Here is a 113,231-nt window from a genome sequence, read left to right as displayed (position 1 = left end):
CGCTGGCGCGCACCGCGGCGGGTTTCGGCGCGCGCGTGCTCACCCGGGTGCGCGCCGAGCAGGTGCGCGCCGACGGCGTGGAGGCGGTGGACGCGTCCACGGGCGAGCTGCTGCGGCTGCGGGCGCGTGCCGTGATCAACGCCGCGGGCGGTTGGATGTCCGAAGTGGACCCCGCGGCGGTGGTTGCGCTGGCGCGGCGGCACGGCCTGCTCGTCGACGCCGATGCGGTGGGCGTGGCCGAAACCGGACTGCTCGCACCGGTTCCCGACAACGGCCGGTTCGTTTCGGTGGTGCCGTCGGCGGACGGCAACGCGTGGGTGCAACCGTGCGAGGTCCCGCTCGCGGACGAGCCGGCGCTGCCGGGGACGGTGGACGCGGTGGTGGCGGCGCTGGCGGGAGTTCTGGGGCACCGGCCCGAGCGGGACGTCGTCCTCGGCGCCGCCACCGCCCCGGTCGTGGCAAATCCGGGGGATCGCGGGGAGAACGGCGCGTGGCGCACCGATTCCGGCGTGATCGCGGTCGCGAGCGGTTCGGCGCCTGCGACCGAGCACGCTTCCGCAGCGGTCGATCTGGCCGTGCGCCACGGCGAGCTGCACGCGGGGCCGTCGCGGACGGCCGCGGTGCCGCTGGTGGGTTCGGCCCCGCCGGCGTACCTGGCCGAGTCGGGTGCTTCGCCGCGCCTGCTCGCCAAGTACGGGGCCGAGGCGGCGCGGCTGGCCGCGCTGGCGGAGCTCGACCCGGACCTGGCCGAGCTGGTCGCGCCGGGGGTGCCGGTGACGGCGGCCGAGGTGGTGTGGGCCGTGCGGCACGAGGGCGCGCTGCGCAGCGGTGACGTGCTGCGTCGCCGGGCTGGGGCCGGTTTGGGGCCGGCGCAGCGCGAGCGGGCGCGCACGGCGGTCGATGATCTGGTGCGGCGGGCGCGCGAGGGCGTCGACGGCAGCGGTGCCGGTCTCGACGGGTAGGCGGTGTGCGAATGCAACGCCCCGGCAGCGAGGTTGCGAACACGACCGCGAAGCAGCGTTGCTACCGCAAGGTGGCCGTCGTGGTCGTCGCGGACTGCGCCGTCATCATCCTGGTGTTGTCGGGTTTGCTGGATATCGCGGTCAGCCAGCTCGTGGCTGATGTGACCAGCCTGCTGGGCGCCGTCGCCGCAGGCGCGGCTTTCGCCTGGACCGGGTGGCGCCGGGTCGGCGAGGAGCGGCGATGGCGATGGCTGATGGCCCTGGCGCTCGTCTGGTGGCTCACGGCTCACGCCTTGTGGACGGCGTACCGCAGCGAGGACCCGAACCTCTTCCCGGACGCGGCGAACGCGCTCTACCTCGGGCTGCCCCTTTTCGCCTTCTTCGCCTTGCTCGGGATGGTGAAGCGGGATCGCGCGGCAGCCGAAGAACACGGCGTGGTGCCGTCGAACGCGGTCGTCATGCTCGACGGGCTCATCATCGTGGGAAGTCTGCTGGCTCTGAGCTGGGAAATCGCGCTCGACGCCATCCGCAACGCCGGCAGCGTCCACGTGGAGAGGCTGCTGATGGTGACTTCGTACACCGCGGCGGACCTGGTGTTGATGACCATCGCGATCCTGTTCGCTATGACCTTGCACAGCGTTCTGCGTCCCCCGCTGGCATGGCTGGTGACGGGTCTTCTCGCCATCGGGTTCTCCAACGTCTTCTACATCTACGCGATCAGCAACGCAGCGACGCCCCCGCCCTTGGCCGACGTGGGGTACATGACCGGTCCGGTGCTGTTCTTGCTGGCCGCGCTCGCTCCCGAGCGGCGGTTCTTGCGACGGACTCCGCGCATGTCGTTGCTGCTGCTGCCGTACGTCCCGTTGACCGCGGTGTGCGCGTTCACGCTGTTCAACACCGCATCGACCGGAGCCGCTCGCCGCAGCGGGGTGTACTTCCTCGTCGGTCTCGTGTCGCTGGTGGTCGTGCGCGAACTCATGAGCCTGCGCCAACTGCACGTCGCCCAGCAGCAGCTGACCCATCAGGCCACCCACGACCCCCTCACCGGAGTTTCCAACCGAACTCTGCTGCTGTCCGAGCTGAACGGGGAACTGTCGCAGAACCGGGCGCAACCTGACCGTCTCGCGCTCCTCTACGCCGACCTCGACCAGTTCAAGGAGATCAACGACAACGTGGGGCACGCCGCTGGAGATGCCGTGCTGAAGGCGACCGCGGCCCGTCTCACCGCCTGCATCCGGAACGCGGACACGCTCGCGCGCGTGGGCGGCGATGAGTTCGTCGTCCTCCTCAACCCGGCACCCGCGGAACCGCGCGATTTCGCCCAGCGCATCCGGGAAGCCTTCCACGAGCCCGTGCACACGGGCGAGTCCTCGCGCGCGGTCAGCATCAGCCTCGGATACGTGCGGCTGCGTGCCGAGGACACGCCCGATCAGGCCCTCGCCCGGGCCGATGCGGCCATGTACCGGGCCAAGCACAGCGAAGACGGGATCAGCATCGATCCGCAACTGCCCTGAGGCCGGGGTCGTCACAGCGCCCTGCGATGATCACCACGCCCCGTCGGGCGGGGACTCCGTGCGCACCGGGATGGAGGGACCGTCCCAGCAAGCCGACCAGCTCGGGCGGCGCTCGCGGGGACTGCGCGCCGCCGGGTGGACGTTTCTCGAGAAAAGTACGCGACTTTTCTCGAGAAATGTCCCCCGCCGACGGAGGGCGATCGCCCGCGAAGCGCCCGCGGTGCGCGCGTGCTCGGCGCAACGCGCACCCGCCTCCTGTGCGGCGGGGTGCCACCGTGCGGTTACGAGCTGACGGTGTCTTCCAGGTGGGCGTAGCTGTCCACGTAGCGCTTGTACTTGTGCGCGCCGCACGTGTAGGACGCGTACTTGGCCGGGTTCTCCTCGCCCACGCACGTCGGCACCGGTTCAACGACCGCGTCGAAGTCGAGGTCGATGAAGAACGGGATCGAGTACCGCTCGGCTCCGGTGGTGTTGACGACGCGGTGCGGTGTGGACGAGTACCGGTCGTTGGTCAGGGTCTGCACCAGGTCACCGATGTTGATGATGAAGGTGCCCTCGACCGGCGGGGCGCTCACCCATTCCCCGTCCCTGTTGCGGACCTGCAGACCGCCGACGTCGTCCTGGTACAGGATCGTCAGAAATCCGTAGTCGGTGTGCGCGCCGATACCGATTTCTTTCTGGGAAACCTCGCCTTCCTGCGGCGGGTAGTGCAGCAGGCGCTGCACGGTGATCGGTTTGCGTTGCTTCTTGTCGAAGTAGTCCGCCGGGAGGTCGAGGCTCAACGCGATGGCGCTGACCAGCTTGCGCGCCAAGGTCATCATCGCGTCGTGGTAGTCCTCGCAGGTCTCCGAGAATTCGGGGAGTTCCGCGGGCATCGGGTTCGGACCGAAGAACGGGGATACCTCGTCCTGGTGCGCGCCGAAGTCGAAGCACTCCTTGAAGTCGCGGGTGTTGTTCGGGTCCACGTTCTCGCCGTACATCGGGATGTAGCCGCGCAGTGCGGGCCCGGACTCGGCGATGTTCAGGCTGTTCTTGGTTTCGTGCGGCAGGTCGAAGAAGTTGGCTGATGTCCGGTACATGCGGTCGACCAAGTCCATGGGCACGCCGTGGTTCTTGATGTAGAAGAAGCCGACCGTCTCGCACACCTCACCGATCTGCCGGGCGACGCCCTGCGGGTCGCTGCCGTCGATCAGCGGCGAAACATCGATGATCGGAATCTCGCTGAAAGTCGTCTGCTTGCTGGCGAGACTACTGTCGGACTCCGCGCTCATGTGAATTTCTCCTCGGACCTCGTGCAGGTTTTCAAGTCGCCGACGGCGGCGAATTGTGCGGTCCGACGCCGTCGTGCACGAAAGTCTGGGCGCTCGGACCGTTGGGTACAAGCGAAGTGCTCCGCAAAGGACCGTGCGATGATTTCGCACAGTCGGTGTGCGGGCCTGAACCCTCCGGGAACTGCGGAGCGTGTTCCGGCCCGGAACGGCGCTGCCGAAGGTCGTTGACACCCGGCGAGGTACGCGTCGCCAAAGCCGCCATCGAGTTGGGAAGCACCAGCGCAGCGGCATCCCGCCCGGCAGCGGTGGCCGCACATCCGCATCCCGGGGACCCGGTGGCCGAGGGTGCTGTGCGGTTTCCGCTGTCAGGCATCGACGTGGCAGCTGCTCTTGACACACCGGCGTGCGGTCCACGCCGCCGTGCGGCAGCTGGTCAGCCGACCGACGTCCCGCTGCCGCGCGCTGCTGCGCGGGCGTGCCCCTGCCCCGACGCCGCGAGCGGGCGGCTGGGTGAGCACGCGGCTGCGGGGTGGCTGCCTGCCTCGAGCGCACGAGCGCGCCCGCGGGCACGCTCGTTATCGCCGGTCGGTGTCCTGGCCGGTCGCCGGATCGCCGTTCTCCTGCGCGGTTTCGAGGGATTCGAAGCAGCTGCGCTGCAGCTCGTCGAGCAGCCCTCGCAGTTTGAACGGGAACGTCGCGAGGTGCGCCAGCCACGGCCCCCGCGAGCATGCGGAGCGTCGCCGCCTGGCGGGTGGTGGCGAGCACGTTGCGGGCACGGCGCGGCTCCAGGTCGGCCAGGGCGGCCGTCGAGCCGCTTCGGAGGCAAGTTGCGCGGTTGTTCTACGAGCCGTACCCCCATTCAGGGAGCGCGGACCCCACAACAACAGCTCAGCGGTCGAAAGCACCGGCCTTGAGCGAATCCAGGAAGCTCGCCCACTGCGCCGAGCCCACCGCGATGTGCCCCGCATCGCGGTTCTTCGTGTCCCGCACCGCCGCACCGTCAGCAACACGGCCGACCTCGACGCAGTGGGTGCGACTGGACCTGCTGGACGTGCGCCAGTTCCGGACGTGTACCGAATTCACGAACCTTCCTCCATCTCCGCTTGCAACTTGCTGAGCCACTCCTCGGACCTCTCCGGCGAGTACGCCGCTCCTGGAGCAGTCGTGCCGCTTCTCGATGGACGGACACGTCACCTGGCCCGCCGAGGAACGCATCGGAGCTGAGGTGCTCGACATGAACCATCGGATCAGCCCGGTCGAACTCGAACAGCAGGAACTGCCCGGCATGCGCCGGAGTCCATGTGCCACGGCCGCTGGGCAGCACACGCAGATCGACGTTCGAGTGCTCGGCAATCTCGCGAAGCTGCCGGATTTGTTCGAGCATGACACCTCGTCCGCCGATGGGTTCCCGCAGCGCCCATTCCCCGATGATCGACGTGACCTGCGGCGCGTCCCGGCGGGTCAGGGCATCCCGACGACCGACACGCATCGCCACGTGTGCTTCGACGTCGTCGGTGGGCATCCAACCTGACATCACGGCACGCGCATAGTCAGCGGTCTGCATAGGCCCCGGAATCATCAGGGGTGCGACGTCCATGATCCGCGTAGCGGTCCGTTCGAGTTCGAGCAGCGTCTTCAGGTCCACGTTGACCTTGCTGCCACGCGCCATGGGGCTATCAGCGGAGTCGGTGGCCTCGCGTACTGACGCGACCAGCCGTTCGCGCTCCTCGTCCGGAGCGCCGTAGACGGTGAGTAGTGCGTTGATCGTGTCCGCTGGGGGCGTTTGTCCGCCCGTCTCGTAGCGCGCGTATTTGGAGTGGTGCCCGCCGAGGCGCGACGCAACTTCGCGCACCGTCAGCCCCGCGGCCTCCCGGTACGCACGCAGCTCTGCACCGAGGGAGCGGATGCGCGGGGAGAGCTTTCGACTGCGGGCCATGCGGTGAGTCTAAATCCGAGCGCTTGTCGCATTTCAAGATCACTCTCACGTGTAATCGCATATGTCGTGCACGACACATAGATTATGTGCGACATAGCAACATCAACGCGACATCCCAGCGAGGAAGAGGTGATGTGTCGATGTGGCCGCGTCCGTTCACATGGGTGCCTGCCGAGGGGCACCGGCACGCCAGCCGGGACGACGTGCCGCCGCCGGGACGGGAGTTCCCGCCGGACATGTCGGTGACGACCCTGTGCGGCCGGCAGCTGACCACGGCCACCGGCGAGGTGGCCTGGTTCTGGCCGACCTGCTTCGACTGCGACGAACGCGCCCGCCCACTCGCCGGCGTGCCCGCACGCAGCACGCGCACACCCGACCGCACCGCGCGCGAGGAACACGCACCCGCACAGCACAGCACCCGGCCCAGCCTGAACAACGAGCACACCCCCGGAGGCCCCGCATGAGCCGACGCACCGCCATGGCAGTACTGCTGCGCCGCGGGCAGTGGCTGCTGGACGAGGCGGCCTTCGACATCGGCGGCGGCCGCTACACCCCCGAAAGCTGCCGCGACACGGCCCACGCCCTCACCGAACTCGCCGCCGCCCTCGACGAGTACTCCCACGAAATCACCCCCACCGACGAGACCCCCACCGGTGCCGTCCGGAGTTGAGCCGTGCGCCGATTGCCTCGGCGACGAGTTCGGGCTGGGCGGTGTGGAGGTTGTGCCCGCCGACGAGTTCGACCGGTTCGACACCGAGGCGCTCGCGGGCGGCGCGGGCCATGAAGGCCGGGCGCGTGGTGCGGTCGTCTCGCGGCAGCAGGTAGCTCGAGGGAATTCGAGCGGGATCCTCGACGGGGACTTCGGCGTAGAGACCGGGCAGGTCGGTGCGCTCCAGCGTGGCCAGACCGCGTTTCAGGCCGGCCAGGTCAGCGTCGTGGAACAGGAAGTAGGTGGCCAGTGCCGAATCGGCGGTGGGATCGACGCCGATCCATTCCGGATTGAACACCGCTTCGGGATCGGCCTCCAGCTCGGACAGCAAACCGCGGCCACCGTGGTAGTCGGGAACCGCTGCGGCCAGCCAGATCTGGTGCTCGGCCTCGAGGCGCCGCGTCAGTTCGGGCAGCAACAGTCCGGCCGCTGAGTGGGCCAGCACCACCGGGCGGTTCAGGTCGGACGGTAGTTGTGCGGCCAGGTGCTCGGCGTGCTCGGCGGCACCGGCGTGCGGCTCGCCCTTGATGCGCGGGGCCCATCCGCGGTGCCCGCGCTCGCCCAGGGCCGCGATCAGCGGGTCGAATCCGGCCGGGGATTGGGTGGTGCCGTGCACCAGGATCAGCTCGGCCATGCCGCCAGCGTGCCACCGCGGAGCACGCCCGGCGCGCCGCGGAACGCACCGGCCGTGGGCGAACCCGCTGCCCGAGCAGCGGCACCCCGCGGCCACCGGGGGCGACAGCTCGGCACGTCACCCGCAGCACCGTCCGCCGCTCCGTGCTCGTTCCGCCTTCCTCCGCCTGAACGGTGTTGTGGAGCGCCGAGGCGGGGTCCCCGTTCCCGCCCTCGCCGTTCGCGGATCAGCACGAGGTAGTTACTCGGTGCTGGGTGCACGGTCACCTGTGCGACGTGCTGGGCCTGCGGTGTGCTGCGGGGGAATCGAACCCCGGGCGCGGCCCATGCCGCGCTGATCCCGACCGGCTGCGGCATCGGCGGCCGCGGTCGTGACGCTGTGCCGCTGGCGCAGCACATCGCGGCGGGCGGGCGCGTCGGCGAGGGTGCCCTGCTGGTGCTGGCGACCGCGCTGACCGTGTTCACGGATCTTCCGGGAACGTTCTGGCTGCTGGCGGTGATCAAGCCGCTGCTGCTCGGCTGCGCGCTGTGGCTGCTCTACGAGTGCTTGCGGAACCTCCTCGCCACCCGCGTCCACCGCTGATCGGGCACCACACCAACCACCGGGGCTGGGGCGGACTCGAGGCGGTCCGATCGACCGCGGCCTGCGCAGCCAGGAGCAGGAACCCGGGTCGCAGACATCGCAACACTCCTCAAGGGTGCAGCATCCCGGTCGGCCCGCACACGTGTGTCCGTGTCGGAACGCGGACGTTCCGGCACGGACACGAAAGCGGCGGCCGTGAGCGCCGGGTGGTGCCCGCAGCACCACCGGGACGCTCGGGGCGGGTCAGCGCTGCTCGATCGGCACGTACGGACGCTGGGGAGTGCCAGTGTAGACCTGACGCGGACGGCTGATCCGGCGCGCCGGGTCGTCCATCATCTCCCGCCAGTGGGCGATCCAGCCCGGCAGGCGGCCGAGCGCGAACAGCACCGTGAAGAACTTCGTCGGAAAGCCCATGGCCTTGTAGATCAACCCGGTGTAGAAATCCACGTTCGGGTAGAGGTTCCGCTCGATGAAGTACTGGTCGGAAAGCGCGCGCTCCTCCAGCCGCAGGGCGATGTCCAGCAGCGGATCGTTGGCGTTGAGCTTGCTCAGCACCTCGTCGGCGGTCTGCTTGATGATGGCCGCACGCGGGTCGTAGTTCTTGTACACGCGGTGGCCGAAGCCCATCAGCTTCACACCGGGTTCCTTGTTCTTCACCCGGTTGACGAAGGTGTCCACATCACCGCCGTCGGCGTGGATGCTCTCCAGCATCTCCAGCACCGCGCTGTTCGCCCCGCCGTGCAGCGGGCCGAACAGGGCGTTGATGCCCGCGGAAATGCTCGCGAACAGGTTCGCCTCGGAGGAACCCACCATCCGCACGGTCGACGTGGAGCAGTTCTGCTCGTGGTCGGCGTGCAGGATGAACAGCAGATCCAGCGCCCGCGCCAGCGCGGGGTCGACCTGGTACTCCTCCGCCGGCAGCCCGAACGTCATCCGCAGGAAGTTCTCGACCAGGCCCTGCGAGTTGTCCGGGTACAGGAACGGCTGCCCAACGGACTTCTTGTACGCGTACGCGGCGATCGTCGGCAGCTTCGCCAGCAGCCGGACGGTCGACAGCTCCACCTGCTCGTCGTCGAACGGGTTGAGGCTGTCCTGGTAGAAGGTGGACAGTGCCGAAACCGCCGAGGACAGCACCGGCATCGGGTGCGCGTCGCGCGGGAACCCGTCGAAGAACTGCTTGAGGTCTTCGTGCAGCAGGGTGTGCCGGTTGACCCGCTCGGCGAACCGCTCGTACTCCTCCTTGCTCGGCAGCACACCGTAAATCAGCAGGTAGCTGACCTCGATGAAGTTCGACTTCGCGGCCAGCTCCTCGATCGGGTACCCGCGATAGCGGAGCACACCGGCCGCACCGTCGATATAGGTGATCTCCGAAGTGCAAGCGGCCGTGTTGCCGAAGCCCGGGTCGAGCGTGACCAAACCGGTTCGGGACAACAACTGGCCGACATCGACGCCAGGCGAACCCTCCGTTGCCTGCTTCACCTGCATCTCGTGCTCGCCGCCACCGTAGTTCAGCGAGACGGTACGTTTGGCGGTCACGTCGTCGGGCATTCGCGAACCTCTCGCGCTCGTCGGGGTAGCCCGCTCGAAGGGCAGCGCTGGTACCGACGACGGCCGGCACGCGCACCGCCTCGCCGTCCGCACCGGTCGGGGATACCCGACCCCGAGCAGCACCACCCCGTTGGGGTCCTGTCAGGTGTCACGCTAGACCCCGCGAGGCCTCTCGCGCAGCTACCATGTTTCGCCTTTTTGGCAGGTGGGACCACGATCACACCGTTTCGGGGACCGAAGGCGCAGCGATTCGCACCGTCCGGAACCACTCGCCTCGCTCATCGTGACCAACCGGCCGCGGCATCCGGACCAGCCCCACTGCTCGAAGTGGCCACCAGCACACCAGTGGCATCGCCCACGGCACCGCCGGAAGACCAGCGCACCGCCCTGATCAACGATCTGTTCAAGCGACGGCCAGCTCACCGCTCCACGGTGGTTCCGCTCCCGGCCGGGAAATCGTCACCGCCGCAGCGCTCGCCGCGAACGTCAACGCCCGACGCCACGCCTCCGGCGTCAACTCCCGCACCGAACGCACGTCCAACGCCGCGTTGCGGTGCAGCCAGGCCAGCAGCGCCGCCTGCACCGTGTCGCCCGCGCCGATCGTGTCGACAACTTCGACCTCCGCGCTCGGCACGCGGGCGAGCTCACCGGCCGCCGTGTGCACGGACAACCCGTCATCGCCGCCGGTGAGCACGATCGCCGCCGGGCCCGCCTGCCGCCACTCGGCCAGCGCGGCTTCCAGACCGCGGTCGCCGGCGAGCCACTCGGCGTCCTCCACCGAGAGCTTCACCAGCTGCGTCACCTGAAGCCACGACTCGAACCGGGCGCGGTAGGCCTCCGAATCGGCGATGAGGCTCTCCCGGATGTTCGGGTCCAGCACCACGAACCGGCCGCGCTCGGCCTCGGCGAACAGCACCGACTCGTACACCGTGGCGCCCGGTTCGAGCACCATGCCGAGCGTGCCGAAGCACACCGCGGTGGTCTCCGCCGGCAGGTCGCGCGCCTCGACGAACCGCGTCGCCGTGCCGTCGGTGTGGAAGCTGTAGCGCGCGGACCCGTCCTCGGCCAGGCCCACAACGGCCAACGTGGTCGGCTCCACGCCGCGCTGCACCAACTCGTCGTGCACCCCGGAGTCGCGGAGCCGTTCCAGGAGCTTGTCGCCGAACAGGTCGGTGGACAGGCGCGAGTAGAACGCCGTCGGAACTCCGAGCCTGCCGAGTGCCACGGCGACGTTGTACGGACCACCGCCGAGACGTGGATGCAGCGGGCCGAGTTCACCTTCCGTCGTGGACGCGTCGGGCACCAGGTCGACCAGTGCCTCGCCGCCGATAACGATCACTTCTGCTTCCTCTCCCTTCACCGAGCGGCCCGCGGGGCGGACCGGGAGCATCCGGCGGCGCTCCTCGGACGCTCAGCACGGGTGCAGGCCCCACCTGCCGGTCCAACGGGCACCCGCGGCCAGCTCGACGAGGTCCACGCCCGAGTTCAACGCGTCCGGCGGGCAGGTCATCGGTTCCACCGCCACCGCACGCCCCCGACCCGGGTAGTCCGGAGCGGTGTAGACCTGGACCCAGCCGAACGCGGGATCGGCCCACAGTCGCACGCCACATCCTTCCGGGTCAGTCAGAGTGTGCTCAACGAGACCCGTCGCCGGGTCTGGTCGCGCGCCGCCGAACGCGGTGTCCAGCTCGACACCGGCCAGGCGCACGCCCTCCACCAGCGTGCGTTCGTCCTCGGCCAACGGGCGCGGCGCGGCGTTCGGCAGCAGCCGCTCCTCGTCGACGGGGAGCCGTTCGGCGGCCGAGATCCGCAGCGCAAGCGTGTCCGTGTCCGCATCGCCGACGCGCAGGAACGGGTGCGCGCCCACCCCGAACGGGACGGGGCGGTCGCCGGCGTTGTGCACCGCGTGCGTCACGACCAGACCGGTCTCCTCCAGTGCGTAGCGCACCGACATGAGCAGTGGCACCGGCCAGCCCGGCTGCACCGGAACCACGGTCCGCAGCACCACAGTGGACTGTTCGTGCCGCACGGGGGTCCACAGCACGTGCCGGGTGAGGCCGTGGATCGCGTTGTGGCGCGCAGGTTCCGTCAACGCCAGCTGTTGCGGTCGCCCGCCGAAGGACCACCGTCCATCGCTGACGCGGTTGGGCCACGGCACCAGCACCGCGCCGGAGCAGCTCGGGGGCAGCTCGTCCGGACCGTGACTTTCCACATAGGACGCACCGTCGTGTTCGTAGACCCGCAGCGCCGCGCCGAGACCGGTGATGACGGCGCGGGCCGATGCGCGGGTGATCTCGTACTGCGGCCCGGTGGCGAGCAGGTGCTCATCCGCCGGGGCAAGCGCGTCGACGGAGAGGTCGGCGAGGTCAGCTTCGGAATGATCAGGCACGCCGCTACTCTACGAGTCCAGGCCAGCCGCCACTGCGACAATCGGCCCCCGACGCGCAGCGGCGTGTCGGCGAGGCGGCCCCCAGGCGCCCAGCCTTGCGCCCAGCCTTGCAGCCTGTCCGGCCCTACCCAGTCCTGCCCGACCCTGCCAGGCTGCGCCCGGCCAGGCTGTGCCTCACCCAGCCTTGCCCAGCTTCCGGCGCCCAGCCTTGTGCACAGCCCTGCGCACCCGAGCTCGCGCGCCCTCGCGCACGGGCATGCGCGAGAGCGCGCACAACGATGCGGTTCGTCACAGAATCCGCGCGCGGAATACCGGTGGTCGAGCCGTGCAAGCGAATTTCGCGATGGCGCCCGAAGCTGGACCGCGCGCCGCAAGGACGAAAATCACACCACGGACGCCCGGAATCGGGTCACCGAAAGGCCCTGTACAGCGACCGCGGCGCAACGGGCGTACGGTATTTACCGGCACGGCCACTTCTGCCCACCCCTGGTCCGGGACGATTCCGGACGATGTGGCCTGGCAGGTCGCGTGCGCTTCGACGACCTCGCCGCGGTGCACACCGCGGCGATCGCGATTCCGCCCAACCTGCTCGAACTGACGCCTACTTAGCCGACCCGGCCGAATTCGATACTCACGATCGCGCATCGCACGCGGCTCACGAGGGGTCGGCACGCACCCTTGCACGCCCGTTGCAGATCGCAGCGTTCCGGGAAACGCACGAGTCGAAATCGACACCGGTGCAACGATGAATGCCGGGCGACGAGGGAGTACCCCCAGAAATGACCGATCTGCCCACTCGCAGACGAGGGCGCACCGACGTCCCGGTACTGATGATCAGCGGCGGCCTGCTCGCCGCTTTCGTCGTCGCCGCGCTGGTCGCACCGACCGGGACGGCCGACGCGGTGACCGCGACCTTCGAGCTCGCCGCGCGCGCTTTCGGCGGACTGTGGCAAATCCTGCTGCTCGCCACGTTCGTCATCGCCATCGCGCTGGCCTGCTCCCGACGTGGAAACGTGCTGCTGGGTGCCACGAAGCGCCCGGAATACGGCCGGTTCCAATGGGTCTCCATGATCATGTGCACGTTGCTCGCCGGCGGCGGGGTCTTCTTCGCCGCGGGTGAGCCGCTGCAGCACTTCATCTCGCTGCCGCCGTACTACGACGGGACCCGACCCGGCTCGCAGGAAGCCGTCAACGCCGCCCTGGCGCAGAGCTTCAGCCACTGGGGATTCCTGGCCTGGGCCATCCTCGGCTCGCTCGGCGCGATCGTGATGATGCGCGGCGTGCAGCGCGGCATGCCCCTGCGCCCGCGCACGCTGCTGCACCCGGTGCTGGGCACGAGCGTCGCGCACTCCTGGATCGGCAAACTCGTCGACATCATTTGCATCGTCGCCGTGGTGGCCGGAACCGTGGGGCCGATCGGATTCCTCGGCCTGCAGGCCTCGTACGGGTTGTCGCAGGTGTTCGGCACCCCCGACACCTACCCCGTGCAGGTGGGCATCATCGCCGTGCTCACCGTGGTCGCGGTGCTGTCGGTGATCAGCGGAATCGGGCGCGGGATCCCGTTCCTCAGCCGGATGAACGTCTGGGGCGCCCTGGTGCTGATGGCCGCGTTCATCGCGCTCGGCTCGGCGGGCTTCCTGATGGACTCGTTCCTGGGCGGGTTCGCCCAGTACGTGCAGGACTTCGTGCCGCTGTCGCTGTACCGCGGCGATGAAGAATGGCTCGGATCGTGGACGGTGTTCTTCTTCGGCTGGTTCCTCGGCTACGGACCGCTGATGTCGATCTTCGTGGCACGCATCTCGCACGGCCGCACGCTGCGCGACCTCGTGGTCAACACCTCGGTCGTGGCGCCCATCGCGGCCACCATCTGGTTCACCGTCCTCGGCGGCACCGGCATCTTCTTCGAGCAGCGCAACCCCGGCGTGCTCGCGGAACCGCTGGACGCCTCCGGCGTGCCCGCCGCCGTCTTCACGATCACCGACCAGCTCCCCCTCGGACCGCTGCTGGGGGTCGGCGTGCTGCTGCTCACGCTCACCTTCGTGGCCACCACGACCGACTCGATGTCGTACAGCATCGCCTCCGCCGGGACGACCGACGGCGAGCCCGCCACCGCGGTCCGCGCGTTCTGGGCCGTGCTGATGGGAGTCGCGGCCGCCGCCCTGATCCTCATCGGCGACGGCGGGATCAACGCGCTGCAGCAGTTCATCGTCGTCACGGCGGTGCCCGTCGGGTTCATCATGCTGCCCACGCTGTGGACCGCCCCGCGCGTGGCCAAGGACATGGCGCTCGAGCAGGGCATCCTGACCTCGCGCACGCAGGTCCCGACCACCCCGGACGACTCCGGTGCGGACGGGCAGGATTCCGCGCACCGCAGCGCCGATGCGGACGCGGAGCAGCCGCACGCGCATGCCGCGAGCACGAGGACCGCCGGAAGCGGTTCCTAGCAGTGCTGTGCCGCGTCGTTGGTGTCCGCCCCTCGCAGCGGTGGTCGCGGGTTCTCCACCTCGACGCGACGGCGACGCGGCAGCGTCGAGCAGCGCAGCCGGGCGATCAGCGGCGCGCCGCCCCCGTCCCCGGCGTGGGCTGCGAGCGGCGCCACGCACCCAGCCCGACCCAGCGCAGCCGGGCACCGCTCGTGCGGTGCCCGGCTACCCGCTGAGTTCGGTGGGCTCCGCGTCACCGCCGCGGTGCCCGCCGACCAGGTGGTTGACCAGCCAGAACAGCACGCCGATCGCCAGCAGCACCAGCACGGTCACGTACTCCTGCCACGGCCTGCCGGCCAGCGGACTGGCGAAGAACGCGCACGTGATCGCGCCGGCCACCGGCACCCACGTGGGCGCGCGGAAGTGCGCGTGCGCCACCCGGTCCCGCCGCAGCACGAGCACCGCGACGTGCACGACCGCGAAGACCATGAGCAGCAGCAGCGAGGTCGTGCTGCCGAGCGCTTCGATGTCCAGGCTGCTGACCAGCAGCACCCCCAGCACGCTGGTGAACACGATCGCCACCCACGGAGTGCGGCGTCCGCGGTGCACGCGCCCGAACAGCGGCGGGATCACCCGCTCCCGGGCCATGCCGTAGACGAGCCGGCTGGCCATCATCATGTTGATCAGCGCACTGTTGCTCAGCGCGAACAGCGCGATCACCGAGAACAGCACCGGCGGGAACCACGGCGCGGCCGCCTGCACGACCAGCAGCAGCGGGCCTTCCGAAGCGGCGAGCTCATCGGTGGGCACGAGCGTCGACGTGATCAGCGCGATGACGGTGTAGATCACCGCGACGACCGCCATGCCCCACAGCACCGCGCGTGGATAGGTGCGCTGCGGATCGCGCGTCTCCTCGGCCATGTTGGCGGTGTCCTCGAAGCCGATCATGGCGAAGAACGCCAGCGCCGTCGCCGAGGTGACCGCCAAGAGCGGGCTCGTCCCCGACTCGAACCGCAGCAGGCGATCCGGCTGCGGAGCGAGATCGGGGTTGGTGCTGCCGCCGAACACCGCAATCGCACCGGTGACGATCACGATCGCCAAGCCCAGCAGCACCACCAGCGTGAGGACCACGTTCAGCCGCGTCGACTCGGCCACGCCGCGGAAGTTCACCAACGCGAGCACGACGAGGAAGACCACCGCCACCAGCGTCGTCGGCGCGCCCGGCACGATCTCGTCGAGGTAGTCCCCGCCGAACGCCTGCGCCGCCGAGGACGCCGACGTGATCCCCGAGCTCATCACGGCGAAGGCGATCAAGAACGTCACGAAGTGCACGCCGAACGCCCGGTGGATGTACAACGGGGCGCCGCCCGCCCTCGGGTACTTGCCGATGAGTTCGAGGTAGCTGAACGCGGTCAAGAACGCCACGACGAACGCCACCAGGAACGGGATCCACAGCGCGCCGCCGACCCTGCCGGCGATCTTGCCGGTCAGCGCGTAGATCGTGGTGCCGATGATGTCGCCGACCACGAAGAACAGCAGCAGCCGCGTTCCGATGACCTTCTTCAGCCCCGGGCTGCTGCCGGGTCCTTCGCGCACCGTGCCATCCGCCATGGACGAAGAGTGTGCGTTATCGCACCCCGCGCTGTCGCCTCGGCCGAACTGGGAGATCGCGAACCGTTACCGACAGTCGCCCATTTCGCACAACCCGCGCGGGCGAGATCCAGAACTGTGCGCTGCGTCAAGCACCTCATCCGATCGAGAGGTTTGTACGTTTCGCGCGAAATGCACAAACCCCAGCGCACGGGCTCGCTCAGGGCGGAGCACTCCATCCGGTCTGCTCCTCGAGCAGCCGCACGCTCAGCGACAGCTCGGCGAGATCCGCCGGGGAGTGCAGGTCGCAGCCGACCTTGGCCGTTGCTCGCTTCAACCGGTAACGCACCGAGTTCGGGTGCAACCCGAGCTTGTGCGCCGTGCGCTGCACGTCGCAGTCGCACCGGAAGTACTCCGCCAGAGCCCGCATCAGTGAGTCGTTCCCGACGATCGGTGCGAGCACCTCCTGGGCTTTCGCGCGCACCGAACTCTCCTCCCGGCCTGCGATCAGCCAGTCGACGAGACCGATCTCCTCGAAGCGGACTTCCGCGCATCCCCTGCGCACGGCCGCGGCCAGCGCGATCTCGGCTTCGCGCAGCCGCATCGCCCCGCCGGCGGGATCGCTGAACGCCTCGCTCATACCGCAGTGCACGGTGGCGGGAAGCGCGCCGAGCCAGTCACGCAGAACGGCATCCTCCGCCTCGGCCAGCCCGAGCACTCGCTGACCGTACCCGCTCACCAGCAGACGCAGATCCGCGTCGAGCGCAGCCCGCTCCATCGGCTCGGCCCGCTGCACGCTCTCCGCGTCCTCTTCCTCCCAGGCCGCGTCGGTGAGCATCAGCAGCCGCAGTTCGCAGCCCCGGCGGAACCGGTACATCTCCAGGCGGTCCCAGAGGTACTGGCCGTCCGGCGGCTTCTCGGCCGTGATCTGCCGGAGCAGTTCGGCCCGACGCAGGCGATCCTCCGCACGCACCGATTCCCGGGAACGCACGATCATGGTGATCACCCGCCGCGCCGCCTCCACGGCCGGTTCAGCCAGCTCCTCGGAGACAGCACGGCGTCGCGATGCGACGGCCAGCCAGTGCAGCACGGTGTCGACGCGAACGGGGTCGGTGAGCACGTGCCACCGGCCCACGGTGAACCTCCTGCGGCGGCCGGGTTGGGCCGCGATCTCGGAGCGGATGATCCGCGTGGGCCCCACCCCGGAGGAGGCCACGGTCGCACCGGACTGGTCGTAGAGCACCACGGTGCCGCGCAGCAGCTCCCCGAGCCGGTGCACCAGCGTGCCCAACGCATCGCGCGCAGTCAGCGACTCCAGCAGGTAATCCTGGATGTTCACGGTGCGCCGGGACCGGGAGACGTCTTTGGTCAGCGCCGCCTGGTGCACCACGTCGACGACGTCCGCGAAGGGAGTCGCCAGCGGCACGGCCAACACCGGGAACCCGCGGCGCCGCGCCTCGTCCAGCAGAGCGGCCGGGACTGTCTCCATCGAGATCCCCACGCCGAATCCCAGTGCCGCTACTCCTGCGCCGTGCAGTTCCCTGATCAGCGCACGTTGCTGCTCTGCCGTGCCGGCCGGGCCGGCGAACCGCGTGCCTGTCGTCAGCATCAGCCACCCGGCCTTGAGCCACCGCGACGGGTTCTCGATCTCGATCGCGTGTGCTCCGCCGACCGGCGTATCAGGATCCCCCTCGGTCAGGAGTTCGAGCCCGAGCTGCTGATCGGCCAGCAGGTCCACGAGCCGGAAGGTACTGTCCGCCGTCATCGGCACCCCGCGCCTCTTGTCGCACGCACAGGATTCAAACCCGGCGTTCTCGCCTCGCACAATTGTGCCGCTGCGCGGCACGGCCCATCGTGTTCCACCAAGCAACCGATGAAGAGGTGCTGCCATGCGAAAACATCGCGTCGCCGTCGACGTGGGCGGAACGTTCACGGACGTGTGCGTGTTCGACACCGACACCGCTGCCACCACTGTGGCCAAGGTGTCGTCCACGCCCGAGAACCCGATGCGCGCAGTTCTGGAGGGCATCAGCACGGCTGGGGTCGACCTCAGCCGAGTGGCCCTGTTCTCCCACGGCACAACGGTCGCCACGAATGCCCTGATCACCAGGCGGTTCCCCAAGGCCGCGATGGTCACCACGCGCGGATTCCGGGACGTGCTGGAGATCCGCAACGGCACGAAGGACGACCTGTGGGACGCCTACAGCGACGTCGGCCCGCCCTACATCCGCCGTCGTGACCGCTACGAGATCACCGAACGCATCAACTGCTCCGGGGACGTGGTCACTGCCCTGGACGAGGACGAGGCCCGCGACATCGCACGCGTGCTGCGCCGCAAAAACGTGCAGACCGTCGCGATCGGGTTCATCAACTCCTACGCCAATGCCGAGCACGAGCGGCGGATGCAGGAGATCCTCGCCGAGGAGCTGCCCGGGGTCGCGGTGTCCACCTCCAGCGAGGTCCTGCCCGAGATCTTCGAGTACGACCGCTTCTCCACCACCGTGGCCAACACGGTGCTCGGCCCCCTCGTCAGCGGGTACGTCGAACAGCTCGAACGCGAACTCGCCGCCGGCGGTTACGACGGCGACCTGCTCCTGCTGCACTCCGGCGGAGGCTCGATGACACCGCGGACGGTGCAGCGCTACCCGGTGCGGTTGGCCGCATCCGGCATCGCCGCAGGTGCGATCGCCGTGCGCGACCTCGCGGAGCGGTGCGGCTACGGCAACGCCATCGGCCTGGACATGGGCGGCACGAGCACCGACATCTCGATGGTGCACAACAACGAGACCCGGGCGACCAAGGAATGGCACGTCGAGTACGGCTTCCCCATCTGCTTCCCGAGCATCGAAGTGCTCACCATCGGCGCCGGAGGCGGATCGCTCGCGTGGCTGGACGAAGCGGGATCGCTGCGCAGCGGACCCGCCTCGGCAGGTGCTTCCCCGGGCCCCGCCTGCTACCAGCTCGGTGGTGAGGATCCGACGAACACCGACGCCAGCCTGGCGCTCGACCGGCTCGGCACCGATCTGGTCGGCGGGGCCATGAAGCTCGACCGCGCAGCAGCGGAGGAAGTGCTCACCTCCCGGGTCGCCGAACCGCTCAACCTCGGGGTGGACGAAGCCGCCAGCGACGTGCTGCAGGTGGCGAACGCGAACATGGCCGATGCCGTGCGGCTGATCTCCATCCGCCGCGGATACGACCCGCGGGACTTCGCCCTGGTCGTCTTCGGCGGGGCGGGAGGCCTGCACGGAGCCGCCCTGGCCAAGGAACTGTCCATCCCCGTGGTCGTGGTGCCCCGGCATCCCGGCATTACCTCGGCACAGGGCTGCCTGCTGGTGGACATCAGGCACGATCTGACCGCGATGTTCCAGGCCGAAGTCTCGTCGGCGGACACCGAGCAGCTCGAGGCGGAGTTCGGCAAGTTGGAATCCGACGCCGTCGAGCGTCTCCGACGCGAAGGCGTGTCCGAATCGGACATGGTGTTGGAGCGGTCGGTGAGCATGCGTTACGCGGGCCAGTGGCGCTCGCTGACCGTGCCGATCTCCGCTGGGGAGGAAGCGCTGCACGAAGCGGTGGAGCACTTCCACGAGCAGCACGAGCGCGAGTACTCCTTCCGCAGGGACGAAACCCCTGTCGAGCTCTACCAGCTGCTGCTGCGCGCCACCGGGGCGACCCCCAAGCCGCAGTTCCCGCGCCACGAGGAGGTCGAGCAGGGGCCACCGGAGCCGGTCGCGCACCGGCGCACCTACTTCGACGAGTGCGGCGGACGGATGGACACGCCCGTGCACGACCGCGAGCAGTTGGCGGCGGGGACTCGCATCACCGGCCCGGCGGTGGTGGAGCAACTCGATTCCACGACGGTCATCCCACCGGATGTTCCCGCGGTGATCGACGAGTGGCTGAACATCCGCATCCACGTCTCGGAGGGCGCCCGATGAGCAACACGAGCACGGCCCGCGAAGCGGCACGAGAGCGAGAGCTGGACCCGGTCACGTTCGAGGTGCTCAAGAACGCGTTCGCGACCTCGGTGGACCTCATGTCCGAGCAGATCCTGCGCACCTGCTACTCGTTCGTGATCTACGCGCGGGACTTCTCCTCCGCGCTGTGCGACGCCCACGGCAACACGGTGATGCAGGGCAGCAAGGACCTCGCCGCCCACGTCGGCACGCTGCACTTCCAGTGCAAGGCCGTACTGGAGGAGTTCGGCGGCGACATCAACCCCGGTGACGTGTTCGCGGTGAACTGCCCGTACATGGGGGGCACCCACCTCAACGACGTCAGCTTCATCCGGCCAGTCTTCGCCGCGGGCGAGTTGATCGCTTTCGCGCAGAACAAGGGGCACTGGGCCGACATCGGCGGCAACGTTCCCGGTTCCTTCGACGTGAACGCCACGGCGCACTTCAGCGAGGGGCTGCGCATCACCCCGCTGCGGGTGTGGCGCGGTGGTGAGCTGATCGGCGACGTCGCCAAACTGCTCGTCGCCAACACGCGGTCACCGGACATCAGCCTCGGCGACCTGCACGCTCAAGCCGAGGCCACCGGCGTGTGCGAACGCGAGGTGCACCGGTTGGTGGACAAGTACGGCAAGCACGACGTCGTCGAAGCGATGCAGGAGGTCCAGGACTACGTGGAGCGGATCGTCCGCTCCAGGGTGGCAACGCTGCCCGACGGCAGCTGGACCACGCAGGACCACATCGACTTCGATCCGGCGCAGGGCGAGGGGCTCGTCCCCGTGCAGGTTCGGCTGACCATCTCCGGCGACCAGGTCAGCTACGACCTCAGCGGCAGTGCGCCGGCTGTGGCGAGCTTCCTCAACGCGGGATACGGAACGGCGTTCTCGGGGATCATCGCGGGCACCAAGACCTTCTTCCCCGACGTGCCGCTCAATTCGGGGTTCTACAACGCCATCGCGGTCGACATCGGGCCGGAGGGCACCGTCGTCAACGCCGGCTGGCCGCACGCCGTCACCGGTTTCTGCTCCGGGCCGTACGAGAAGATCATGAACGCCGGCTTCGAGCTGTGGTCGCGGATCGTGCCCGAGCGGGCGATGGCCTGCTCCTACAACCTGGAGTACCTGCTCATCGGCGGTTACGACGCGCGCAGACCGGGGCGGGACTACTTCATGTGGTACGACTGGATGGCCGGTGGCTGGGGCGGCCGCAGCGACCGGGACGGTTCGAGCGCTACGTCCCCGATCTTCGGCGTCGGCCTCGCCGTGCAGCCGTTGGAAGGGCAGGAGCGGCTGAACCCGGTGCTCACCACCGTGCACGAGCTCATCACGGACTCGGCGGGGCCGGGGCGCAACCGGGGCGGCTGCGGTGTGCGCAAGGGCGGGACCCTCACCGACTGCCAGAAGACGGTGATGTCCTACTGCTGCGACCGCGCCCGCTCAGTCACCTGGGGCATCGAGGGCGGGCTCCCGTCGATCCCGCACGGCGTGTGGCTGAACGAGAACACGCCCGACGAGCAGTTCCTGGGATCGGTCTTCGCCGGAGTACCCGTGGAGCCGGGCGATGCCTTCACACGCCCCTCGGCCGGTGGCGGCGGCTACGGTGATCCGCTGGACCGGGATCCGGAACAGGTCTTGGAGGACGTCATCGACGGGTACGTCTCGGTGCACCGGGCCGAGCGGGACTACGGCGTGGTGGTGCACGCCGTCGACCCCGAGATCGACGAGTACGAACTCGACCACACCGCGACCAAGGGCGCACGGGAGGAGGTCCGCGCGCACCGCGAGCTCTGGTTGCAGGAGGACCCCGAGGACATCGCGCGGCAGTACCGGTCAGGGGAGCTCTCGATGCTCGACCTCATCCGGCGCTACGGCGTCATCGTCGATTGGGGCACGGGAGAGCTGTTCGGCAACACCACTCGGCAGTTCCGCGAGATGCTGCGGCACCGCATGGTCCAGCACTGGACCTGACGCGCCGCGGAGCGCGGACCGGGCGGAGGAGGACTCGCCTGCGAGCACCCGCTGCGTCTCGCAGGCGAGATCCAGAACTGTGCGCTGCGTCAAGCACCTCACCCGATCGGGGGGTTGGTACTTTTCTCGAGAAAAGTACCAACTCCAGCGCACGGGCTCGCGCGGGGCGGAGGTGGCAACTGCCGAGCCACGGCTGCCGGCACCGTTCGGGTCACCGGCGCCGTTGGGTCACGGGCGCCGCTCGGTCACGGGGCGAGGCGTTCGACGATCCACTCGTCGTGCTCGCGGCGGAAGCGCAGCCGGTCGTGCATGCGGTTCGGCCGGCCCTGCCAGAACTCGACGACCTCCGGGCGGATGATCCAACCGCCCCAGTGCGGCGGCACGGGAACCTGCTCGGCATCGGAGAAGCGCCGCTCCGTCTGGCTCAACGAGGACTCCAGCGCGTCCCGGCCGGCGACGACACGTGACTGCGGCGAGGCCCAAGCGCCGAGCTGGGAACCTCGCGGGCGCTCCGACCAGTACTGGGAGACCTCGGCGGAAGCGAGCTTCTCCACGCTCCCGCGCACGTTGACCTGCCGCTGCATCGACAGCCACGGGAACGTCACCGCCGCCACGCGGGTGGCGCTGAGGTCGTGGCTCTTGGCCGAGGTGTAGTTGGTGAAGAACGAGACGCCGCGCTCGTCGATGCCCTTGCACAGCACGGTGCGGGAAGACGGCATCCCCTCGGGCGTCGCAGTGGCCAGCACCATCGCGTTGGGCTCGACCACATCGGCGGCGGTCGCCTCGTCGAACCAGCGTTGCAGCTGTTCGTGCCACGTGCCGGCGAGCGCGGACCCGTCGAACTCGGCCGAGTCGTAGAACACCCGCATGGACGGCAACGCGACGTTGGCCTCCGACATGCTTCCCTCCTCCTGCTGCTGGACCGCACGCCCGCGGGCGTGCTCATACTGGACCTACGGCCCGTCCGCGACGCCGCGGCACGCTGTCGCCCGGGGCGGCAGCTCGCCCGGAGCGGCAGCGTGCAGCGCACGGTACGAGCCGATCGTGGCCGGCGCGAACGGAAGTCGCACCGGCCACCGGTTCGACCGTAGACCCCGCGCGGGCGACGACCGAATCGGCAGCTGCCGCCACATCGATTCCGCAAACGATGCAGTGACACTTCCCACGCCCGTTCGGGCGGACATTCGGGCGCACATTCCCACCCTCCTCCGCCGGGGTGGGGCGGTCCACCTCCGCCGCGGCAGCGCTCCCATCCGCCTCACCAGGGGTTTGTGCATTTCACGCGAAACGTACAAACCACTCGTCCGGAGGAGGTGGTTGACACGAACGCCGTCGCAGTGGCATGCGCTGGGGTGATCAGTTCGCGGTCGGGTTTCGCGTGGCTCACCTGCCGCCGGCCGACACCGCCCGGGAGCATCATCACACCCGCTCTGCGCTGGGAATGCACTGAAAGTGTGGTGAGCAGTGTTTGGTGAACGGGACGTAACGCAGTAAGTTGCCGTAAGGCTGGCCGCGGCAGCGCGGCGCCCGCTGCGCCCGACGAGGCACCGGTGCGCCGCTGCGTCCACGACGGGCTGACGCCCGGCCACGGGCTGCGGTAGAGCCGTGAAGCCGGCAACGGCGCCGGTGACTTGACCACCGCGCGGACCCCCGCGCGAACCGACGAATCGGAGGCGCCGGAATGACCCAGGCCGAAACCGTGGATCCGACGAAGCTGCAACTGCCCGAGGAGCTCAAACCCCGCGACGGGCGGTTCGGCTGCGGCCCGTCCAAGGTGCGCGAGGAGCAGCTCACCCGGCTCGCCGACGCGGGGGCCTCGGTGATGGGCACCTCGCACCGGCAGAAGCCGGTCAAGGACCTGGTCGCACGCGTCCGGCAGGGCCTTCGCGAGTTGTTCTCGCTGCCCGAGGGCTACGAAGTGCTGACCGGCGTCGGCGGCACCACCGCGTTCTGGGACGCCGCGACGTTCGGCCTCATCCGCGAACGCTCCCTGCACCTCGAGTACGGCGAGTTCACCTCGAAGTTCGCCAAGGCCGCCAAGACCCCCTTCCTGGCCGAGCCGAAGGTGGTCTCCGCCGAGCCCGGCGACGCCCCGGACCCGGTCGCCGATCCCGAGGCCGACCTCATCGCGTGGGCGCACAACGAGACCTCCACCGGTGTGGTGCTGCCGCCGAGCCGCCCGGCGAACTCGGAGCACGCCCTCATCGCCGTGGACGCCACCTCCGGCGCCGGCGGCCTGGCGTTCGACCCGCGCGACGTGGACGTGTACTACTTCGCGCCGCAGAAGTGCTTCGCCTCCGACGGCGGGCTGTGGCTGGCCGCGGTCAGCCCGGCCGCGCAGGAGCGGATCAACGAGATCGGCAACTCCGACCGGTGGGTCCCCGAGTTCCTGTCGCTGACCACGGCACTGGACAACTCCCGCAAGGAGCAGACCTACAACACCCCCGCGGTGGGCACGCTGTTCCTGCTCGCCGACCAGATCGAGTGGATGAACGGCCAGGGCGGGCTGGACTGGTGCACCAGGCGCACCGCCGAGTCCTCGCAGCGGGTGTACTCCTGGGCCGAGTCCACTTCGTACACCGCGCCGTTCGTGGCCGACCCGGCCAAGCGTTCGCAGGTGGTCTGCACCGTCGACTTCGACGACTCGGTCGACGCGGCGGCAGTGGCCAAGGCGCTGCGCGCCAACGGCATCGTGGACACCGAGCCGTACCGCAAGCTGGGACGCAACCAGCTGCGCATCGGCACGTTCCCCGCGATCGAGCCGGACGATGTGACCGCCCTCACCCGCAGCATCGACTGGATCGTCGAACGGCTCGGCTGAAGTCCCCGGCCAGCGGGACGGCGCATCCGCTGTCGGCGCACTGAGCACTTTCCCGGGCAGGAACTGAGTAGTTCTGCGCGTTCGCCAACCGGGCCGGGTTGCGGCAAGATCGGAGCAACGGGCTGTGGCGCCACGCCGGCGCGTCGCCCCCGTCAAGACGGCGCGCCGGGTTAGGATCACGGACCGGTGACAGGTTGGCGACGGGAGTCGATATGCGCGTCCGGGGAGCGGGCGGATCGTTGCGCTCGTGACCGCTGAGCGGACAGGGACCGCTGGGCGGGCGGGGGTCGCGGCCGCGGCCCGCGGGCGTCCGCGACTCACGTCGCTGCGCACCGGCATCGGACGTGCCCGGTGTGACGGCTCCGTCGTGACACCGCGGTGCGTCGTCCCGCGCGAACCGGGGCGGGGGTCCCGCACGACACAGGAGGCTGGCATATGCGGGGGCTGCGAGTGGTCGGGCTCGACGAAGACGGCGAATCGGTCATCTGCGAGGACCCGGACAACGGCGAGCGGTTCACCGTGCCCGCGGACGAACGCCTGCGGGCCGCGGCCCGCGGCGATCTGACGCGACTCGGTCAAGTGCAGATCGAGCTGGAAGCGCAGATCCGCCCGCGGGAGATCCAGACGCGCATCCGCTCCGGCGCGACGACCCGGCAGGTCGCCGAGGACGCGGGCATCTCGGAAACGCGCGTCGAACGCTACGCCCACCCGGTGCTGCTGGAGCGCGCGCAGATCGCCGAACTCGCCCAGCGGGGCCACCCGGTGCGCGAGGACGGACCCGACGTGCAGACCCTCGGCGAGGTCGTCGCGCACACCTTCGGCATGCGCGGGCACGACTACAACGACGCGACGTGGGACGCCTGGCGCGGCGAGGACAACAAGTGGGTCGTGCGCCTCGAGTGGTCGGCCGGCAAGTCCGAGAACGCGGCGCACTGGGTGTTCCACCCCGGGGCGCAGGGCGGCACCGTGGCAGCGCTGGACGATCACGCGGCCGACCTGCTCGACCCCTCGCCGAACCGGCCGCTGCGCACCGTGCGGCCGGTGACGGAACTGGCCCGCGAGGCGCTCGAACTCGATCCGCAGGATGCCACCCAGCTGGTCACCGAGGATCCCGAGGCCGACGAGGCCGAGGGCGTCGACGGCGGGGGCGCCGGAGCCGGGGTCGGCGAGGGCGGAACCACGGCGACCGGCACTGTCGTGCCGGAGCCCGCGGAGGTGCCGAGCACCACCACGCCCTCCGTGCCACCGGTTCCCGGCCTGGGCACCGCGCGGGCGGGCGGCGTGTCCGCGGCCGCGGCCGAGCCAACGGAGGAATCGGGCGGGGCGGAGGCCTACCGGCGCTCCGTGCCCATGGCGTGGGACCGGCCTGCGGAGCGCGGCGCGTCGGCCGAGCCCGCGGCTGCCGCGCCCGGCGCGCAGGGCGAAGAGGAGCACGCCGAGTCCACCGACGAGCTCACCGAGTCCCCGGCGGCGGAGCAGGTCGAGGCCGAACCCGCCGAGCCGTCCGCGCGCAAGAGCCACCCGATGGTGCCCTCCTGGGAGGACGTGCTCCTCGGGGTCCGCTCGCACCGCTGAGCGGTTCCGCGCCGACGCACGGTCCGCCGACAGGTGCGGAAACGCCTGCGCGGAGCTGCTCGCACCCCGGCTTCCGCTGCGCCCGGAAGCCGGGCACTCCCGGTGGTCGGACAGCCGCTGAAGCCGGGTGCTTGCGGAAGCCGGGCAGTCCCGGTGGTCGGGCAGATGCGCCGCCGGTTCAGCCGCCCAGCAACCCCAGCAGCAGCGCCGCCCACGCCGCGAGCACGCCGCAGCCCGTTCCCCAGGCGATCCACCTCCAGGTGGGCAGGGTGCGGCCGACCCACACCGACGGCGCGAAGCCGGCAGCGACGGCGAGGTTGACGACGAGGGCGAGCACGACGTTCACGTCGGCCAGCCCGCGGGAGACGACGACGAGCACGACGGCGACGATCGCGCCGAACACGCCGCTGACGAACAGGCCCGGCCCCCACGGCACGGACTCGCCCGCGGGCGGCTGCGCGGCCGCATCCGGTTCGGCGCGCAGGAGCTGCCCGGAAAGCGGGTCGACGCAGTCCACCTCGGCACCGAGTTCGGCGGCCACGCGGGCGGCGAGCGCGCGGGCGCGGTCGGTGAGCACGGCGGTCGCGGCCTCGTCCGGACGGCCGGACCCGCCGGACGCCTCGGCGGCCCCGGTGAAACCGGCGGCCACCTCCGCCCACTCGCCCAGCGCGCGGACCACGGGGGTGGACAGCGACAACGCGGACGGGTCGTACTCGCGTCCGGCGCGGCGCAGCACCGGCCCCCGCTCGTCCGCGGCCAGTTCCCAACTCGCCGTTCGGCTGCTCATCCCGGTGCACGCTCCTGAACGCTGCATCCCTGCCACTGCCCCGGCCCGCTCTTGACACGGCCCTCACCCTGACACGGCCCCACCTTGATACGGGGTGGGTGCTCGGACCTCAATCGGGTTCCGGGTTCATCGCGTGGAACGCGATGGCGCCCGCGGTGGCGACGTTGAGCGAGTCCACCGCGCTGGAGATGGGGATGCGCACGCGCACGTCCGCGGTCGCCATCGCCTCCTCGCTCAGCCCGGGTCCTTCCGAACCGAGCAGCACGGCGGCCGGGCCGGTGTCCAGCCCGGCCTGCGCCAGCGGCACCGCGTCAGGTGCGGGCGTGAGGGCGGCGAGGCGGAGCCCAGCCTCGCGGAGCAGGGCGAGGTCCCCCGGCCAGTTCTGCAACCGGGCGAAGGGCACGCGCAGCACGTGCCCCATGGACACGCGCACGCCGCGCCGGTAGAGCGGATCGGGGCAGCCGGCGCCGAGCAGCACCCCGTCGAGCCCGAGGGCCGCGGCGTTGCGGAACAGCACACCGAGGTTCTCGTGATCGCCGACGCCTTCGAACACGGCCAGGCGCCGCGCCGACGCGACGAGCGCGCGCGGTTGCGGGAGGGGCGCGCGGTCGGCGACGGCGAGCACGCCGCGGTTGAGGTGGAAGCCGACGACCTGGGCCATGACGTCGGCGGTGGCGACGTGCACCGGGGCGTCCACCGCGTCGAGCACTGTGGACAGTTCGTCGATGCGCCGCTGCACGCCGAACACGGCCCGCACGGGGTAGGGCGAGTCGATGAGGCGTTGCACCACCGCAACCCCTTCGGCGATGACGAGGCCGCGCCCGCCGGGACGGTCCGGCCGGCGGTCCGCGCGGGAGAGGTCGCGGAAGTCGTCCACGCGGGGGTCGGCGGGGTCGGTGATGTCGACAACGTGCGCCACGCGGACATCTTCCCGCACCCCGCGCGGCCTCCACGCACCAGTGGTCCGCGAGCGAAGGCCCCTGGGCACAGGACAGCACAGGACAACGATGGGGTATGTCACACACCGATCAGGAAATGCCTGGCATAACGGCCGGGCGCGTGGTGTTGTGGTTGGTTGCGGCCATTGGTTTCACCAAGCAACCGATCCGGCGAGGAGCGACATGGTGGCGAACGAGCGGGAAGCGGTCGACAACTCACGTCTGTCCCGCAAGGTGCGGTTCGCGCTGATCCTGGGCGGCCTGACGGCGTTCGGCCCGCTCTCGATCGACATGTACCTGCCGGCGCTGCCGAGCCTCACCACCGAGCTGCAGGCGACCGACGCGCAGGGGCAGCTGACGCTGACGACGGTGCTGATCGGCCTCGCGCTCGGGCAGCTGCTCGCCGGGTCGATCAGCGATGCCGTGGGGCGGCGCACACCGCTGCTGATCGGCCTGACGATCTACATCGCCGCGTCGGTGCTGTGCGCCCTGTCCGGTTCGGTGTACGCGTTGGCGTTCCTGCGCTTCCTGCAGGGACTGGGCGCCGCGGCGGGCATGGTGATCGCCCGCGCGGCCGTGCGCGACCTCTACGGAGGTGTGGAGGCCGCCCGCTTCTTCTCCTCGCTGATGCTGGTCACCGGGCTCGCCCCGATCCTCGCACCGGTCATCGGCGGCCAGGTGCTGGCGCACACCACGTGGCGCGGCGTGTTCGTCGTGCTCACCACGCTGGGCGTGCTGCTGTTCGCGGTCGCAGCGACCCTGCTGCCCGAGACGAAACCGCCGGAATGGCGGCAGCCCGCCCACTTCGGCTCCACGTTCCGCACGATCGGCTCGCTGCTGCGCCGCGGTTCCTTCTTCGGCAACGCGCTGACCGGCGGGCTGGGCATGGCCGCGATGTTCGCCTACGTCTCCGGCTCCTCCTACGTGCTGCAGGACATCTACGGCATGTCACCGCAGACCTACAGCCTCGTGTTCGGGATGAACGCGGTCGGACTCGTGCTGGCCGGGCAGGTCAACGCGCGCCTGGTGGGCCGCATCGCCAACGAGAAGCAGCTGCTGCTGGCGGCGCTGGTGGCCTCCTCGATCGCCGGGGCGGCGCTGGTGTGCGCCACGCTGCTGGGCGCTGGGCTGAACGTGCTGCTGGCCGCGCTGTTCGTGATGATCGCCAGTCTGGGCTTCGTGATGCCGAACACGACGATGCTGGCGCTGGGCGAGCACCGCGAGGTCTCGGGCACGGCCTCGGCGCTGCTGGGCGTGTGCCAGTTCCTGGTGGGTGCGCTGGCGGCCCCGCTGGTCGGCCTGGGCGGCACGGACACCGCGGTGCCGATGGTGACGGTGATGTTCGCCGTGGTGCTGGGCGCGACGGTGATGTTCGTGGTGTTCGGGCGCAACGCGCAGTCGCAGACGACGGTGTCCAGCCGCTCGCGCGAGTCAGCGGAACGCGAGGACCAGCACGCGCAGGTCTCCAGCGGGAGCTGACCGCGCGTGCCGTGAGGTCCGCCCGCGCGGAGCTGCGGTTCGTCAGGTGCGGGCAGTGCCGCTATTCTCGAACCGTCCCCGCAGCGGGCGCCGCGGTGGGCGCTGCACGAGCTGCAGCAGGTCGGCCGATCCCCGCCATACCACCGTTTTGGCCGCTGCCACCCCGGCTGGCCGTATGCCACCGTGAACTTCCAGCGCTGCGCGCTGCCTGCCAACACGACCCACGGGGAGACGGCATGGGACGCGACGTGCGGCAGCAGACGTTCGCCTCCGTCGATCGGCAACGCTACCGGGACAAGATGCGCCGGAGCCTCGACGCCCTGGCGCGGATGCTCGCCGACGGCACTTTCTCGTTCCCGCACCAGCAGGTGGGCGTCGAGGTGGAGCTGAGTCTCGTCGACGACGAGATGGCCCCGTCGATGACGAACGACACGGTGCTGGAGAAGATCGACGATCCTTCGTTCACCACGGAACTCGGCCAGCAGACCATCGAGTTCAACGTTCCTCCCCGGGTGCTGGACGGGGACAGCGCGCGCGAGCTGGAGGAGACGCTGCGGACGTCGCTGGCCGAGGCCGGCAGCGGCGCGCGGGACGCGGGCGCCACGATCGTCATGATCGGCACGCTGCCGACGTTGGGGCGGTCGCACTTCGATCCGCACTGGTTGTCCCGCGGCTCCCGGTACTCCCTGCTCAACCAACAGATCATGCAGGCCAAGGGCGAGGAGCTGGTGCTGGACGTGGAAGGCACCCCGCTCGGCGGCCGGGACGGCGAGCACTTGCGCTCCTACGCCAGCTCGATCCTGCCGGAGTCGGCGTGCACCTCGGTGCAGCTGCACCTGCAGGTCGCGCCGGAGGACTTCGCCGCGCACTGGAACGCGGCGCAGTGCCTGGCCGGGGTGCAGGTCGCGATCGGCGCGAACTCCCCGTTCCTGCTCGGCAAGGCGCTGTGGCAGGAGACGCGGGTGCCGCTGTTCCAGCAGGCGACCGACACCCGCCCCGAGGAGTTGAAGAACCAGGGCGTGCGTCCGCGGGTGTGGTTCGGCGAACGCTGGATCACGTCGATCTTCGACCTGTTCGAGGAGAACGTGCACTACTTCCCGGCGCTCGTGCCGGAACCGGACCGGGAGGACCCGCTGGCCGCGCTCGATGCCGGACGCGTGCCGGCGCTGGCCGAGCTGCGGCTGCACAACGGGACGGTGTGGCGGTGGAACCGGCCCGTGTACGACCTGGTGGACGGGTCCGCGCACCTGCGCGTGGAGAACCGCGTGCTGCCCGCCGGCCCGTCCGTCATCGACATCATCGCGAACGCGGCGTTCTTCTACGGCGTGCAGCGCGCCCTCAGCCAGCAGGAGCGACCACTGTGGACGCAGATGTCGTTCGCCGCGGCCGAGGAGAACTTCTTCAACGGCGCGCGCCACGGGATGGACGCCTCGCTGTACTGGCCGCGGCTCGGCTGGGTCTCGCCCGACGAGCTGGTGCTGCGGGAGCTGCTGCCGCTGGCGCACGAGGGCCTGCGCGACTGCGGCGTGTCGGACGAGTGCCGGCAGCGCTACCTCGACGTGGTCGAGCAGCGCTGCGTGCGGCGGCAGAACGGGGCCTCGTGGCAGCGCGACGCGGTGGCCGCGCTGGAATCCCGCGGCCGCAGCAGGCAACGGGCCCTGGCGGACATGCTGCGCCGCTACGTCGAGTTCGCCGAGGGCGGCGACCCGGTGCACACCTGGCCGCTGCCGCGGCGGTGAGGACATTTCTCGAGAAATGTCCGCGACTTTTCTCGAGAAATGTCCGCACCGCGGGGCGGCTCACGGGTGGTGCAGGGCGCCGTCCACGCACAGACTCGGCGCGCCGTTGAACTGCTCCACCCGCCCCCGCACGCCGAACACCTCGGCGAGCAGCGACTCGTCCAGCACGTCCGCGGGCTTGCCGGTGGCCGCGACGCGCCCCTCGGACAGCACCACGAGCCGGTCGCAGAACTCCACCGCCTGCCGCAGGTCGTGCAACGTCAGCAGCACCGCCATGTCCGCGGCGGCCAGCCGTCGCAGCAGTTCGAGCACCGCGTACTGGTGCCGCAGGTCGAGGTGGTTGGTGGGCTCGTCGAGCACGAGCACGCGGGGCCGCTGCGCCAGGGCCCGCGCGATGGCCACGCGCTGCCGCTCACCGCCGGAGAGCGTGCGCACGTCCCGATGCGCCTGCGCGGACAGTTCGGTGGTGCGCAGCGCCTGCTCGACGAGACCGCGGTCCGCCGCGCCCATCCGCTCCAGCAGCCCCAGGTGCGGGACCCTGCCCTGCGCGACGACCTCGTGCACCGAGAACGCCGCCCGCTCCTGCGGTTCCTGCGTGGTGGCGCCGAGCACGCGCGCGTGTTCCCGCCGCGGCACCGCGCTCACGTCCCGGCCGTCGACCTCGACCGTTCCGGAGGCGGGTCGCACCGCGCGGTACAGCGTCCGCAGCAGGCTCGTCTTGCCGCTGCCGTTCGGTCCGACGAGCCCGAGCACCTCCCCCGGCGCGACATCGAGGTCCACATCGGACACGACGCTGCGGCCACCGAGGTCCACCCGGGTGCCGCGCATGCGCACGCTCATCGGCTCCTCCGGTGTCTGCGCAACATCAGCAGGAACAGCGGACCGCCGACCAAGGCGGTCAGCACGCCCACGGGCAGTTCCGCCGGCGCGAACAGCACCCGGGCGGCGAGATCGGCCAGCACCAGGAAAACCGCCCCCAGCAGCGCCGAAACCGACAGCATCGCGCGGGCTTCCGAGCCCACCAGGAACGTCGCCGCGTGCGGGACGAGCAGCCCGACGAACGCGATCCCGCCGGCCACCGCGACCGAAGCCCCGCCGAGCAGGGAGACCCCGAGCAGCGCCAGCACCCGGAACCGCCGCGCGTTCAGCCCCAGCGCGGCCGCACCGTCGTCCCCGGCGTGCAGCAGGTTCATCCACCGCCCGGCCAGCAACGACGCGAACAGCGCCACGCCGAGCACGGCGGCCGGGGGCCCGAGCAGTTCCCAACGGGCCGCGCCGAGCCCGCCGGTGGACCAGAACATCACCTGCTTGGCCTGATCGCCCGTGGCCGACAGGTACAGCACCAGCGAAGTCAGCGCGCCCGCCACCTGACCGGCGGCCAGCCCGCCGAGCACGAGCGCGGTCACCGATCCGGAGCGGCCCGCCACCACGAGCACCACGCTCAGCGCGGCCAGCCCGCCGAGGAACGCGGCCACCGGCTGGGTGGCCATGCCGAGTGTTCCCGCACCGATGCCGAGCACGGTCACCAGGGCGATGCCGAGCCCGCCGCCCTGGGAGATGCCCAGCAGGTACGGGTCGGCCATGGGGTTGGAGGTGACCAGTTGCGCGATGCCGCCGGCGAGCGCGAGGGAGGCACCGACGACGGCGCCGGTGGCCACCCGGGGCAGGCGGGAGTTCCACACGATCGCCTCGCGCACCGCCGAGGCGTCCGAGTCGATTCCGGGCACGAACGGCCCGGCGAGGACCTGCCACACCTGCGTCAGCGGCAGGTGCACCGAGCCGAGCGAAACCGCCAGTGCCGCACCGGCGAGCAGTGCGAGCACGAGTCCTGCGTGGACGATCGTGGTGCGGCCGCGGCGGATCATGTCGCCCCGTGCAGGTCGGCTGCGAGCCGCTCCACCGCCTCCGGGAAGCGGATGCCCTCGGTGAGTTCCACCAGCGGGATGGTGCTGAACCGGTCCGCGCGCACCGCGGGGGTGTGCCCGGCCAGCGGGTGTCCGGCGAGGTAGGAGCGTTTGCCCTCGACCGGCTGGCCGAGGTAGTCGACCAGCACGATCGCGTCCGGTTCGCGCGCGGCCACCTGCTCCCAGCTGACGTCGCCGAAGGCCTGTGGGACGTCGGCGAAGACGTTGCGCCCGCCGGCCCGGTTGATCGCGTCGTTGCCGACACCTCGCCCGCCCAGCGTCATGGGTGCCTGCTCGCCCGAGTCGTAGACGAACACGTCGACCGGGTCCTCGTCGGCGACGCGGCGCTGCACCGCCCGCACCCGTTCGCGGATGTCGGTGGCCAGCCGCGCGGCGCTGTCCTGCAGGTCGAGCACCCGGCCGAACATGCGGATGTCGTCGAGCAGCGTGTCCATCCCGGCCGGGTGCTGCACGCAGGACTCGCTGAGCAGCAGCGTGGGGATGCCGAGTTCCTCCAGCGCGTCGCGCCCGCGCCCCTCGGTGTCGTCGAAGGCGCTGGCGTAGCCACCGACCACCAGATCCGGTTCGAGCCGCAGGATTTGCTCGGCCGAGGGGTACTTCTGGGCGACGACGGGGATTTCGGCGTATTCGTCCGCGATGCGGGGCGGCGGCTCGCGGTCGTCCGGGAAGGCCGTGCCCACGATGCGGTCGCCGAGCCCGAGGGCGACCAGGATCTCCGTGGCGTGCTGGTTGAGGCTGAGCACGCGCTGCGGGGGCTCGTCGAAGATCTCCGTGCGCCCGCAGTTGTCGATGCGCTCGCCCTCGCGGGAGGCGACGTCCTCCGTCGGGGTGCTGCAGCCGGTGGCCAGCAGTCCGACGGCCAGCAGGGCGAGCAGGGCGCGCATCGTACCTTCCAGGGCGGCGGTGCGGCCCGGGCGAACCCGGCCTGCGGCGCGATGCGCCTCGCCCGGGCTCCGACCGCGGACCGCGACGGTCGTGGGAGCCGTCCGCGCCGGCGGGTGTTCGGGCTCGCCGCGCCGTGCACGGCACACCGTTGCGGGTCAGCGCCGGGATCTCACCGGACTTCCCCCGCCGAGCGGACCGCACCGATCCTGTCGGAGACGAAGACCCCGGTCAACGTGCCGCAAAACGCCCACCGGTCGTCGTTTCCCCAGCGCAGAACGCATTTTCCCGCCGACTTCGAGATCACCGGATGAGAGCAACACCTCGTTTGCGAGGATATAGTTGCCATCTCTTTGCAACAGAGTCATGATGGCGACAGTGGATTGGAGGACTCCATGCCGCAGTACGTCCTGCCGGATCTGGACTACGACTACGCCGCACTGGAGCCGGCGATCTCGGGCGAGATCAACGAGCTGCACCACAGCAAGCACCACGCGACCTACGTCAAGGGCGCCAACGACACGATCGAGCGCATCCAGGAGGCACGCGAGCAGGGGGACTACTCCTCCATCGTCGGCCTGGAGACGACCCTCGCGTTCAACCTGGCAGGCCACTCCCTGCACAAGATCTGGTGGAAGATCCTCAGCCCGGACGGCGGGGACAAGCCCACCGGCGATCTCGCCGACGCCATCGACGAGCACTTCGGCTCCTTCGACCAGTTCCGCGCCCAGATGGAGGCCGTCTCCACGAGCATCCAGGGCAACGGCTGGGGCGTGCTCGCCTGGGACCCGGTCGGCCAGCGGCTCATCACCCAGCAGCTGAAGGACCACCACTCGAACCTGGTGATCACGACGACGCCGCTGCTCGTGTTCGACATCTGGGAGCACGCCTACTACCTGCAGTACAAGAACGTGAAGGCGGACTACGTCAAGCAGCTGTGGAACGTCGTGAACTGGCCGGAGGTCGGCCGCCGCTTCGCCGACGCGCGCGCCGGCCACAACGGCCTGCGGCTGCCCGAATGATCCCCGAACGATCCTCCGGATGACCCCCGAGTGATCACGGGCGGTCCGAAATCCCGGCGGTGAGTGCTCCGACAAGCCACACCGTCGTACTCGGGGCCGGTCCCTGCATGGGACCGGCCCCGTTTCGTCCCTCGCCCCGCTCGTCCCTCGCGCCGCGGACGGCCGGCCCGCTCGCCGCGATCCGCCGCAGGCCCCGCACACGACCGATCCCCGGCCCCGACGCGAACGCCGGGACCGGGGATCGACCAGTTCCCGAACTGACTGCCGCTCCCACCACGAAGCGGACATGTATTAGGTTAGCCTAACCTGCTGCGTTTGACAATGGGCTGCGCGCGATCCGACCGAGGAGCAGTCCCCACCGAAGCACCGTTGCTGCGCATCCCCGTGCCCACCGACGAGGGCAACGAGCTGGCGCAGAACAGCAGCCTCATGGCCGACAAGATCACCACGATGCGCCGGTCCGACCTGCGCGAGCGCCTGGGACGACTGGAGGATGAGGTCATGCTGCGCCTGTCCCGCGCCCTGGCGGTCTTGTCCGGCATCGCGTCCTGAACGCCCCGGCATCCACCCCGGACGCCCCAGCGCTGCCCGTCGCGATGGTGCCGTTGCCGAGACGCGCCCCGGCGAGGCATCCGCCCCTGGCTGCCGGCCGAAGCGCGGGCGGTGCCGTTCAGCTCCCGGCGATGCGGTTGATGATCCCGGTGGCCCGCATCAGGACCTCGTGCTCGTCCGGGGTGAGCTCGGCCAGCTGGGAGTCCAACCAGCGCTCGCGCGCGCTGACTTCCTCGTCGGCGCGGGCGTAGCCGGCCTCGGTGGCTTCGACGATGGCCTGGCGGCCGTCGCTGGGGTGCGCTCGACGCGCGACGAGCCCGGCGTCCTCGAGCGCTGCGATGACGCGCGTCATCGACGGCGGCTGCACACCTTCTTTGGCGGCCAGCTCCCCCGGCGTCATCGCTCCGCCCTGCACGAGGGCGAACAGGGCCGACAGCTGGGACAGGGTGATCGTGGAATCGGCGCTCTGCGCGCGCAGCCGCCTGTTCAGGCGGACGGTCGACAAACGCAGGCGGCTCGCGAGGGTGTGCTCACGCTGGGCGGTCTCGGACACGTCGTTAGTCTACCAAACCATACGGCGGAAACGGACATTTTGCTCGCGTTATTGTCGCACCGCAGCGGAGCTCGCCCGGAAGGAGCACGCCGCACGTCCCGGCGCCGCACCGCCCCGCTCACGCCCCCAGCGCGCTGCTGACCGGCTCGGCCACGAAGTACAGCACGAACGCCGCCGAGACCACCCACATCAGCGGGTGCACCTCGCGCGGTCGACCGGAAGCGACGCGCAGCAGCACGTAGCTGATGAACCCCGCGCCGATGCCGTTGGCGATCGAGTAGGTGAACGGCATGACCACGATCGTCAAGAACGCCGGCAGGGCGATGCTGAAATCACCCAGGTCGATCTGGCGGACCTGCGCGATCATCATCGCACCCACCACGACCAGCGCCGGAGCCGCCGCCTCCACCGGGATCACCTCGTAGAGCGGGGTGAAGAACATGGCGAGCAGGAACAGCAGCCCGGTGACCACGTTCGCCAGCCCGGTGCGGGCGCCCTCGGCGATGCCCGAGGCCGATTCGACGAAGACCGAGTTCGAACTCGCCGATCCGGCACCTCCCGCGACAGCGCCGACACCCTCGACGGCCAGGGCCTTGCCGATACCGGGCAGCTTCCCGCTCTCATCGGCCAACCCGGCCTCCTTGCCCAGGCCGGTCATCGTGCCCATCGCGTCGAAGAAGTTCGCGCACACCAGGGTGAACACGAGCATGGCCGCGGCCAGCGCGGGCAGCCGGGTCCACGCGCCGAACGAGATCTCGCCGAGCAGGGACAGGTCCGGCATCCCGATGACCTGCTCCGGCAGCGCCGGCGCGCCGAGGCTCCACCCGTGCGGGTTGGCATCGCTGGCCGTGCCCGCCTGCGTGATCGCCTCCACCCCGATGGACAGCACGGTGGTCACCAGCACGCCGATGAGGATCCCGCCGCGCACCTTGCGCGCCACGAGCACACCGGTGAGCACCAGGCCGAACACGAACAGCGCCGTCGGCCAGGACGCGATCGACCCGTCGATGCCCAGCTGCACCGGGACGTCCGTGTTCGCCTCGTCCGGGATGCGGCGGACGAACCCCGCGTCCACCAGGCCGACGAAGGTGATGAAGAAGCCGATGCCGACCGCGATCGCCGTCTTCAGCTCGGTCGGGATCGCGTTGAACACCGCCGTGCGGAAACCCGTCGCCACCAGGATCAGGATGACGATCCCGTCGACCACGACCAGGCCCATCGCCTCTGGCCAGGTCACCTGCGAGGCGATGCTCGTGGCCAGCAGCGTGTTGATCCCCAGCCCGGCGGCGAAGGCGAACGGGTAGTTCGCGATCACGCCGAACAGCAGGGTCATCACCCCTGCCACGAGCGCCGTGGTCGCCGCGACCTGCGGCACCGGCAGGATGTTGCCGAGCACGTCGGTGTTCGCACCCGGATCCTCGGCCGAACGGCTGCCGAGGATCAGCGGGTTGAGCACGATGATGTAGGCGACGGCGACGAACGAGACGAGCCCGCCGCGCAGTTCCCGCGCGAGGCTGGAACCGCGTTCGGAGATCCGGAAGTAGCGGTCCAGCCGCGACTTGCCGGACGTGCCAGTCGTACTCAACGGTCACCTTTCCCATCGGCGTGCGCACTCGGCGGCCCCGCGCAGCGCACGAGCTGACGGCGGTGCTCAGCGCCGACCAACGCGGAACCGAGCGGTAAGCATCGCAAACGAGCGGTCGCGGCGTGCGCCACACCCCGGACAGTCGCGGACGCGCCACCGCCACCCCGGTAACCTGCCGGTGTGGCGGAAAAGCGCGCATCCACCCCCGCGGCCACCGGGCACGACCACCGGAAGGTGCCGCGGTTGCCGCAACGGCTCGTCGACCCGCGACCGATCGTGCTGCTGGGCACGGCCGCGTGGCTGGCCGGGACGGCCTACTTCGCACTGCTCGGCTGGTCCGGGGGGAACCTTGGCACGCCGTTCTGGACCTGCCTCGTCGGGAGCGCGCTCGGCGGTGTCGGTTACACCATCTTCCGCTGGCAGCGCTCCGCCGCGACCCGCGGATCACGCGGCGCGTGGCAGGGGCTCACCGGCCTCGACGACTGAACATACCCGACGAACCGACACGCGGAGTGGCAGCAGCGGTGGCAGCACGACTCGACCTCGACGTTCTGGAATTCGCCGTGCTCACCGGCAGGGCGGGGCTCTCGCGAGTGCCCACCGTCGCCGCCTACAGCCGGGAGGAACCGCCGAACGTCGACACCGGCGACATCGCGGCCGAGCTCGAAGCCGCCGAGCAGCGCTGCCGCGAACGCGGACTGCTGCGCCCCGGTGGCCACGTCGACGAGGAGGCGGCCGAGCTGCTCGGCACCTACCGCGAGTGCGGCGCCGAGTACGACCTGCGGTTCACCGCCAGCCGAGGCAGCGAACTGCGCGCCTGCGTCTCGGAAACCGGCACCGGCGGCACCCGGACCGTCGTCCAGCGCGGCCGCGTCACCATCGACCCCGTCCGCCGCGGCGACGCGGTCGCAGCCCTCGTCTCGCTGCTGCCGCAGCGCCCGGCGATGCGCATCCGCCCGATCCAGCTGGATCTGGCGAAGGTGCGCTCCGCCCAGGACGAAGTCGCCCGGCAGGGGGCCGCGGACGACCCGCAGGCCGTGGAGCACGGGCTGCGCCGCCACGGCGTCAACCTCGTCGACTACCGCAAGGCCGTGCGCCTGCTGGACTCCCCGAAGCTCGGAGCGGGCGAACTCGGCGCGACCGTGTTCGGCTGGGAACGGCGCGAGGTGCGCGGCGACCAGACACTGCGCATCCTCGACCTGGAACAGGGCCGCGTCGCCGTGTACAACGGCAGCGGCCAGCGGCTCGTCGCGGGCTGCGACGCGGGCACGGTCAAACGGGTGCTCGGCGACATCGTCGCCGGAACCCGCCAGGAGGACGTCTGGTGACCGGTCCGCGACCGGCGACCCGCGGAGCCGGCAACACCGGTGCGCAGACAAGCCGACTCGCAGACAAGCCGACTCGCAGACGAGGAGCCCCCAGTTGACCGACCCGGTCCCCGACATCGAACTCAACGACGGCACGCAGATCCCGCAGCTGGGCTTCGGCGTGTACCAGATCGACCCGGCCGAGACCGACCAGGCGGTGCGAACCGCCCTGCAGACGGGGTACCGGCACGTCGACACGGCGGCGTCCTACCGCAACGAGCGCCAGGTCGGCGAGGCCGTGCGCGCGGCGGGTGATTCCGCGTACGTCACGACCAAGTACCTCAGCCCGAGCGACGACCACGGCGCACAGGACGTGCAGGAGGCCTTCGCGCGCAGCTTCGACCGGCTCGGGCTCGACCACGTCGACCTGTACCTCATCCACTTCCCGGTGGAGGCCGGCGACGGCTACACCGCCTCGTGGCGCGCGCTGTCCGAACTGCGCGGCGACGGGCGGCTGCGCTCGATCGGCGTCTCCAACTTCACGCCGCAGCAGCTCGGCCGGGTCGTCGACGAGACTGGGGTGACGCCCGCGATCAACCAGATCGAGCTGCACCCCTACTTCCAGCAGGCCGAGCTGCGCCGCGAACACGTCGAACGCGGCATCACCACCGAGGCGTGGGGCCCGCTCGGCCAGGGCGCGGTGCTGGAGGACCCGGTGCTGCGCGAGATCGCCGCGGCGCACGGCAAGACCGTGAGCCAGGTGGTGCTGCGCTGGCACCTGCAGCTGGGGATCGTGGTCATCCCCAAGTCGGTCACGCCCAGCCGCATCCGGGAGAACTTCGACGTGTTCGACTTCCGCCTCGCCGAGGACGAGATGCGCGCGATCGAGCGGCTCGACCGGTCGGACGGCCGCGTCGGCATCGACCCGCACACGTTCGCCTTCCCGAAGGAGCGCGTCGAGGAGGAATGAGCCGCGGCGCCGGCGGTCACCCCCGCCGCTCGGCCGCTTCGGCGGCCGTAGCTTCGGCCTCCTCCGCGACAGCGGCCCGGATCGCCTGGTGGCGTTCGCGGCGACGTCGCCGCGCCTCCTCCGACTCAGTCATCGCCCCTCCCCGACTTTCCCGCGTCCGAGTTGCCCGCGCCCGAGTTGCCCGCGTCATGGTCATGCAGCTGCCGCGGAGCGCACGAGACGTCTGCTCATCGCAGCAGGGTGGTGGCTTCCGGATCGGCGAACAGGGCGGCCAGCGCGAAACGCTCGCGCCAGCACCCGGCCACCCAGCTCAACGCGCGGGCCAACCCGTCGGCCGTCCGCTCCGCGTGCAGCCGATCGCGGCCGTCCACCCACCAGTGCACCCGCCAGGACCGCTCGGCACCGCGCACGGTCAGCTCGTCGTGCAGCAGCACCTCCCCGTCGGGAACGGCGAGTCCGAGCAGTTCGCAGGCCGCCTCGACCCGCCTCACCTCGCGCCAGCGCTGCACGCCGCCGTCACCGACGACCTCGTGATCGTCCTCCTCGGACGCCAGCGGCAGGTCGAGCAGCTCCGCCAGCGCGTCCGCGTCGAAGCTGTCCGGACTGCCGCCGGCCACCACCAGCGGGGGTTCGAGCACGCCCATCATCCAGGGCTCGTCCAGCACCACCGCCCGCTGCGCCGGCACCGTCGCCCCGGACACCGAACGCACCGCCTCCGGCGGGGTGACCTCCTCCGGTTCGACCGCCCCGCGCGCGATGGCCTCCGCCAGCGCCCGGTGCGCCCGCAGGCCCGTGCCCGCGCGGACGCCGCGTTCGGGGTCGCCGAGCCGTTGCAGCAGGTCGGCCGCGTCCTCGGTGTCGGCCACCCGCAATCGGGTGCGCACCCCGGCCAGGCGCAGCTCGTCCTCGGTCAGCCCCACGTCGCCGACCGGGTCGTACAGCCCGACCAGTTCGGTGGCCTCCGGCAGCCGCCAGAACCGCGGCGCGCGCCCGTCGAGCACCGCGTACCGGGCGATCCACCAGGCCGCGTGGTTGTTCGGTTCGCGCAGCGCGTGCGCGGTCTCCGGCGCGGCGGTGAGCAGGCGCAGCGCCCGCGGCCAGGCGTCCGCGGCGACCAGCTCCAGGTCGCGGATGCCGACGAACCGCTGCGGCGGCCACGTTTCCGCGCTCGCCGAGCACTGCCGCCACCACTCGTGGCTGTCGGGGAAGTCCTCGTCCGGTTCGGTCGGCTCCTCCTCGACGTGCACCGTGAACGTGTCCAGCACGCCGATCGAGCGCAGCAGTTCCCGCGGCCACTCGGCGGCGACGTCCGCGTCGAGCACGCCCAGCGCCGCCTCCGGTCCGACCACGTCCGCGTCGAGCACCGGCAGCAGTTCCGCGTCCGGCAGCAGCAGCTCGTCCGCGCGGCGGAACTCGCCGTCCCGGTCGGGCAGGGCCAGCGCCCCCATCCACGGGCGCTCCCGGGCCAACGAGGCCAGCCGCAGCACGGTCTCCGCCAGTGCAGCGGTGTCCACACCGGAGCGCGCATCGGCGACGCTGCTTCGCACCGCGTCCACGAGCGCGGGCGCGTCCAGCAGTTCCGCGGAGTCCACGGGGCTCGCGCCGAGGCGCGTCAGCAGCGGATGCACCGCGTCGACGTGGGCGATCCGCAGCCCGGAAATGTCCAGTTCGGACAGCAGCCTGGCGATCTGCGGGTCGTCGTGGGCCGGATCTCCGTGATCGGCCAGCAGCACCTCCCGCACGCCGCGCACCGTGCGCCCGTCGATGAGCGGCACCGGCAGCGAGGCGAGATCCTCCCGCGCGTGCGGATCGGCGCGCTCGACCGGGTCGAGCGCGGCGTACAGGCGGTGCCACCAGGCGGGTTCGCGCTGCAGGTCGGACACGGCGTCGACGATGTCGCCGGTGGTCAGGCGCGTCACCTCGACGGCGTGCAGGGTGCGGCGGTGCCGCGCTTCGGCGAAGTCGGCGCGCAGCAGCCCGTCGATCACGCCGCGCAGCACCTCCGCGAGGTCCTCGGACGGCGTGTCCAGCACCCGTGCCCGGGCGGGCGCGACCTCGACGCCCTCGGCGGTGACGAGCCAGTCGGTCACCCGCAGCCGGTCCCACACCGCCTGCCGCAACCTGTCGTCCACATCGGACCGCGGGAAGTCCGGCAGCGGGACGAGCGCGGGGCGCTGCTCCGGATCGAGTTTCCGCACCAGCGCCGGGTAGCACGCGGCGGCGCGCGAGAGCACCGCGTTCGCCGCGTCCGAGCTGACCACGCGGCGCCGGTCGGCCTCCAGCGGCACGGAAGCCAGCAGCCGCGCCGGCAGCGACAGGCGCTCCTCCGTCGGCGTGGGCGCGTGCAGCACGTCGGACCCCAGGGGACGAACCTCGCCATCGCCCACGGGCACGGCCCAGCACACGCGCCACCGGGCGGTGTGCTGCGCCTCCGCGCCGAGGTCGGACACCGCGGACTCGGAGAGCTCGCCGGATTCGCGGTGCACCAGCCAGCGGTCGGTGCCGTCCGGGCCCTGCACCACGACGCGGTCCCCGTCGGTGCCGGTATCGGTGTCGGTGCTGTCGCCGTCGGTGGCGGTGTTCCCGCGGCGCCACACCTGCCCGTCGCAGCGGATCTCCCGCAGGTCGGGCAGCGCCAGCAGCAGGTCGGCGGCCTGCTCGGCCAGCGCCGAGCGCAGCTCGGAAACATCCACATCGGACCGCAGCGGCAGGCGCACCTCGGTGTCGAACCCCGCGGGCGGGCGCTCGCCGGTGGGCCAGGCGAGCCGCAGCACGGGCACGGCGCCCTGCCGGCGCCGCAGTTCCTCGTCCGGGCCGGGCAGCCGCGCCGCCTCGGCCCGCGTGCCCTCGGCGGAGAACGCGACACCGCCCGTCGTGGAGACCACGGCCGGCTCGTCGGACACCGACAGCACCGCGGCGAACCCCACGCCGAACCGGCCCACCTCGGTGCCGGCCCGCTTGGCCGAAGCGCGCAGCGACGCGAGCGCGGCCACGCCCTCGGCGGTCAGCGCAGCGCCGGTGTTCGCCACCCGCAGCAGGCCCTCGTCGCACTCGACCCGCAGCACGCCCGGCCGTCCCGCGGCGGCGGCCGCGTCGGCGGCGTTCTGCGCGAGCTCGACGAACAGCCGCTGCCGGTAGCCGCCGAGGCGCAGGTCCTCTTCGGCGTTGGCATCCTCGCGGAAACGCGTCGGCGAGGATTCCCAGGCGCCCAGCACGGAACGCCGCAGACCGGCCGTGTCGAACGGGTCGGTCGCGTCGGAAAGCTCGTCGGCGCTCACCCTTCGTCCGGGTCCCGCGTTTCGAAGTCCAGCGTGGTGTCGTCGTAGACGACCTCGGCCACCGGCACCGAGGAGGAGGTGTCCACTTCCGCCTCGGAGTGCGCCCCGCAGCCGTACTCCACGTGCACGACGCTTCCGTCCGCGGGCGCCGAGCCGTTGGCGCAGACGCCGAAGGCAGCGCCCATCGAACCGGCCAGCTTGACGAAGAAACCGCAGGTGGCGCAGGTTCCCGGCGCCAAGCGCGCCATCTCCGCGTCCGGGCCGCGCTCGTCCCGCCAGCGCTCGGCCGCGAAGGTGCGGCCCTCGGGGCTGAGCACCCGGCTGCGGCCGAAACCGACCTCGTCGATGAGGGCCTGCTCGTCCGGGTCCTCGCCGGCCAGGTATCCCGGGGACAGCCGCGGGTCGTCGTCCGGGGTCGGCAGCAGATCGCCCGCGCCGAAGTCCTCCGGCCGCACCCGCTCGCTCCACGGCACCCAGTCCGGCGCGATCAGGGCGTCCGGGCCGGGCAGCAGGACGACTTCGCTGACCGTGACGGGGGCGCCGGGGGCGGCGCTCGCCACGGTCACGGCCCAGCGCCAGCCCACGTAACCCGGGTAGCCGGATTCGAAGTAGTGCGTGGCGGAGTGGGCGTCCTCGGTGCGCACCCCGACGTGCTCGCCCACCGGGCTCGCCCCGTCCGCGGCCGGGGGCAGCGCGGCGGATCCGGCCGCACCCTCCGCCGGGCGGGCCTCGTCGAGGGCTGCCGCCCGGGCAACCTCGACCGCGGCGGTGAGCTCCGCGCTCGACTCCGGCTGCCCGCCATCCGCGTTCGGAGTCACCGCTTCTGGACTGGTCATCGGAGCAGGCATAGGGGTCACAGCACCGATTGTGCCCCATCGGCCGCGTTCCACCGCGTGCGTCCCCACCGTCCCGTGTGACGCGCCGGACTCCTGTGCCAGGCTGCTGCCATGCGGTCGGTGTTCGTGCGAACCATGCTGCTGGTGGCGTGCTGCCTGCTCCCCGTGGCGTGCTCGACGCACGCACCACCGCAGGACGACAGCAACCGTGATCACGGTCAGACCGATCAGGGCGTACGGCACACGCAAAGCGTCCCACGCCTCCGAGCGGAAGTGATCGCCACGCTCCCGCACGACCGCTCCTCGTTCACCCAGGGTTTGGAACTGCACGACGGGACCCTCTACGAGAGCACCGGCACCTACGGCGGCTCCGCGTTGCGGGCGCTCGACCCGGAGACCGGGCGCGTGCGCTCCGAAGCGCAGCTGCCCCCGGACCTGTTCGGTGAGGGCATGACCGTCGTGGGAGACCGTATCTGGCAGTTGACCTGGCAGGAAGAGGTCGCCCTGGTGCGCTCGCGGGAGACCCTGGACGAGCTGCGGCGCGCCGACCACGACGGCGAGGGCTGGGGGTTGTGCTTCGACGGCCGCCGACTCATCTCCAGCGACGGCAGCGCGCAGCTGAAATTCCACGATCCGGAATCGTACGAACCGCGCGGGAGCATGCGCGTGCACCTCGACGGCAGCGAGATCACGCAGATCAACGAACTGGAATGCGTCGGCGGCCAGGTGTGGGCCAACCTCTGGCACAGCGACTACCTCGTGCGCATCGACCCGGACAGCGGCGCCGTCACCGCCGTCACGGACGCCTCCGGCCTGCTCACGCCGTCCGAACGCAGCCAGGCCGATGTGCTCAACGGGATCGCGAAGGTCCCCGGCACCGATGAGTACCTGCTCACCGGGAAGAACTGGCCGCACCTGTTCCGGGTGCGGTTCGTGCCCGAGTAGCCGCCCGGCGCTCCGCGCACCACCGCCCGGGCACGGCGCGCCGTCCCTGATCCGCGCGCCGCGAGGACATACCTTAGGGTCGACAACCGTGCATCGCGGATGGAAACCACTGCTGGCGACCGCCGGCATCGCCCTGGTAGCCGGGTGCGGAGCCCCCGGAAAACCCGAGGTCACCTTCTACTCCCACGGCGAGTCGGTCGCGGCGGCGCCGACGCAGTACTGCGAGCCGCAGGGCGGGAACTGCTCGGCGGCCCCGAACGCGGAGGAACAGCTGCGCGTCCCGCCGAACGCACCGGTGCAGATTTCCGTGCCCCAGGACGTGGCGAGCACCCCGTGGCAGGTCGTGTTCGTCTACCGCACCACCGACGGCACCCGGGCGGAGAACCGCAGCTCCGTGTTCTCCCCCGGTGAGCGGCACGCCTACACCCTGCGGCTGCCCCCTGACGCCGCGCAGCTGGAGCACGTCGAGGTGCAGCGCTACTCCGCCATCCTCACCCCCGGCCCCGAAGGCGGCGTGAACTTCGGCATCGGCGGGGCCTGGGTGGTCGACGCCACGCCTTGAGGCAACCGGGCGCCCCGGGCCAGTGCACCGGCCGGGGCGCCCGGGAAGCCGACGGGCGAACCGCAGCGGAGTACGAACGGGGCAGCCGCCACCGCTCCAGGACGTCAGCGGCCGACGGCCCGCCCCGCCGGGTTCAGTCGGTGCCGCCGGTTCAGCCAACCCCGCCGGGTTCAGCCAACCCCGCCGGGTTCAGCCAACCCCGCCGGGTTCAGCCAACCCCGCCGGGTTCAGCCAACCCCGCCGGGTTCAGCCGGTACCGCCGGGTTCAGTCGGTGCCGCCCGGGTCGAGCTCGCGCGCCACGGCGCGGACGACCTCGCCGACGCGCTTGGCCGACTTCTTGTCCGGGTACTTGCCGCGCTGCAGGTCGGGCAGCACGCGGGCCTCGAGCAGCTTGATCATGTCGTCGACCATGCCGTGCAGTTCATCGGCGGGACGGCGGCGCGCCTCCACCACCGACGGCGGCGGGTCCTGCAGCTCCACCCGCAGCGCCTGCGGACCGCGACGTCCCTGGGCCATGTCGAAGCTGACGCGTTGCCCCGTTTTGAGCGCGTCCACTCCGGACGGCAGCGCCGAGGTACGCACGTAAACGTCCTCCCCGCCGTCCTGGGTCAAAAAGCCGAAGCCCTTGTTCGCGTCGAACCACTTGACCCTGCCGGTCGGCACTGTCCTCACCGTTCCCTGTCGCCTGCCCCCGGCCACGGTCCGGGCGCTCGAGTGTCGTCTTCCTGGTCAGCACGCCGCGCCGGCCGCCGCGGCGACCCACCCGGCACGAACGAAAGCGCCCCGTAACGCCGCTCGATGCGAGGTGGCCCGATACGGGTGGCACCGCTCGACACGGGCGCGCCGGGACGCGTCACCGCAAGCGTACCGCGATGCCGGCGCGCCTCCCCAGCCTCACCGGCCGGCCGATTCATCACCACCGGAACCGCGGTGGACGAGCCCGGCGGAGCGGTGTTCCACGGGGGCGGGGGCCCGGGGTGGTGACGGCGCGGGAACGCCGTCGGCCTGCCCGGCGGTCGAGGCCAGCCACGGTGCGAACGCTGCGAGGTCGTCGAAGACCAGGTCGGCGCCGTGCTCGGCGAGCTCCTCGGCGGAGTGCGGGCCGGTGGCCACGGCCACGGCCAGGGCTCCGGCGGCTCGAGCGCCTTCGACGTCGCCCGGGTGGTCGCCCACGTAGACCGCGGCGCCCTCCGCGCGCAGGACCTCGCCCTTGGCCGCGGCGAAGACGTCGCCGGCGAGCCGGTCGACCTCCCAGTCCAGGTGCTCGAGGTGCCGCTGGGCGTTCGACGTCCACTTGCCGGTGACCACGAGCACGCGGCCGCCGAGCGCGCGCACCTGCGCCATGGCCGCGGCGGCACCGGGCAGCGGATCGGTCACGGCGACGACCGTCTCCGGGTAGATCTCGCGGTAATGCCGGGCGAGGCCGTCGACGAGGCTCTCGTCGACACCGTAGTCGCGCAGCATCCGTTCGCTGGGCGGGCCGAGGTTCTCGGCGAAGTAGCGCCCGTCGAGGGCGACGCCGCACTCCTCACCGACCCGGTCGTAGGCGCGTCGGATGCCGCGCCGCGGGTCGATGAGCGTCATGTCCAGGTCGAAGCCGACGGTCGGCCGGGCGGGAATCGTGGCTGATCGCACCCGTGCGAGCTTAAGGTGCCGCCGAAGCCGAGGGCCGCACCCCATCGGGCTGAGCCCGGCGAGTCGTGCAGCACGAGCTTCGTGCTCAGGAACAACACGAGCACCAGCGCCCGATCCGGATGTTGACGCGAAACTGATTCGTGTCGAAAATCGTTGCGTAAGCCACCTCACACCCCTGTTGGAGTCCGCTCATGAGCGCCCCGCGCACCGCGCACCGCGAAGGTTTCCACTCCCTGGCCACCGGCGGGCTCAACTGGGACTCGCTGCCGCTGCGCCTGTTCAGCAAGGGCAACGCGAAGTTCTGGAACCCGGCCGACATCGACTTCAGCCAGGACGCCGAGGACCTCGCCGCGCTCACCGACGAGGAGCGGCAGAGCGTGGCAGGCCTGTGCGCGCAGTTCATCGCCGGCGAGGAGGCGGTCACCCAGGACCTGCAACCGTTCATGGCCGCGATGGCCGCCGAAGGCCGCTTCGGCGACGAGATGTACCTGACGCAGTTCTGCTTCGAGGAGGCCAAGCACACCCAGACCTTCCGGCTGTGGATGGACGCGGTCGGGCTGACCGAGGACCTGCACCCCCTCGTCGCCGAGAACCCCGGCTACCGCGCGATCTTCTACGAGGAGCTGCCGGAAGCGTTGCACGCGCTGCACGCGGACCCGGGCCCGCGCAACCAGGTCCGCGCCTCGGTGACCTACAACCACGTCGTCGAGGGGACGCTGGCGCTGACCGGGTACTACTCGTGGAACAAGATCTGCCGCAGCCGCGGCATCCTGCCCGGCATGCAGGAGATCATCCGGCGCATCGGCGACGACGAACGCCGCCACATGGCCTGGGGGACGTTCACCTGCCGCCGGCACGTGGCCGCCGACGACGGGATGTGGGACTACATCCAGGAGGAGATGGACCGGCTGCTCGTGCACGCGGTCACGCAGATCCAGTGGCGGCCCGACGACGCCCCCGCCGAGGCGCCGTTCGCCCTGGACAACGACGAGCTCGTCAACTACGCCTCCGACCGCGCCGGACGTCGCCTCGGCGCGATCTCCAGCGCGCGCGGCATGCCGCTGGCACGCATCGACGTGGACGCCGCACCGGAGAAGCTGGAGGAGCAGTTCAGCGACGAGGACGCCGCCGAGCTCGCGAAGCTCGACTAGGAAGTACTGCGACCGTGATTTGCCCGCTGAGGGTGGGTGGCTGGGGGCAGCTGGGAGGAATCTCAGCGCTTCCCCGGACTTCGGATACCCCTGCTCATGCAGCCACGCAGGCCCCTGGTCCCAGCCGGGCGTCTCGTGCTTGCCGGAGTGCGCGCGCTCAGTGCACGGCGTGGGCGGTCGGGTCCCGGGACGCGGGGGCGACCGCGTGGCGGTGTCAGACGCCGGAGGTGAGTTCGCGGAAGTAGCCGTGCAGCCAGCGCGTGACGGTTTGCGCGGGGATCCAGAACTCGTGCTGGTCGTGGGCGTGGGCGAGGAAGTCCTGCAGGAAGGCGGCGATGATGTCCTGGCGGGTGGAGCTGGGCATGCTGGTCAACTGTTCGGCGGGCAGCACGTCGGGCAGGACGTCGTCGACGATGGCGGCAGCAGCCCGGCCCGGGCTGCTGCCGCCGTAGCCCCACCAGAAGGGCGTATCCGGGGTGAGCTCGTACAGCACGGTGGCCTGGCCGCGTTCGGTCGGCCCGCCGCCGCCTGCGACGACGTGGATGCGGGGGTTGGTGCCGGCGTCGTCGGCGAGGCCGCGGTAGAGGCGATGCGCGGGCTTGTCGGTCACGAGCCCCTCCTCGGGCTGTTGAGGACACGGTCGTGATCATTGTCCCGGCGGTGGTCACCGCAGCGCCACCGCTGCTGGCTATTCCGGATGCGATCGCGTGGCGCTGGCACCACGAGGGCTGGAGCACCAGGACTGTTCCGAGGGTGGTGCTGTTGGGGTCGGGTGGACACGAAAAGGTAACGAACGGAAACGCGCATCAACCTCCGCGACGTGCTCCGCGTCTTCCGGACATACAGGTCACGTCACACGTCTCGGAGGTGGGAAATGCGTTTGCGACGGATCCGGGCAGCAGCCGCCGGAGCCGGTGTCGCCGCGTTGGCGACGGCGGCGTCGCTGACCGCCGCACCCGCGGCCAGCGCTGAGCCGACGGCGCCGGCGGCGGAATGCGGACAGCAGTGCCAGCAGATGTTCGAGCTGTCCCTGCAGGACGACGTGCGCCTCACGGGATGGCGGGACAACGCGACCCCCGGCGGCCGCAGCGTTCTCACCTACCACGTGGGCGATCAGCTCCGCGACACCGCGGTGCTGGAGACCAAGGGAGTGACGGACGCCGCCTGCGGTTGGCAAGGAGACGCCCAGCGGTGCGCCGTCACCTTCGACACCGGCGCGCACAGCTCGGGGGCGCTGACCTCCCTGCTCACGTGGAACGGCGGCATCGAGATCAGTGACGAGGTGGTCGGCGCCGCCCCGGGCGCGACGTTGCGCCAGCTCGACGACAACGGCCGACCGGACGTGGCGATCCGGCAGAGCACCTACGAACCCGACTACGCGCGGGCTCCGCAGTACTGGGAGACCTACCTGGAGTTCGAGGGATCGTTCGTGCGCACCGGCTGCACCCCGCCGGAGCACGCGAACTCGCCGGCACCGACCAGCCCCGTGCACACCAGCTGCGACTACGTCTGAGCCGGGCGCTGCGCCCGAGCCGGGGCGCAGGCAGCACCGCCCGAAGCCGAACAGCTCCAGAGCCAATCCAGCCAGCTCCGCGTCACTCCAGCCCGAGCAGCTTCTTGGCCTCCTCGCGCATCTGGACCTTGCGGATCTTGCCCGTGACGGTCATCGGGAACTCGTCGACCACGTGCACGTACTTCGGGATCTTGTAGTGCGCCAGGTGGCCGCTGCAGAACTCCCGCAGGCCCTCCGCGGTGACCTCCTCGGCACCTTCCCGCAGCCGCAGCCAGGCCATGAGCTCCTCGCCGTAGCGCTCGTCCGGCACACCGACGATCTGCGCGTCCACGATGTCCGGATGCGTGTAGAGGAACTCCTCGATCTCGCGCGGGTAGATGTTCTCCCCGCCGCGGATGACCATGTCCTTGATGCGGCCGGTGATGCTGACGTAGCCGTGCTCGTCCATCACGGCCAGATCCCCCGTGCGCATCCAGCGCGCCGCGTCGATCACTTCGGACGTGCGGTCCGGTTCCCGCCAGTAGCCCAACATCACCGAATACCCGCGCGTGCACAGCTCGCCCGAGCTGCCGCGCGGCAACGTCTTGCCCGTGGCGGGGTCGACGACCTTGACCTCCAGATGCGGCCCGACTCTACCCACAGTGGACACGCGCCGGTCGACCGAGTCGTCCGGGCGGGTCTGCGTGGACACCGGCGAGGTCTCGGTCATGCCGTAGCAGATCGACACCTCGGTCATGCCCATCCGGTCGATGACCTGCTTCATCACCTCCACCGGGCACGGTGATCCCGCCATGATCCCGGTGCGCAGCGCGCTCAGGTCGTACGAGCCGAAGTCCGGCAGGTCCAGCTCGGCGATGAACATCGTCGGCACCCCGTACAGCGACGTGCAACGCTCCGCCTGCGCCGCGGACAGGGCCGCGGCCGGATCGAACGCCTCGCTCGGGATGACCATCGCCGCACCGTGGCTCGTGCACGCCAGGTTGCCCATCACCATGCCGAAGCAGTGGTAGAAGGGCACCGGGATGCACACCCGGTCCTGCTCGGTGTAGCGGCACAGCTCGCCGACGAAGAACCCGTTGTTGAGGATGTTGTGGTGCGACAGGGTCGCGCCCTTCGGGAAGCCCGTCGTCCCGGAGGTGTACTGGATGTTGATCGGATCATCGGCCGAGAGCTCCGCCTGCCGCCGGCGCACCGCGTCCACGTCGCCGCCCGCGGCCAGGCCGTGCCACTCGTCGGTGCCGAGGAACACCACCCGCTCCAGCTCGGCGCAGCGCTCGCGCACCTGGCCGAGCATCGCCACGTAGTCGGAACTCTTGAAGCTCTGCGCGGCGACCACCAGGCGGATGCCCGCCTGCCCGAGCACGTACTCCAGCTCGTGCGCGCGGTAGGCGGGGTTGATGTTGACCAGGATCGCGCCGATCTTCGCCGTCGCGTACTGCACGAGCGTCCACTCGGCGCGGTTCGGCGCCCAGATGCCGACGCGGTCGCCGACCTCGAGACCCGCGTCGAGCAGCCCCGCCGCGAGCGCCTCCACGTCCGCGAGGAACTCCCGGTAGGTCCAGCGCCGCCCGGTCGCGTACTCGACCAGCGCGTCCCTGTCCGGGAACGACGCCACCGTCCGATCCAGGTCGGCACCGATCGTGTCGCCCAGCAGCGGCGTGTCCGACGTGCCGGAGGCGTAGCTGGGCAGGTGCTGCTCATCGGGCAGGCCCCGCCCGGCCGATGCCGCTCCCGTTCGCGTGCTCTCCATCGCGATGTCCTCCCGACAAGATGTGAACAGCGCTCGTGTTCGAAGCCTCGGCAGCACCGCCGGCGCCAGCGCGGCGCTACTCGCAGTGGTGCTCCGGGATCGATGCGGTCATCCTGCACGCTGGGCCGTACGAGCGAAAGAGATGCGCGCGGCACGGCCGGGAAACGCCCGCCGCAGCCGGTCCGCGCAGTTCACCTGAACGAGTAAGGCGAGTCGCTGTCCAGGATCTTCTTGCCGAGCGGCAGCAACGAAACCGGGACGAGCTTGAAGTTCGCGATGCCCAGCGGAATACCGACGATCGTCACGCACATGAGCACGCCGGTGGCGATGTGCCCGAGCGCCAACCACCACCCGGCGAGGACGAACCAGACGACGTTGCCCGCAGCCGACATGACCCCCGCCTCCGGGTCGTCGACCAGCCGTTTGCCGAACGGCCACAAGGCGAACGCGGTCATCCGGAACGCCGCGATGCCCAGCGGGATGCCGACGATCGTCACGCACAGCGCGATCCCCGCCAGACCGTAGCCCAACGCGAGCCACAGCCCGCCGAAGACCAACCAGATCAGATTCAGCAGCAGACGCATCCTCAATCCCTCCTTCACGCGGCGAACGGGTCGTCGACGTGGTCGACGAGATCCGCCACCGAGCCGACCACCTTCGTCGGCCGGTACGGGAACTTCTCGGCGGTGCTCCCGCCGGACAGTCCGGACAGCACGAGGATCGTCTGCAACCCCGATTCCAAACCGGAACGCACGTCGGTGTCCATCCGGTCGCCGATCACGAGCGTGTGCTCCGAGTGCGCCCCCAGCGCCCGCAGCGCCGAACGCATCATCAACGGATTGGGCTTGCCGACGTAGTACGGACTGCGGCCGGTGACCCGCTCGATCAGCGCGGCCACCGCCCCCGTCGCGGGCAGCGTGCCCTCCGGGCTGGGCCCCTTCTCGTCCGGGTTCGTGGCGATGAACCGGGCCCCGCCCTCGACCTGGCGGATCGCGCGGGTGATCGCCTCGAAACTGTAGGTGCGGGTCTCGCCGATGACCACGTAGTCCGGATCCCGGTCGGTGAGGATGTAGCCGATGTCGTGCAGCGCGGTGGTCAACCCGGACTCACCGACGACGTAGGCCGAACCGCCGGGACGCTGCTTGTCGAGGAACTGCGCCGTGGCCAGCGCCGAGGTCCAGATCGACTCCTCCGGGATGTCCAGGCCGCTGCCGGACAGGCGCGCCCGCAGATCGCGCGGGGTGTAGATCGAGTTGTTCGTGAACACCATGAACGGGACGCCCCGTTCGCGCAGTGCGGCGAGGAAGCGGTCCGCCCCGGGCACCATGCGCTGTTCGTGGACGAGCACGCCGTCCATGTCCATGAGGTAGGTCCATCGCGCTATATCAGTCACGCCCGCATGATCCACCGGACACGGGGTGGATGGCCACTTCGGTCGCCTTGACCACGAACCACACGTGCTCCTCCGGCACGATCCCCAGCTCGGCCACCGCCGCAGGCGTGATGTCCGCGGCCAGGGCGCGCCCCTCGGCGCGCGCCCGCACGCGCACCACGTCGCCGCGCGGTTCCAGCGCCGCCACCCGCACCTGCACGGCGTTGCGCGGGCTACCCTCCGGACGCCGGCGGTGCACCGCCACCGCGCTGGGCGCGAACACGGCAACGGCCTGTTCGGCCGCGCCGAGCGGTTCGCCGAGCCGGCCGCTCAACGAGGACGCCCCGAACCGCACGCCCTCCTCCCGCACCGGCCCGGGAACGAGGTTCACACCCGTCAGGCGGGCGGTGAACTCGTCGGTGGGCCGCGCCAGCACCTGCCGCGTGGGTCCCTGCTCGACGATGCCGCCGTCGACGAGCACGGCGATCCGGTCGGCGAGCACCACCGCGTCCAGCACGTCGTGCGTGACGAGCACGCTCGGCCGCGCACGCTGCCGCAGCACCCGGTGCAGCAGGGTGCGCATCGCGGGCGCGGCGTCCACGTCCAACGCGGCCAGCGGCTCGTCCAGCAGCAACAGCCCCGGTTCGGCCGCCAGCGCACGGGCCAGCGCCACCCGCTGCGCCTGCCCACCGGACAACGCGGCGGGCCGGTGCCGCGCGAGACCGTCCGCGTCCACCTCGGACAGCCACGCACCGGCGCGCCGGCGCGCCCGCGCCCGGCGCAGTCCGCCGGAGCGGAGCCCGAACGCCACGTTGTCCTCGGCGGTGAGGTGAGGGAACAGCAACGGCTCCTGCGCCAGCAGGCCCACGCCGCGCCGGTGCGTCGGCAGGTTCCGGCCGCGTTCGGCGTCCACCCAGCTCGCCCCGTCCACGAGCACCGAACCGGCGTCCGGCGTCAGCAGCCCGGCGAGCACCGACAGCAGCGTCGACTTGCCCGCACCGTTCGGCCCGAGCACCCCGAGCACCTCGCCCGCGGACACCTCCAAGCGGGTGCGCAGTTCGAAGTCCTGCCGGCTGACCCGGACGTCCGCGAACAGACCGCTCCCCTCGGTCATGCGCCCCCCGCGACCGACCGGGGACGTGCCACCACGATCACCACCAGAGCCACCACCACCAGCAACAACGACATCGCCACGGCCGCGTCCACATCCGTCTGCGCCTCGGTGTAGATCGCCAGCGGCAGCGTGCGGGTGCTGCCCTGCAGGCTGCCGGCGAACGTGATCGTCGCGCCGAACTCGCCGAGCGCGCGGGCGAACGCGAGCACCAGGCTCGACCCGAGGGCGGGCAGCAGCAGCGGCAACGTCACCCGGCGGAACGCCGACCACGGGCCGGCGCCGAGCGTGGCCGCCACGCGTTCGTACCGACCGCCAGCGGTGCGCAGCGCCCCTTCCAACCCCACCACGAGGAACGGCATCGCCACGAACGTCTGCGCCAGCACCACGGCGGCCGTGCTGTACGGCAGCTGCACCCCCACCGCGTCGAGCGGCCCGCCGAGCGGGCCGGTGCGTCCCAGCAGGTACAGCAGCGCGAGGCCACCCACCACCGGTGGCAGCACCAGCGGCAGCAGCACCACCGCGCGCAGCACCCGCAGCCCGCGCATGCGCGACCGCGCGAGCACCACGGCCAGCGGCACACCGAGCACCACCGACAGCGCGGTGGAGGCGGCGGCAGTGACCAGCGACAGCCGCAGCGCGTCCACGGCTGCCGGGGCCAGCAGCAGCTCGGGCAGCTCGGCCGGGGCGACGCGGGCGAACAGCCCGAGCACGGGCAACGCGATCAGCGCCAGCGCCAACGCGGCCGGCAGCCACAGCACGGCGGGAACGGACGCGGGGCCGCCGCGCGCTCCAGCAGCCCCGTTCATCGGCACCACCCCGTCACGCCGCGCCGAACCCGTGCTCGGTGAGCACCTCCTGACCTGCCCTGCCGCGCACGAAGTCGAGGAACTCGGAGGCGAGCTCCGGGTGCTCGGCTTCGTTCAGCTCGGCGACCGGGTAGTCGTTGAGCGCCCCCTGCGCCGCCGGGAAGTCGATCGCCTGCACGTCGTCACCGGCGCTGCGCGCGTCGGTCGCGTAGACCAGCCCGGCGTCGGCCGAGCCGCTCTGCACCTTGCGCAGCACCGACTTGACGTCGTTCTCCTCGCTGTCCGGCTGCAGCCGGACGCCCGCGTGCTCGGCAGCGCGCTGCGTCGCCGCACCGCACGGCACCTCGGGGGCGCAGGTGACGACCGCGGGGTCGGAGCGGGAGAGGTCCTGCAGCGAGCTGATGCCCGCCGGGTTGCCCTTCGGCACGGCGACGACCAGCCGGTTCTTCGCGAAAACTGCGGGTTCGCCCGCGACCGAACCGGCCTCGGCGACCTTGTCCATGTTCGCGGTGTCGGCCGAGGCGAACACGTCGGCCTGCCGACCCTGGCGGATCTGCTCGGACAACGTGGACGAGCCCTGGTAGTCGAACTGCACCTGCACGTCGGGGTGCTGCTGCTCGAACCGCTCGCCGATCTCGTCGAACGACTCGGTCAGCGATGCGGCGGCGAGCACGGTGAGCGTGCGCTCGCCCGAGTGCGCCGCGCATCCGCCGGCCAGCACGGCCACCACCGCCAGCAAGGCGGTGACCAGCGCGCTGGTGCGCGCGACCGAGCGCGTCCCGTTCGGTCGGTTCATGGGGTTTCCACCACCACGTTCGTGGACTTGACGACCGCGACCGCGCGCACCCCGGGCGCCAGCCCGAGTTCCTCGACGGCTTCGGTGCTCATCAGGGAGACCACGCGGTGCGGTCCGCACTGCATCTCGACTTGGGACATCACCACATCGGAGCGCACCTCGGTGACGAGGCCGACCCACCGGTTGCGCGCCGAACGCCCCACGGCCGACGGGTCGGGAGCGCTCCTGGCCTGCTCCCGCGCGAACGCGGCGAGCTCCGCACCGCCGACCATCAGCCGACCGGAGTGGTCGCGTTCGACGGCCAGCCGGCCGCTCTCGGCCCATCGGCGGACCGTGTCGTCGCTGACGCCCAGCAGCTCGGCGGCGTCTGCGATCCGGAATTGCGGCATGACAGCCGAAGGTACTTCCGCAGGAGCGGAAAGAACAGGGTCATTTCGACGCATCCGCGGGTTCGCTCCAACAGCCGTGCGGGATCGTCCCGCAGCACGCGGACGCATCCGGGCATTGCCAGCGGCGTTAAGCTCGAATGGTGAGCGTGAACTTGGGCATTCCGGCCGTGAACCAGGCGATCGACACCTCCGCGCGCCCGGACACCCCCTACCTCGTCGACCGGTTCGGTCGCGTCGCCACCGACCTGCGGGTGTCGCTGATCGACAAGTGCAACCTGCGGTGCACCTACTGCATGCCCGCCGAAGGGCTGCCGTGGATGAAGCGCTCCGAAATGCTCGACACCGACGAGATGCTGCGCCTCATCCGCATCGCCGTGGAACGGCTCGGTGTCAACACGGTCCGCTTCACCGGCGGGGAACCGCTGCTGCGCCAGGACCTCGTGGACATCATCACCGCCACCTCGGCGCTGCCCGGCAACCCGAAGACGGCGCTGACGACCAACGGGATCAACCTGGGCGCGCACGCCGAAGCACTCGTGCGCGGCGGGCTCAACCGGGTCAACGTCTCGCTCGACACGCTCGACCGCGACGTGTTCAAACGGCTCACGCGGCGCGACCGCTTCGACGACGTGCTCGACGGTCTGCGCGCGGCCAAAACCATGGGGCTCGAACCAGTGAAGGTCAACGCGGTGCTCATGCGCGGCATCAACGAGCACGAGGCCTGCGACCTGCTGGAGTACTGCCTCGAACGCGGCTACGAACTGCGCTTCATCGAGCAGATGCCGCTGGACGCCCAGCACGAGTGGGACCGCGACACGATGATCACCGCGGACGAGATCCTCCAGCGCCTCGGCGAGCGGTACGCGCTCACGCCCGACGTCGCCGAACGCGGCTCGGCCCCGGCGGAGCGCTGGCTCGTCGACGACGGCCCCGGCACGGTCGGCGTGATCGGTTCGGTGACCCGCCCGTTCTGCTCCACCTGCGACCGGACGCGGCTGACCGCCGACGGGCAGCTGCGCTCCTGCCTGTTCTCCACCGAGGAGACGGACCTGCGAGCGGCACTGCGCGGCGGCGCGGAGGACGAGGAGATCATCCGGCTCTGGCAGCAGACGATGTGGGCGAAGAAGGCCGGGCACGGCGTCGACGAACCGGGCTTCGCCCAGCCGGAGCGGCCGATGAGCGCGATCGGAGGCTGAGGCGATGACGACCACGGCGCAGCCGAGTGACGCGCGGCGGGAGGGGGGCGAGCGGTCGTCGCCCGCCCCGGCCCCGGCGGAGACCGTCCCGGCCCCGGCGGAGACCGTCACCGTGCGCGTGCGGTACTTCGCTGGAGCCCGCGCGGCGGCCGGCGTGTCCGAGGAGGACCTCCCGGTTCCCGCGCATGCCTGCGTGGCCGATGTGCTGTCCGCGATCGCCGAACACCACGGCAGCGAGCTGGAACGCGTCCTCGCGGCGTGCAGCTTCCTGCTCGACGAGGTGAGCACCCGCGACCACTCGGCGCCCGTCCCGCACGGGGCCGTGCTGGACGTGCTGCCGCCGTTCGCAGGAGGCTGATCCCGGGCGCGGCGCGCCGAGGCCGGCGAGCACTGCGCTCCGAGCTCGGCACGGCATCGGCACTGTCACGCCACGGCACGGATCGGCTCGGTTGGCTACGCCACGGCACGGCACAGATCGGCTCGGTTGGCTACGCCACGGCTCGGTTCGGCTACGGCATCGGCTCGGTTCGGCTACGGCACTGGCGCTCGCACAGCGTCCGATGGCCGCATCAGCATTCCTTTCGTCCGCAGAACACCGTAGTTGTTCCGCGCACGCGCTCGTGCGCGGAACTACACAGTCACCGAGATAGCTGTCAAGCTAGATCAGCAGCAGCGCCCACCCGAGCACCGCACTCCAGCGTCCACGGTGGTCACAGGCGGCATCCGCACTCCATCCCGCCCCACCCCTGCCCTATCTGGACTCGTTCCAGAAAGCACAATTTTCATGAAAATTGAGAGCTGTCCCCACACGTTCGCAGGACAAAAGCTCCCCACGCGAAAGAGTTCGGCTCGATGTGAATCACGGCGTTGGACGGCTCCGCGGCCAGCGGGTGACGCAGACGGCTCGGGCTGCGACGAGGCCGTACGACGCGCCTCGGCATGTCGGGCGGAGCCCGCTATCGGGCCCAGGAGCCTCGCGTTCGGCCGGCCGAGCGCGAACGCGCGGCCTGCGGCCAAACGACCGACACGCCCGGAAACGCAGTGATGCACGCCTCACTGACGGTGATCGATATCGGTCCGGATACGAACGAGTAACAACGCTATGCGCTGCTAAAACAGTTGAATCGACGAACCACGATCTGTCGTTACTGTGACCAGCATCACATCAACAATCATTTCCGATCTTGTTTTCAGTTACGTAGTGTCGCTCGCGATCGGCCCCGAACCGATCAGCGCAAGAACCGGGAAGTCCGCAGCGCCCATCCCTGTCCGGCGGGCTTCCTTCCCCGAAACACGGAACCGCGGACGGGGAACGGGCCCCGCCGGGTGCACCCGAAACCCGACGGACCCCCGAACGGCGAACGCCCACCGGGCAAGCCCCACGCCCGGCCGGCCTCGCACGTGCCCGTCAGGCGCACCAGGAGAGAGTTCATGGCTCGCTACCGAGGCAAGCACCGAAAACCGTCCAATTCCAGCCGCACGTTCGCCCGTGCGGCAGTCGCCGGCGCCGTCGTCGCAACCCCGATGGCGATCGCGGCCCCGGCCAACGCAGCCGACTGGGACACGCTGGCGCAGTGCGAGAGCAGCGGTGACTGGAGCGCCAACACCGGCAACGGCTACTACGGCGGCCTCCAGTTCGACCCGAACACCTGGTCCGCCTTCGGCGGCTCCGAGTACGCCGCCAACGCCCACCAGGCCACGCGCGAGCAGCAGATCGAGATCGCGGAGAAGGTCCTCTCCGCCCAGGGTCCGAACGCCTGGCCCGGCTGCACCGCGAAGGTCTCCTGGACCAGCGGCAGCACGGACACCTCGTCCGAGGTGAGCACGGACTCCGAGTCCGCCACCACTTCCACCCAGTACCAGGCCGAGCAGACCACCGAATCCACCGGTGCGCCAGCTTCCGGCGCGGAGACCTACACCGTGCAGAGCGGCGACACGCTTGGCAAGATCGGTCAGAAGTTCGGCACGGACTTCCGGACGATCTTCGAGCAGAACCGCGATGTGCTCGACGACCCGAACCTGATCTTCCCGGGGCAGCAGCTGAGCCTCAACTGACCTGGTCGGCCGGCCGCACCCCCGAAATGCGGCCGGCCGGCGCGGGGAACGCGCCGTTCACCCCCGACACGGCACGTTCCCCGCACAGAGAGCCGGGTCCCTGCCGCCCGCCCCCAGCGGCGGGGACCCGTCCCTGTGCCAGTAGGACTTTGTCGAGTTGTTTTGCGTGCGTCCTCTCGTGGCGGAACCCCCGGTGGGTCCGGTTGCTCGGGCGATCCCTCGACGCTGCCGCGTCGAAATGGAGAACGCGCGAGCACCGCTGCTACGGGCGGACACCAGCGACACAACAAAGCACACCAGCGGTGCGGATCAACGTCGGTGCAGCCGCTACCGCGGGACCCCGAAAAAGCCCCGCACAGCCGAAAAAAGCTCCTACGGGCAGTTGACCCACTCCGCAGCGCCGTCGCCGAACACCTGCCGCTTCCAGATCGGCAGCCGGCGCTTGACCTCGTCGACGAGTTCCGAAGCCGCCGCGAACGCCTCGGCGCGGTGCTCCCCCGCTACGGCGCAGCCCAGCGCCACATCACCGATGCCGAGGACACCGACCCGGTGCTGCGCGGCCAGCGCCCGCACGCCGGGGAACTTCGCCGCCATCTCCGCGGCCACATCACCGATCACCTCCGACGCGGTCGGATGGCTGACGTACTCGAGTTCACGCACCGTGCGACCGCCGTCGTGGTCGCGCACCACACCGGAGAACGCGACCACCGCCCCGGAGGCGGCCCCAGCCACCGCGCTCTCCAGCGCGGCCACGTCGACCGCTTCCCCGGTGACCTCCGCGCGCACCACCTGCGCCGGCTCGGCCACCCGCTCGCCGGAGACGTGCCGGTGCTCCCCGTGGTCGTGTCCCCCGTGGTCGTGCCCGTGGCCGTGCGTCTCGGCGTGCTCGCCCGGAACGGACTCCCGGACGTGGTCGCCACCGGAGATCTGATCCAGCGCGTGGTCGAGCACACCGTCGAGCACACCGAGCCCGTCCCGCACACCGCCGCGGGAGCCGGGCAGGTTCACGATCAGCGTCCGCCCGCTGACCCCGGCCAACCCGCGGGAGAGCACCGCGGTCGGCACGTGCGGCAGCCCCGCGGTGCGCAAGGCCTCGGCGAGTCCGGGCACCGCGCGATCGAGCAGCTGCGCGGTCACCTCCGGTGTGCGGTCGTTCGGGTTGAGCCCGGTGCCGCCGGTGGTGACCACGAGGTCGACCTCGCTGTCCACCGCGCTGCGCAACGCCTGCCCGACCGGCTCGCCATCGGGCACCACGGACGGCGCGGGGGCGTCGAACCCGCGTTCGGCCAACCACGCCACGATCTCCGGGCCCGTGGTGTCGGCGTAAGTCCCGGCAGCCGCCCGGTTCGAGGCGGCGATCACCCGCGCAGTCCTGGTCATACGGCCTCCAGCTCGTCCTCGTCGCCGCGACGCGTCCGCAGGCGCGACTCGACGCGTGCATTGTCGCCCCGCGAGCGCTCGGTGCGCCTATCCCTCGGCGTCCGCGGCGCTCCCCCCGGTGTCGCGTTCCCACAACCCGGTCTTGCCGCCCTCCTTGCGCTCCACGCGGACCGCGTCGAGCACGGCGGCGGGATCCACCGCCTTGATCATGTCGTGCAGCGCCAGCCCCGCGCCCGTGACCGCCGTGAGCGCTTCCATCTCCACCCCGGTGCGGTCGGTCGTGCGCACCGTGGCGGTGATGGACACCTGCTGCTCACCGGGCGCCAGTTCCACGTGCACACCGGACAGCGCGATGGGATGCGCCAGCGGCACGAGGTCCGGGGTGCGCTTGGCCGCCATGATGCCGGCGATGCGCGCGGTCGCGAGCGCGTCGCCCTTGGGCAGCCCGTCGCGCTGCAACAGGTCCACGACTTCCGCGGTCGTGCGGACCACTCCGGTGGCCACGGCGGTGCGCGCGCTCGTGTCCTTGGCGGAGACGTCGACCATGCGGGCCGCGCCGGTGCGGTCGAGGTGGGTCAGGTCGTCCTGCGTGTGCTGCACCATGCTGCAAGCCTAGCCGTGGCCGCACCTCGCGCTGAACCACCGGCCGGTGCCTGCCGGGCGGGACCGCCGCGGACGCCCCGGCCCGAACCGCCCCGCGCGGATCCCCTCAGTATTCGAAGTCCTCGGCCATGGTCCAGGGCAACGAGGACCCCCCGGTGGGCTCCGGCTCGCCCGCCTCCTCGGCGATCGCGGCGCGTTTGACCGCCTCGGCCACCGCCGGCGACACCGTGGAGGCGAACACGCTGGGCACGATGAACGAGGCGTTGACCCGTTCGCCGTCGACGACGTCGGCGATCGCGTTGGAGGCGGCGATCATCATCTCGTCGGTGATCTTGTGTGCGCGCGCGTCGAGCAGACCGCGGAACACGCCGGGGAAGGCGAGCACGTTGTTGATCTGGTTGGGGTAGTCGCTGCGGCCGGTGGCCACGACCCGCGCGTGCTTCTGCGCCTCCAGCGGGTCGATCTCCGGGTCGGGGTTGGCCAGCGCGAAGACCACGGAGTCGCTGTTCATAGTGGACAGATCAGCACCGGACAGCAGGTTCGGCCCGGAGACGCCGATGAACACGTCCGCGTCCCGGACGGCGTCGGTCAGGGCGCCGGTGCGGCCCTCGCGGTTGGTCGTCTCGGCGATCCGCCGCAGGTTCGGATCGTGATCGCCGCGTCCAGTGTGGACGATCCCGTCGATGTCCACGGCAGTGATGTCCGCGGGGTTCTTGTGCTGCAGCAGGCGAATGATGGCCGAACCGGCAGCCCCCACGCCGCAGACCACGACGCGGCAGTCGGTGATGTCCTTGTGCACCACGCGCAGCGCGTTGCGCAACGCGCCGAGCACGACGATCGCGGTGCCGTGCTGGTCGTCGTGGAACACGGGGATGTCGAGCTTCTCGCGCAGCCGCTCCTCGATCTCGAAGCACCGCGGCGCGGCGATGTCCTCCAGGTTGATGCCGCCGTACACCGGGGCGATCAGTTCGACGGCCCGCACGAGCTCATCGGTGTCCTGCGTGTCCAGGCACACGGGCCAGGCGTTCACCCCGGAGAACTTCTGGAACAGCGCCGCCTTCCCCTCCATGACGGGAAGCGCGGCCTCCGGGCCGATGTTGCCCAACCCCAGCACGGCGGAACCGTCGGTGACCACGGCCACCGAGTTGCGCTTGACGGTCAGCCGCCGCGCGTCCTGCGGCGTTTCCGCGATCGCGGTGCACACCCGCGCCACACCGGGCGTGTAGGCGCGGGAGAGGTCGTCGCGGTTGGCCAGCGCGACCCGCGGCGCCACCTCGATCTTGCCGCCGAGGTGCACGAGGAACGTGCGGTCCGAGATCTTGCGCACCCGGACCCCGTCCAGTCCGTTGAGGACTTCGGTGAGGTCGTTGGCGTGCTCGGCCGACAGCGCGTTGCACGTGATGTCGACGACGATGCGGTCCGCATGCGATTCGACCACGTCGAATGCGGTGATCACGCCGCCGGCGCGACCGACGGCGCTGGTCAGATCACCGGCCGCGGACGTCGACGGCGGCGCCTCGACCCGGACGGTGATCGAATAACCCGGACCTGGAACCGGCATGGGTACACCCCTGTCAGGCAGTAATGCTGTGGACTCGGCGGGTGCGGTTTCCCGGCGGACGCCGGCGCGGACCGCTGGCCCGGGGCGCAAGCCCCTGCGGCCCGCTCAGCGGTCAAAACTTCACCCAGGAGAAAAATCCTAGAACTTTCTCCGCCGTGTTCCAGCCCGGTGTGGGTTATTTGTTGACGCGTGTGACGGGATGCACATACGGAGTGTGCTCCATCGGCAACGCCATGTCACCGAACGGGGACAGCGCACCCGCCTTGTCGGCCGTGAACTCGCTGACCGCGGACTCGTCCTCGCCGACGTCGGGCCAGTTCGGGTCGATGTGTTCGGGCTTGGACTTCGCCACGGCTCCTCCTGAGGCTCGGTTGCTCGGTTCCCAGTTTGCCCGAGTGCACCGCAACCCCACAGCCGAGGGTGACGCCCTCGACACTCGTCCGAACCAAGCCGCGGTCAGCGCCGGACACGCGTCGTGCGCGGGCTCACCACCGGTGCCCGATCTCGAGCGCGACGGAAGCCGAGGGCCCGTGGTCGAACACCGCGACGGCCCGGTCAGCGCCGGCGAACGCGCGCGGACCCGGCGACCGCGCTGGGTATCGTGGTCGTGATGGCCTCGCTCGCGGACTGGCTGCGCGAACGCAGCGATGAACAACTGGTCGCGCTGCTGCGTGCGCGCCCCGACCTCGCCACCCCGCCACCGGCGGACAGCTCGGTGCTCGCCACGCGCGCCGCCGTGCGCTCCTCCGTGGCACGGGCGTGCGAGGGCCTCGACGCGTTCACGCTGTCGACGCTCGAAGCGCTCGTGCTCAGCGAGGCCGACACCGCCGGAGCGGACCTGGACGCGCTGGCCGCCTGGCTCGGCGCCGACATCACCCCGGAACGCGCGCGGCGCAGCGTCGACGAACTGCGCGCCCTCGCGATCGCGTGGGGCCCGGACGAGCAGTTGGCGGTCGTGCCCACCGCCCGCGAAGTCGTCGCCACCCACCCGGGCGGACTCGGACGCCCCGCCGAAGGGCTGACCGTCGACGGCGCCGAAACCGCCGTGGCCGAACTCGACGAGGACGAGCACCGCCTCGTCGACGCCCTCACCCGCGGTTCCCCGATCGGCAGCACCCAGCAGGCCGAGGAGGAACCCGCGCTGGAGGCCGCGACCCCCGCACCGCGGCTGCGCGCGAAGGGCCTGCTGCTGCGTGCCGACCGCAACACGGTCGAACTGCCCCGCCAGATGGGGATCGCCCTCCGCGGGAAGCACCCCATGGGCGAGGTGCGACCGGAAGAACCCGCCCCCGAGCTGACCGAACCCGGCAACGCCTCGGTCGACACCACTGCCGCGAGCGAAGCGCTCGAGCTGCTCCGGCACGCCGAGGAGCTGCTGCGCGGGTTCGGCGAGGAGCCCCCGGACGTGCTGCGTTCCGGCGGGCTGGGCCTGCGCGACGCGCGCCGCATCGCCAAATCGCTGGACGTCGACGAGTCCCGGGTGGCACTGCTGCTCGAACTCGTGCTGGCCGCCGACCTGCTGGCCGCCACCGACGACGAAGAGCCCCGCTGGGTGCCCACCACCCGGTTCGACACGTGGTCGACGGCGCCGCCGGAGCAGCGTTGGAGCGCACTCGCGCAGGCCTGGCTGGCCCTGCCGCGGCTGCCCGGCCTCGTCGGCACCAGCGACGAGCGGGGCCGCACGCTCGGTCCGCTGTCCGAAGGCCTGCAGCACCCGGACGCCCGCCGGCAGCGGCGCCGCACCCTGGCCTACCTGGACGAACTGCCCGGTGGTTACGGCGTGCGGGCTGCGGACGCGGCCGCCGTGCTGGCCTGGCGAGGGCCGCGGCGCGGCGGCAGGGTGCGCGATGAGGCGGTGCACTGGACGTTGGGCGAAGCGACCGCGCTGGGCATCACTGCGCACGGCGCGTTGACCACGCACGGGCGGACCCTGCTGGAGGGCGACGTCGACGAGGCGGCGCGGGCGCTGGCGCGTTCGCTGCCGGAGCCGCTCGACCACGTGCTCGTGCAGGCCGACCTGAGCGTGCTCGCGCCGGGTCCGCTGGAGCCGGAACTGGCCGAGGAGATGCGGCTCGTCGCCGACGTGGAGTCCGCGGGCAGCGCGACCATGTTCCGCATCAGCGAGTCCAGCGTGCGCCGCGCGCTCGACGCGGGCCGCACCGCCGAGGAGCTGCACGCGCTGTTCCGCGACCGCTCCCGCACCCCGGTGCCGCAGACGCTGACCTACCTCGTCGACGACGTCGCGCGGCGGCACGGCAAACTCCGCGCCGGCACCGCGACGGCCTTTCTGCGCTGCGACGATCCGGTGCTGATCACGCAGGTGCTGGCGAATCCGGACGTGCCGCGGCTGCAGCTGCGGCAGATCGCGCCGACCGTGCTCGTCAGCCCGCTGCCGCTGGCCGAGGTGCTCGAAGGACTGCGCACCGCCGGTTTCGCCCCGGTCGCCGAGGGGCCGGACGGCAGCGTGCTGGATCTGTCCGAGCGCGGCGACCGCGTGCGCGCCCAGCCGAAGCGGGAGCAGCGCACGAGCAGCAGCGCGCCCAGCGAGGAGCAGTTGGCGCACGTGGTCGGCCAGGTGCGCTCCGGCGACCACGCGGGCACCGTGCGCCGCGGGAACGCGGTCGTGCCCGAGCGGGGGCGCCCCAGCGCCGAGGCGACCCTGCAATTGCTGCGCAACGCCGCCGAGCAGCGGCGCAGCGTGTGGCTCGGCTTCGTGGACACGCACGGCGTGCGCAGCCAGCGCGTCGTGCTGCCGGTGCGCGTGGGCAGCGGTGTGCTGGAAGGCGTGGACACCGACCGCCGCGAGCAGGGGCACTTTCCCCTGCACCGGATCACCTCGGTCGCCCTCGTCGAGGAGTAGCGCCCGCCCCGGGCGCAGCGGGGCTGCTCGATGTCGAGCACCCGGAGCGAGAGCTGCGCAGGAGGTTCCGCCACCGGAGGCGCGCACCGCTCGACACAGTTCCCGCTCCGCTCCCGTTCCGCGTCACTCCTCCAGTCGGAAGCCGATCTTGAGCCCGACCTGGAAGTGCGCCACCTCGCCGTTCTCGACGTGCCCGCGAACGGAGGACACCTCGAACCAGTCGACTTGGCGCAGGGTCTGCGAAGCGCGCCGCACACCCTTGCGGACGGCGTCCTCAACGCTGTCCGCCGACGTGCCGACCACTTCGGTCACGCGGTACACGTTGTCACCCATGCTGCCCTCGCTTTCGGCGCGGCTTCGCGTGCCAGCCGGGGTACCCGCCGCGCCGGCACGGCAATCTTCGGGTCGCCGCGGTCTCGAGGGGGCTGCGGTCTCGAGGGGTGTGCGCGCCGGGAGGTGCGGGCACCACTGGGGGAGGGCACGAACGAACCGGGAAGGCACGAGTGAGCACGAACGCCATGGAGCGAACAGCGTTGCACCGCACGGCCGTACTCGACGTCGGGTCGTTCAGCGCGCGGCTCGTGGCCGTGGACCCGACGTGGTCGCTGTCCCGGCCTGCGGTGAACGAGCGGGCGAAGCTCAGGCTCGACCGCTCCTTCACGCCCTCGGGCTGCCTCGACCAAGCGGGGATCGACGCGATCGCCACAGCGGTGGCGAGCGCTCAGTCGACCGCCGCGCGGCATCGCATCGCTCGTGCCTTCCCGCTGGCCACCTCGAGCGTGCGGGACGCTTCCAACGCCGAGGCGGTGGTCAGCAGCGTCGCCGAGCGGACGGGCGTGACCCTTCGCTTCCTGTCCGGACGGGCCGAGGCCGAATTGGCCTACCGCGCGTGCCGCCGTTGGTTCGGTGCCGCGCGAGGCCGGTTGACGCTGGTGGACATCGGCGGCGGCACGTTGGAACTCGCCACCGGGGGCGGCGAGCAGGCCGAGGCCACGCACAGCGTCCCGCTCGGGGCTCGGGTGGTGAGCGGCTGGTTCAGCGCTGACACACCGCCCACCGAGGAGCTCGCGGATCTGCGCTGGCGGGCCTGCGAGCGTGCGCGCGAAGCGGTGGACGCGCTGGGCGCGCGGTGCGCCGACAGCACTGCAGTGGGCTGTTCGCAAACCCTGCGCCAACTCGCGCGGCTGAGCACCGCGGACCGCTCGGCGGACCGCGGGCGAACGCTGCGGCTGGGACTGGCGGAGCTGCAAGCGTGGATTCCCGCGCTCGCGCGGCTTCCCGCGGTGCAACGCGCGGAACTGCCGGCGATAACCGCCCACCGCGCGCGGCAGTCCCTGGGCGGAGCCGTGGCGGCGGAAGCGATCATGCTCGCCTGCGGCCAGAAGGAACTGCTGATCAGCCCGTGGTCGACCCGCGAGGGACTGCTCGCCCACCTCATGACGCAAACGCCCGCGCAGCTGCCGAAGATCGTTCCTGCTGCGGCTGACGACCCCGCGACCGCCGTTTAAGCGAGGGCTCGCCGGGTACGCCGGTGGCATGGCCCGTGAACAGCAACCGGAGGACGAGAATCCCGCCCCCGGACCCGATCCGGCGAGGACGCCCGGGCTGGACGACGGAGGTTCGGTTCCTCCCGGCGAGACGCCGCCGGAGGCCGCGTCGGCGAGTCGCGCCGTGTCCTACAACGAAGGGGCTTCCACCACCCGCCCCGCGAAGTGGTTGTGGATCGCGTTCATCGTGCTCATCGCCGCTCTGGTGGCTCTGTTCTTCGTGGCGATGGGCCTCGGCATCCTGAACGTCTAGCCGGCACCTCGCCGAGGCCGCCCTCGACCGGCGAAACGCTCGGCACGTCCTACTGGTTGGCGGCGGCCATGTGGCGGCGCATCGCGTGCTGCACCAGCGTGATGAGCGTCTGCTTGGTCGACTCCCGGTGCCGGGCGTCGCAGGTGACCAACGGCACGTCCGCGCCGATGGTCAGCGCTTCGCGCACGTCCTCCGCGCTGTGGTGCAGCTCGCCGTTGAACGTGTTCACCGCGACGATGTACGGCAGCCCGCGGTCCTCGAAGAAGTCGATCGAGGCGAACGCGTCGGCCAGCCGCCGCGTGTCCACGAGCACCACCGCGCCGATCGCACCGCGCACCAGGTCGTCCCACATGAACCAGAACCGGTGCTGCCCGGGCGTGCCGAACAGGTAGAGGATCAGGTCGGCGTCCAGGGACACGCGGCCGAAGTCCATCGCCACCGTGGTCGTCGACTTGCCCGGTGTGGCGGTGAGGTCGTCGACGCCGAGGCTGGCCTCGGTCATGATCGCTTCCGTCGTCAACGGGACGATCTCGGAGACCGAACCGACGAACGTCGTCTTCCCGACCCCGAATCCACCGGCGACCACGATCTTCGTGGACGTCTTCTGCGTGTCGGGCGATCCGGCCTGCGCCGCCCCCGACTGCTGCGGCGCCGACCGGGGATCAGAGCCTGCGAAGCCCACTGAGCACCCTTTCCAAGAAATCCAGGGACGGCTGGTCGCCGACGACCATGCCACCGTCATGAATCAGGACCAGGCCGAGACCGGCCATGTCGCCGATCAACACCCGCACGACCCCCAGCGGGAGCCGCAAGTGCGCCGAGACCTCGGCCACGGACCTGGCCTGCACGCACAGCTCGGAGATCGTCCGATGCTCGGGTTTGACCGGTGTGTTCTGCGCACGCCCGCGTTCACTGGTGGTGACCAGCGTCTCGATCGCGAGGTCGTAGTCGGTGCGGGTGCGCCCGCGCGTGCGCGCGTAGGGGCGCACGAGGGAACCGCCGCCGTCCTCCAGCTCCTCCGGACCCGGTTGGAACTCGTTCACCGCGGACATCGGGCCCGAACCGGTGCCGGGCTGGGAGACCTCGGGCGGCCCGCTCGATCCCGACTGCCCGAGCGGCATCATCGACTGGGACACCGACGGCATCGACACCGACGGCGGCCCCTGTCCGAAACCCTCGTCGAAGCCGGGGCCGGCCGCGGCGCCGTCGCCCGCACCAGGGCCGGAACCGAACAGGTCGGCTCCCGGACCGCCGAACAGCGACCGGCCGTAGGCGTCCACCTCGGAGTCGGAACCGCCGGATCCCACCCCGTCGGCGAAGTCGTCCTGCCACGAGTCCGCACCGAGCCGCTTGTGGTACAGGCGGAACAGGTCACCGTCCCAGCTGGGTTCGGAACCGCTGCTCACGACGAACTCCCTTCCGCGCGTCGCCGCCCGGCGTCACTGGCGCACCGTGCCCTGCAGCTGCGCCCGCAGTTCCGGCGTCAACTGCCGCCCGACGCGTTCCACCAGCAACGTCATCTCGTACGCGATCAGCCCGATGTCCGCGTTCGGCGCGGCCAGCACGGCCAGGCACGAGCCGTCGCTGATGGACATGAGGAACAGGTACCCCTGCTCCATCTCGACGACGGTCTGCGTGACCTCGCCGGCCTCGAAGCAGCGCGCGGCACCCTGCGTGAGGCTGACCAGGCCGGACGCCACCGCGGAGAGCTGTTCCGCGCGGTCCCGCGGCAGCCCCTGCGAGCCTGCGAGTAGCAGGCCGTCCGCGGAGACCACGACCGAGTGCGCGACGCCGGGGACGCGCCGCACGAAGTCGGTGATCAGCCAACTGAAGCTGTTGCTGCTCATCGGTTGCTGCACGGACCCGTTCACTCCTGCTCCTCGTGACGGCTAGGCGATTCGTCCGACGCCGAGTCGGTCTTCGAGTGCCGACCCCGCCGGATGCCCTGCTGGAAGTTGGACATCCGGCCACGTACGGCTTCGGCCGAGCGCGGCGTCGATGCTTCGGGCCGCACCTCGGACTGCGAGCGAGACTCGGCCGAACCGGGAACGAGGTTCGACTTGGGCACTCGCTTCGGCAAGCCCGCGGCGGTGGTTTGCTGCGGCTGCTGATTTTCCAGCAGCGCCTCGGCGGCCTTCCAACCGGCATCCGCGTGACCCCAACCCGGGTCGTCGCCGGCGGACCCGGCCGTCGGCTGCGACCCGGCCGCGGTCTCGTCCGCGGCCTCGTTCGCGGCCTCGTTCGCGGACGCTGAGGCGTTCGCGCCGGAAAGCCCCGGTGCGGGTTCCTCCGCCTCCGCTGCGTGGTTGCCCGGTTCCGGTGCGGCGCCCTCCGGTTCTGGGGCCGGAGCGGAACCCGTCACGTCCGAGGTGTTCGCATCCGGCCGGGGCGTGCTCGGATAGGCACCGAGCTGCTCACCGGCCTGCGGGACGGCGGGACCGTGCACACCGCCGGCCGCAGCACCGTTCGCGACCGGCTCGTCCTCGTCCGCGCTGTCAGTGCTGCCGCCCTGCGCAGCGGAGAGCATCGGCTCGTCCACATCGGACTCCCGGAACCACTGGGAGAGCACGGCCTCGTAGATCGGGAGCCGCTGCGTGGGCGCGTCGTCCCCGGCCGCGCCCTGCGGGGCGGCGCCGGATTCGCCCCGGCCCGCGGACCGGTCGGCCATCGGGTGCCCCTCGCGTCGCGGGGCACCCGGCGCGGCCGCGGACTCCGGCGCGGCTGCCCCCGGTTCGACGGCCCCCGGTTCGACGGCTTCCGGTCCGGCGGCCTGCTGTTCGGCCGTCCCCGAGTCGACGATCCCCGGCTCGGCGTCCTGCTCTTCGGCGGCCTGCGGATCGGCCGCGGGGAACCCGTCCTGCTCAGGGGCGTCCGCCGCCGGGACGCGCTCCAACTGCGTGGTCTTCTCGGCCTCGAAAGGATTGTTGAACAGATCGTTCGACGCGTCGGCCGGCACACCGCAGGTACCGCCGATGCCCTCCGGCAGGTCCTCGCTCGGCCACAGCGGGGCCTCGGCCGGAGCGCCGGTCGTGTCGGCGTTGCCGGCGGGTTCGGCCGCGGGCCACTCCGCCTCCCACGAGGGCACGTCGGTGGCACCGACCGGGGAGTCCGCCGTGTAGCGCACCGAGTAGTCGGCGGGCGCGGTCGCAGCGGCCCCGGCTTCGCCCCCCTCGGCTCCGGCCGGGTCGGTCCCGGTCGGTTCGGCCGCGGCCGGTCCGGTTCCGGAGGGATGCTGCTCCGCCGGCGCGGGCGACAGCGGAGGCAGCTCCCGCGCCTCGACGGCCGCGGTACCGCTCGGGTCCGCACCGTTGTTCTGCGGCAAGCCGCCCTGCGCGAACGCAGCGGCCAGTCCCAGGTGCGAGCCGGTGTCGGTGACCGAGTCGCGCTGGTCCGGACGCGGCATGTCCGGCATCGGCTTCGGCCCCTCGGAGGTGAGCTGGTAGACGTACTGGCCCGGCACCTGGACGGTGGCGGTGGCCCCGCCCTCCAGGTCCTCGTTGTTGGACAGGAACACCCCGATGTCGTTGCGCTGCGCCAACTGGCCGACCACGTACAGGCCCATCCGGCGGGAGGCCGCCACGTCGATCTCCGGCGGCCGCTGCAGCCGCTCGTTGATCTCCTCCAGGTCGTCCGGGTCGATGCCGACACCGCGGTCGCGGATCTCCACCACCAGCTGCTGGCGCCGGTAGACCGTGCGCACCGTCACCTCGGTCTCCGGGTTCGAGTAGACCGTGGCGTTCTCGAACAGCTCGGCTGCCAGGTGCACGAAGTCGTTGACCATGCGGCCCTGCAGTGCCAGGTCGGGCGCGTCGGCCACGGCGATGCGGGCGTACTGCTCGACCTCGGAGACGGCCGCGCCGAGGACCTCGTTGAACGGCACCGGGCGCACCATGCGGCGGGTGAGGTCGGTGCCGCCGAGGATGAGCAGGTTCTCGTTGTTCCGCCGCATCCGGGTCGCCAGGTGGTCCAGCTCGAACAGGCTGGCCAGCTGGTCCGGATCCTGCTCGTCCTGCTCCAGCTGGTCGATCAGCGACAGCTGGCGCTGGACCAGCGTCTGGCTGCGCCGGGCGAGGTTGACGAACAGGTCGTTGATGTTGGCGCGCAGCAGCGCCTGCTCCGAGGCCAGCCGCAGCGCCTGCTGGTGCACCGCGTCGAACGCGCGGGCGACCTGGCCGATCTCCTCGTGCGAGTGCACCGGGACCGGCGGCACGGAGGCGTTCTGCGAACCGGCCGGGCTGTCGTTGACCCGGGTGATCGCCTCCGGCAGCCGCTCCTGGGCGATGTCCAGCGCGCCGTAGCGCAGGGTGCGCAGCGGTTGCAGCATCGACCGCGCGATGTACGCGGCCACGCCGAAGGCGACCGCGAGCAGCAGCACCACGGCGACGGCGTCGCGGACGGCCGCCCAGCGCACCGAGCTGGTCAGGTCCGCGGCCCGGTCGTGGAACTCGGTCATCGCCTGCTGCTCGACCTGGCGCAGCAGGTCGGTGCGGGCGGTGGCCTGCGAGGACCACTCCCCGGCGTCGATGGTGACCGGGTCGCCCGCGTCGGAGGCGATGAGGGCGTTCTGCTCCATCTGCTCGCTGCGGTCGACGGGTTCACCGGCGACGGTGGCGTTGTAGCGCGCGAGCTGCTGGGGCGTGGCGGCGCTGGTGAACTCCCGCAGCGCCGCCTCGTACTGCGCCTTGGCCTGGCGGATGGAGTCGGCTTCACCGGCGCGGAACACGCCGCGCATGCTGGCGCCGGTCAGCAGCGACCGCTGCTGGGCGAGCTGCTCTTTCGCGCGGCCGAGCGCGTCCGCGGCTTGCGCGACGTCGTTGACCTCGGTGTCGGTGGCGGTGCGGGCGACGGTGCTGCCGACCCCGAGCACGCCGGAGAGGATGGAGTTGTAGGCGTTGACCGTCTGCGGGGTGGTGAATCCGCTGTTGACGGTGCTGCGCAGCGCTTCGAGGCTGCCGGAGCGGTTGGTGGCGCTGTCGTAGGCGTCGCGCACTTCGGGGGAGAACTCGTCCGCGGATCCGCCGACGGCCTCGAGCTGCCGCGTGGCCTGGTCGACGCGCTGCGCCTGCGCGTTGTAGTCCTGCTCGGCCGCGGGCGCGTCGGAGGTCGTGCGGATCACGGCGAGATCCCGCTCACGCTGCAGTTCGTGCGCGAGATCGGCGGAGCGCTGCGCGAGCTCGACCTCGGAGGTGAGCGCGCTGAGGCGCTGCGTCGCGGCGAGGCCGTCGTAGACGCGCACGCCGCCGACCCCGAGGGCGGCGATCGTGGGAACGAGCAGCACCGCCGCCATCTTCCACCACAGCCGCCAGTTGCGGAGCCGCCAGCGGCCGCCGCGATCGTCCATGGCCGAGGCGCCGGTCTCCGGCGTCGGGCGGGCTGCGGCATCGGGGTCGTTGTTGAGCATCCCTGTTTCCTGCGCTGGGGCGGACATGTGCGGCCCCGTCACGGCCATGTTCCTGTCCGTGCCGAGGTGGTGTTCGCGTGCACGGCGCGGGCCCGGCGGGTTCGCGAGCGCCCGATCCATACGGGACAGTCGGTCATTCCCGACATAGCGGCCACACTGCCGGCTTCAGCGGTCGGGGTACTGACGGTAGGACCGTCTCCGCCAGTCCTACCAGCACGTCGAAAGACCCCGAACGCCCGTCCCACCAGGCGTGCCATCACGCTCCTCGCGCACACTTCGCAGTTCCCCGAAAACAGGGGCGGACCACCTCGACGGAGGGCACTATACTTAACCAGGAGTCACAAGTCAGCGCCCTCGCTCGAACTTTGTCACTCGGGCGGGTGTGTTGATCTCAATCCGCATTCACGGTGTGACGCCAGCCTCGCTGTACCTTGTCGTTGAAGCTTGAACCATCTAGAGTACGTGCGCTGCACCCTGCCTACCTCCCCCCTGCGGCGCACGCGCGCGTGCCGCCCGGGGAAATCGCAGGTGAATCAGGGGTGTCCGCAGGAGACCTCAGCCAGCTGACCGTCCACAACGGGCACGCTGGACAGGCCCTGCCGGGTTTCCACCCCGCCGGGTGCACTGGCCACAACGCAGCGTCGCACGGACGCACAGCCGCACACGGACACGGCAGCAGTCGGCGAGCAGCCACGGACATCTTGCCCAAGGAGGACCACACATGCGCTCCGGCCAGAGCAGCGCCATCCCGCGACGCAACCTGTTCAGACTCGCCGGAACAGCGGCGACGGCGTCCGCGCTGCTGTCAGCCACCGGCTGCGGCCTGCTCGGCGGCTCGGAAGGCGCCACCACCAGCAACGACAAGGTGGAGAAGGCGAACCTGAAACTCGGCGCGCTGCCCACCACCGAGGTCGCCCCGCTGCACCTGGCCAAGGAGCGCGGGCACTTCGACGCCGAAGGCCTGACCGAGGTCGAGATCATCAACGCCTCCGACGGCTCGGCTGCGCTCAACAGCACGATCGGCGGGGATTACGACATTTCGTTCTCCAGCTACATGCCGGTTTTCAAGGCGCAGTCCGAAGGAGCCGCCGATCTGCGGATCGTCTCCGACTGCGCCTCGTTGTCTCCGCAAACAACGCAGATCATGGCCGCGCCCGATGCGGGAATCGAATCCCCGCAGGACCTGGCCGGAGCGCGCATCGCGATCAGCGGGCCGGGGACGATTTCCGAGCTGCTCGCCAAGGCCGCCCTGCAAACGCGCAACGTCGACTTCTCCGGCGTGGAATGGGCGCCGCTCGGATTCGCCAACATGCCCAGCGCGCTGGCGCAGAACAGCATCGACGCGGGCATCCTCACCGAGCCGTTCATCACGCTCGCCGCGCGCGACGCCAACGCCCAGCAGATCATCGACGTGGGCACCGGTCCGCTGGAGAGCTTCCCGATGGGCTGCTACGTGGCCACCGCGCAGTTCGCCAAGGACAACCCGCGCACGGTGCAGGCCTTCCAGCGCGCGATGCTGCGGTCCACGATGGAGGCCCAGGACCGCTCCAACGTCGAGCCGCTGCTGCCGCAGTACGCCAAGATCGAGCCGGAGACCGCGAAGATCATCGGACTGCTCGACTACGAGTCGCGTGCCGACCCGCGGCGCATCGCGCGCGTGCCGCGCCTCATGCGCCAGTTCGGGTACCTGAACGAGGAAATCGACGTCTCCAAGCTGATCATCGACCAGCCGAAGAACTGAGAATGCGCAAAACGCTGCGCGGGGGCGCCGGACTGGTCGTCTTCCTCGTCCTCTGGGAGATCATCAGCCGCTCCGGCGCGTTCCCCCGCGAATACCTGCCACCGCCGTCCACCGTGTTCAGCCAGCTGTTCGGGCTGCTCGGCGACCAGTCGTTCCTGCTGGACGTCATCGCCACCATCCTCAACTGGCTGATCGCGCTCGGCCTCGCCTCCGGCATCGCCGTCGTCCTCGGCCTGCTGCTGGGCAGCCTGCCGCGGGTGCGCATGGCGACGCGCGCGGTCGTGGAATTCCTCCGGCCGATCCCGTCCGTGGCGCTGATCCCGCTGGCCATGGTGCTCATCGGATCCGGACCGGAAACCAAGATCACGCTGGCGGTGTACACGGCGATCTGGCCGATCCTGTTCAACACGATCTACGCGCTGTCCGAGATCGAGCCGCTGCACCTGGACACGGCCCGGTCCTTCGGCCTCGGCCGCGGCCAGATCCTCGCCCGGGTCGCCCTGCCGAACGCGGCGCCGTTCGTGCTGACCGGGATCCGCACCTCCGCTGCCGTGGCGCTGATCACCGTGGTCAGCACCGAGTTCCTCGCCGGCGGCAGCAGCGGACTCGGTACGTTCGTGCTCGACGCCAGCACCGGCGCCGGGCGGATGGACCTCGTGCTCGCCGGAACGCTGGTGGCCGGCTTCATCGGCTTCGTCAGCAACGCGGCGCTGGAACAGCTGCACAAACGCGGACTGCGGTGGAGCACGACGGAACCGGAGGGTGCCCGATGAGCGAACGCACGAGCACGGCCGTGCGGAACGGCTCCACCGCACCGGCCCGCGCCCGCCGCGCCCCCTCGGCACCGGAGGAGATGTCGGCCGGCTCCCGCTACCTGCACGGCTGGCTGGTCTTCCTCGGCCTCCTCATCGCGTGGGAAGTGGCCACCCGGTTGGCAGGCAGCGCGTTCTTCCCGCCGCCGACGGCGATCCTCGCCGCCGCGCGCGAGCAGTGGTTGAGCGGACCGGCCGCCGCGCTGTTCCTCACCGACACGGCGATCAACGACGTCCTCGGCAGCCTCGGCCGGATCGCGCTGGGCTGGATCAGCGCCACGGTCATCGGCATCGGCCTGGGCACGCTGCTCGGCCGGTCGCGCACGGCCATGGACTACGTCGGGCCGCTGATGGCGTTCGTCCGAGCCGTGCCGCCACCGGTGCTGGTCCCCGTGTTCATCGTGCTGCTCGGGCTCGGGGTGACGATGCAGACCACCGTCATCGTCTTCGGCATCGTGTGGCCGATCCTGCTCAACACGGTCGACGGCGTGCAGTCCATCGACCAGATCAAAGTGGACACAGCTCGGTCGTTCCGCCTCCCGCGCGGGCAGTGGATCTTCGGAGTCGTGCTGCCCGCAGCAGCGCCGAAGATCTTCGCCGGGCTGCGCGTGAGCATGGCGCTGGCCCTGGTGCTCATGGTGATCTCCGAACTCGTCGGATCCACCAACGGCATCGGCTACCAGCTGATGTTCCGCCAGCAGGCCTACGACTTCCCCGGCATGTGGGCGGGAATCGTCCTGCTCGGGGTGCTCGGGTACGTGCTCAACACCCTGCTGCTGGCCGTGGAGCGGCGGGCCCTCAACTGGAAAACCGCGTAGTTGTCCGACACCGACGAGGAAAGCTGGCTTGAGCCGATGAGTGACGAGCGCATGCTGGAGGTCTCCCAGCTCGGCCACCGCTACGGCGGTGCGAACGGGCAGCTGGCCATCGACGAGCTCACGTTCGACGTGAGCCCCGGGGAACTCGCCTGCATCGTCGGCCCGTCCGGTTGCGGCAAATCGACCCTGCTGCGCACGGTGTCCGGACTGCTGCGGCCCAGCCACGGCGACGTCCGGCTGCACGGCGATCCCGTCGACGGCGTGCCGAGCGACCTGGCGGTCGTGTTCCAGGACTACAGCCGCTCGCTGTTCCCCTGGCTGTCCGTGCAGTCCAATGTGGAATTCCCGCTGCGGGCGCGCGGCATGTCCAAGGCGCAGCGCCGCGAGCGCGCCGCGGAAGTGCTCGACTGGGTCGGGCTCGGCGGTTCCGGCAGGAAGTACCCGTGGCAGCTCTCCGGCGGCATGCAGCAACGCGTGTCCATCGCGCGCGCACTGGCCTGCCGGCCCGCCCTGCTGCTCATGGACGAACCCTTCGCCTCGGTGGACGCGCAGACGCGGTTCGAGCTGGAGGACCTGCTGCTGCGCACGCGCAAGCAGTTCGACAGCACCGTGCTGCTCGTGACGCACGACATCGACGAGGCCGTCTACCTCTCCGACCGCGTGTTCGTACTCTCCCAAGCTCCGGCGACCGTCGTCGCGGACCTGCCGGTGGATCTCGGTTCCGAGCGCGATCAGATCGCCACCCGCGAGTCCGAGGACTTCGTGCGCCTGCGCGGTGAAGTGGCCCGGCTGCTGAAGTCCAAGGACAGCCTCAGCTCGCACGTCTGACGGGGAACGCGGCACCGCGGTCCGGCCTCCCCCATCCACTCGACCGGGGCCCCACGTTCATCCACTCGACCGGGGCCCCACGTTCGGGTCCGCCCAATCCAGCGACCCAAGCCCGGCTCCCCACCCGATTCCACTGGTCAGACCGCACTCGAGCCCCGCCGCCTGGTGGACATTTCTCGAGAAACGTCCACCAGGCGGCCGCGATCTCACAGTCGCCGATCACCCGATCAGATGCCCGCTTTGGTGGCGGTGGCCCTGCACGGACCGGGCAACGCCCGTCAGCTCGCCACCGCTGCCAGGAAGGTGTCGCGGAGGTGACTGGTGGTGTGTTGGGCCCAGAGCGCGTGCAGCGGCACGAAGATCGGGGGCTGCAGGTCGAGCACGCGGACTCGCCCACCCGCGGCGGGACCGGGCGGCGTGGTCACGAAGGCGACGTGGTCGGTGCCGAGCACGGCGGTAACCGGCGGCGTGCCTTGAACGGGGGTGCGGTGGACGCTCGGCTCGAAACCCGCCTGGCGGCAGTGCTCGACGAGCAGGTCGGTGTAGCCGGAGCGGCCCGGAGTCCCCCAGACCACGATGGACTCCGCAGCGAGCTCGGCGAGCTGGACCTCGTCCCGGTCGGCGAGGTGGTGCTCGGCGGTCATCGCGAGGCGCAGGCGCTGGTGGGTCAAGGTGCTGCGCGCCAACCCGCGTTCGGGAGTCATCGCCCGGCACAGCCCGAGGTCCAGGTCACCGGCGAGCAACTGGTCCGTGAGCTCGTGCGGATAGCGCTGGTTGACCTGCGGCGACAGGCCGGAACGAGTGTCGTGCACCTGCCGCAGCAGGATGCTGATCTCGTCGCCGGTGACGGCCGGTGTGTGGCCGATGCGCAAGATCTCGGTCTCACCGCGACCGATGCGGCGAGCGCGCTGCACCGCGGACCGAGCCACACCGTGCAGCACGCGAGCGTCGTCGAGCAGCGCCCGCCCCGCGGGCAGCACCACCAACGTGTTGCCGCTGCGCTGCAACAAGGACACGCCGACTTCGCGTTCCAGGGTCCGGACCGAGGTCGACAGCGCCTGCTGGGACAGGTGCAACCGGGCGGCAGCACGGGTGAAGCTGCCTTCCTCGACCACAGCGATGAGGTGGTCGAGCTTGTGCAGGTCCACCGCCATGTCACGCCCCGCCTTCCCCGTGGTGTGCTGCTGCCGTCCCCGCGGGAACCCACCTCGCCACCTGCGTTGCCACGGCCAACGCGGCCGTGGTCGCGAGGGTGGCCGGCCCGACGAACAGCTCGATCGGCGCGACCTCCGAACGCCCGGTCCCCTCCGGCCGCACCAGGCGGGGCCGCGTCGACTGCTGAGGGCGCTGCGCCCCGGGATTCCGGATCACGACTTCCTTCCCGCGGACGGTTCTGCCGTCGCCTCGTGGTCGTCCCTCCGGCACGCGGTGCGGGCGGCGCCCCCGGACCGCCCGCACCGCTCCCCCTCTCCCGCTCAGCGGGTGGTGTAGCCGCCGTTGGGGAACAGCGTCTGGCCGGTGAACCACCAGCCGTCGGTTACCAGATGATGGATGATCGGGGCGATGTCTTCGAGTTGGGTCAACTGGTTGCCCAGAGCCTGGGACTGGTGGAACGCGACGCGTTGATCGTTCTCCTGCGGGTAGAAGAACGGGGTGTCCATCGGCCCCGGTGCGACCGTGTTGACCGAGATGCCCCTGTCCGCGAACTCCTTGGCCGCCGCCCGGGTGAAGTGCTCCAGCGGGGCCTTGCCGCCGGCATAGGTGGAATAGCCATCGGTGAACGCCGCTTGCAACGACGTGCCCAGGCTGACGATCTTGCCGTGGTCGTTGAGCCGGCGCCCGGCCTCCTGGAGGAAGAAGTACGCCGCCTTGGCGTTGACGGCGAACATCCGGTCGTATTCCTCCTCGGTGGTCTCCAGGATGGGCTTGCGCAACACCATCCCGGTCGTGTTGACGGCGACATCGACCCCGCCGAAGGTGTCCACCGCCTGGTCGAACAACCGTCGCACCTGGCCGACCTGGGTCAGGTCGCCCTGCACGGCGATCGCCTGCGACCCCGCGGCCTGCACCGCGCCCACGGTCTTGTCCGCCTCGCTGTCGGAGCTGCGGTAGTGCACCACGACCTTCGCGCCGTCCTCGGCGAACCTCGTCGACAGCAACCCACCCAGGTTCTTCTCGCCGCCGCCGATCACCACGACCTTGTCCTGCAGCGTTCCCGCCATGAGCGTCACTCCTGCGTCGTTTCGAGCTGCCGGGCGAATCTCGCCGGATGCGCCCACGACGCTAGGTACCCGACCGCGTTGCGGGGAAACGCAGTTTTCTTGTCGGCCCACAACCGCGCGCGACTTCTCCCCGGGCAGCCGGCGCCAGGACCACCGGAGCGAGCGGCGGACGCGGCGCACCTCCGCAGCGGCCGGTGCCAGCCCGGCGGACGCGGAGCGACCCGAGAACCGACGAGGTGCCTCGGTGGATGCATGACTTCCCGAGCGGAACCGGCGGACCGCACCGCGCGTTGTCACCCGGCCCCGCGTCACGGGTTCGAGCCCGCTCGATCCAGCGCCGGGTGCGGCGAGTTCCGCGGCTCAGTAGAGGTGGCGCTGGTCGGAGTCGACGGGCACGTGCAGCAACGACGGCCCCACCCGGGAACTCATCTCCGCGGGCAGCGCGGTCTCCAGGTCCTCCGGTTCGCGCACCAACCGCGACGGGCAGCCCATGCTGTTCGCCAGCGCGGCGAAGTCGATGCCGCCGAGGTCCACGCCCGGCAGCTTCTCCCCTCCCCCGGCCTCACCGAGGACCGCCACGGCCGCGTAGCGCGAGTTGTCCAGCACCACGAACGTCACCGGTGCCTGCTCGGCCACCGCCGTCCACAGTGCCTGGACGCCGTACATGCTCGCCCCGTCACCGAGCACCGCCACGGTGCGCTGGTGGGGATCGGCCATCCCGACGCCCACCGCGGCGCCGATGCCGTAGCCCAGCGCTCCGGAGAACCCGGTGAAGAAGCCGCCGTCGGTGGAGCGGATCGGCAGGTACTCGTGCAGGTCGTTGCGGTGGCTCGGCGTCTCCTCCACCACCGGGGCACCGTCCGGCAGGTTCCGCTGGATCGCGTCGAACACGTAGGCCGCGGTCATCGGCGACGTGGCGGCGGGCTGGCGCGGACGCGCGTACCCGTCCGGCTGCGCGCGGCTCAGCGGTTCCACGCGCTGCTCCACCTGCCGCACCGCGTGCCGCATCGCCCCGAGCACACCCTGCCCCTGCCGCGCGCGGGCGAGGACGTCCGGATCGTCGTGCACGATGAACGTCTCGGGCAGCTCGTGCTCGGCCTCGCCGCGGTAGACGTGGAAGGTGAACGCGGGCGCGCCCCACACGACGACGAGGTCGTAGGCGCGCAGCGACTCGGTCAGCAGCCGCTGCTCGGGTTGCAGGAACCCGGCGAAGAGGCCGTGGTCCTCCGGGAACGAGCACCGCGGCGACATCGGTGCGGCCCACACCGCGGCCCGCGTCTTCTCCGCCAGCCGCACCATGTCGTCGACCACGCCGTCGGCGTCCACTTCCGGTCCGACGACGAACGCGGGGCGGCGGCACTCGCGCAGGCGCGTGGCCAGCTGCGCCACGACTTCCGGGTCGGGCGCGAAGCCAGGCGTGCGCGGCCGCGCCTCGACCTCCGCACCGGGTTCGTCCCAGTCGTCGGCCGGGATGGACAGGAACACCGGGCCGTACGGCGGGGTCGTGGCCATCTGGTGCGCGCGCACCAGCGCCGCCGGCACGTCGGCCGCCCGGGCCGGCTCGTAGCTCCACTTGACGTACGGCTTGGGGAACTGGGCCGCGTCCCGCGCGCCGAGGAACGGCTCGTCGAACATGAGCGTGCGCGTCTGCTGCCCGGCGGTGATGATCAGCGGGGTGCGGTTGCAGCAGGCCGTGAACACCGCGCCGAGGGAGTGCCCGACACCGCCGGCGGAGTGCAGGTTCACCAGCGCCGGCTCCCGGCGCGCCTGCGCGTAGCCGTCGGCCATGGCCACGACGGAGGATTCCTGCAGGCCGAGGACGTAGCGGAAGTCGTCGGGCCATTCCGTCAGGAACGGCACCTCGGTCGTGCCCGGGTTGCCGAACACCGTGGTCAGCCCGAGCTGCCGCATCAGCCCCCTGGTGATGTCGCGCACCGTGCGGTGCTCACCACTCATCGATCGCGTCCTCCCTCGTCGCGCCCCGTTGCGAGCAACAGCTCCTCACGCGGGTCGCAGCCTCGTCGCGACCCGCGCGGTTCGTGCAGCGAACAACTGCAGAACACCACACTAACGAGGGGCGCTGCCAGATCACATTCGTCACCCGCCCGGCCGGCCCGCCGGAGCGCCGGCAAGACCGTCCGGGGCGCGGGACTCACCCGTTCCGCACCGGGCCGAAGCACACGGTCCGCGGCGGGTTCGAGAACCAGTACCGCCCTTCCCGCTCGGAGCAGACGTTGTCCGCGTCGCTGCGGTCGGCGACCTTGGTGACCTGTTGCACGTTCGGCTCGCCGCACTCCCGCGACACCGGCAGGAAGCCCTGCTCCGCGCGGTAGGCGCTCAGGCAGTCGCCCACCACGACGTCCAGGGCCATGCAGTAGGTCGTGTCCTCGTGGACGTTGTAGAAGCTGCCCGAGCAGCCCTTCGGGGCGCGCCCGTCGAGCACGCGGAGCACCTCGTAGTCGGAGTCGGGTGCGCCGCAGTCGGTCTCGCTCACCGCACCGCCGTACTCGCCCTGCAGCGAGACGCATCGCCCGCCTGCACATCACCCGATCCCAGCGCCCACACCGCGCCGAGCGCGGCACCCAGCACGACGACGGCGCCGCCCGCGATGCCGAGGATCAGCCCCGGCCGCCCCTTGCGGGGCGGTTTGCGCTGCGGACCGCCCGCCGCGACCCGGCGCCAGAAGTCCTGCCCGCCACCCGCCCCGTAGGGCCTGCCCATCTGCGGCGGGCCCGCGTATCCGCCCGGGTACTGCCCGGCTGCCTGCGGGTCCTGCCCCGGCTGCGGATGCCGCCCCCAGCCAGGGGGCTGGTTCCATCCCTGCGGGGGACCCGGCGCCCCCGGCTGCGGCGGATAGCTCACTGCCCCTCAAGCCTCCTTCGCTCTCGCTGCGGGAAACCTAGCTCACGCGCGCACGCGGGCGAAGGCGGATCGGACCTGCGGCGGGAAGCCCCTTCGGCGCGCTTCCCCGGCTTGGCGGGGTGGCGCGCGGTGGAATACTGGGCCGCGGACCTACGCGCCGCGGAGCGCGACCCGTTTCCGCTGATCACGTCTGGAGCGCACCGTTGACCGACGGACCACTGATCGTCCAGTCCGACAAATCGGTCCTGCTCGAAGTCGGCCACGAGCTGGCCGACGACGCGCGGACCGCGATCGCGCCGTTCGCCGAGCTGGAACGCGCCCCGGAGCACGTCCACACCTACCGGATCACGCCGCTGGCGCTGTGGAACGCCCGGGCGGCCGGGCACGACTCGGAGCAGGTCGTGGACGCGCTGGTCTCGCACTCGCGGTACCCGGTTCCGCAGCCGCTGCTGGTCGACATCGTCGACACGATGGGCCGCTACGGGCGGCTGCAGCTGTCCAACGACCCGGTGCACGGGCTGATCCTCACCGCGCTGGACCGCGCGGTGCTGGAGGAGGTGCTGCGCAGCAAGAAGGTCGCACCGATGCTCGGGCAGCGGCTCGACCAGGACACGGTGATCGTGCACCCGAGCGAGCGGGGCCGGCTCAAGCAGGCGCTGCTCAAGGTCGGCTGGCCGGCCGAGGACCTGGCCGGCTACGTCGACGGCGAGCACCACCCGATCGACCTGGAGGAGAACGGCTGGCAGCTGCGCGACTACCAGCAGCAGGCGGTGCAGTCGTTCTGGGCCGGCGGCTCGGGCGTGGTCGTGCTGCCGTGCGGTGCGGGCAAGACGCTCGTGGGCGCGGCGGCGATGGCGCGGGCGCGGGCCACCACGCTCATCCTCGTGACGAACACGGTCGCCGGTCGCCAGTGGAAGCGCGAGCTGGTCGAGCGCACCTCGCTGACCGAGGACGAGATCGGCGAGTACTCCGGGGAGAAGCGCGAGATCCGCCCGGTCACGATCGCCACTTACCAGGTGATCACGCGCCGCAGCAAGGGCGAGTACAAGCACTTGGAGCTGTTCGACACCCGCGACTGGGGCCTGGTCATCTACGACGAGGTGCACCTGCTGCCCGCGCCGGTGTTCCGCATGACCGCGGACCTGCAGTCGCGGCGGCGCCTCGGGCTGACGGCCACGCTGGTGCGCGAGGACGGCCGCGAGGGCGACGTGTTCTCGCTGATCGGCCCGAAGCGCTTCGACGCGCCGTGGAAGGAGATCGAGGCGCAGGGCTGGATCGCCCCGGCCGAGTGCACCGAGGTGCGGGTGACGTTGACCGACGACGAACGCCTCGAGTACGCCACGGCCGATGCCGACGAGCGCTACCGCGTCTGCTCCACCGCGCGCACCAAGGCGGGCGTCGTGCAGTCCATCTTGGACCAGCATCCCGGCGAGCCGACGCTGATCATCGGGGCGTACCTGGAGCAGCTGCACGAACTCGGCAAGGCGCTGGACGCCCCGGTGGTGGAAGGCTCCACGAAGAACAAGGAGCGCGAGGCGCTGTTCGACGCGTTCCGCCGCGGCGAGGTCAACCGGCTCGTGGTCTCCAAGGTCGCGAACTTCTCCATCGACCTGCCCGAGGCCTCCGTGGCCGTGCAGGTCTCCGGCACTTTCGGTTCCCGCCAGGAGGAAGCGCAGCGGCTGGGGCGGTTGATGCGGCCGAAGGCGGCGCAGCGGCAGGCGCACTTCTACTCCGTGGTCGCACGGGACACGTTGGACACCGACTACGCCGCGCACCGGCAGCGGTTCCTCGCCGAGCAGGGCTACGCCTACCGGATCACGGACGCCGACGACCTGCAGGGCCCCTCCGTGGATTCGCACGTGTGACATCAGCGAAGATGTTTCGCGACGAGGAGCACCGATGATGCCGAACCCGTCCCGTGCAGCCGGGCGAGCGGCTACGGTGCTCAGCGAGCCGACAGTGTCCGCACACGGGAGATCGGATTGACCACGGAACAGGAACGTGCCGCGCTGGGTGGTGCGCACCGGTTCAAGGGGCTCGCGGAGAACCTGGAGCACCACGCGGGCGTGCCGACCGGGGCGGAACCGCCGAACGTGCACGGCGGGGACCGCGGATACGGACTCGTGTTCTTCCACCTGGACCGGTACCACCTGAGCACGGTCATCAGCAGCGGCCTGCGCTTCCAGCCGATCGGTGCCGAACCCGCGCAGGAACTCGCGTGCAGCGTCTACAAGGAGCAGGCCGAGGCCGCGCGGCACCTGGTCGACATCACCGCGGAGTTGTTGCTGCACAACAGCACCTACCTGGTGCCGGACCAGATCGTGCCGAACGAGCAGCCGCTGCTGCCGAACACGGAGTTCCACGGCGTGCTGGCCAGCGGCCACCCCATGTTCCCTCCCGAGTTCACGCGGTTCACCGACGAGCACGGCGCGGAGCAGCTGCAGGTGTTCACCCTGCTGCCGGTCACCCTCGGCGAGCTGAACTTCATCCTGGACAACGGGGTGACCCGGCTGCGGCAGGAGTGGGCGCGCTTCGAGGTCGACGTGTTCGACCTCGGGCGGCCGAGCGTCGCCTGAACCGGACGTCCGCGGGCCGGTGCTGCGGCGCAGGAACCTCCGGGCGGTTCCGATTGCCGGACCGGCCGGTGCGGGTAGCCGTGAGGTATGGAACGCAGTTCGCGCCGGAACCGGTACTCCGAAGGACTGCCCGGATACCATGATGTGCTGGCCCGTCTCACCGGAGCCCCCTCGGGGCGCAGCGCGCTGACGCTGCGGTTGTGGCTGGCCGGGCTGGGCTTCGTCCTGTTGGCCGCCGCCACCGTGGTGGCGTTCGTGTTCGTCCCCGACAGGCCCTGGCTCGGTTGGATCCTCGCGTTGTTCGCGCTGATCGCGGCGGCCAACATCGCCTGGGTCGCCTACCGCAAGCTGCGGGGCGAACCCGGCTAGGCGAGCGTCGGTGCGCCGCCCGCGGCGACGGGCGAGGGGCGGGCCCGCCGCTGAGGAACGCACCGACGAAGGGATGAGCATGTGCGCGCAGAACGGCTTGGTCCGGTTGGGCGAACTGGACGCGGTGCGGGTGTTCGGACTGCCGATGCGCGACACCTTCCGCGGCGTCACGGTCCGCTACGGGATCCTGCTGCACGGCCCGAACGGCTGGGGGGAGTTCTGCCCGTTCGAGGACTACGCGGACACCCCGTCGGTGCCCTGGCTGCGCACCGCCCTCGAATCCTGCACGGGCGACTGGCCCGCACCCGTCCGCGACCGGGTCCCGGTCAACTGCACCGTGCCGGTGGTCTCGCCGGAGTCGGCCGCGCGCATCGTCGCCGCCTCCGGCTGCACCACGGCGAAGGTCAAGGTCGCCGACGCCTCCGCCGCGCCGCACGAGGACCTGGCCCGAGTGGAAGCCGTGCGCAGCGCGCTCGGCCCGTCCGGCGCGGTCCGCGTGGACGCCAACGCCGCGTGGGACGCCGACACCGCGGTGCGGCGCATCCGCGAGCTCGACCGCGCCGCCGGTGGCCTCGAGTACGTGGAACAACCCTGCCCGAGCGTGGCGGAGCTCGCGGCGGTGCGCAGGCGGGTGGACGTGCGCATCGCCGCTGACGAATCGATCCGCCGCGCCGAGGACCCGCTGCGCGTGGCCCTCGCCGAGGCCGCCGACGTCGCGGTCATCAAAGCCGCCCCGCTCGGCGGGGTGCGCACCGCGCTGCGCGTCGCCGAGGCGAGCGGACTGCCCTGCGTGGTCTCCTCGGCCGTGGAAAGCAGCGTCGGTCTGGCCGCGCAGCTCGCGCTCGCCGGGGCGCTGCCGCAGCTGCCGTTCGCCTGCGGCCTGGGCACCGTGGCCCTGCTGGACGGCGATGTCGTGGCGGAACCGCTGCTGCCGCAGCGCGGCAGCCTGCCGGTGCCGCGGCGCGCACCGGAACCGGATCCGGCGCAGGTGGCCGCGGCGACACCGCCGGCCGAGGTGCAGCGCCGGTGGTTGGACCGGTTGCAGCGGGTCAACGCGCTCGCCGAAGCGGCGTGAACCGGTCGTGACCGGTGTCCGCCCACGACCCGTCCGCCGCGGGCGGGCGCGGCCGCGACGTGCCCACCGCGGCCAGGGAGGTCGCACCGCGGCCAGGGAGGTCGCACCGCGGCCGGGGCGATCCGCACCGGCCGCGGTCCCGGCGCGGATCGCCCCGGCCCGGCACCGCAGTCCCGGCGCGGCCGCACCAGGCCGGCACATGCCGCAGCCGGGGCAAGGGTGTCAGCCCGCACCGCCGCAGCTGGCGCTCGCGGAGCTCACCTGTTGCGGCTCACTTGTTGTTGCGGCTCTTGTTGCGGTGGCGCCGCCGCAACAGGCGCAGCAGCACGAACACGACAACAGCCGCGGCGAGGGCCGGCGCCAGCCGCCTGAGCATCGGTGCGCCTGCTGTGTCCAGCAGGTCGATCGCTTCCGGCTCCTGAGCGGCGTGCCGCGGAGCGTTGTTCGCGGCCGTCGAACCCGTCGAGCTCGGCGCCGTCACCCGCCAGCCCGACCGCTCGCCCTGCGCGGAACCCGCGGTTTCCGGGGCCGGGCGGTCGCCGTTGGCGCTCGTCCCGGCCGCACCGGCGGCTGCTGCTCCGGCAGCCGCAGCACCAGCGGCAGGAGCGGCGCTGCCCGCCTGCTCGGCCGAGCTGGCGGAACGGGGCTCCGCGGCCTGCGCACCGGTCGGCTCCCCGGCACCCTGGGTTTGCCCGGAACTCTGGGTTGGTTCGGAACCCTGGGTTTGTCCGGAACTCTGGGGTTGTCCGGCACCCTGGGTTTGCCCGGATCCCTGGGCAACCGACTCCGCGGCCGTGCCCTGCGCGGGCTCCTCCGCGGTCTCCGCACCGGCGAGCCGCTCGGCCAAGCAGTCGGCGAACTGGTTGATGAGCTTGCCGCCGACCTCGGAGATGAGACCGCGGCCGAGCTGCGCCGGCTTGCCGGTGATCTTCAGGTCGGTGTCCACCCGCACGGCCGTCGTGCCGCCGTCCTCGGACAGGGTGGCCGTGACCGTGGCGGCCGCGGTGCCGTTGCCGCGCGAGTCCTTGCCGCTGGCGTCCAGGACGACCCGCCGCGCCGACTCGTCGACCTCGGAGAAGGTGCCGTTGCCCTTGTACAGCAACGTGACCGGGCCGAGCTTGACCTTCACCGAACCGGAGAAGTCGCTGCCCTCGACGCTGCTGAGCGTGGCCCCGGGCATGCACGGGGCGACCCGCTCGGGATCGAGCAACGCCTCCCAAGCCACGTCGACCGGCACCGGGACGGTGAAGTGGTGCTCCATCTGCACTGGCGAATCCTCCTACCGATGGCGGCCGGCCCCTCCGGGCCGGCGTGGGCTCCGTCGGATCGTAGTCGGCGACAGTTGTTGTCGCTGCACCAACATCATGCTCGCTCGCGTCCGCGCACGACAGTCTTCCGCGGCACCGGCGAGCCGCCGGCCGGGGCGCGCGGCGGCCGGGGCCCGTGCGCGCCCCGGCCGCCGGAGCACCCCTGACGCGTCAGCCGCCCGCCGCGGCGAGCACGGCACGCCCCGTGAGCACCTCGGCGAGCTGGCGGCGGTAGGCCGGGTCCGCGTTGGCGTCCTCGGCCGGCTCGGTGCCCTGCGTGGCGTACCGCGCGGCTTCCCGCACCGCCTCGGAGGTGGCGGGCTGGCCCACCAGGGCCCGTTCGACCGCGGTGGCGCGCACCGGGGCCGGTCCCATGTTGGTCAGACCGATCCGCGCCTGCGCGATCGTGCCCTGGTCCACCCGCACCGCGGCGGCCACGCCCACGATGGACCAGGCCTGCGCCACCCGGTTGAACTTCTCGTAGCGGCCCTGCCACCCCGTCCACTTCGGCATGCGCACCTCGACGAGGATCTCGTCCGGTTGCCGCGCCGTGGTGAAGTAGTCGAGGAAGAACTCCGCGGCAGTGACGGTGCGACGCCCGGACGGGCCGGCCAGCACCATCTCCCCGTCCAACGCGAGCACCGGCGCCGGCAGGTCACCCGCCGGGTCGGCGTGCGCCAGCGCGCCGCCGAACGTGCCGCGGTGCCGCACCTGCGGATCGGCCACGGTGCGCGTGGCCAGCGACAGCAGCTCCGCGTGCCGACGCACCAGGTCATCGCGCATGACGTCGTGGTGCGTGGTCATCGCGCCGATGACCAGCATGTCGCCGTCCTCGCGGACGCCGCGCATCTCCGGGATGCGGCCGAGGTCGACGACCGTGCCCGGGTCGGCCATCCGCATGCGCAGCACCGGCAGCAGGCTGTGCCCGCCGGCCAGCACCGTGGCGTCCTCGCCCGCGGAGGACAGCGCGGTGACCGCTTCATCCACCGTGGACGGTGCTTGGTATTCGAATTGCGCCGGAATCACTCGGAACCTCCCTGCCGGGACTGGTTGAGGGCGTGCCACACCCGGTTCGGCGTGCACGGCATCGTTACGTCCTGCACTCCGTCGGGACGCAGCGCGTCCACGACCGCGTTGACCACTGCCGGGGTGGAGGCGATCGTGCCCGCCTCGCCCACGCCCTTGACGCCCAGCTCGTTCGACTCCGCACGCGTCTCGGTGCGGTCGGTGGTGAACTCGGGCAGGTCCGTCGCCGAGGGGATGAGGTAGTCGGCGAACGTGGCGGTGGTCAACGTGCCCGACTCGTCGTAGGAGGCCTCCTCGAAGAGCGCCTGCGCGATGCCCTGCGCCAGGCCGCCGTGCACCTGGCCCTCCACGATCATCGGGTTGACCACGGTGCCCACGTCGTCGACGCAGACGTAGGAGCGCAGCCGCACCCCGCCGGTCTCGGTGTCCACTTCGGCCGCGCACAGGTGCGTGCCGTGCGGGAAGGAGAAGTTCTCCGGATCGTAGGTGGCCTCGGCGTCCAACCGGGGCTCGACACCGTCCGGCAGGTCGTGCGCGGTGAACGCGGCCAGCGCCACGTCGGCCAGCGTCGTCGACCGGTCCGTGCCCCGCACCCCGAAGCGCCCGCTCGTGAACTCGACGTCGGCCTCGGAGCACTCCAACATGTGCGCGGCGATCGGTTTCGCCCGCTCCAACACCCTGTCGGCCGCCTGCACCACGGCCATGCCGCCCACGGCCAGCGACCGCGAGCCGTAGGTGTCCAGTCCGCGCGGGCTGCTCTGCGTGTCACCGTGCAGCACTTCGACGTCGTCGAAGTCGACGCCGAGCCGTTCCGCCGCGATCTGGCTCCACGCGGTCACGTGCCCCTGCCCGTGCGGCGAGGTGCCGGTGACCACCTCGACCTTGCCGGTGGGCAGCACGCGGATCGAGGCGTCCTCCCAGCCGCCCGCGCCGTAGGACAGCGAACCGAGCACGCGCGAGGGCGCCAGGCCGCACATCTCGGTGAACGTGGACACGCCGATGCCCAGGCGCACCGTGTCACCGCGGCGGTTGCGCTCGGCCTGCTCGGCCCGCAGCGCGTCGTAGTCGAACAGCTCGGTGGCGCGGTTCGTCGCCGCGGCGTAGTCACCGGAGTCGTAGGTCAGCCCGGCGACCGTGTCGTACGGGAACTCCTCGATCCAGTTCTTCCGCCGCACCTGGAGCGGATCCATCCCGGCCTCCGCGGCCAGTTCGTCCATCATGCGCTCGATGCCGAACGTGGCCTCCGGCCGCCCGGCGCCGCGGTAGGCGTCGGTCGGGGTCTTGTTGGTGAACACGTTCGTGCAGCTGAAGTGGTAGGCGGGGAACTTGTAGATCGCGTTGAACATGAGCGCGCCGAGGATCGGCACGCCCGGCGTGACCAGGCGCAGGTACGCACCCATGTCGGCGAGCAGCTCCACCTTGAGCCCGGTGACCGTGCCGTCGGAGCGCGCCGCCAGCGACAGCCGCTGCAGCTGGTCGCGGCCGTGGTGCGCCGAGACCATCGCCTCCGAGCGGCTCTCGGTCCACTTCACCGGCGCGCCGAACTGCCGCGCCGCGAGGAACGCGAGCACCTCCTCCGGCGTGACCTGCAGCTTGCCGCCGAAACCGCCGCCAACGTCGGGGGCGATCACGCGGATCTTCTGCTCCGGCACGCCCAGCGTCATCGACAGCATGAGCCGCAGGATGTGCGGCACCTGCGTCGCCGAGTGCACGGTGAACTGCTCCCCGGTGGGGTCGACGACGACCGAGCGGGGTTCCATGAACGACGGGATGAGCCGCTGCTGGCGGAACGTGCGGTCGACGCGGATGTCGGCCTCGGCCAGGGCGCGTTCCACGTCCCCGCCGGTGCCGGCCTGGGCGGAGTCGAACGTCCAGGTCGCGTTGCGGTTGGTGCCGAGGTCCTCGTGCACCAGCGGCGAGCCCGCCTGCAGCGCCGAGTCCATGTCGAGCACCACCGGCAGCTCGTCGTAGTCCACGTCGATGGCGTCCATCGCGTCGTGCGCCTCGGCGGCGCTGCGGGCGGCGACCATGGCCACGGCCTCACCGGCGAAGCGGACGGTGTCCACGGCCATCGGCGGCGCGGACGGGTGGGCCATGTCCTCGGTGATCGGCCAGGCGCAGGGCAGGCTGCCCTGCTCGTCGGCGAGGTCCCGGCCGGTGAGCACCGCGTGCACCCCGGACATCTTGCGGGCCTCGGTGGTGTCGATGCCGGTGATGCGGGCGTGCGCGACCGGGCTGCGCAGGATCGCCAGGTGCAGCGTGCCCGTGGGGGCGATGTTGTCGGTCCACCGGGTGCGTCCGGTGATGAGGCGGGCGTCCTCCTTGCGCGGGCGGGCGCGTCCGAGTTCGGGTTCCGCTACTGATGTCATGCCTGCCGACCTCCGGTGACTTCGTGCTCCTCCTCGGTCGCCGGCGTGCGCGGCGAGGGGGTGCTGCCTTCCGCGGCGGCGGGTTGCATCGGCTCCGCGCCGCTGCCGCGCATGCGCTGGGCCGCGTCCGCGACCGCGTGCACGATGTTCTGGTAGCCGGTGCAGCGGCACAGGTTGCCCTCGAGTCCTTCGCGGATGCTCTCGGAGTCCGGTTCGGGGTCCTCGGCGAGCACGTCGAGCGCCTGCATGATCATGCCCGGTGTGCAGAATCCGCACTGCAGCGCGTGGTTGTCGTGGAACGCCTGCTGCATCGGGTGCAGCTGTCCGTCGCTGGCCAGTCCTTCGACCGTGGTGATGTCGCTGCCGTCGGCCTGCACGGCCAGCACGGAGCAGGACTTCACGCTGTGCCCGTCCATGTGGACGGTGCAGGCTCCGCAGTTGCTGGTGTCGCAGCCGACGACCGTGCCGGTCTTGCCGACCCGCTCCCGCAGGTACTGCACGAGCAGCGTGCGGGGTTCGACTTCGTCGGTGTAACGCGTTCCGTCGACGGTGACGGTGATCCGCGGCATGGGGGCCTCCCTGGGTTCCGTCCGCGGGCGGACGTGAACGAGCGGTTCCCGGTTTCGTGGTGGGACCGGTGCGGACGAGTGCGGATCCGGGTCGCACGCGCGACGCGCCCGACCCGGATCGTCGGCTCCCGGTGGCCCGCGTTCCGGCACCGCCGCAGCGCGTCCGAACGCCTTCCGGCACCGCACGCCTACTGACCGCCTTCGGCACCGCAGCATCTTCCAGACACCGCTTTCCGGCGCCGCAGCGCCTTCCAGGCACTGCCTTCCGGCACGCCGCAGCGAGCGGACCGTGTTGCCACCGACTCCCCGGACTCCTCCGCCCGAGTGACTCATGTCACTGGGCTCGAGCGTGCTACGTCCACCCGCTCGGAGCAAGAGAACACGCCCGAGCATCACCCACCCGGAGGCCACAGGTCCGCGCAACGGACAACACCGCTCGCCGGTCGGACCCTCCCCGCGGAGGCGACCGCTCCCACGAAGGCGACCCCTCCCGCGGAGGCGACCGCTCCCGCGAAGCGGCGACCTCCCTGGCGGAACAGCAAACCCGCGCAGAAGCAAGCGCCTCACCCGAACGAGCGGCGCGCATTCAGCGCCCCGACGGGGCGGGTGGACATTTCTCGAGAAACGTCGGCGACATTTCTCGAGAAATGTCCAAACCCCTGGGCACACCAGCCAAGGTGCACTCCGCCAGGTCCTGCGGGGCCGGACGTGCGGGAGGGCCGGACGTGCGGCGGGGTCAGTCGTGGTGGATCGCGCCGGTCGTCTCGGACAGCCTGCTGCCGTCCCCGCCCCACCGGGCGGCGATGAGCTCCGCGGCGATCGACACCGCCGTCTCCTCCGGGGTGCGCGCCCCCAGATCCAGCCCGATCGGCGAGGCCAGCAGGGCGATCTCGCCCTCGGTCATCCCGTTGTCGCGCAACCGCTGCACGCGGTCGTCGTGCGTGCGCCGCGAGCCCATCGCCCCGACGTAGCCGAGTTCGTGGCGCAGCGCCACCTCCAGCACCGGCACGTCGAACTTCGGATCGTGCGTGAGCACCATGACCGCGGTGCGCCCGTCCAACCGCCCCGCCTCGGCCTCCGCGGCCAGGTAGCGGTGCGGCCAGTCCACGACCACTTCGTCGACCTCGGGGAACCGGCTGCGCGTGGCGAACACCGGCCGCGCGTCGCACACCGTCACCCGGTAGCCCAGGAACGAGCCCATGCGCGCCATCGCGGCGGCGAAGTCGATCGCGCCGAACACGAGCATCCGCGGCGCGGGCTCGAAGGAGTTCACGAACACCCGCATGCCCTCGCCGCGCCGCTCACCCCGCGCGCCGTACTCGAGCGTGCCGGTGCGGCCGCTGGCGAGCATGCCGCGCGCGTCGTCGGCGACCGCGTCGTCGACGCGGCCGGGCTGGACCCCACCGGCGACGCGGTCCTGCCAGACCACGAGCCTGCGGCCCACCCAACCGGACTCGGGATGCTGCACGACCGTGGCCACGGCCACCGGCTCCTCCTGCCGGACCGACTCGACCACGCTGCCCAGCTCGGGAAACGTCGTCGCATCGACCCGGTCCACGAACACGTCGAGGATTCCGCCGCAGGTCAGCCCCACGGCGAACGCGTCGTCATCGCTGACGCCGTAGCGCTCCAGCACCGGCTCGGAACCCTCGAGCACCGTCCCGGCGCGTTCGTAGACAGCACCCTCGACGCACCCGCCGGAAACGCTGCCCACCGCTTCGCCCTGCTCGGTCACCAGCATCGCAGCACCCGCGGGACGCGGCGCCGACCGGAACGTGGCGACCACGGTGCCCAGACCCACCGACTCGCCCGCCTCCCAGTGCTTCGCCAATCGATCGAGGACGTCACGCACCGCGCACCTCCAGTCGTCGAAACCGTCCACGCGCCCCGGAAGTAGTTCCGAGCCGCACGCCGCGGCACCCTAGCGGCCGCGGCCCCCGCTGACACCGGTGCCGCCGCTGTCCGGGACGCCGGCCGCCGGAGCGACCGGTTCCCCACCAGAGTGCGCCAACCGGTGCACCCACGACCAGAGCTCACGCAGCGCCTCGAGGCTGTGCCCGGCGATCATCCGATCAACGTGCGGCAGGGCCGCCACAATTCCCGACTGCACGGGCCGGTACTCGGAACTGCCCGCGTGCGGATTCGCCCACAGCACCGCGCGCGCCAACCGCCGCAGCCGCCGCGTCTGCGCCCCCAGCTCACCGGCGTCACCACGTTCCCACCCGTCCGAGAACAGCACCACGACCGCACCGCGGGCCAGCCCGCGCTGCCCCCACCGGTCGAGGAACACGCGCAGCGTGTCGCCCAGCCGAGTTCCCCCGGAGAAGTCCGGGACGACGCGGGAAGCCGCCGCCAGCGCCGCTTCCGGATCGCGCTGCCGCAACTGGCGGCTCACCCGGGTCAAGCGCGTGCCCAGGGTGAACACTTCGGTGCTGTGCGGGGCGCGCCGCGTGACCACGTGCGCGAACCGCAGCAGCGCGTCCGCGTACGGGGCCATCGACCCGGACACGTCGACGAGCAGCACCACCCGCCGCGGCCGCCGCGACCGGCGCTGACGCGGCATGCGCACCGGCTCCCCGCCGGAGCGCACCATTTCCCGCAGCACCGCCCGCGGGGACAGCTCGCCCCGCCGGGACCGGCGCAGCCGCAGCGCCGGACGGCTCGGCGGATCCGGCCGCAGCACCGACAGCAACCGCCGCAGGTGGTCCCGCTCCGCTTCGCCGAGATCGGCGATGTCCCGGTTGCGCAGCACCTCCGCGTCGCTGGCAGCCGCGGCCAGCGGATCGTCGGCGGCGTGCTCCGCCGCGTCCTCGGGTGCGGACAGCGCGGCGATGCGCGCAGGCTGCGGCCGCGGCCGCTGCTCGACCGACCGCTGCGGGGAACTCCCGGCGAACCAAGCGGCGAACGCGGTGTCGTAGGTCGGCAGGTCGTCCGGCTCCGAGCACAGCGTCACCCGCCCCGCCCAGTACACGCCGCTGCGGTCACCGAGTCCGACCTCGGCGGCCGCTTCGAGGAACGCCTGCACCCGCGTCGGCCCGCACGCCATGCCTGCGTGCCGCAGCACCCGGGCGAACCCCAGCAGTCCGGTCAAGCCCACCGGGAAATCCCCGCCGACGGGACCACCGCCGACAGAACCACCTCCGACGGGACCACCATCCGAACCGGTTCCGCCGGATCCGCGGGGCTCCTCCGCCGCAGGCACGTTCCCGTCCGCTCGCATACGCCGGTCACGCCCCCAGCACGTCCGCGGCTTGCACGCGTTCGGCGTCCTCGCGGTACTTCAGCACAGCGCCGAGGGTGTGCGCGGCGGTTTCCGTGTCCAGCTCGGAGCGGTCCAGCGCCACCAGCGCCTGCGCCCAGTCCAGCGCCTCGGCCACGCCCGGCGGTTTGAGCAGCTCCAGCCCGCGCATCCGCTGCACCGCCCCGGCGACCTGTTCGGCCAGCCGCTGCTCGATGCCGGGCAACCTGCGACGCAGGATCGCCGCTTCCCGCTCGAGCGAGGGGTGCTCCAGCCAGTGGTACAGGCAGCGGCGCTTCAGCGCGTCGTGCACCTCGCGGGTGCGGTTCGACGTCAGCAGCACGATCGGCGGCTCCTCCGCGCGCACCTCGCCGAACTCGGGAATGCTCACCGCGTATTCGGACAGCACCTCGAGCAGGAACGCCTCGAACTCATCGTCGGCGCGGTCGATCTCGTCGACCAGCAGCACGCACGGGGCCTGGCGCAGCGCGCGCAGCAGCGGCCGGTCCAGCAGGAAACGCGTGGTGTACAGCGCGGACTCGGTGTCGTCCACGTCCAGCGGCCCGTCCGCAGCGGCCTCCACGGTCCGCAGGTGCAGCAGCTGCCGCGGGAAGTCCCAGTCGTACAGCGCCTGCGCGGCGTCGATGCCCTCGTGGCACTGCAACCGGATCAACCGCAGCCCGAGAGCGCTCGCCAGCGCCTGCGCCAGCGCGGTCTTGCCCGTGCCCGGCTCCCCCTCGCACAGCAGGGGGCGGCGCATCCGCATCGACAGGAACGCGGACGTGGCGATCCCGTCGTCCGGCAGGTAGCCGGTCTCGTCCAACGCCCTCGCCACATCGGCCGGGTTCTGCATCCCGAACGCGTCTTCCACCGCCATGCCGCCGAGCCTATGCCACGCACCGCGCTGCGGGCGATCGTCGCGGCGCGTCGAGGCCGGGGAGAATCGGACGGGAAGCCCGACGACCGAACCCGGTGAACATGAGCCGATTCGCAGCACTGCCCGCGCACGTCGAAACGCACCTCGGCCGGGTGCTCGGGGCGGACAGCAAGCAGACGGACCAGCGTCTGCGCGACTACCACCTGGTGCGCTGCCGAGAACCGGACGGCGCGCACGTCTCGGTACTGTCCAGCGGGCTGCGCGACGAGCTGTGCGGCGCGCCGCTGCCGCAGGAGGTGCTGTGCACGATGCGGGCCGAGCAGCAGCGCTACGCGCACCACCTCACCGGTGTGGTCGCCGAGCTGCTCGCCGACAGCGGCAGCCGTCTCGGGTACGGGGCCCTGATCACCAACGACCGGCTGCTGCTGCCGGAGACGGAGATCGCCGGCGCCCTGGCCGCGCCGCACCCGTACCTCGGCGAGGAGTTCGACGTGCTGCTCGACGCGGCCGGAGTTCCCGCCCTGCAGCTGGTCACGCTCATCCCCGTCAGCCGCGGCGAAGCGCAGCTCGCGGCACGGCAGGGCACCGACGCGCTGTACGACCGCTGGGAAGAGCACCGGGTGGATCTCCGCGATGTGCACCGCCCCACCGTGGTGTGATGCCGCCCCACCGTGGTGTGGTGCCGCGCCGCCGTGGTGTGCTCGCGATTGCTCGGGCAGGCGGTGGGGGTGACGGGGACCGCGGTGGGCCCGGTGGGCAGGTGGACATTTCTCGAGAAACGTCGCGCACTTTTCTCGAGAAAAGTCCAACCTCCCGGGCGGGTGCGGTGCCGTTGCGAGCGGGAGGTCGGGGTAGCTCGGCAGCGCCGGAACGAGAAGCCGAATCAGAATCAGGGGCAGCTCGGGGTTGCGCCCGGGACGAGTCAGGGGCGTTTCCGGACGTGTCCGTGCCAGCTGCCGCGGCATCGTGCGGATATGACCGAAAACGCGCACACCGCCGCCGCCACCGCGGCCCCGCACGCCCCCACCGACGCCTCGCGGCGGTTCCGCCGCGACCGCAGCGACGCGATGCTCGCCGGCGTCTGCGCGGGCGCGGCGAACCTGCTCGGCATCGACGCGACGATCGTCCGCGTGCTGCTCGTCGTCGCCACCCTGTTCGGGTTCGGCACCGGGATCCTGCTGTACCTGGCCTGCTGGCTCATCGTCCCCGAGCACCGGTGACAGCCTCATGGACCGCGCGGATCGGCGGCCGCACGCCTGGACGCGCCGGCCCGCCAGGCGAGCGGCGAAGCCGCTTCCTCGTCACGCACGCAGTCCGACCCGCCGGGGGTTCGCCGGCGCTGGGCCTCGCGAGGACAGCCCCGGCAGTGCTGCCCCCGTCCGGGGAGGGTGGTCGGGGGCAGCTGGGAGGGTGGTCGGGGGCAGCTGGGAGGGTGACCGGGGCGGCTGGGAGTAGGTCGCTACCCGATGTCGGGGATCCCGCAGCCCGACCCGCCGGAGATTCCCCCACCCGACCCGCTACGCCAGCCACCCCGCGGACTCTCTTCTTCACAGCTGCGGCGAGCTGGCCACGAACTGGTCGAGCACCCCGTCGGCCAGGCGCACCGGCCCCTGCGGCCGCGTCTCACCGGGGATCGTCCGCACCTGCTCGGCCTGCTGCCGCGCCTGCGCGGCCCGGTCGAACTCCGCCGCGGCCCGCTGCTCGTCGCCGTCCGCCCGCGCCTGCAGGGCGTCGAGGGTGTGCACCAGCGCCTCGCCCCACAGGTCGGTGGCACGCAGCCACGGTTCGGCATCGGCGACGAAGTCCGAGTCGGCGCCCTGCCGGATCCGTTCGGGCGCGTTCCGGATGCGTTCGGCGTAGCGGCGCAGCCCGGCCACGGCCTCCGCCTGCTCGCCCCGGCCCCAGGCCGCGCGGAAGGAGCCGATCCGCTCGGCCAGGCCCGGCGCCGACGGCAACCACGGCTGGCCGCTCGCCAGCGGCGCGCGGTGGTTCAGGTCGAACAGCACCATGAGCGCCTCGGCGGTGCGCTGGTCGGGGCGGAAACCGGGATCGCCGAGGAAGCTGTCCCCGGCGAGCTGGTCCGCGGCGGCGCGCCAGGCCCGCTGCGGGTCGAAGTCCTCGTCGTTCCAGGCGAAGTCGGCGGCACCGACCTGCACGACCTTGCTGGCGGCGGCCTGGTTCATCGGGTTGACCACGACACCGCTGGTGTGCTCGGAAAGCCCCTTCTCGCGCTTGGCGTACGGACCGAGCATCAGCCGCCCCTCGGTCTCGTCGAAGTCGTTGACCGGGTAGTTGTCCCAGATGATCGGCGGTCGTCCCCAGACCTTCTCGGCCTGGCGCGCATCGGCGGTGGTGATGCCGTCCGGGATGACGCCGTCACCGGTCCACATCAGCGCCACGTCCGGGTTGAGCGCACTGCGCAGCGCGGTCTTGTAGGGCGAGTCCTCGATCTCGGAGTACTCGGTCGGCACGGTCTGCAGCGGTGCGCTCCCCTCGTGCGTGGCGATGAACTCCTCCTGCACCCGGTTGAGCACGTCGGCCTGCGCGCGCCCGGCCGCTTCCGGTGACGCCGGCCCGTACGCGGCCCGGTCGGCGGAGCAGTTCCACGAGGTGTAGTCGATGTCGTCGAAGAGCACCTGGAAGTCGCGCACGCCGTTGTCGTAGAGCTGCTGGAGCTTGCCCTGCAGCTGCGCCACGTCCTCCGGGTCGCTGAAGCACAGCGACGTGCCCGGGTGCAGCGCGAAGGTGAACTTGACGTGGTGGCGCTGCGCCTGCTCGATCAGCTCGCGCAGTTCGCCGAGCTCCTCCTCCGGGTAGGGCTCGTACCAGCGCTCGCGGTGGTACGGGTCGTCCTTCGGCGCGTAGACGTAGGTGTTGAGCTTGTTCTCGCCGTAGAAGGCGAGCTGGTTCATCCGCTCCTCGTGCGTCCACGGGCTGCCGTAGAAGCCCTCGATGGCACCGCGGAGGGGTGTCGCGGGCGTGTCGGTGACCTCGGCCCCGGCGATCCGGCCGGGCGAGGTGAGCTGCCGCAGCGTCTGCACCCCGTAGTAGACGCCCGTGCTCGTCTGCGCGCCGATGAGCACCTCGGGGATTTCCGCGTCGGCGCGCACCGCCAGCTGGTAGCCCTCCTCGCCGAGCTCCTCGACGGGGTCCATGCCCGCGCGCTGCAGACCGCGCATGTTCGTGGCCCCTTCGCGGTCGCCGATGCGCACGCGCAGCGCGATGTCGTCGCGGCGCTGCCCCGGTTCGCGTTCGACCACCCGGTCGGCGCCGGCCTGCCGCAGCACGCGCGTCGCCAGCTCGCGGGTGGGCTGGTCGGCCATCGGGTCGACGAGGAGCTCCACCGTGCCGGTCACGCGGGCGTCGTCGCCGAGCCGGGAGATCTCGTCGGGCTGCGGGGTCACGCGGGGCAGCGGGTCGGAGGCGGGCAAGGGCTCCGGCGGCTGGGCGGGCTCGGACGTGCCACCGCCCTGCGGGGAGCCGCCGGTGCACCCGGCGAGCACGGCGGCGCTGAGCAGCAGCGCCACTGCGCAGCGCCTGCGGTGCCGGATCCTGCGGTGGAGCATCCCGCCTCCCAGCCGGAGTCGTGTCGTCGTGCCTCGACGCGGAGATCGATTCATCCTCGCACGCCTGCCGGGGCTGCGGGAGTGCGCGCCGCGGGCGTTGTCGCTCGTGCACGATTGCAGTGCCTGCCCTCCCGACGCGCGAAAGGGGCCGCCCCCCGCCGGAGCGGGAGCGGCCCCTTCGCAGACAGAACCAGGCGGAATCCCACGCGGGGCGGGATGGCCGGGGGGTCTTACATCATGCCGCCCATGCCACCCATGCCGCCCATGCCGCCCATGGGGTCGCCGCCGCCGGCGGCTTCACCGCCACCGCCGCCGTTCTTCTCCGGCTTGTCGGCGACCACGGCCTCGGTGGTCAGGAACATGCCGGCGATCGAGCCCGCGTTCTGCAGCGCGGAGCGGGTGACCTTCGCCGGGTCGGTGACGCCGGCCGCGATCAGGTCCTCGTATTCACCGGTCGTGGCGTTGAGGCCCTGACCGGGCTGGAGACCGCGGACCTTCTCCACGACGACGCCGCCTTCCAGGCCGGCGTTGACGGCGATCTGCTTGAGCGGGCCCTCCACGGCCAGCTTCACGCTGTTGGCGCCGGTGGCCTCGTCGCCGGTGAGGTTGAGGTCGTCGAAGGCGGTCTGCGCGGCCTGCAGCAGGGACACACCGCCACCGGCGACGATGCCTTCCGTGACGGCGGCCTTGGCGTTGAGGACCGCGTCCTCGATGCGGTGCTTGCGCTCCTTGAGCTCGACCTCGGTGGCCGCACCGGCGCGGATGACGGCGACGCCGCCGGCGAGCTTCGCCAACCGCTCCTGCAGCTTCTCGCGGTCGTAGTCGGAGTCGGAGCGCTCGATCTCGCCGCGGATCTCGTTGACGCGGCCGGCGATCTGCTCGTCGTCACCGGAGCCCTCGACGATGGTGGTCTCGTCCTTGGTGATGACGACCTTGCGCGCCTGACCCAGCAGGTTCAGCTCGGCGTTCTCCAGCTTGAGGCCGACCTCCTCGCTGATCACAGTACCGCCGGTCAGCACGGCCATGTCCTGCAGCATCGCCTTGCGGCGGTCGCCGAAGCCCGGGGCCTTGACGGCGACGGACTTGAAGGTGCCGCGCATCTTGTTGACGACCAGGGTGGCCAGCGCCTCGCCCTCGACGTCCTCGCAGATGATCAGCAGCGGCTTGTTGGCCTGCATGACCTTCTCCAGCAGCGGGAGAACGTCCTTGATGTTGGAGATCTTGGAGCTCAGCAGCAGGATGTACGGGTCGTCCAGCGACGCCTCCATCCGCTCCTGGTCCGTGACGAAGTAGGGCGAGATGTAGCCCTTGTCGAAGCGCATGCCCTCGGTGAGCTCCAGCTCCAGGCCGAAGGTGTTGCTCTCCTCGACGGTGATGACGCCTTCCTTGCCGACCTTGTCCATCGACTCGGCGATGAGCTCACCGATCTGCTGGTCGCCGGCGGAGATCCCGGCGGTCGCGGCGATCTGCTCCTTGGTCTCGATCTCCTTGGCGTTCTTCAGCAGCTGCTCGGAGATCGCCTCGGTGGCCTTCTCGATGCCGCTGCGCAGGGCAGTCGGGCTGGCACCGGCGGCGACGTTGCGCAGGCCCTCGCGCACCAGCGACTGCGCCAGCACGGTGGCGGTCGTGGTGCCGTCGCCGGCGACGTCGTCGGTCTTCTTCGCGACCTCCTTGACGAGCTCCGCGCCGATCTTCTCCCAGGCGTCCTCGAGCTCGATCTCCTTGGCGATCGACACACCGTCGTTGGTGATGGTCGGCGCGCCCCACTTCTTCTCGAGCACGACGTTGCGGCCCTTGGGGCCGAGCGTCACCTTGACGGCGTCGGCGAGGCTGTTCATGCCGCGCTCAAGACCGCGGCGGGCGTCCTCATCGAACGCGATCATCTTGGCCATTGCGGTGTGGTCCTCCACCTGTCTGGGGCCGTGGAAGTGCTACGGCATTTCACGGCAGGACTCGTGCTCGGCCAGGCCCGGTGCCCGCGACGGACGACCGCCCGACGACACCGCCCCATGGTGTCGCCACCGACGGCCTCACCGTCCCGACCTGGCACTCGATTTTCCTGAGTGCCAATACCGTGTTTAGCACTCCCACACAGTGAGTGCAAGCAAGGGTGGTGCGTCTCCCCGCGAAGTCGACCGATGCGATGAAATCCCCGCAGCACCCCGCTCGCGGCACCGCGGCAACGACGTCACCCCGCGATCATGAAGCCGAACAGCACGACGATGACCAGCACCGCCACCCCGGCGAGCAGCGGCACGACCCAACGAGCCGCGCCGCCGCGGGACGAGTCGGCGGGCATCCGCGGCGAGCCTCCCGCACGCCCGCCGGGCCCCGCCCCCGGCTGCTGCGGCGCGCCGGGGAGGGGTGCCCGTCCTGCCGGGGGCTGGCCGGACGGGTGCTGGCCGGACGGGGGCGGCGCGGGCTGCCCCGGCGGTGCCGCTGGGCCTGCCGCTGGGCCCGCCGCTGGGGGCGGTCCGGCGGCGGGAGGCGCAGCGGCGGCGGGACTGCCGGAAGCGGGACTGCCGGAAGCGGGACCTGCCGCGCCGCCCGGAGCGGCGCCGGGCGCGGGTTGCGCGGCGTCGAACGCGCGCCGCAGCGCCCCGATGAGCGCGCGGCAGGAGCCGAAGCGCTCGCGCGGGTTCTTGGCCATGCCCGTGCGTACCGCCTCGTCCACCGCGGGCGGCACCGGCACGGCAGCGCTGACCGCCGGCGGCGGCGTGCTCAGATGCCCCTGGATGATCTGCTCCACCTCGCCCCGGAACGGAGCGTGCCCGGTCAGGCACGTGTAGACCACGCAGGCCAGCGAGTACAGATCGGTGCGGCCGTCCAGCGGATCACCGCGCAAGTGCTCGGGCGCGGCGTAGGTCGGCGAGCCGAGGAAGTCGCCGCTGGCGGTGCGGTGGCCGGTGGCGCCGCGACGGGTCAGCCCGAAATCGGCGAGGTAGGCGTGCTCCTGCGAACCACGGCCGGTGACCAGGACGTTGGCGGGCTTCAGGTCGAGGTGCACCAGCCCCTGCTCGTGCAGCGTGTCGAGCGCCTCGGCGACCTGTCCGAGCAGGTCGATCGCGCGCGGCGGCGAGAGCGGACCGTCGGCGACGAGACCGGCCAGGTCGGAACCGTCGACCAGCCGCATCGCGAGGTAGAGCACGCCGTCGATCTCGCCGAAGTCGTACAGCGGCACGATGTTCGGGTGGTCGATCGCCGAGGTGTTGCGCGCCTCGTCGACGAAGCGCTCGCGGAACTCGGCATCACCGGTGATGTTCTCGGCCATCACCTTCAGCGCGACCTTGCGTCCGAGCCGGACGTCGGTCGCGCGGTACATCACGCTCATCCCGCCGCGACCGAGCACGCCGTCGATCCTGTAGTGGCCCAAACGGCTTCCGGTGAGGTCTTCCGACACGGCAGCAGCCTAGCGTTCCGGCACCGGCGCCGTCGGCGGGTCCGCACGCGCCCGCTGGCAGCGGCCCCTCATGCGGGCCTGCTTCGCGGACGGGCCCGGTGCGCTCGTGCAACCGAGCCCGCCGATGAGGTGCTTATGAAGCCTCGGAGACCTTGCGGACGCCGTCGGCCTGGGTCCTTCCGTCACGACCCGCCTTGACTTCGAACTCGACCTGATCACCTTCGTCCAGGGTGCGAAACCCCGACATGTTGATCGCGGTGTAGTGCACGAAGACGTCCGACTCACCCTCGACAGCGATGAAGCCGTAGCCCTTCTCCGAGTTGAACCATTTGACCGTGCCTACCGCCACGGCGTCCTCCTAAAGAAGTGGTGCACGGCGCGCAGCGCCGTTGGAGCACTGGTCACGCTACCCGACATCACCCGGGAAGTCGCGTCCGACGCACTGCTCGAATCCGCTGATCCAGCGGACTTACCCGGCCGGGTGAGCACCGGCCGGCACCCGACCGCACGTCGCCGAGCGGTTCGGCTCGCGGCACCCCGATCCGCGCTGTCCGGTGGCGGCTCCCCGGCGGGTGCGCCACACGGCGTCGCCCGCTCCGGCCCTGCCAGCCACCACGCGCAGCCCTGCCACCGCACGCGCCGCTCTCGCGCCGTTCCCTCCGGGGCCTGTCGCAGCACGCGCTGCGCGAGCCGCGCCACTGCTCCGTTCGCCGCACGACACGCTCCGCCCGACCGCTCCGGTGGCGACAGCGCGTTGCTCCATGACGGATGATCGAAAGCGTGTCAAAGCAAACCCCGCTCTCCGAACTCGACTCGGTCGACCGGCACCGCGACCGCGTCGCCGCTCTGCTGCCGAGCACCCCGGTGCGGCAGCGCGCGCTCGCCGACTGCTCCGGCCTCGCCCTCGCCGAGGACCTGGTCGCGGCGCTGCCGCTGCCGCCGTTCGACAACACGGCGATGGACGGTTACGCGGTGCGCGCCGCGGATCTCGCGGAGACGACCCCGCAACGGCCCGCGGACCTGCCCGTGGCCGCCGACGTGCCCGCCGGTCGGACCGACGTGCCCGCGCTGGAGCCGGGAACGGCGCACCGCATCATGACCGGTGCGCTGCTGCCGGACGGCGCGGACGCGATCGTCCCGGTGGAACGCACCGACGGCGGCACCACCACGGTGCGGATCGAGCAGGCGCCGCAACCGGGGGCGCACATCCGCCGCGCCGGCGAGGACGTCACCAGCGGTTCCGCGGTGCTGTCCGCCGGAACCGAACTGCACGCGGCACGGCTGGGCGTGGCCGCGGCCATCGGCGCCGACCCGGTGGCGGTGCACGAACCGCCGCGCGTGCTCGTGCTGTCCACCGGATCCGAACTCGTCGAACCGGGAAACCCCCTGCAACCCGGGCAGATCTACGAATCCAACGGCATCATGATCGCCGACGCGGTGCGCGAAGCCGGCGGCTGCGCGCGACTCCTGCGCTTCGTTCCGGACAACGTGGACGCACTGCACCGCGCGCTGGACGAGGAGCTCGACGGCACGGACCTCATCATCACTTCGGGCGGCGTGAGCGCCGGCGCTTACGAGGTCGTCAAGGACGCGTTCACCGAGCAGGGCGTGACCTTCCACAAGATCGCCGTGCAGCCCGGCATGCCGCAGGGCTGCGGCCGCTACCGGGAGCGCACCGCCGTGGTCACGCTGCCCGGCAACCCGGTCAGCGCGATGGTCTCGTTCGAGGTGTTCGTCCGCCCCGCACTGCGCGCCGCCGCCGGGCACGCCGTGGTCGAGCGGCCGCAGCGGCAGGTCGCGATCACCGAGGACCTGGTTTCGCCGGCGGGCAAGCGCCAGTTCCGCCGCGGCACCTACGACCCCGCCGCCGGCGCGGTGACGCCGGAAGGCGGGCCCGGCTCGCACCTGCTTTCCGCGCTCGCGCGGGCGAACTGCCTGGTGGAGATCCCGGAGGAGGTCACGTCGGTGCCGGCGGGCACGCCGGTCGGGATCCGCCTGCTGGATTGAGTGACGACCGCGACGGCCACATTGACGCGCCCGGCTCCGCGCCGGAAACTGCCTCAGCCAGCAACACCCAAACGGAGTACTCCCCACGTGCGTGCATCCTGGCGCGCCAGCCTGGCGCTGGTGCTGCACTTCAGCTTTTTCGCCGTCCCCCTCGGCCTCGTGCTCGGACTGTTCGCCACCGCGGGCTACGTCGGCCTCCACGACCGGGGCGGCGGCGCGAAGGCCGCGTGCGCGGCGGTGTTCGTCGCAGCGGCGACAGCAGTGGTGGCGCGCGCTCTCCGGCGCGCCCGCCCCCCGGCCCGCGGGGTGGCGCTCGGCCGCGAAGAGCAGCCGAAGCTGTGGCGCCTGGCGACCTCCTCCGCACGAGCGGGCGCCGCGCCCGAACCGGACGAGCTGCGCATCACCTCCGAACCGGAAGCGGCGGTGCACGAGGACCGGGGTTGGCTCGGCTGGCACGTGCGCGGCCGCACCGTCGAGATCGGCCTGCCGCTGCTGGCCGGGCTCACCGACGACGAGCTGCGCGCGGTGCTCATCGGGGAGTTCGGCAGGCTCGCCGGTGGCAAGCAAGCGGGGACATTGCCGGGCCGCGGCCGTGCGCAGGCACTGTCGCACCGCATCGACGAGACCCTGACGGCGAAGCTCTGCTGCCTCACCAGCGGGCCGGTGAAGTGGCTGTTCGGCGGGTACGTCCGCGCCTACCGCGCCCTGGCCCCGACCGCGGGTTCGCTGTGGTTCGCCGCCGATGCGGCCGCGGTGCGCCTGCTCGGCCGCCGGGTGGTGACAACAGCGCTGCGCAAGCACGAAGCCGTCCGCAGCGGCTGGCGCGAGTACGTCGACGAGTACCTGAGCCTGGCCACCGCCGCCGGGAACACCCCGGACGTGGTGCTCGGGTTCCGCGCCTTCGTGGAGAACGCGACGCGCAAACCGCGGCTGGCCGAACGCGCTAAGCGCATCATCGCCGAGCAGGAGCTCACCACCGAGCGGGGCCGGCCGAGCACCCGGGAACGCCTCGCCGCGCTGCGTCGCGCCCCTCGCAACGACGAGAGCTCCCCCTCCGACCGGCCGGCCTTCAGCGCGTTGCAGCAACCGCGGGAGAGCGTGCCGCAGCTGGAGGACCGGCTGCTGGCGGACGGGTTCGGCGAGCGGCTGCCCTGGCCCGAGCTGGTGCGTCGCGCGGGCGCGGTGCGGGCCTGCCGGCAGGCGGCGCGGCTGGCGCTGGCGGTGCAGCTCAGCGGCGTGCCGATCGCGCCGACGATCGCGGGGGTGCTCGGCGCCGTCTACCACGGGCAGGGTCGCGACCTGATCAATCCGGTGCTCAATCCCGGGATCGATCCCGACCGGGTCGATCAGGCCGCGACCGACACGCTGGTCGAACTGCTCGGCGCGACCGTGGTGGACGCCCTGGTGGCCGCGGGCCTCGCCCAGCACGAGCTGGACTGGGCCGGCCCGCCGCGGGTGCAGCTGACCGGGGGGCGCCCGCTGGATCCGGACCGCCTCGTGCGCCCCGCCGTGGAGGACCCGCGGCTGGTGCCCGGTCTGCACCGCGCTCTCGTCGGCCTCGGGGTGCCGCTGCAGCACGGGCGCGACCCGGCGCCGCAGCCCGCCCCGGTCACCCGCGGGGTGGTCAGTCCGGTGCGCTGCGGTGAGGAGGAGTACGACCTCGTCGTCGCCGACCGCGGACTGGTGCTGCTGCCCACCAGGGTGAGCACCCTGCGCCGGCTGGTCTCCGGCGCCGCGGCCCGGCTGCGCCGGACCGAGCGCGCATCGGTGGTCGAGCTGGGCCGCAGTGAGACGGCCTCGCTGCTGGAGCGCACGGGGGCGCAGTGGGTGGACAGCCGGGACATCGCGGCTGCGCGGCTGTCCTCGCAGCAGTCGGGGTGGTCGGTGGCCATCGACCTGTACTACGACGAGTACGCCGTGTCGGACCTCGACGAGGCCCTCCTGGGGGGCGATGCGGAGCAGGAGGTGAGCGTGCTCCAGCTGCGGTGCGCTTCGGAAGTGATGGAGCACGGCGAGCCGTACCGCGGGTTGGGCGAGCTCTTCGGCGCCCGCATGACCGTGGACGGGCGGCCGTACCACGCCGAGGCGGAGGTGCAGGGGTCGGAACCCGCTGAGCAGGGGGTGGCGTGAGGTGCTCCGCCTGCGGCGCGGCGGGCGGACGACGCTGCGGCGGAGGGTGCGACCAGGAGGGCGGTGCGGCCGCCGCATCACCGAAAGTTAACTACTCTGCGTGAGCAATATCGCAGTAACGTCATCCGAACGAGGCTACGACGTGCCTGTGAATTCCCTTACACTGGGAATCAAGGTAACGAATCGTCGATCATTACCGGCATCGGGCCCGTGCGCCGTCGGGGGATGCACGGACCTGCCGGGAGGTCGGGGCGCCTGCGGGGAGGCGCCCCGACCCGCATCGGGGTCGGCGAGCAGTGCATCGGGGGCGCTGCTCGCCGGCCCCGATCCATGCGCCCGGACCACGTCCCCGATCCACGCCCGCGGCCGCGGAGCCACCCGAGGCGCTCCGGGCCGCCGGACGCACCGCACCCGCCGCGTCGCGACGGGCTCCGCGCGGATTCGGCGCGGATTCGGCGCACGCGCACAACCGGGACGAATCCACCCCTGCCCGGGCGCTTTTCATGATCAACTCCTCCCCCGGGGGCGGTAGGGTGGCGCCATCCGCGATGCTGTACCGACGACACCGCGCGGAGACCCCCGCCGCGGTACCTTCGACGCAGGGGCTGGCACCTGGATGAGCACCGACAACACGGACGCCAACCGCACGCGAACGGCCCACCTGTGGGCGCTCGCCCGCGAAACCATTCCGCCGATGCATCCCGCCGGCCGCCCGTTCGTCCTGGGCACGGCTGCCGCCGCACTGCTGCTGCGCCGCCTGTGGCGCCCGGCAGGCGTGCTCGGCGGGCTGCTCACCGCGTGGTGCGCCTGGTTCTTCCGGGAACCGCGCCGCACCACCCCCGAGCGCACCGGCATCGCCGTCGCCCCCGCCGACGGCACGGTCTCCGCCGTCGAAACGGCCACGCCGCCGCAGGAGCTCGGCTTCGGCGAGCAGCCGATGACCCGCATCAGCACCTTCCTGAGCATCTTCGACGTGCACGTGCAACGGGCCCCGCTGACCGGCACGATCGCCCGGCTCGCCTACCGCCCCGGCACCTTCGTCTCCGCGGACCTGGACAAGGCCGGCGAGGACAACGAGCGCAACGCGATGCTCATGCGCACCGACGACGGCACCGAAGTGGCCGTCGTGCAGATCGCCGGCCTCGTCGCCCGCCGCATCGTCTGCTCCGTCACCGAGAACGACCGGCTGCCCGCGGGCCGCAGCTACGGGCTCATCCGCTTCGGCTCCCGCGTCGACCTGTACGTTCCCGCCGGCAGCCACGTCCGAGTCGCCGCCGGACAACGCGCGATCGGCGGCGAAACCGTGCTCGCGGACCTGCCAGCACGGGCCGACCGGGCCTCCCCCGCGACCGAGGCATCCACATCATGAGCATGCGCACGACCCCCGGCGTACGCTTCCTGCCCAACGCCGTCACCGTCCTCGCGATGTGCGCGGGGCTCTCCGCCGTGCAGTTCGCCCTCGCCCAGGAGCTCGTCGCGGCGGTCGCCGCCGTCGCCGTCGCCGCCGTCCTCGACGCGCTGGACGGGCGCATCGCGCGGATGCTGGACGCCACCACGCGCATGGGCGCCGAGCTCGACTCGCTGTCCGACGCGATGTCGTTCGGCGTGGCCCCCGCGCTCACGCTCTACGCGTGGCAGCTGCAGGAGAACCGCGCCGGCTGGATCGTCGCGCTCATCTTCGCCGTGTCCCTGGTGCTGCGCCTGGCGCGGTTCAACACGCTGCTCGACGACACCGAGAAACCCGCCTTCACCAAGGAGTTCTTCGTCGGCGTGCCGGCGCCCGCGGCCGGACTGCTCGCCCTCGTCCCGCTGATCCTCACCGCCCACTTCGAGCACGCCGGCTGGTGGGCCTGGCCCCCGGTGGTCATGGCGTGGATGGTGCTCATCGCCGTGTGCGCCGTCAGCCGCGTGCCCACGCTGTCGCTGAAGACGATGCGCGTGCCGCCGAAGGCCCTGCCCTGGCTGCTGGTGCTGGTGGCGCTGCTGGCCGCGGCGGTGGTGCGGTTCCCGCTGATCTCGCTGGCCGTGCTGCTGCTGCTGTACCTGGTGCACATCCCCTACGCCGTCTACCGGTACCGCTGGCTGGCCGAGCACCCGGAGGCGTGGGAAGCGCCGCCGCGGGAACGCCGCGCGATCCGCCACCGCAGCCAACGCCACCTGGGCATGCGTCCGCCGCTGCGGCGCGGCGTCGCCGGCGCCGCCCGGCGCGTGCGCCTGCCCCGCCGCCCGTCGCGGCCCGGCGGGCCGCGGCGCAGTTGGCGCCGGCTGTCGCTGCGCCCCGGTCGCGAGGAAGCACCCCGGCGCGACGGGCCCCGATAGGCTCGGGACGTGACCTCGCTGAACCTGACCGCGCGGGTGTCGACGTCGATCATCGACACCCGCCGGGGCCTCGTCCGGCTGCACCCGGAAGTCCTCGACGCGCTCGAACTGCGCCCGTGGAACGCGATCCTGCTCACCGGTGCGCGCACCACGGTCGCGCTGGCCGCGCCGGCCGAGCGCAGCAGCCCGACCGGTGTCGTGCTGCTCGACGAGCTCGTCCTGCTCAACCTCGGCTGCGCCGAAGGCGCCCGCGTCGCGGTGAGTCCGGCCGAAGTGCGGCCGGCCAAGCACGTGACCATCAGCGCCTCCCGGATGGCGCGCGCCGTGCTGTCCGCGCAGACCGCCCGGCAGGCCCTGACCGGCAAGGTGTTCCAACCGTCCGACGCGGTGTCCCTGCTGCCCCAGGACGTGGCACCCGCTCCCGGCAGCAGCCCCGAGCAGGTGCGCCGGACGCTGAGCAACACCATCGGCCGCACGTGGACGAGTGAACTGCTCACCATCGTCGACACCGCACCGAGCGGGCCCGTCGCGATGCACCCGTCCACCGTCGTCACCTGGCACGACGGGGCGGAATCGAGCGCTGCCCCGCGCACCGACCCCGCTGCAGCAGCGCAGCCCGCCACCGCGTCCGGCCCGGCAGCACCGGCGGGGACGGATGCCGCGGGTGCGGCCGCTCCGCCGACGCAGCCCCGTGGTGCGGGCTCCCCGGCCGCCGGCGCGGGAGGGGCGGCCGGAGTGCGCCAGGCAGCGGAAGCGGCGCAGGGTTCCGGAGCGGTGCAGGGTTCCGGAGCGGCGCAGACCGCGGCGACCGGCGAAGACGCCGACGAGGAGTTCTCCGCGCGCACGGTCGGCCTCGACGACCTCGTCGGCGCGCGCTCCGCGGCCGACCGGCTGACCGAATGGTTGCGCCTGTCCTTCGAACAGCCCGAACTGCTGCGCCACCTCGGCTCCGATGCCCAGCTGGGCGTGCTGATCAGCGGACCGTCCGGCGTGGGCAAGGCGACGCTGGCCCGCGCCGCGGCCCGCGAGATCGGCGCCGGCCTGGTGGAACTCGCCGCCCCGAGCATCGCGGCGCTCGAAGCGCGCACCGCCGCGGAGCGCCTGCGCGCGGCCGTGGACCGCGCGGCGCAGGCCACGTCGGAGCACCCGTGCGTGCTGCTGCTCACCGACATCGAGCAGCTCGTGCCCGCCACCGACGCCCCGCCGCTGGCCACGGTCGCGTCGGACACGCTGCGCGAGGCGATCCGCACCCCCGGGGTGGCCGTGGTGGTCACCAGTGCCGCACCCGCCGAGGTCGACCCGCGGCTGTGCGAGCCCGGAGCGGTGGACCGGGAGCTGACGCTGTCCGCACCGAACGCCCACGACCGCGCGGCGCTGCTGCGCGTGCTGCTGCGCCCCGCCCCGCTCGACGACGACGTCGATCTGTCCACTGTGGCGTCCAAAACCCCCGGGTTCGTCGCTGCGGACCTCGTGGCCCTGTGCCGCGAAGCAGCGGTCAACGCGGCACTGCGGCAACGCGACTCCGCCGGAGAACCCGTGCTGTGCCACGACGACCTGGCGGGAGCCATCGACGCGGTGCGCCCGCTTTCGATGTCCACTTCGGACGAGGTGCACACCGGCGGAGTCGAGCTGGACGACGTCGGCGACATGGCCGAGGTCAAGCAGTCGCTGACGGAGACGGTGCTGTGGCCGCTGCGCTACCCGGACTCGTTCGCCCGCCTGGGAGTCACCCCGCCGCGCGGCGTGCTGCTGTACGGACCACCGGGGTGCGGCAAGACGTTCCTCGTGCGCGCCCTCGCCGGCAGCGGCCAGTTGAACGTGCTCTCGGTCAAAGGCGCCGAGCTCATGGACAAGTGGGTCGGCGAATCCGAACGCGCGGTGCGCGAGCTGTTCCTCCGCGCCGCCAACGCCGCCCCGGCACTGGTCTTCCTCGACGAGGTCGACGCGCTCGCACCGCGCCGCGGGCAGTCCGCCGACTCCGGAACCGCCGACCGCGTCGTCGCCGCGCTGCTGACCGAAATGGACGGTGCGGAACCACTCGGCGACGTCGTCGTGCTCGGCGCGACCAACCGGCCCGAACTGGTCGACCCCGCGCTGCTGCGCCCCGGACGCCTCGAACGGCTCGTGGACGTGCCGCCGCCGGACGCCGCGGCGCGCGCCGAGATCCTGCGCTCAGCGGCGAAGAACACGCCGATCGCCTCCGATGTGGACTTGACGGCCTTGGCCGCCGAGCTGGAGGGCTACTCCGCGGCCGACTGCACCGCGCTGGTGCGCGAAGCCGCGCTGTCGGCGATGCGCGAATCCCTGTCCGCGGCGGAGGTCACCGCTGCGCACCTGGACACGGCGCGGAGTGCGGTGCGCCCCTCGCTCGACGAAGCGCAGCTGGAGCAGCTGCGGCGCTTCGCCGACAACCGGTGACCGGCACCGCCTCGACTGCCGCAGCGTGCCGCCGGATCAGGAGCGGTAGTCCTTGGTGACGACCACGATCACGCCCGGATCGCCGCCTTCGAGCTCCTCGATGCGCGGCTCGGCCCGGACGCCGAAATCGTCCGCCACGCGCCGTGCCTGCTGCTCCTCCGGAGTGCCGGGGCGGTAGTAGGCGGTGGTGTGCGCAACTACGCCGCGGGCGTAGTTGCCGACCTCCGCCACGTCGTAGCCCTTGGTCTCGAAGTCCTCGCCGGCCTCGTGCGCCAGCCCGCGGATCTTGCTGTTGTTCAGGATCCGCACGGAAATCCCGTTCTCGGTCCCCTGCGTGCCCGAACCGGGCTCGCCCGAACCGGATTCAGGGTTCCCGCTGGGCTCGCGAGGCGGCGTGCCGGGGCGCTCCGGATCCGCCGAACCGGGGTCCTGCGCGGACGTTTCCGGGGTTGCGGTATCCGATGCCGCGGTGTCGCCGCCCGAGGCGGGTGGCTGCGCAGCGGACGCGGGCGGTTGCGGGTCCTCCGCGCCCGGATCGGGCGTGGCGGCGGCACCGGACTCCGGCTGCGGAGCTGCCGCTTCGTCCGGGGAACCGCTCCACCCGAGGGAGGTCAGCCCCAGCACGGCCGCCACCGCACCGACCCCGATGAGTCCGTAACCGGTCGCGCGCAGTTTCGACGGCGGTTCGGTCGGCGTCATCGCGGCCACTCGCTTCCCGTTCGACGGGCAGACTGCTCAGCGGAGCGCAGCCTGCGCAACCTCTTCAGCAACATCGGGTCGTACCGCCGCGCGGCGGGGTGGTCCACCAGCGCGTTGAGCAGTCGGTAGTACTGCGTCGGCGTGAGGTCGAACAGTTCCCGGATCGCGCGTTCCTTGGCGCCGCCGTGCTTCCACCACTGCCGCTCGAACGCCAGAATGCTGCGGTCCCGTTCGGACAGCTCCTCGTCCCGCCCCGGCGGTTCCACCTCGGATTCCTCCTGCGGCACCGATTCGGTCACGCGCGGCAGGGGTTCGGTGAGCGCGTCCACCGGCCGCAGGTTCCGCTCGCGGCCCTCCCGCGGCTGCGCGATCTCCGCGGCTCCGGCCAGCTGCTGGCATTCGCGGACGATCCGCTGTGCGGTGAGCATCTGCGCGGCTTCCATCTCGCTCCTCGTCGTGGGTCCGGGCGACGGCGCACCGGCGCTCACGGCGGCGTTTCCCGTTTCCCCATTACACCACGCCGGTGATCCCGCGCTGCGATGATCTTGATGCGTGCCGGATCTCCGCGGCGAGCGAGTCCGCTCGCCGCCGTGCTCGCGGAGCCCCGGGTCCTGACCGATACAGTCGGAACATGGCCATCCACTCGATCCGCATCGTGGGCGACCCGGTGCTGCGCACGCCGGCGCGGCCCGTCGAGCAGTTCGACGCCGAGCTGCGCACCCTCGTCGACGACATGTTCGCGACCCTCGAGGCCTCCAACGGCGTCGGCCTGGCGGCTCCCCAGATCGGCGTGGACCTGCGCGTGTTCGTCTACGACTGCCCGGACGACGAGGACGCGCAGCACCGCGGCGTGGTGGTCAATCCGCAGCTGGAAACCTCGCACGTCCCGGAGACCATGCCGGACCCGGACGAGGACTGGGAAGGCTGCCTGTCCGTTCCGGGCGAATTCTTCCCGACGGGGCGCGCGGACTGGGCCAAGGTCATCGGCCGCGACCCGGAGGGCCGCGAGGTGCGGGACGAGGGCACCGGGTTCTTCGCGCGGTGCCTGCAGCACGAGGTCGACCACCTCGACGGCCACCTCTACCTGGACCGCCTGACCGGCCGGCACGTGCGGGCCGCGAAGAAGACCGTCAAGCGCAACGGCTGGGGCGTTCCCGGGTTGTCCTGGGATCCCACGGTCGAGCAGGACCCCTTCGCCGACTGATATCAGCAGGACGTTGTTAAATCGTTTTGCGTGTGGACTTCCGTGGCGGAACCTCCCGCAGTCGATCCGGCTGCGATCGGAGTCGGCCGTCGAGGCAGCCCAGCTGCAAGCTGTCGTGCCGAAATGATGAAGGGCTTGCGGTCTCTGGGCAACGGCCGACAGGGACGCAACACAGCGCTGTTAGC

Annotated in this window: 100 protein-coding genes, 1 pseudogene and 1 riboswitch (1 of these 102 cut by a window edge); of the genes and pseudogenes, 43 read left to right on the top strand and 58 right to left on the bottom strand. The window is 71.5% G+C overall.

Annotated elements, in window-relative coordinates; genetic code table 11:
- Both ACVGV2_RS02560 and ACVGV2_RS02555 read left to right on the top strand, forming a co-directional pair.
- A protein-coding gene (locus ACVGV2_RS02560; protein ID WP_459164440.1) for an FAD-dependent oxidoreductase crosses the window boundary here: on the top strand, positions 1-962 show its 3' portion. It extends 613 nt beyond the left edge of the window; the window shows 962 of its 1,575 coding nt (coding positions 614-1,575); its start codon lies off the left edge, out of view; it ends in the stop codon at positions 960-962.
- Between the two features lie 11 nt (positions 963-973).
- Complete coding sequence (locus tag ACVGV2_RS02555) at positions 974-2,476, top strand: diguanylate cyclase domain-containing protein (protein WP_459164439.1); 1,503 nt, start codon at positions 974-976, stop codon at positions 2,474-2,476.
- Between the two features lie 281 nt (positions 2,477-2,757).
- On the opposite strand, the gene ACVGV2_RS02550 is transcribed toward ACVGV2_RS02555, so the two are convergent.
- The 3 genes from ACVGV2_RS02550 to ACVGV2_RS02540 form a co-directional block, all read right to left on the bottom strand.
- Positions 2,758-3,747: an isopenicillin N synthase family dioxygenase gene (locus ACVGV2_RS02550; protein WP_459164438.1), complete on the bottom strand. Its 990-nt coding sequence runs from the start codon at positions 3,745-3,747 to the stop codon at positions 2,758-2,760.
- An 888-nt stretch (positions 3,748-4,635) separates the two neighbouring features.
- Positions 4,636-4,830, bottom strand: a complete 195-nt coding sequence (locus ACVGV2_RS02545; protein ID WP_459164437.1) for a DUF397 domain-containing protein — start codon at positions 4,828-4,830, stop codon at positions 4,636-4,638.
- On the bottom strand, positions 4,748-5,683 hold the full coding sequence (locus tag ACVGV2_RS02540; RefSeq protein WP_459164436.1) for a helix-turn-helix domain-containing protein: 936 nt from the start codon (positions 5,681-5,683) through the stop codon (positions 4,748-4,750). The genes ACVGV2_RS02545 and ACVGV2_RS02540 overlap by 83 nt, the downstream gene beginning before the upstream one ends.
- Before the next feature lie 164 nt (positions 5,684-5,847).
- On the opposite strand from ACVGV2_RS02540, the gene ACVGV2_RS02535 reads away from it, so the two are divergent.
- Both ACVGV2_RS02535 and ACVGV2_RS02530 read left to right on the top strand, forming a co-directional pair.
- Positions 5,848-6,147 (top strand): zinc finger protein, encoded by a 300-nt coding sequence (locus ACVGV2_RS02535; protein ID WP_459164435.1) that lies wholly within the window; start codon positions 5,848-5,850, stop codon positions 6,145-6,147.
- Positions 6,144-6,353 (top strand): hypothetical protein, encoded by a 210-nt coding sequence (locus ACVGV2_RS02530; protein WP_459164434.1) that lies wholly within the window; start codon positions 6,144-6,146, stop codon positions 6,351-6,353. Before ACVGV2_RS02535 ends, ACVGV2_RS02530 begins: the two co-directional genes overlap by 4 nt.
- Here the strand turns inward: ACVGV2_RS02530 and ACVGV2_RS02525 are convergent.
- Together ACVGV2_RS02525 and ACVGV2_RS02520 are read right to left on the bottom strand one after the other, a co-directional pair.
- Positions 6,310-7,026, bottom strand: a complete 717-nt coding sequence (locus tag ACVGV2_RS02525) for an alpha/beta fold hydrolase (protein WP_459164433.1) — start codon at positions 7,024-7,026, stop codon at positions 6,310-6,312. The genes ACVGV2_RS02530 and ACVGV2_RS02525 overlap by 44 nt on opposite strands.
- A 318-nt stretch (positions 7,027-7,344) precedes the next feature.
- Positions 7,345-7,455: pseudogene (locus tag ACVGV2_RS02520) on the bottom strand (DIP1984 family protein); the annotation flags it as partial.
- Between ACVGV2_RS02520 and ACVGV2_RS02515 the strand changes: the two are divergent.
- Positions 7,405-7,608, top strand: a complete 204-nt coding sequence (locus tag ACVGV2_RS02515; protein WP_459166096.1) for a hypothetical protein — start codon at positions 7,405-7,407, stop codon at positions 7,606-7,608. The pseudogene ACVGV2_RS02520 and the gene ACVGV2_RS02515 overlap by 51 nt on opposite strands.
- 243 nt (positions 7,609-7,851) lie before the next feature.
- On the opposite strand, the gene ACVGV2_RS02510 is transcribed toward ACVGV2_RS02515, so the two are convergent.
- The 3 genes from ACVGV2_RS02510 to ACVGV2_RS02500 all read right to left on the bottom strand — a co-directional run bounded on the left by ACVGV2_RS02510 (position 7,852) and on the right by ACVGV2_RS02500 (position 11,545).
- Complete coding sequence (locus ACVGV2_RS02510; protein ID WP_459164432.1) at positions 7,852-9,156, bottom strand: citrate synthase; 1,305 nt, start codon at positions 9,154-9,156, stop codon at positions 7,852-7,854.
- Positions 9,157-9,559: 403 nt separating this feature from the next.
- The gene (locus ACVGV2_RS02505) at positions 9,560-10,495 is read right to left on the bottom strand and encodes a carbohydrate kinase family protein (protein ID WP_459165843.1); all 936 of its coding nucleotides are present in this window, start codon (positions 10,493-10,495) and stop codon (positions 9,560-9,562) included.
- Positions 10,496-10,567: 72 nt separating this feature from the next.
- A complete protein-coding gene (locus tag ACVGV2_RS02500; protein ID WP_459164431.1) occupies positions 10,568-11,545 on the bottom strand; it encodes an aldose 1-epimerase family protein in 978 nt (325 codons plus the stop codon).
- 779 nt (positions 11,546-12,324) lie between these two features.
- Between ACVGV2_RS02500 and ACVGV2_RS02495 the strand changes: the two genes are divergently transcribed.
- Complete coding sequence (locus ACVGV2_RS02495) at positions 12,325-13,989, top strand: BCCT family transporter (protein WP_459164430.1); 1,665 nt, start codon at positions 12,325-12,327, stop codon at positions 13,987-13,989.
- 204 nt (positions 13,990-14,193) lie between these two features.
- Here ACVGV2_RS02495 and ACVGV2_RS02490 read toward each other — a convergent pair whose 3' ends face one another.
- Together ACVGV2_RS02490 and ACVGV2_RS02485 are read right to left on the bottom strand one after the other, a co-directional pair.
- Complete coding sequence (locus tag ACVGV2_RS02490) at positions 14,194-15,579, bottom strand: APC family permease (protein WP_459164429.1); 1,386 nt, start codon at positions 15,577-15,579, stop codon at positions 14,194-14,196.
- 199 nt (positions 15,580-15,778) lie between these two features.
- On the bottom strand, positions 15,779-17,323 hold the full coding sequence (locus tag ACVGV2_RS02485) for a PucR family transcriptional regulator (RefSeq protein WP_459164428.1): 1,545 nt from the start codon (positions 17,321-17,323) through the stop codon (positions 15,779-15,781).
- Between the two features lie 124 nt (positions 17,324-17,447).
- On the opposite strand from ACVGV2_RS02485, the gene ACVGV2_RS02480 reads away from it, so the two are divergent.
- The gene (locus ACVGV2_RS02480; RefSeq protein ID WP_459164427.1) at positions 17,448-19,493 is read left to right on the top strand and encodes a hydantoinase/oxoprolinase family protein; all 2,046 of its coding nucleotides are present in this window, start codon (positions 17,448-17,450) and stop codon (positions 19,491-19,493) included.
- Positions 19,490-21,475, top strand: a complete 1,986-nt coding sequence (locus ACVGV2_RS02475) for a hydantoinase B/oxoprolinase family protein (protein ID WP_459164426.1) — start codon at positions 19,490-19,492, stop codon at positions 21,473-21,475. The genes ACVGV2_RS02480 and ACVGV2_RS02475 overlap by 4 nt, the downstream gene beginning before the upstream one ends.
- Before the next feature lie 245 nt (positions 21,476-21,720).
- On the opposite strand, the gene pdxH is transcribed toward ACVGV2_RS02475, so the two are convergent.
- Entirely contained in the window at positions 21,721-22,374 is a 654-nt protein-coding gene (gene pdxH, locus ACVGV2_RS02470) for a pyridoxamine 5'-phosphate oxidase (protein ID WP_459164425.1), read from the bottom strand.
- Positions 22,375-23,156: 782 nt separating this feature from the next.
- Here pdxH and serC point away from each other — a divergent pair.
- The gene (gene serC / locus ACVGV2_RS02465; protein WP_459164424.1) at positions 23,157-24,296 is read left to right on the top strand and encodes a phosphoserine transaminase; all 1,140 of its coding nucleotides are present in this window, start codon (positions 23,157-23,159) and stop codon (positions 24,294-24,296) included.
- Positions 24,297-24,731: 435 nt separating this feature from the next.
- Positions 24,732-25,871, top strand: coding sequence for a septation protein SepH (sepH, locus tag ACVGV2_RS02460; protein ID WP_459164423.1), 1,140 nt, complete (start codon positions 24,732-24,734; stop codon positions 25,869-25,871).
- 178 nt (positions 25,872-26,049) lie between these two features.
- Here the strand turns inward: sepH and ACVGV2_RS02455 are convergent, their stop codons facing one another.
- Both ACVGV2_RS02455 and ACVGV2_RS02450 read right to left on the bottom strand, forming a co-directional pair.
- Complete coding sequence (locus ACVGV2_RS02455) at positions 26,050-26,658, bottom strand: DUF2537 domain-containing protein (RefSeq protein ID WP_459164422.1); 609 nt, start codon at positions 26,656-26,658, stop codon at positions 26,050-26,052.
- Between the two features lie 109 nt (positions 26,659-26,767).
- Entirely contained in the window at positions 26,768-27,577 is an 810-nt protein-coding gene (locus tag ACVGV2_RS02450) for a TrmH family RNA methyltransferase (protein WP_459164421.1), read from the bottom strand.
- A gap of 202 nt (positions 27,578-27,779) precedes the next feature.
- Here ACVGV2_RS02450 and ACVGV2_RS02445 point away from each other — a divergent pair, with 202 nt between their 5' ends.
- Together ACVGV2_RS02445 and ACVGV2_RS02440 are read left to right on the top strand one after the other, a co-directional pair.
- Positions 27,780-29,075 carry a multidrug effflux MFS transporter gene (locus tag ACVGV2_RS02445; protein WP_459164420.1) on the top strand — a complete coding sequence of 432 codons (1,296 nt, stop codon included), beginning with the start codon at positions 27,780-27,782 and terminating at the stop codon, positions 29,073-29,075.
- A gap of 236 nt (positions 29,076-29,311) precedes the next feature.
- Positions 29,312-30,814: a glutamate--cysteine ligase gene (locus ACVGV2_RS02440; protein WP_459164419.1), complete on the top strand. Its 1,503-nt coding sequence runs from the start codon at positions 29,312-29,314 to the stop codon at positions 30,812-30,814.
- A gap of 60 nt (positions 30,815-30,874) precedes the next feature.
- On the opposite strand, the gene ACVGV2_RS02435 is transcribed toward ACVGV2_RS02440, so the two are convergent.
- Genes ACVGV2_RS02435 through ACVGV2_RS02425 form a run of 3 tightly spaced genes read right to left on the bottom strand, consistent with a single transcriptional unit; the run spans position 30,875 to position 33,623 of the window.
- Positions 30,875-31,654, bottom strand: coding sequence for an ABC transporter ATP-binding protein (locus tag ACVGV2_RS02435; protein WP_459164418.1), 780 nt, complete (start codon positions 31,652-31,654; stop codon positions 30,875-30,877).
- Positions 31,651-32,679, bottom strand: coding sequence for a FecCD family ABC transporter permease (locus tag ACVGV2_RS02430; protein WP_459164417.1), 1,029 nt, complete (start codon positions 32,677-32,679; stop codon positions 31,651-31,653). The genes ACVGV2_RS02435 and ACVGV2_RS02430 overlap by 4 nt, the downstream gene beginning before the upstream one ends.
- Positions 32,676-33,623: an ABC transporter substrate-binding protein gene (locus tag ACVGV2_RS02425; protein WP_459164416.1), complete on the bottom strand. Its 948-nt coding sequence runs from the start codon at positions 33,621-33,623 to the stop codon at positions 32,676-32,678. The genes ACVGV2_RS02430 and ACVGV2_RS02425 overlap by 4 nt, the downstream gene beginning before the upstream one ends.
- Before the next feature lie 92 nt (positions 33,624-33,715).
- A riboswitch (cobalamin riboswitch) is annotated at positions 33,716-33,844 on the bottom strand.
- A 172-nt stretch (positions 33,845-34,016) separates the two neighbouring features.
- Here ACVGV2_RS02425 and ACVGV2_RS02420 point away from each other — a divergent pair.
- Together ACVGV2_RS02420 and ACVGV2_RS02415 are read left to right on the top strand one after the other, a co-directional pair.
- The gene (locus ACVGV2_RS02420) at positions 34,017-34,643 is read left to right on the top strand and encodes a superoxide dismutase (RefSeq protein WP_459164415.1); all 627 of its coding nucleotides are present in this window, start codon (positions 34,017-34,019) and stop codon (positions 34,641-34,643) included.
- Between the two features lie 369 nt (positions 34,644-35,012).
- Positions 35,013-35,195 (top strand): type II toxin-antitoxin system PemK/MazF family toxin, encoded by a 183-nt coding sequence (locus ACVGV2_RS02415; protein ID WP_459164414.1) that lies wholly within the window; start codon positions 35,013-35,015, stop codon positions 35,193-35,195.
- A 118-nt stretch (positions 35,196-35,313) separates the two neighbouring features.
- Here ACVGV2_RS02415 and ACVGV2_RS02410 read toward each other — a convergent pair whose 3' ends face one another.
- Positions 35,314-35,748 (bottom strand): MarR family winged helix-turn-helix transcriptional regulator, encoded by a 435-nt coding sequence (locus tag ACVGV2_RS02410; RefSeq protein WP_459164413.1) that lies wholly within the window; start codon positions 35,746-35,748, stop codon positions 35,314-35,316.
- Between the two features lie 118 nt (positions 35,749-35,866).
- Positions 35,867-37,333: an NCS2 family permease gene (locus ACVGV2_RS02405; RefSeq protein ID WP_459164412.1), complete on the bottom strand. Its 1,467-nt coding sequence runs from the start codon at positions 37,331-37,333 to the stop codon at positions 35,867-35,869.
- A gap of 180 nt (positions 37,334-37,513) precedes the next feature.
- On the opposite strand from ACVGV2_RS02405, the gene ACVGV2_RS02400 reads away from it, so the two are divergent.
- The 3 genes from ACVGV2_RS02400 to ACVGV2_RS02390 all read left to right on the top strand — a co-directional run bounded on the left by ACVGV2_RS02400 (position 37,514) and on the right by ACVGV2_RS02390 (position 39,610).
- Complete coding sequence (locus ACVGV2_RS02400) at positions 37,514-37,819, top strand: DUF2530 domain-containing protein (RefSeq protein ID WP_459164411.1); 306 nt, start codon at positions 37,514-37,516, stop codon at positions 37,817-37,819.
- A gap of 38 nt (positions 37,820-37,857) precedes the next feature.
- Positions 37,858-38,661, top strand: coding sequence for an ESX secretion-associated protein EspG (locus ACVGV2_RS02395; RefSeq protein WP_459164410.1), 804 nt, complete (start codon positions 37,858-37,860; stop codon positions 38,659-38,661).
- Between the two features lie 94 nt (positions 38,662-38,755).
- Complete coding sequence (locus tag ACVGV2_RS02390) at positions 38,756-39,610, top strand: aldo/keto reductase (RefSeq protein ID WP_459164409.1); 855 nt, start codon at positions 38,756-38,758, stop codon at positions 39,608-39,610.
- 227 nt (positions 39,611-39,837) lie between these two features.
- Here the strand turns inward: ACVGV2_RS02390 and ACVGV2_RS02385 are convergent, their stop codons facing one another.
- Together ACVGV2_RS02385 and ACVGV2_RS02380 are read right to left on the bottom strand one after the other, a co-directional pair.
- Positions 39,838-42,888 carry a sacsin N-terminal ATP-binding-like domain-containing protein gene (locus ACVGV2_RS02385; RefSeq protein ID WP_459164408.1) on the bottom strand — a complete coding sequence of 1,017 codons (3,051 nt, stop codon included), beginning with the start codon at positions 42,886-42,888 and terminating at the stop codon, positions 39,838-39,840.
- Complete coding sequence (locus ACVGV2_RS02380; RefSeq protein ID WP_459164407.1) at positions 42,885-43,724, bottom strand: DUF3027 domain-containing protein; 840 nt, start codon at positions 43,722-43,724, stop codon at positions 42,885-42,887. Before ACVGV2_RS02380 ends, ACVGV2_RS02385 begins: the two co-directional genes overlap by 4 nt.
- A gap of 273 nt (positions 43,725-43,997) precedes the next feature.
- Between ACVGV2_RS02380 and ACVGV2_RS02375 the strand changes: the two genes are divergently transcribed.
- Together ACVGV2_RS02375 and ACVGV2_RS02370 are read left to right on the top strand one after the other, a co-directional pair.
- On the top strand, positions 43,998-44,669 hold the full coding sequence (locus ACVGV2_RS02375) for a glutaminyl-peptide cyclotransferase (RefSeq protein ID WP_459164406.1): 672 nt from the start codon (positions 43,998-44,000) through the stop codon (positions 44,667-44,669).
- An 88-nt stretch (positions 44,670-44,757) separates the two neighbouring features.
- The gene (locus ACVGV2_RS02370) at positions 44,758-45,231 is read left to right on the top strand and encodes a DUF2771 family protein (protein WP_459164405.1); all 474 of its coding nucleotides are present in this window, start codon (positions 44,758-44,760) and stop codon (positions 45,229-45,231) included.
- 265 nt (positions 45,232-45,496) lie between these two features.
- Here ACVGV2_RS02370 and ACVGV2_RS02365 read toward each other — a convergent pair whose 3' ends face one another.
- Together ACVGV2_RS02365 and ACVGV2_RS02360 are read right to left on the bottom strand one after the other, a co-directional pair.
- Positions 45,497-45,895 carry a cold-shock protein gene (locus ACVGV2_RS02365; RefSeq protein WP_459164404.1) on the bottom strand — a complete coding sequence of 133 codons (399 nt, stop codon included), beginning with the start codon at positions 45,893-45,895 and terminating at the stop codon, positions 45,497-45,499.
- A 231-nt stretch (positions 45,896-46,126) separates the two neighbouring features.
- Positions 46,127-46,867, bottom strand: coding sequence for an HAD family hydrolase (locus ACVGV2_RS02360; protein ID WP_459164403.1), 741 nt, complete (start codon positions 46,865-46,867; stop codon positions 46,127-46,129).
- Between the two features lie 191 nt (positions 46,868-47,058).
- Between ACVGV2_RS02360 and ACVGV2_RS02355 the strand changes: the two genes are divergently transcribed.
- Positions 47,059-48,018, top strand: coding sequence for a R2-like ligand-binding oxidase (locus ACVGV2_RS02355; RefSeq protein WP_459164402.1), 960 nt, complete (start codon positions 47,059-47,061; stop codon positions 48,016-48,018).
- 214 nt (positions 48,019-48,232) lie between these two features.
- On the opposite strand, the gene ACVGV2_RS02350 is transcribed toward ACVGV2_RS02355, so the two are convergent.
- Positions 48,233-48,628, bottom strand: a complete 396-nt coding sequence (locus tag ACVGV2_RS02350; protein ID WP_459164401.1) for a DUF6166 domain-containing protein — start codon at positions 48,626-48,628, stop codon at positions 48,233-48,235.
- A 264-nt stretch (positions 48,629-48,892) separates the two neighbouring features.
- On the opposite strand from ACVGV2_RS02350, the gene ACVGV2_RS02345 reads away from it, so the two are divergent.
- Positions 48,893-49,531 carry a hypothetical protein gene (locus ACVGV2_RS02345; RefSeq protein ID WP_459164400.1) on the top strand — a complete coding sequence of 213 codons (639 nt, stop codon included), beginning with the start codon at positions 48,893-48,895 and terminating at the stop codon, positions 49,529-49,531.
- A gap of 82 nt (positions 49,532-49,613) precedes the next feature.
- On the opposite strand, the gene ACVGV2_RS02340 is transcribed toward ACVGV2_RS02345, so the two are convergent.
- The 7 genes from ACVGV2_RS02340 to ACVGV2_RS02310 form a co-directional block, all read right to left on the bottom strand.
- A complete protein-coding gene (locus ACVGV2_RS02340) occupies positions 49,614-51,281 on the bottom strand; it encodes an AMP-binding protein (protein WP_459164399.1) in 1,668 nt (555 codons plus the stop codon).
- A 191-nt stretch (positions 51,282-51,472) separates the two neighbouring features.
- Entirely contained in the window at positions 51,473-51,865 is a 393-nt protein-coding gene (locus ACVGV2_RS02335) for a YccF domain-containing protein (protein ID WP_459164398.1), read from the bottom strand.
- Positions 51,866-51,879: 14 nt separating this feature from the next.
- Positions 51,880-52,644 carry an HAD-IIA family hydrolase gene (locus ACVGV2_RS02330; RefSeq protein WP_459165842.1) on the bottom strand — a complete coding sequence of 255 codons (765 nt, stop codon included), beginning with the start codon at positions 52,642-52,644 and terminating at the stop codon, positions 51,880-51,882.
- Between the two features lie 22 nt (positions 52,645-52,666).
- Positions 52,667-53,767 (bottom strand): sulfate/molybdate ABC transporter ATP-binding protein, encoded by a 1,101-nt coding sequence (locus ACVGV2_RS02325; protein ID WP_459164397.1) that lies wholly within the window; start codon positions 53,765-53,767, stop codon positions 52,667-52,669.
- Positions 53,764-54,573 (bottom strand): ABC transporter permease, encoded by an 810-nt coding sequence (locus tag ACVGV2_RS02320; RefSeq protein WP_459164396.1) that lies wholly within the window; start codon positions 54,571-54,573, stop codon positions 53,764-53,766. Before ACVGV2_RS02320 ends, ACVGV2_RS02325 begins: the two co-directional genes overlap by 4 nt.
- Positions 54,574-54,586: 13 nt before the next feature.
- Positions 54,587-55,369 (bottom strand): molybdate ABC transporter substrate-binding protein, encoded by a 783-nt coding sequence (gene modA / locus ACVGV2_RS02315; RefSeq protein ID WP_459164395.1) that lies wholly within the window; start codon positions 55,367-55,369, stop codon positions 54,587-54,589.
- Entirely contained in the window at positions 55,366-55,758 is a 393-nt protein-coding gene (locus ACVGV2_RS02310; RefSeq protein ID WP_459164394.1) for a TOBE domain-containing protein, read from the bottom strand. Before ACVGV2_RS02310 ends, modA begins: the two co-directional genes overlap by 4 nt.
- A gap of 137 nt (positions 55,759-55,895) precedes the next feature.
- Here ACVGV2_RS02310 and moaA point away from each other — a divergent pair, with 137 nt between their 5' ends.
- From moaA to ACVGV2_RS02295, 3 genes are all read left to right on the top strand, one after another.
- On the top strand, positions 55,896-56,954 hold the full coding sequence (moaA, locus tag ACVGV2_RS02305) for a GTP 3',8-cyclase MoaA (RefSeq protein WP_459164393.1): 1,059 nt from the start codon (positions 55,896-55,898) through the stop codon (positions 56,952-56,954).
- Between the two features lie 4 nt (positions 56,955-56,958).
- Entirely contained in the window at positions 56,959-57,312 is a 354-nt protein-coding gene (locus ACVGV2_RS02300; RefSeq protein WP_459164392.1) for a MoaD/ThiS family protein, read from the top strand.
- Between the two features lie 1,073 nt (positions 57,313-58,385).
- Positions 58,386-59,009 carry a transglycosylase family protein gene (locus ACVGV2_RS02295; RefSeq protein ID WP_459164391.1) on the top strand — a complete coding sequence of 208 codons (624 nt, stop codon included), beginning with the start codon at positions 58,386-58,388 and terminating at the stop codon, positions 59,007-59,009.
- A gap of 372 nt (positions 59,010-59,381) precedes the next feature.
- On the opposite strand, the gene ACVGV2_RS02290 is transcribed toward ACVGV2_RS02295, so the two are convergent.
- The 4 genes from ACVGV2_RS02290 to ACVGV2_RS02275 form a co-directional block, all read right to left on the bottom strand.
- On the bottom strand, positions 59,382-60,389 hold the full coding sequence (locus tag ACVGV2_RS02290; RefSeq protein ID WP_459164390.1) for a molybdenum cofactor synthesis domain-containing protein: 1,008 nt from the start codon (positions 60,387-60,389) through the stop codon (positions 59,382-59,384).
- 87 nt (positions 60,390-60,476) lie between these two features.
- Positions 60,477-60,992 (bottom strand): cyclic pyranopterin monophosphate synthase MoaC, encoded by a 516-nt coding sequence (gene moaC / locus ACVGV2_RS02285; protein WP_459164389.1) that lies wholly within the window; start codon positions 60,990-60,992, stop codon positions 60,477-60,479.
- A gap of 106 nt (positions 60,993-61,098) precedes the next feature.
- Positions 61,099-62,553, bottom strand: a complete 1,455-nt coding sequence (locus tag ACVGV2_RS02280) for a malic enzyme-like NAD(P)-binding protein (RefSeq protein WP_459164388.1) — start codon at positions 62,551-62,553, stop codon at positions 61,099-61,101.
- Between the two features lie 175 nt (positions 62,554-62,728).
- Positions 62,729-62,905 (bottom strand): hypothetical protein, encoded by a 177-nt coding sequence (locus ACVGV2_RS02275; RefSeq protein WP_459164387.1) that lies wholly within the window; start codon positions 62,903-62,905, stop codon positions 62,729-62,731.
- A gap of 258 nt (positions 62,906-63,163) precedes the next feature.
- Here ACVGV2_RS02275 and ACVGV2_RS02270 point away from each other — a divergent pair, with 258 nt between their 5' ends.
- Positions 63,164-65,413 carry a helicase-associated domain-containing protein gene (locus ACVGV2_RS02270; protein WP_459164386.1) on the top strand — a complete coding sequence of 750 codons (2,250 nt, stop codon included), beginning with the start codon at positions 63,164-63,166 and terminating at the stop codon, positions 65,411-65,413.
- Between the two features lie 123 nt (positions 65,414-65,536).
- Here ACVGV2_RS02270 and ACVGV2_RS02265 read toward each other — a convergent pair whose 3' ends face one another.
- Entirely contained in the window at positions 65,537-65,746 is a 210-nt protein-coding gene (locus tag ACVGV2_RS02265) for a dodecin (protein WP_459164385.1), read from the bottom strand.
- A 170-nt stretch (positions 65,747-65,916) separates the two neighbouring features.
- Between ACVGV2_RS02265 and ACVGV2_RS02260 the strand changes: the two genes are divergently transcribed.
- Positions 65,917-66,921 (top strand): Ppx/GppA phosphatase family protein, encoded by a 1,005-nt coding sequence (locus ACVGV2_RS02260; RefSeq protein WP_459164384.1) that lies wholly within the window; start codon positions 65,917-65,919, stop codon positions 66,919-66,921.
- A gap of 28 nt (positions 66,922-66,949) precedes the next feature.
- On the top strand, positions 66,950-67,213 hold the full coding sequence (locus ACVGV2_RS02255) for a DUF6480 family protein (protein WP_459164383.1): 264 nt from the start codon (positions 66,950-66,952) through the stop codon (positions 67,211-67,213).
- A 49-nt stretch (positions 67,214-67,262) separates the two neighbouring features.
- Here ACVGV2_RS02255 and ACVGV2_RS02250 read toward each other — a convergent pair whose 3' ends face one another.
- Genes ACVGV2_RS02250 through ACVGV2_RS02235 form a run of 4 tightly spaced genes read right to left on the bottom strand, consistent with a single transcriptional unit; the run spans position 67,263 to position 72,614 of the window.
- Complete coding sequence (locus ACVGV2_RS02250; protein ID WP_459164382.1) at positions 67,263-67,895, bottom strand: GTP-binding protein; 633 nt, start codon at positions 67,893-67,895, stop codon at positions 67,263-67,265.
- Positions 67,876-68,619, bottom strand: coding sequence for a DUF742 domain-containing protein (locus ACVGV2_RS02245; protein ID WP_459164381.1), 744 nt, complete (start codon positions 68,617-68,619; stop codon positions 67,876-67,878). Before ACVGV2_RS02245 ends, ACVGV2_RS02250 begins: the two co-directional genes overlap by 20 nt.
- 33 nt (positions 68,620-68,652) lie before the next feature.
- Complete coding sequence (locus ACVGV2_RS02240) at positions 68,653-69,060, bottom strand: roadblock/LC7 domain-containing protein (RefSeq protein ID WP_459165841.1); 408 nt, start codon at positions 69,058-69,060, stop codon at positions 68,653-68,655.
- A gap of 20 nt (positions 69,061-69,080) precedes the next feature.
- Entirely contained in the window at positions 69,081-72,614 is a 3,534-nt protein-coding gene (locus ACVGV2_RS02235) for a sensor histidine kinase (RefSeq protein WP_459164380.1), read from the bottom strand.
- A gap of 721 nt (positions 72,615-73,335) precedes the next feature.
- Here ACVGV2_RS02235 and ACVGV2_RS02230 point away from each other — a divergent pair.
- From ACVGV2_RS02230 to ACVGV2_RS02215, 4 genes are all read left to right on the top strand, one after another.
- Positions 73,336-74,355, top strand: coding sequence for an ABC transporter substrate-binding protein (locus ACVGV2_RS02230; RefSeq protein WP_459164379.1), 1,020 nt, complete (start codon positions 73,336-73,338; stop codon positions 74,353-74,355).
- Between the two features lie 2 nt (positions 74,356-74,357).
- The gene (locus tag ACVGV2_RS02225; protein ID WP_459164378.1) at positions 74,358-75,128 is read left to right on the top strand and encodes an ABC transporter permease; all 771 of its coding nucleotides are present in this window, start codon (positions 74,358-74,360) and stop codon (positions 75,126-75,128) included.
- An 80-nt stretch (positions 75,129-75,208) separates the two neighbouring features.
- Positions 75,209-75,985, top strand: coding sequence for an ABC transporter permease (locus ACVGV2_RS02220; protein WP_459165840.1), 777 nt, complete (start codon positions 75,209-75,211; stop codon positions 75,983-75,985).
- A 36-nt stretch (positions 75,986-76,021) separates the two neighbouring features.
- A complete protein-coding gene (locus ACVGV2_RS02215; protein ID WP_459164377.1) occupies positions 76,022-76,813 on the top strand; it encodes an ABC transporter ATP-binding protein in 792 nt (263 codons plus the stop codon).
- A 278-nt stretch (positions 76,814-77,091) separates the two neighbouring features.
- Here ACVGV2_RS02215 and ACVGV2_RS02210 read toward each other — a convergent pair whose 3' ends face one another.
- From ACVGV2_RS02210 to ACVGV2_RS02185, 6 genes are all read right to left on the bottom strand, one after another.
- Positions 77,092-77,967: a LysR family transcriptional regulator gene (locus tag ACVGV2_RS02210; RefSeq protein ID WP_459164376.1), complete on the bottom strand. Its 876-nt coding sequence runs from the start codon at positions 77,965-77,967 to the stop codon at positions 77,092-77,094.
- A 1-nt stretch (position 77,968) separates the two neighbouring features.
- Positions 77,969-78,184: a hypothetical protein gene (locus tag ACVGV2_RS02205; RefSeq protein WP_459164375.1), complete on the bottom strand. Its 216-nt coding sequence runs from the start codon at positions 78,182-78,184 to the stop codon at positions 77,969-77,971.
- Positions 78,185-78,288: 104 nt separating this feature from the next.
- Complete coding sequence (locus ACVGV2_RS02200) at positions 78,289-79,035, bottom strand: SDR family oxidoreductase (RefSeq protein ID WP_459164374.1); 747 nt, start codon at positions 79,033-79,035, stop codon at positions 78,289-78,291.
- Positions 79,036-79,395: 360 nt separating this feature from the next.
- On the bottom strand, positions 79,396-80,991 hold the full coding sequence (gene mdlC / locus ACVGV2_RS02195) for a benzoylformate decarboxylase (RefSeq protein WP_459164373.1): 1,596 nt from the start codon (positions 80,989-80,991) through the stop codon (positions 79,396-79,398).
- Positions 80,992-81,187: 196 nt separating this feature from the next.
- A complete protein-coding gene (locus ACVGV2_RS02190; RefSeq protein WP_459164372.1) occupies positions 81,188-81,529 on the bottom strand; it encodes a hypothetical protein in 342 nt (113 codons plus the stop codon).
- Entirely contained in the window at positions 81,526-81,897 is a 372-nt protein-coding gene (locus tag ACVGV2_RS02185) for a hypothetical protein (RefSeq protein WP_459164371.1), read from the bottom strand. The genes ACVGV2_RS02190 and ACVGV2_RS02185 overlap by 4 nt, the downstream gene beginning before the upstream one ends.
- 203 nt (positions 81,898-82,100) lie before the next feature.
- Between ACVGV2_RS02185 and ACVGV2_RS02180 the strand changes: the two genes are divergently transcribed.
- The 4 genes from ACVGV2_RS02180 (at position 82,101) to ACVGV2_RS02165 (ending at position 85,917) form a co-directional block, all read left to right on the top strand.
- A complete protein-coding gene (locus ACVGV2_RS02180) occupies positions 82,101-83,762 on the top strand; it encodes a DNA repair helicase XPB (RefSeq protein ID WP_459164370.1) in 1,662 nt (553 codons plus the stop codon).
- Positions 83,763-83,879: 117 nt separating this feature from the next.
- A complete protein-coding gene (locus tag ACVGV2_RS02175; RefSeq protein WP_459164369.1) occupies positions 83,880-84,473 on the top strand; it encodes a suppressor of fused domain protein in 594 nt (197 codons plus the stop codon).
- A gap of 87 nt (positions 84,474-84,560) precedes the next feature.
- Positions 84,561-84,842, top strand: a complete 282-nt coding sequence (locus ACVGV2_RS02170; protein WP_459164368.1) for a hypothetical protein — start codon at positions 84,561-84,563, stop codon at positions 84,840-84,842.
- A gap of 79 nt (positions 84,843-84,921) precedes the next feature.
- Positions 84,922-85,917 carry an o-succinylbenzoate synthase gene (locus ACVGV2_RS02165; protein ID WP_459164367.1) on the top strand — a complete coding sequence of 332 codons (996 nt, stop codon included), beginning with the start codon at positions 84,922-84,924 and terminating at the stop codon, positions 85,915-85,917.
- Positions 85,918-86,188: 271 nt separating this feature from the next.
- Here the strand turns inward: ACVGV2_RS02165 and ACVGV2_RS02160 are convergent, their stop codons facing one another.
- The 7 genes from ACVGV2_RS02160 to ACVGV2_RS02130 all read right to left on the bottom strand — a co-directional run bounded on the left by ACVGV2_RS02160 (position 86,189) and on the right by ACVGV2_RS02130 (position 95,303).
- The gene (locus ACVGV2_RS02160; RefSeq protein WP_459165839.1) at positions 86,189-87,178 is read right to left on the bottom strand and encodes an SRPBCC family protein; all 990 of its coding nucleotides are present in this window, start codon (positions 87,176-87,178) and stop codon (positions 86,189-86,191) included.
- 217 nt (positions 87,179-87,395) lie between these two features.
- Positions 87,396-88,250 (bottom strand): FAD binding domain-containing protein, encoded by an 855-nt coding sequence (locus tag ACVGV2_RS02155; protein WP_459164366.1) that lies wholly within the window; start codon positions 88,248-88,250, stop codon positions 87,396-87,398.
- Entirely contained in the window at positions 88,247-90,619 is a 2,373-nt protein-coding gene (locus ACVGV2_RS02150) for a xanthine dehydrogenase family protein molybdopterin-binding subunit (RefSeq protein WP_459164365.1), read from the bottom strand. Before ACVGV2_RS02150 ends, ACVGV2_RS02155 begins: the two co-directional genes overlap by 4 nt.
- Positions 90,616-91,188, bottom strand: coding sequence for a (2Fe-2S)-binding protein (locus ACVGV2_RS02145; RefSeq protein WP_459164364.1), 573 nt, complete (start codon positions 91,186-91,188; stop codon positions 90,616-90,618). Before ACVGV2_RS02145 ends, ACVGV2_RS02150 begins: the two co-directional genes overlap by 4 nt.
- 736 nt (positions 91,189-91,924) lie before the next feature.
- Complete coding sequence (locus ACVGV2_RS02140; RefSeq protein ID WP_459164363.1) at positions 91,925-93,040, bottom strand: XdhC family protein; 1,116 nt, start codon at positions 93,038-93,040, stop codon at positions 91,925-91,927.
- A gap of 69 nt (positions 93,041-93,109) precedes the next feature.
- Entirely contained in the window at positions 93,110-94,234 is a 1,125-nt protein-coding gene (locus tag ACVGV2_RS02135) for a vWA domain-containing protein (RefSeq protein WP_459165838.1), read from the bottom strand.
- Between the two features lie 181 nt (positions 94,235-94,415).
- Positions 94,416-95,303 carry an AAA family ATPase gene (locus tag ACVGV2_RS02130; protein ID WP_459164362.1) on the bottom strand — a complete coding sequence of 296 codons (888 nt, stop codon included), beginning with the start codon at positions 95,301-95,303 and terminating at the stop codon, positions 94,416-94,418.
- Positions 95,304-95,404: 101 nt separating this feature from the next.
- Here ACVGV2_RS02130 and ACVGV2_RS02125 point away from each other — a divergent pair, with 101 nt between their 5' ends.
- Positions 95,405-95,962 (top strand): suppressor of fused domain protein, encoded by a 558-nt coding sequence (locus ACVGV2_RS02125; protein WP_459164361.1) that lies wholly within the window; start codon positions 95,405-95,407, stop codon positions 95,960-95,962.
- 315 nt (positions 95,963-96,277) lie between these two features.
- Positions 96,278-96,523 carry a PspC domain-containing protein gene (locus ACVGV2_RS02120; protein WP_459164360.1) on the top strand — a complete coding sequence of 82 codons (246 nt, stop codon included), beginning with the start codon at positions 96,278-96,280 and terminating at the stop codon, positions 96,521-96,523.
- Positions 96,524-96,850: 327 nt separating this feature from the next.
- Here the strand turns inward: ACVGV2_RS02120 and ACVGV2_RS02115 are convergent, their stop codons facing one another.
- The 4 genes from ACVGV2_RS02115 to ACVGV2_RS02100 all read right to left on the bottom strand — a co-directional run bounded on the left by ACVGV2_RS02115 (position 96,851) and on the right by ACVGV2_RS02100 (position 102,618).
- Positions 96,851-98,869 (bottom strand): beta-N-acetylhexosaminidase family protein, encoded by a 2,019-nt coding sequence (locus ACVGV2_RS02115; RefSeq protein ID WP_459164359.1) that lies wholly within the window; start codon positions 98,867-98,869, stop codon positions 96,851-96,853.
- Positions 98,870-99,099: 230 nt separating this feature from the next.
- On the bottom strand, positions 99,100-100,761 hold the full coding sequence (gene groL / locus ACVGV2_RS02110) for a chaperonin GroEL (protein ID WP_459164358.1): 1,662 nt from the start codon (positions 100,759-100,761) through the stop codon (positions 99,100-99,102).
- 296 nt (positions 100,762-101,057) lie between these two features.
- Positions 101,058-102,269, bottom strand: a complete 1,212-nt coding sequence (locus ACVGV2_RS02105) for a serine/threonine-protein kinase (protein ID WP_459164357.1) — start codon at positions 102,267-102,269, stop codon at positions 101,058-101,060.
- Between the two features lie 133 nt (positions 102,270-102,402).
- Positions 102,403-102,618 (bottom strand): cold-shock protein, encoded by a 216-nt coding sequence (locus ACVGV2_RS02100; RefSeq protein WP_459164356.1) that lies wholly within the window; start codon positions 102,616-102,618, stop codon positions 102,403-102,405.
- Between the two features lie 431 nt (positions 102,619-103,049).
- Here ACVGV2_RS02100 and moeA point away from each other — a divergent pair, with 431 nt between their 5' ends.
- The 5 genes from moeA (at position 103,050) to ACVGV2_RS02075 (ending at position 111,143) form a co-directional block, all read left to right on the top strand.
- Entirely contained in the window at positions 103,050-104,276 is a 1,227-nt protein-coding gene (gene moeA / locus ACVGV2_RS02095; protein WP_459164355.1) for a molybdopterin molybdotransferase MoeA, read from the top strand.
- 87 nt (positions 104,277-104,363) lie between these two features.
- Positions 104,364-106,406: a M48 family metallopeptidase gene (locus ACVGV2_RS02090; protein WP_459164354.1), complete on the top strand. Its 2,043-nt coding sequence runs from the start codon at positions 104,364-104,366 to the stop codon at positions 106,404-106,406.
- Between the two features lie 616 nt (positions 106,407-107,022).
- Entirely contained in the window at positions 107,023-107,775 is a 753-nt protein-coding gene (locus tag ACVGV2_RS02085; protein WP_459164353.1) for a phosphatidylserine decarboxylase, read from the top strand.
- Complete coding sequence (locus tag ACVGV2_RS02080) at positions 107,772-108,725, top strand: CDP-alcohol phosphatidyltransferase family protein (protein ID WP_459164352.1); 954 nt, start codon at positions 107,772-107,774, stop codon at positions 108,723-108,725. The genes ACVGV2_RS02085 and ACVGV2_RS02080 overlap by 4 nt, the downstream gene beginning before the upstream one ends.
- A 9-nt stretch (positions 108,726-108,734) precedes the next feature.
- Positions 108,735-111,143 (top strand): AAA family ATPase, encoded by a 2,409-nt coding sequence (locus ACVGV2_RS02075; protein ID WP_459164351.1) that lies wholly within the window; start codon positions 108,735-108,737, stop codon positions 111,141-111,143.
- A 36-nt stretch (positions 111,144-111,179) separates the two neighbouring features.
- Here ACVGV2_RS02075 and ACVGV2_RS02070 read toward each other — a convergent pair whose 3' ends face one another.
- Positions 111,180-111,842, bottom strand: a complete 663-nt coding sequence (locus ACVGV2_RS02070) for a LytR C-terminal domain-containing protein (RefSeq protein WP_459164350.1) — start codon at positions 111,840-111,842, stop codon at positions 111,180-111,182.
- A complete protein-coding gene (locus ACVGV2_RS02065; protein ID WP_459164349.1) occupies positions 111,839-112,285 on the bottom strand; it encodes a DUF3263 domain-containing protein in 447 nt (148 codons plus the stop codon). The genes ACVGV2_RS02070 and ACVGV2_RS02065 overlap by 4 nt, the downstream gene beginning before the upstream one ends.
- 188 nt (positions 112,286-112,473) lie before the next feature.
- Here ACVGV2_RS02065 and ACVGV2_RS02060 point away from each other — a divergent pair, with 188 nt between their 5' ends.
- Complete coding sequence (locus ACVGV2_RS02060; RefSeq protein WP_459164348.1) at positions 112,474-113,046, top strand: peptide deformylase; 573 nt, start codon at positions 112,474-112,476, stop codon at positions 113,044-113,046.
- The last annotated feature ends 185 nt before the right edge of the window (positions 113,047-113,231 follow it).

This window comes from Bounagaea algeriensis (assembly GCF_054491375.1).
Note: the sequence above shows the minus strand (reverse complement) of the source record. Positions and strands in the feature narration are given on the sequence as shown.

What these genes read in the sequence shown, in the direction of transcription:
- ACVGV2_RS02555 (WP_459164439.1), top strand. Translation starts at nt 974, where the DNA reads ATGCAACGCCCCGGCAGCGAGGTTGCGAACACGACCGCGAAGCAGCGT.
- ACVGV2_RS02550 (WP_459164438.1), bottom strand. Translation starts at nt 3,747, where the DNA reads ATGAGCGCGGAGTCCGACAGTAGTCTCGCCAGCAAGCAGACGACTTTC.
- ACVGV2_RS02540 (WP_459164436.1), bottom strand. Translation starts at nt 5,683, where the DNA reads ATGGCCCGCAGTCGAAAGCTCTCCCCGCGCATCCGCTCCCTCGGTGCA.
- ACVGV2_RS02530 (WP_459164434.1), top strand. Translation starts at nt 6,144, where the DNA reads ATGAGCCGACGCACCGCCATGGCAGTACTGCTGCGCCGCGGGCAGTGG.
- ACVGV2_RS02525 (WP_459164433.1), bottom strand. Translation starts at nt 7,026, where the DNA reads ATGGCCGAGCTGATCCTGGTGCACGGCACCACCCAATCCCCGGCCGGA.
- ACVGV2_RS02510 (WP_459164432.1), bottom strand. Translation starts at nt 9,156, where the DNA reads ATGCCCGACGACGTGACCGCCAAACGTACCGTCTCGCTGAACTACGGT.
- ACVGV2_RS02495 (WP_459164430.1), top strand. Translation starts at nt 12,325, where the DNA reads ATGACCGATCTGCCCACTCGCAGACGAGGGCGCACCGACGTCCCGGTA.
- ACVGV2_RS02490 (WP_459164429.1), bottom strand. Translation starts at nt 15,579, where the DNA reads ATGGCGGATGGCACGGTGCGCGAAGGACCCGGCAGCAGCCCGGGGCTG.
- ACVGV2_RS02485 (WP_459164428.1), bottom strand. Translation starts at nt 17,323, where the DNA reads ATGACGGCGGACAGTACCTTCCGGCTCGTGGACCTGCTGGCCGATCAG.
- ACVGV2_RS02480 (WP_459164427.1), top strand. Translation starts at nt 17,448, where the DNA reads ATGCGAAAACATCGCGTCGCCGTCGACGTGGGCGGAACGTTCACGGAC.
- ACVGV2_RS02475 (WP_459164426.1), top strand. Translation starts at nt 19,490, where the DNA reads ATGAGCAACACGAGCACGGCCCGCGAAGCGGCACGAGAGCGAGAGCTG.
- pdxH (WP_459164425.1), bottom strand. Translation starts at nt 22,374, where the DNA reads ATGTCGGAGGCCAACGTCGCGTTGCCGTCCATGCGGGTGTTCTACGAC.
- serC (WP_459164424.1), top strand. Translation starts at nt 23,157, where the DNA reads ATGACCCAGGCCGAAACCGTGGATCCGACGAAGCTGCAACTGCCCGAG.
- sepH (WP_459164423.1), top strand. Translation starts at nt 24,732, where the DNA reads ATGCGGGGGCTGCGAGTGGTCGGGCTCGACGAAGACGGCGAATCGGTC.
- ACVGV2_RS02455 (WP_459164422.1), bottom strand. Translation starts at nt 26,658, where the DNA reads ATGAGCAGCCGAACGGCGAGTTGGGAACTGGCCGCGGACGAGCGGGGG.
- ACVGV2_RS02445 (WP_459164420.1), top strand. Translation starts at nt 27,780, where the DNA reads ATGGTGGCGAACGAGCGGGAAGCGGTCGACAACTCACGTCTGTCCCGC.
- ACVGV2_RS02440 (WP_459164419.1), top strand. Translation starts at nt 29,312, where the DNA reads ATGGGACGCGACGTGCGGCAGCAGACGTTCGCCTCCGTCGATCGGCAA.
- ACVGV2_RS02435 (WP_459164418.1), bottom strand. Translation starts at nt 31,654, where the DNA reads ATGAGCGTGCGCATGCGCGGCACCCGGGTGGACCTCGGTGGCCGCAGC.
- ACVGV2_RS02430 (WP_459164417.1), bottom strand. Translation starts at nt 32,679, where the DNA reads ATGATCCGCCGCGGCCGCACCACGATCGTCCACGCAGGACTCGTGCTC.
- ACVGV2_RS02425 (WP_459164416.1), bottom strand. Translation starts at nt 33,623, where the DNA reads ATGCGCGCCCTGCTCGCCCTGCTGGCCGTCGGACTGCTGGCCACCGGC.
- ACVGV2_RS02420 (WP_459164415.1), top strand. Translation starts at nt 34,017, where the DNA reads ATGCCGCAGTACGTCCTGCCGGATCTGGACTACGACTACGCCGCACTG.
- ACVGV2_RS02380 (WP_459164407.1), bottom strand. Translation starts at nt 43,724, where the DNA reads ATGACCAGTCCAGAAGCGGTGACTCCGAACGCGGATGGCGGGCAGCCG.
- ACVGV2_RS02355 (WP_459164402.1), top strand. Translation starts at nt 47,059, where the DNA reads ATGAGCGCCCCGCGCACCGCGCACCGCGAAGGTTTCCACTCCCTGGCC.
- ACVGV2_RS02345 (WP_459164400.1), top strand. Translation starts at nt 48,893, where the DNA reads ATGCGTTTGCGACGGATCCGGGCAGCAGCCGCCGGAGCCGGTGTCGCC.
- ACVGV2_RS02340 (WP_459164399.1), bottom strand. Translation starts at nt 51,281, where the DNA reads ATGGAGAGCACGCGAACGGGAGCGGCATCGGCCGGGCGGGGCCTGCCC.
- ACVGV2_RS02335 (WP_459164398.1), bottom strand. Translation starts at nt 51,865, where the DNA reads ATGCGTCTGCTGCTGAATCTGATCTGGTTGGTCTTCGGCGGGCTGTGG.
- ACVGV2_RS02330 (WP_459165842.1), bottom strand. Translation starts at nt 52,644, where the DNA reads ATGGACATGGACGGCGTGCTCGTCCACGAACAGCGCATGGTGCCCGGG.
- ACVGV2_RS02325 (WP_459164397.1), bottom strand. Translation starts at nt 53,767, where the DNA reads ATGACCGAGGGGAGCGGTCTGTTCGCGGACGTCCGGGTCAGCCGGCAG.
- ACVGV2_RS02320 (WP_459164396.1), bottom strand. Translation starts at nt 54,573, where the DNA reads ATGAACGGGGCTGCTGGAGCGCGCGGCGGCCCCGCGTCCGTTCCCGCC.
- modA (WP_459164395.1), bottom strand. Translation starts at nt 55,369, where the DNA reads ATGAACCGACCGAACGGGACGCGCTCGGTCGCGCGCACCAGCGCGCTG.
- ACVGV2_RS02310 (WP_459164394.1), bottom strand. Translation starts at nt 55,758, where the DNA reads ATGCCGCAATTCCGGATCGCAGACGCCGCCGAGCTGCTGGGCGTCAGC.
- moaA (WP_459164393.1), top strand. Translation starts at nt 55,896, where the DNA reads ATGGTGAGCGTGAACTTGGGCATTCCGGCCGTGAACCAGGCGATCGAC.
- ACVGV2_RS02300 (WP_459164392.1), top strand. Translation starts at nt 56,959, where the DNA reads ATGACGACCACGGCGCAGCCGAGTGACGCGCGGCGGGAGGGGGGCGAG.
- ACVGV2_RS02295 (WP_459164391.1), top strand. Translation starts at nt 58,386, where the DNA reads ATGGCTCGCTACCGAGGCAAGCACCGAAAACCGTCCAATTCCAGCCGC.
- ACVGV2_RS02290 (WP_459164390.1), bottom strand. Translation starts at nt 60,389, where the DNA reads ATGACCAGGACTGCGCGGGTGATCGCCGCCTCGAACCGGGCGGCTGCC.
- moaC (WP_459164389.1), bottom strand. Translation starts at nt 60,992, where the DNA reads ATGGTGCAGCACACGCAGGACGACCTGACCCACCTCGACCGCACCGGC.
- ACVGV2_RS02280 (WP_459164388.1), bottom strand. Translation starts at nt 62,553, where the DNA reads ATGCCGGTTCCAGGTCCGGGTTATTCGATCACCGTCCGGGTCGAGGCG.
- ACVGV2_RS02270 (WP_459164386.1), top strand. Translation starts at nt 63,164, where the DNA reads ATGGCCTCGCTCGCGGACTGGCTGCGCGAACGCAGCGATGAACAACTG.
- ACVGV2_RS02265 (WP_459164385.1), bottom strand. Translation starts at nt 65,746, where the DNA reads ATGGGTGACAACGTGTACCGCGTGACCGAAGTGGTCGGCACGTCGGCG.
- ACVGV2_RS02255 (WP_459164383.1), top strand. Translation starts at nt 66,950, where the DNA reads ATGGCCCGTGAACAGCAACCGGAGGACGAGAATCCCGCCCCCGGACCC.
- ACVGV2_RS02240 (WP_459165841.1), bottom strand. Translation starts at nt 69,060, where the DNA reads ATGAGCAGCAACAGCTTCAGTTGGCTGATCACCGACTTCGTGCGGCGC.
- ACVGV2_RS02235 (WP_459164380.1), bottom strand. Translation starts at nt 72,614, where the DNA reads ATGCTCAACAACGACCCCGATGCCGCAGCCCGCCCGACGCCGGAGACC.
- ACVGV2_RS02230 (WP_459164379.1), top strand. Translation starts at nt 73,336, where the DNA reads ATGCGCTCCGGCCAGAGCAGCGCCATCCCGCGACGCAACCTGTTCAGA.
- ACVGV2_RS02225 (WP_459164378.1), top strand. Translation starts at nt 74,358, where the DNA reads ATGCGCAAAACGCTGCGCGGGGGCGCCGGACTGGTCGTCTTCCTCGTC.
- ACVGV2_RS02220 (WP_459165840.1), top strand. Translation starts at nt 75,209, where the DNA reads ATGTCGGCCGGCTCCCGCTACCTGCACGGCTGGCTGGTCTTCCTCGGC.
- ACVGV2_RS02215 (WP_459164377.1), top strand. Translation starts at nt 76,022, where the DNA reads ATGAGTGACGAGCGCATGCTGGAGGTCTCCCAGCTCGGCCACCGCTAC.
- ACVGV2_RS02210 (WP_459164376.1), bottom strand. Translation starts at nt 77,967, where the DNA reads ATGGCGGTGGACCTGCACAAGCTCGACCACCTCATCGCTGTGGTCGAG.
- ACVGV2_RS02200 (WP_459164374.1), bottom strand. Translation starts at nt 79,035, where the DNA reads ATGGCGGGAACGCTGCAGGACAAGGTCGTGGTGATCGGCGGCGGCGAG.
- mdlC (WP_459164373.1), bottom strand. Translation starts at nt 80,991, where the DNA reads ATGAGTGGTGAGCACCGCACGGTGCGCGACATCACCAGGGGGCTGATG.
- ACVGV2_RS02170 (WP_459164368.1), top strand. Translation starts at nt 84,561, where the DNA reads ATGGAACGCAGTTCGCGCCGGAACCGGTACTCCGAAGGACTGCCCGGA.
- ACVGV2_RS02165 (WP_459164367.1), top strand. Translation starts at nt 84,922, where the DNA reads ATGTGCGCGCAGAACGGCTTGGTCCGGTTGGGCGAACTGGACGCGGTG.
- ACVGV2_RS02160 (WP_459165839.1), bottom strand. Translation starts at nt 87,178, where the DNA reads ATGGAGCACCACTTCACCGTCCCGGTGCCGGTCGACGTGGCTTGGGAG.
- ACVGV2_RS02150 (WP_459164365.1), bottom strand. Translation starts at nt 90,619, where the DNA reads ATGACATCAGTAGCGGAACCCGAACTCGGACGCGCCCGCCCGCGCAAG.
- ACVGV2_RS02145 (WP_459164364.1), bottom strand. Translation starts at nt 91,188, where the DNA reads ATGCCGCGGATCACCGTCACCGTCGACGGAACGCGTTACACCGACGAA.
- ACVGV2_RS02135 (WP_459165838.1), bottom strand. Translation starts at nt 94,234, where the DNA reads ATGGCGTGCGGGCCGACGCGGGTGCAGGCGTTCCTCGAAGCGGCCGCC.
- ACVGV2_RS02130 (WP_459164362.1), bottom strand. Translation starts at nt 95,303, where the DNA reads ATGGCGGTGGAAGACGCGTTCGGGATGCAGAACCCGGCCGATGTGGCG.
- ACVGV2_RS02125 (WP_459164361.1), top strand. Translation starts at nt 95,405, where the DNA reads ATGAGCCGATTCGCAGCACTGCCCGCGCACGTCGAAACGCACCTCGGC.
- ACVGV2_RS02120 (WP_459164360.1), top strand. Translation starts at nt 96,278, where the DNA reads ATGACCGAAAACGCGCACACCGCCGCCGCCACCGCGGCCCCGCACGCC.
- ACVGV2_RS02115 (WP_459164359.1), bottom strand. Translation starts at nt 98,869, where the DNA reads ATGCTCCACCGCAGGATCCGGCACCGCAGGCGCTGCGCAGTGGCGCTG.
- groL (WP_459164358.1), bottom strand. Translation starts at nt 100,761, where the DNA reads ATGGCCAAGATGATCGCGTTCGATGAGGACGCCCGCCGCGGTCTTGAG.
- ACVGV2_RS02085 (WP_459164353.1), top strand. Translation starts at nt 107,023, where the DNA reads ATGAGCACCGACAACACGGACGCCAACCGCACGCGAACGGCCCACCTG.
- ACVGV2_RS02080 (WP_459164352.1), top strand. Translation starts at nt 107,772, where the DNA reads ATGAGCATGCGCACGACCCCCGGCGTACGCTTCCTGCCCAACGCCGTC.
- ACVGV2_RS02070 (WP_459164350.1), bottom strand. Translation starts at nt 111,842, where the DNA reads ATGACGCCGACCGAACCGCCGTCGAAACTGCGCGCGACCGGTTACGGA.
- ACVGV2_RS02065 (WP_459164349.1), bottom strand. Translation starts at nt 112,285, where the DNA reads ATGGAAGCCGCGCAGATGCTCACCGCACAGCGGATCGTCCGCGAATGC.
- ACVGV2_RS02060 (WP_459164348.1), top strand. Translation starts at nt 112,474, where the DNA reads ATGGCCATCCACTCGATCCGCATCGTGGGCGACCCGGTGCTGCGCACG.